The sequence below is a fragment of the Pseudomonas sp. Lb2C2 genome (assembly GCF_052112205.1).
Lineage (GTDB): Bacteria > Pseudomonadota > Gammaproteobacteria > Pseudomonadales > Pseudomonadaceae > Aquipseudomonas > Aquipseudomonas kilonensis.
In genome coordinates this window covers 1-114296 of sequence record NZ_JAUTYW010000013.1, presented here as the reverse complement: position 1 = coordinate 114296, position 114296 = coordinate 1, and the positions used below count along the sequence as shown (strand labels likewise).

Annotated in this window: 104 protein-coding genes and 4 tRNA genes; 56 read left to right on the top strand and 52 right to left on the bottom strand. The window is 60.8% G+C overall.

The window, feature by feature from the left end; genetic code table 11:
- Both Q7F16_RS29655 and yjiA read left to right on the top strand, forming a co-directional pair.
- On the top strand, window positions 1-127 hold a 127-nt coding region (locus tag Q7F16_RS29655; RefSeq protein ID WP_152667597.1), incomplete at its 5' end, for a YbdD/YjiX family protein.
- 278 nt (window positions 128-405) lie between these two features.
- Entirely contained in the window at window positions 406-1374 is a 969-nt protein-coding gene (gene yjiA, locus Q7F16_RS29650; RefSeq protein ID WP_046065068.1) for a GTPase, read from the top strand.
- 147 nt (window positions 1375-1521) lie between these two features.
- On the opposite strand, the gene Q7F16_RS29645 is transcribed toward yjiA, so the two are convergent.
- The 6 genes from Q7F16_RS29645 to Q7F16_RS29620 all read right to left on the bottom strand — a co-directional run bounded on the left by Q7F16_RS29645 (window position 1522) and on the right by Q7F16_RS29620 (window position 10834).
- A complete protein-coding gene (locus tag Q7F16_RS29645) occupies window positions 1522-2220 on the bottom strand; it encodes a GntR family transcriptional regulator (RefSeq protein WP_409557043.1) in 699 nt (232 codons plus the stop codon).
- Between the two features lie 23 nt (window positions 2221-2243).
- Window positions 2244-2948, bottom strand: coding sequence for a FadR/GntR family transcriptional regulator (locus Q7F16_RS29640; RefSeq protein ID WP_014340296.1), 705 nt, complete (start codon window positions 2946-2948; stop codon window positions 2244-2246).
- Window positions 2949-3007: 59 nt separating this feature from the next.
- The gene (locus Q7F16_RS29635) at window positions 3008-4321 is read right to left on the bottom strand and encodes a C4-dicarboxylate transporter DctA (protein WP_046065064.1); all 1314 of its coding nucleotides are present in this window, start codon (window positions 4319-4321) and stop codon (window positions 3008-3010) included.
- Window positions 4322-4740: 419 nt separating this feature from the next.
- On the bottom strand, window positions 4741-5271 hold the full coding sequence (locus tag Q7F16_RS29630) for a hypothetical protein (protein ID WP_409557044.1): 531 nt from the start codon (window positions 5269-5271) through the stop codon (window positions 4741-4743).
- Window positions 5272-5470: 199 nt separating this feature from the next.
- Complete coding sequence (gene glyA, locus Q7F16_RS29625) at window positions 5471-6724, bottom strand: serine hydroxymethyltransferase (RefSeq protein ID WP_018601030.1); 1254 nt, start codon at window positions 6722-6724, stop codon at window positions 5471-5473.
- Between the two features lie 261 nt (window positions 6725-6985).
- A complete protein-coding gene (locus Q7F16_RS29620) occupies window positions 6986-10834 on the bottom strand; it encodes a sensor domain-containing protein (protein ID WP_409557045.1) in 3849 nt (1282 codons plus the stop codon).
- Between the two features lie 271 nt (window positions 10835-11105).
- Between Q7F16_RS29620 and ettA the strand changes: the two genes are divergently transcribed.
- Window positions 11106-12770, top strand: coding sequence for an energy-dependent translational throttle protein EttA (gene ettA / locus Q7F16_RS29615; RefSeq protein ID WP_013694244.1), 1665 nt, complete (start codon window positions 11106-11108; stop codon window positions 12768-12770).
- Window positions 12771-12948: 178 nt separating this feature from the next.
- Here ettA and lanM read toward each other — a convergent pair whose 3' ends face one another.
- The 7 genes from lanM to Q7F16_RS29580 all read right to left on the bottom strand — a co-directional run bounded on the left by lanM (window position 12949) and on the right by Q7F16_RS29580 (window position 20225).
- On the bottom strand, window positions 12949-16032 hold the full coding sequence (gene lanM, locus Q7F16_RS29610) for a type 2 lanthipeptide synthetase LanM (protein WP_409557046.1): 3084 nt from the start codon (window positions 16030-16032) through the stop codon (window positions 12949-12951).
- An 85-nt stretch (window positions 16033-16117) separates the two neighbouring features.
- Entirely contained in the window at window positions 16118-16273 is a 156-nt protein-coding gene (locus Q7F16_RS29605; protein WP_018601025.1) for a hypothetical protein, read from the bottom strand.
- A 147-nt stretch (window positions 16274-16420) separates the two neighbouring features.
- Window positions 16421-16564 (bottom strand): hypothetical protein, encoded by a 144-nt coding sequence (locus tag Q7F16_RS29600; RefSeq protein ID WP_200899374.1) that lies wholly within the window; start codon window positions 16562-16564, stop codon window positions 16421-16423.
- 203 nt (window positions 16565-16767) lie between these two features.
- Entirely contained in the window at window positions 16768-17259 is a 492-nt protein-coding gene (locus Q7F16_RS29595; RefSeq protein WP_409557047.1) for a GreA/GreB family elongation factor, read from the bottom strand.
- A gap of 74 nt (window positions 17260-17333) precedes the next feature.
- Complete coding sequence (locus tag Q7F16_RS29590; RefSeq protein WP_014340290.1) at window positions 17334-17690, bottom strand: hypothetical protein; 357 nt, start codon at window positions 17688-17690, stop codon at window positions 17334-17336.
- A gap of 104 nt (window positions 17691-17794) precedes the next feature.
- Entirely contained in the window at window positions 17795-19648 is a 1854-nt protein-coding gene (locus Q7F16_RS29585) for an Lnb N-terminal periplasmic domain-containing protein (protein WP_409557048.1), read from the bottom strand.
- Window positions 19649-19736: 88 nt separating this feature from the next.
- Window positions 19737-20225: a DUF3015 domain-containing protein gene (locus Q7F16_RS29580; RefSeq protein ID WP_003185616.1), complete on the bottom strand. Its 489-nt coding sequence runs from the start codon at window positions 20223-20225 to the stop codon at window positions 19737-19739.
- Window positions 20226-20512: 287 nt separating this feature from the next.
- On the opposite strand from Q7F16_RS29580, the gene Q7F16_RS29575 reads away from it, so the two are divergent.
- The 4 genes from Q7F16_RS29575 to Q7F16_RS29560 all read left to right on the top strand — a co-directional run bounded on the left by Q7F16_RS29575 (window position 20513) and on the right by Q7F16_RS29560 (window position 25105).
- Window positions 20513-22951 carry a Lon protease family protein gene (locus tag Q7F16_RS29575; RefSeq protein ID WP_014340288.1) on the top strand — a complete coding sequence of 813 codons (2439 nt, stop codon included), beginning with the start codon at window positions 20513-20515 and terminating at the stop codon, window positions 22949-22951.
- Between the two features lie 369 nt (window positions 22952-23320).
- Entirely contained in the window at window positions 23321-23662 is a 342-nt protein-coding gene (locus tag Q7F16_RS29570) for a PA4575 family protein (protein ID WP_013694243.1), read from the top strand.
- Between the two features lie 132 nt (window positions 23663-23794).
- Window positions 23795-24283, top strand: a complete 489-nt coding sequence (locus Q7F16_RS29565; protein WP_014340287.1) for a TIGR00645 family protein — start codon at window positions 23795-23797, stop codon at window positions 24281-24283.
- 204 nt (window positions 24284-24487) lie between these two features.
- On the top strand, window positions 24488-25105 hold the full coding sequence (locus tag Q7F16_RS29560; RefSeq protein WP_003205746.1) for an FKBP-type peptidyl-prolyl cis-trans isomerase: 618 nt from the start codon (window positions 24488-24490) through the stop codon (window positions 25103-25105).
- Window positions 25106-25239: 134 nt separating this feature from the next.
- On the opposite strand, the gene Q7F16_RS29555 is transcribed toward Q7F16_RS29560, so the two are convergent.
- The 3 genes from Q7F16_RS29555 to Q7F16_RS29545 all read right to left on the bottom strand — a co-directional run bounded on the left by Q7F16_RS29555 (window position 25240) and on the right by Q7F16_RS29545 (window position 27213).
- A complete protein-coding gene (locus tag Q7F16_RS29555; RefSeq protein ID WP_003205743.1) occupies window positions 25240-25497 on the bottom strand; it encodes a PA4570 family protein in 258 nt (85 codons plus the stop codon).
- A gap of 206 nt (window positions 25498-25703) precedes the next feature.
- Complete coding sequence (locus Q7F16_RS29550; RefSeq protein WP_003205741.1) at window positions 25704-26045, bottom strand: zinc ribbon domain-containing protein YjdM; 342 nt, start codon at window positions 26043-26045, stop codon at window positions 25704-25706.
- 199 nt (window positions 26046-26244) lie between these two features.
- Window positions 26245-27213 carry a polyprenyl synthetase family protein gene (locus tag Q7F16_RS29545; RefSeq protein ID WP_003205740.1) on the bottom strand — a complete coding sequence of 323 codons (969 nt, stop codon included), beginning with the start codon at window positions 27211-27213 and terminating at the stop codon, window positions 26245-26247.
- A gap of 239 nt (window positions 27214-27452) precedes the next feature.
- On the opposite strand from Q7F16_RS29545, the gene rplU reads away from it, so the two are divergent.
- The 6 genes from rplU (at window position 27453) to Q7F16_RS29515 (ending at window position 33515) form a co-directional block, all read left to right on the top strand.
- The gene (rplU, locus tag Q7F16_RS29540) at window positions 27453-27767 is read left to right on the top strand and encodes a 50S ribosomal protein L21 (RefSeq protein ID WP_003176051.1); all 315 of its coding nucleotides are present in this window, start codon (window positions 27453-27455) and stop codon (window positions 27765-27767) included.
- Window positions 27768-27802: 35 nt separating this feature from the next.
- On the top strand, window positions 27803-28060 hold the full coding sequence (gene rpmA / locus Q7F16_RS29535) for a 50S ribosomal protein L27 (RefSeq protein ID WP_003176049.1): 258 nt from the start codon (window positions 27803-27805) through the stop codon (window positions 28058-28060).
- A 190-nt stretch (window positions 28061-28250) separates the two neighbouring features.
- Window positions 28251-29474 (top strand): Obg family GTPase CgtA, encoded by a 1224-nt coding sequence (gene cgtA, locus Q7F16_RS29530; RefSeq protein WP_046065057.1) that lies wholly within the window; start codon window positions 28251-28253, stop codon window positions 29472-29474.
- 339 nt (window positions 29475-29813) lie between these two features.
- On the top strand, window positions 29814-30932 hold the full coding sequence (proB, locus tag Q7F16_RS29525; protein ID WP_003205734.1) for a glutamate 5-kinase: 1119 nt from the start codon (window positions 29814-29816) through the stop codon (window positions 30930-30932).
- A 9-nt stretch (window positions 30933-30941) separates the two neighbouring features.
- Window positions 30942-31397 carry a CreA family protein gene (locus Q7F16_RS29520; protein ID WP_003205733.1) on the top strand — a complete coding sequence of 152 codons (456 nt, stop codon included), beginning with the start codon at window positions 30942-30944 and terminating at the stop codon, window positions 31395-31397.
- Between the two features lie 81 nt (window positions 31398-31478).
- The gene (locus tag Q7F16_RS29515) at window positions 31479-33515 is read left to right on the top strand and encodes a toxin-antitoxin system YwqK family antitoxin (RefSeq protein ID WP_409557049.1); all 2037 of its coding nucleotides are present in this window, start codon (window positions 31479-31481) and stop codon (window positions 33513-33515) included.
- 271 nt (window positions 33516-33786) lie between these two features.
- Here the strand turns inward: Q7F16_RS29515 and rpsT are convergent, their stop codons facing one another.
- The gene (gene rpsT, locus Q7F16_RS29510; protein ID WP_003185593.1) at window positions 33787-34065 is read right to left on the bottom strand and encodes a 30S ribosomal protein S20; all 279 of its coding nucleotides are present in this window, start codon (window positions 34063-34065) and stop codon (window positions 33787-33789) included.
- A 254-nt stretch (window positions 34066-34319) separates the two neighbouring features.
- Between rpsT and murJ the strand changes: the two genes are divergently transcribed.
- The 6 genes from murJ (at window position 34320) to ispH (ending at window position 41827) form a co-directional block, all read left to right on the top strand.
- The gene (gene murJ / locus Q7F16_RS29505; protein WP_409557050.1) at window positions 34320-35858 is read left to right on the top strand and encodes a murein biosynthesis integral membrane protein MurJ; all 1539 of its coding nucleotides are present in this window, start codon (window positions 34320-34322) and stop codon (window positions 35856-35858) included.
- 129 nt (window positions 35859-35987) lie between these two features.
- Window positions 35988-36926 (top strand): bifunctional riboflavin kinase/FAD synthetase, encoded by a 939-nt coding sequence (gene ribF / locus Q7F16_RS29500; RefSeq protein WP_003205727.1) that lies wholly within the window; start codon window positions 35988-35990, stop codon window positions 36924-36926.
- Between the two features lie 13 nt (window positions 36927-36939).
- Window positions 36940-39771 carry an isoleucine--tRNA ligase gene (ileS, locus tag Q7F16_RS29495; RefSeq protein ID WP_409557051.1) on the top strand — a complete coding sequence of 944 codons (2832 nt, stop codon included), beginning with the start codon at window positions 36940-36942 and terminating at the stop codon, window positions 39769-39771.
- Window positions 39764-40276, top strand: a complete 513-nt coding sequence (gene lspA / locus Q7F16_RS29490; protein ID WP_014340279.1) for a signal peptidase II — start codon at window positions 39764-39766, stop codon at window positions 40274-40276. The genes ileS and lspA overlap by 8 nt, the downstream gene beginning before the upstream one ends.
- The gene (fkpB, locus tag Q7F16_RS29485) at window positions 40269-40706 is read left to right on the top strand and encodes an FKBP-type peptidyl-prolyl cis-trans isomerase (protein ID WP_014340278.1); all 438 of its coding nucleotides are present in this window, start codon (window positions 40269-40271) and stop codon (window positions 40704-40706) included. The genes lspA and fkpB overlap by 8 nt, the downstream gene beginning before the upstream one ends.
- 173 nt (window positions 40707-40879) lie before the next feature.
- A complete protein-coding gene (ispH, locus tag Q7F16_RS29480) occupies window positions 40880-41827 on the top strand; it encodes a 4-hydroxy-3-methylbut-2-enyl diphosphate reductase (RefSeq protein WP_014340277.1) in 948 nt (315 codons plus the stop codon).
- On the opposite strand, the gene Q7F16_RS29475 is transcribed toward ispH, so the two are convergent.
- Window positions 41781-42320, bottom strand: a complete 540-nt coding sequence (locus Q7F16_RS29475; RefSeq protein WP_046065053.1) for a GspH/FimT family pseudopilin — start codon at window positions 42318-42320, stop codon at window positions 41781-41783. The genes ispH and Q7F16_RS29475 overlap by 47 nt on opposite strands.
- A 120-nt stretch (window positions 42321-42440) precedes the next feature.
- Between Q7F16_RS29475 and Q7F16_RS29470 the strand changes: the two genes are divergently transcribed.
- The 9 genes from Q7F16_RS29470 (at window position 42441) to Q7F16_RS29430 (ending at window position 50969) form a co-directional block, all read left to right on the top strand.
- Window positions 42441-42914, top strand: coding sequence for a GspH/FimT family pseudopilin (locus Q7F16_RS29470; protein WP_014340275.1), 474 nt, complete (start codon window positions 42441-42443; stop codon window positions 42912-42914).
- Window positions 42911-43372 carry a type IV pilus modification protein PilV gene (pilV, locus tag Q7F16_RS29465; RefSeq protein WP_024617314.1) on the top strand — a complete coding sequence of 154 codons (462 nt, stop codon included), beginning with the start codon at window positions 42911-42913 and terminating at the stop codon, window positions 43370-43372. The genes Q7F16_RS29470 and pilV overlap by 4 nt, the downstream gene beginning before the upstream one ends.
- The gene (locus Q7F16_RS29460; protein ID WP_014340273.1) at window positions 43369-44085 is read left to right on the top strand and encodes a PilW family protein; all 717 of its coding nucleotides are present in this window, start codon (window positions 43369-43371) and stop codon (window positions 44083-44085) included. The genes pilV and Q7F16_RS29460 overlap by 4 nt, the downstream gene beginning before the upstream one ends.
- Window positions 44086-44105: 20 nt before the next feature.
- On the top strand, window positions 44106-44576 hold the full coding sequence (locus tag Q7F16_RS29455; RefSeq protein WP_095963134.1) for a pilus assembly PilX family protein: 471 nt from the start codon (window positions 44106-44108) through the stop codon (window positions 44574-44576).
- Window positions 44563-47667, top strand: coding sequence for a pilus assembly protein (locus Q7F16_RS29450; RefSeq protein ID WP_409557052.1), 3105 nt, complete (start codon window positions 44563-44565; stop codon window positions 47665-47667). Before Q7F16_RS29455 ends, Q7F16_RS29450 begins: the two co-directional genes overlap by 14 nt.
- 11 nt (window positions 47668-47678) lie before the next feature.
- Window positions 47679-48080: a type IV pilin protein gene (locus Q7F16_RS29445; protein ID WP_409557053.1), complete on the top strand. Its 402-nt coding sequence runs from the start codon at window positions 47679-47681 to the stop codon at window positions 48078-48080.
- Between the two features lie 58 nt (window positions 48081-48138).
- Complete coding sequence (gene thiO, locus Q7F16_RS29440) at window positions 48139-49239, top strand: glycine oxidase ThiO (RefSeq protein WP_409557054.1); 1101 nt, start codon at window positions 48139-48141, stop codon at window positions 49237-49239.
- A gap of 282 nt (window positions 49240-49521) precedes the next feature.
- On the top strand, window positions 49522-49662 hold the full coding sequence (locus Q7F16_RS29435) for a hypothetical protein (protein ID WP_409557068.1): 141 nt from the start codon (window positions 49522-49524) through the stop codon (window positions 49660-49662).
- Between the two features lie 941 nt (window positions 49663-50603).
- Window positions 50604-50969 carry a DUF6124 family protein gene (locus Q7F16_RS29430; RefSeq protein ID WP_046065047.1) on the top strand — a complete coding sequence of 122 codons (366 nt, stop codon included), beginning with the start codon at window positions 50604-50606 and terminating at the stop codon, window positions 50967-50969.
- Between the two features lie 82 nt (window positions 50970-51051).
- Here the strand turns inward: Q7F16_RS29430 and Q7F16_RS29425 are convergent, their stop codons facing one another.
- The 4 genes from Q7F16_RS29425 to Q7F16_RS29410 form a co-directional block, all read right to left on the bottom strand.
- Entirely contained in the window at window positions 51052-52398 is a 1347-nt protein-coding gene (locus tag Q7F16_RS29425) for a sigma-54-dependent transcriptional regulator (protein WP_046065046.1), read from the bottom strand.
- Window positions 52395-53984, bottom strand: coding sequence for a two-component system sensor histidine kinase NtrB (locus Q7F16_RS29420; protein WP_409557055.1), 1590 nt, complete (start codon window positions 53982-53984; stop codon window positions 52395-52397). Before Q7F16_RS29420 ends, Q7F16_RS29425 begins: the two co-directional genes overlap by 4 nt.
- Window positions 53974-54207 carry a PP0621 family protein gene (locus Q7F16_RS29415; protein WP_046065044.1) on the bottom strand — a complete coding sequence of 78 codons (234 nt, stop codon included), beginning with the start codon at window positions 54205-54207 and terminating at the stop codon, window positions 53974-53976. Before Q7F16_RS29415 ends, Q7F16_RS29420 begins: the two co-directional genes overlap by 11 nt.
- 125 nt (window positions 54208-54332) lie before the next feature.
- Window positions 54333-55349 (bottom strand): outer membrane protein assembly factor BamD, encoded by a 1017-nt coding sequence (locus Q7F16_RS29410; protein WP_046065043.1) that lies wholly within the window; start codon window positions 55347-55349, stop codon window positions 54333-54335.
- 150 nt (window positions 55350-55499) lie between these two features.
- Between Q7F16_RS29410 and rluD the strand changes: the two genes are divergently transcribed.
- The 8 genes from rluD to Q7F16_RS29370 all read left to right on the top strand — a co-directional run bounded on the left by rluD (window position 55500) and on the right by Q7F16_RS29370 (window position 62381).
- Entirely contained in the window at window positions 55500-56462 is a 963-nt protein-coding gene (gene rluD, locus Q7F16_RS29405; protein ID WP_003205696.1) for a 23S rRNA pseudouridine(1911/1915/1917) synthase RluD, read from the top strand.
- Entirely contained in the window at window positions 56459-57184 is a 726-nt protein-coding gene (gene pgeF / locus Q7F16_RS29400) for a peptidoglycan editing factor PgeF (protein WP_046065042.1), read from the top strand. Before rluD ends, pgeF begins: the two co-directional genes overlap by 4 nt.
- A gap of 130 nt (window positions 57185-57314) precedes the next feature.
- Complete coding sequence (gene clpB / locus Q7F16_RS29395; protein WP_003205692.1) at window positions 57315-59879, top strand: ATP-dependent chaperone ClpB; 2565 nt, start codon at window positions 57315-57317, stop codon at window positions 59877-59879.
- Window positions 59880-60196: 317 nt separating this feature from the next.
- A tRNA-Asn gene (locus Q7F16_RS29390) sits at window positions 60197-60272 on the top strand.
- 7 nt (window positions 60273-60279) lie between these two features.
- Window positions 60280-60356, top strand: a tRNA-Pro gene (locus tag Q7F16_RS29385).
- A 5-nt stretch (window positions 60357-60361) separates the two neighbouring features.
- Window positions 60362-60437: transfer RNA gene (locus tag Q7F16_RS29380), tRNA-Lys, on the top strand.
- 94 nt (window positions 60438-60531) lie between these two features.
- Window positions 60532-60608 (top strand) — tRNA-Pro (locus Q7F16_RS29375).
- Window positions 60609-60755: 147 nt separating this feature from the next.
- On the top strand, window positions 60756-62381 hold the full coding sequence (locus Q7F16_RS29370) for a methyl-accepting chemotaxis protein (protein WP_442087750.1): 1626 nt from the start codon (window positions 60756-60758) through the stop codon (window positions 62379-62381).
- A gap of 211 nt (window positions 62382-62592) precedes the next feature.
- Here the strand turns inward: Q7F16_RS29370 and Q7F16_RS29365 are convergent, their stop codons facing one another.
- From Q7F16_RS29365 to Q7F16_RS29345, 5 genes are all read right to left on the bottom strand, one after another.
- Window positions 62593-63891, bottom strand: a complete 1299-nt coding sequence (locus tag Q7F16_RS29365) for an NAD(P)/FAD-dependent oxidoreductase (protein WP_046065040.1) — start codon at window positions 63889-63891, stop codon at window positions 62593-62595.
- A gap of 60 nt (window positions 63892-63951) precedes the next feature.
- Window positions 63952-64125: a DUF3094 domain-containing protein gene (locus tag Q7F16_RS29360; protein WP_003185543.1), complete on the bottom strand. Its 174-nt coding sequence runs from the start codon at window positions 64123-64125 to the stop codon at window positions 63952-63954.
- 52 nt (window positions 64126-64177) lie between these two features.
- Window positions 64178-64705 carry an MOSC domain-containing protein gene (locus Q7F16_RS29355; RefSeq protein WP_409557056.1) on the bottom strand — a complete coding sequence of 176 codons (528 nt, stop codon included), beginning with the start codon at window positions 64703-64705 and terminating at the stop codon, window positions 64178-64180.
- Window positions 64702-65328, bottom strand: coding sequence for a DUF1780 domain-containing protein (locus tag Q7F16_RS29350; RefSeq protein ID WP_003205682.1), 627 nt, complete (start codon window positions 65326-65328; stop codon window positions 64702-64704). Before Q7F16_RS29350 ends, Q7F16_RS29355 begins: the two co-directional genes overlap by 4 nt.
- 554 nt (window positions 65329-65882) lie before the next feature.
- Complete coding sequence (locus tag Q7F16_RS29345; RefSeq protein ID WP_409557057.1) at window positions 65883-66782, bottom strand: LysR substrate-binding domain-containing protein; 900 nt, start codon at window positions 66780-66782, stop codon at window positions 65883-65885.
- A 151-nt stretch (window positions 66783-66933) separates the two neighbouring features.
- Between Q7F16_RS29345 and Q7F16_RS29340 the strand changes: the two genes are divergently transcribed.
- The 3 genes from Q7F16_RS29340 (at window position 66934) to Q7F16_RS29330 (ending at window position 68351) form a co-directional block, all read left to right on the top strand.
- A complete protein-coding gene (locus tag Q7F16_RS29340) occupies window positions 66934-67344 on the top strand; it encodes a tautomerase family protein (RefSeq protein WP_409557058.1) in 411 nt (136 codons plus the stop codon).
- 41 nt (window positions 67345-67385) lie between these two features.
- Window positions 67386-68072 carry an energy-coupling factor ABC transporter permease gene (locus Q7F16_RS29335; RefSeq protein WP_079301773.1) on the top strand — a complete coding sequence of 229 codons (687 nt, stop codon included), beginning with the start codon at window positions 67386-67388 and terminating at the stop codon, window positions 68070-68072.
- A 63-nt stretch (window positions 68073-68135) separates the two neighbouring features.
- A complete protein-coding gene (locus tag Q7F16_RS29330) occupies window positions 68136-68351 on the top strand; it encodes a hypothetical protein (protein WP_013694234.1) in 216 nt (71 codons plus the stop codon).
- Here the strand turns inward: Q7F16_RS29330 and yacG are convergent.
- From yacG to pilB, 5 genes are read right to left on the bottom strand one after another with little or no spacing between them, the layout of a single operon-like run.
- On the bottom strand, window positions 68348-68548 hold the full coding sequence (gene yacG / locus Q7F16_RS29325; RefSeq protein ID WP_046065035.1) for a DNA gyrase inhibitor YacG: 201 nt from the start codon (window positions 68546-68548) through the stop codon (window positions 68348-68350). The genes Q7F16_RS29330 and yacG overlap by 4 nt on opposite strands.
- Entirely contained in the window at window positions 68545-69168 is a 624-nt protein-coding gene (coaE, locus tag Q7F16_RS29320) for a dephospho-CoA kinase (RefSeq protein ID WP_041476150.1), read from the bottom strand. The genes yacG and coaE overlap by 4 nt, the downstream gene beginning before the upstream one ends.
- Window positions 69168-70037, bottom strand: coding sequence for a prepilin peptidase (locus Q7F16_RS29315; RefSeq protein ID WP_079301775.1), 870 nt, complete (start codon window positions 70035-70037; stop codon window positions 69168-69170). Before Q7F16_RS29315 ends, coaE begins: the two co-directional genes overlap by 1 nt.
- Window position 70038: 1 nt before the next feature.
- Window positions 70039-71256, bottom strand: coding sequence for a type II secretion system F family protein (locus Q7F16_RS29310; RefSeq protein WP_079301776.1), 1218 nt, complete (start codon window positions 71254-71256; stop codon window positions 70039-70041).
- Between the two features lie 2 nt (window positions 71257-71258).
- Window positions 71259-72959, bottom strand: coding sequence for a type IV-A pilus assembly ATPase PilB (pilB, locus tag Q7F16_RS29305; RefSeq protein ID WP_046065032.1), 1701 nt, complete (start codon window positions 72957-72959; stop codon window positions 71259-71261).
- Window positions 72960-73183: 224 nt separating this feature from the next.
- Between pilB and Q7F16_RS29300 the strand changes: the two genes are divergently transcribed.
- Both Q7F16_RS29300 and Q7F16_RS29295 read left to right on the top strand, forming a co-directional pair.
- Window positions 73184-73615: a pilin gene (locus Q7F16_RS29300; RefSeq protein WP_079301777.1), complete on the top strand. Its 432-nt coding sequence runs from the start codon at window positions 73184-73186 to the stop codon at window positions 73613-73615.
- Between the two features lie 319 nt (window positions 73616-73934).
- A complete protein-coding gene (locus Q7F16_RS29295) occupies window positions 73935-74288 on the top strand; it encodes a BON domain-containing protein (protein WP_003205664.1) in 354 nt (117 codons plus the stop codon).
- A gap of 342 nt (window positions 74289-74630) precedes the next feature.
- On the opposite strand, the gene Q7F16_RS29290 is transcribed toward Q7F16_RS29295, so the two are convergent.
- The 15 genes from Q7F16_RS29290 to dksA form a co-directional block, all read right to left on the bottom strand.
- Window positions 74631-74921: a DUF2845 domain-containing protein gene (locus Q7F16_RS29290; protein WP_046065031.1), complete on the bottom strand. Its 291-nt coding sequence runs from the start codon at window positions 74919-74921 to the stop codon at window positions 74631-74633.
- Between the two features lies 1 nt (window position 74922).
- On the bottom strand, window positions 74923-77856 hold the full coding sequence (locus Q7F16_RS29285) for a DUF748 domain-containing protein (RefSeq protein ID WP_409557059.1): 2934 nt from the start codon (window positions 77854-77856) through the stop codon (window positions 74923-74925).
- A 121-nt stretch (window positions 77857-77977) separates the two neighbouring features.
- Window positions 77978-78994: a class I SAM-dependent rRNA methyltransferase gene (locus Q7F16_RS29280; RefSeq protein ID WP_046065030.1), complete on the bottom strand. Its 1017-nt coding sequence runs from the start codon at window positions 78992-78994 to the stop codon at window positions 77978-77980.
- A gap of 244 nt (window positions 78995-79238) precedes the next feature.
- Window positions 79239-81176 (bottom strand): acetate--CoA ligase, encoded by a 1938-nt coding sequence (gene acs, locus Q7F16_RS29275; RefSeq protein WP_409557060.1) that lies wholly within the window; start codon window positions 81174-81176, stop codon window positions 79239-79241.
- Window positions 81177-81399: 223 nt separating this feature from the next.
- On the bottom strand, window positions 81400-83064 hold the full coding sequence (pgi, locus tag Q7F16_RS29270) for a glucose-6-phosphate isomerase (RefSeq protein ID WP_014340245.1): 1665 nt from the start codon (window positions 83062-83064) through the stop codon (window positions 81400-81402).
- Window positions 83065-83293: 229 nt separating this feature from the next.
- The gene (panD, locus tag Q7F16_RS29265) at window positions 83294-83674 is read right to left on the bottom strand and encodes an aspartate 1-decarboxylase (RefSeq protein ID WP_046065028.1); all 381 of its coding nucleotides are present in this window, start codon (window positions 83672-83674) and stop codon (window positions 83294-83296) included.
- 216 nt (window positions 83675-83890) lie between these two features.
- Window positions 83891-84751 carry a pantoate--beta-alanine ligase gene (panC, locus tag Q7F16_RS29260; RefSeq protein WP_046065027.1) on the bottom strand — a complete coding sequence of 287 codons (861 nt, stop codon included), beginning with the start codon at window positions 84749-84751 and terminating at the stop codon, window positions 83891-83893.
- Complete coding sequence (gene panB, locus Q7F16_RS29255; protein WP_014340242.1) at window positions 84748-85548, bottom strand: 3-methyl-2-oxobutanoate hydroxymethyltransferase; 801 nt, start codon at window positions 85546-85548, stop codon at window positions 84748-84750. The genes panC and panB overlap by 4 nt, the downstream gene beginning before the upstream one ends.
- 299 nt (window positions 85549-85847) lie before the next feature.
- Window positions 85848-86333 carry a 2-amino-4-hydroxy-6-hydroxymethyldihydropteridine diphosphokinase gene (gene folK / locus Q7F16_RS29250; RefSeq protein WP_057450876.1) on the bottom strand — a complete coding sequence of 162 codons (486 nt, stop codon included), beginning with the start codon at window positions 86331-86333 and terminating at the stop codon, window positions 85848-85850.
- Window positions 86334-86336: 3 nt separating this feature from the next.
- Complete coding sequence (locus Q7F16_RS29245; protein WP_014340240.1) at window positions 86337-87734, bottom strand: polynucleotide adenylyltransferase PcnB; 1398 nt, start codon at window positions 87732-87734, stop codon at window positions 86337-86339.
- 715 nt (window positions 87735-88449) lie between these two features.
- Window positions 88450-89883, bottom strand: coding sequence for a sigma-54-dependent transcriptional regulator (locus tag Q7F16_RS29240; protein WP_024618746.1), 1434 nt, complete (start codon window positions 89881-89883; stop codon window positions 88450-88452).
- A gap of 22 nt (window positions 89884-89905) precedes the next feature.
- Window positions 89906-92860, bottom strand: coding sequence for a sensor histidine kinase (locus Q7F16_RS29235; RefSeq protein WP_409557061.1), 2955 nt, complete (start codon window positions 92858-92860; stop codon window positions 89906-89908).
- Window positions 92844-93020 carry a hypothetical protein gene (locus tag Q7F16_RS29230; protein WP_003176118.1) on the bottom strand — a complete coding sequence of 59 codons (177 nt, stop codon included), beginning with the start codon at window positions 93018-93020 and terminating at the stop codon, window positions 92844-92846. The genes Q7F16_RS29235 and Q7F16_RS29230 overlap by 17 nt, the downstream gene beginning before the upstream one ends.
- Before the next feature lie 78 nt (window positions 93021-93098).
- The gene (gene gluQRS / locus Q7F16_RS29225; protein ID WP_046065874.1) at window positions 93099-93989 is read right to left on the bottom strand and encodes a tRNA glutamyl-Q(34) synthetase GluQRS; all 891 of its coding nucleotides are present in this window, start codon (window positions 93987-93989) and stop codon (window positions 93099-93101) included.
- A gap of 232 nt (window positions 93990-94221) precedes the next feature.
- Window positions 94222-94665, bottom strand: coding sequence for an RNA polymerase-binding protein DksA (gene dksA / locus Q7F16_RS29220; RefSeq protein WP_409557062.1), 444 nt, complete (start codon window positions 94663-94665; stop codon window positions 94222-94224).
- Window positions 94666-95003: 338 nt separating this feature from the next.
- Here dksA and Q7F16_RS29215 point away from each other — a divergent pair, with 338 nt between their 5' ends.
- Together Q7F16_RS29215 and sfsA are read left to right on the top strand one after the other, a co-directional pair.
- Window positions 95004-96176, top strand: a complete 1173-nt coding sequence (locus Q7F16_RS29215; RefSeq protein WP_014340235.1) for a pyridoxal phosphate-dependent aminotransferase — start codon at window positions 95004-95006, stop codon at window positions 96174-96176.
- Window positions 96176-96922, top strand: coding sequence for a DNA/RNA nuclease SfsA (gene sfsA / locus Q7F16_RS29210; protein ID WP_409557063.1), 747 nt, complete (start codon window positions 96176-96178; stop codon window positions 96920-96922). The genes Q7F16_RS29215 and sfsA overlap by 1 nt, the downstream gene beginning before the upstream one ends.
- Here sfsA and Q7F16_RS29205 read toward each other — a convergent pair.
- Window positions 96878-97195, bottom strand: coding sequence for a Rieske (2Fe-2S) protein (locus Q7F16_RS29205; protein WP_046065871.1), 318 nt, complete (start codon window positions 97193-97195; stop codon window positions 96878-96880). The genes sfsA and Q7F16_RS29205 overlap by 45 nt on opposite strands.
- A gap of 255 nt (window positions 97196-97450) precedes the next feature.
- Between Q7F16_RS29205 and Q7F16_RS29200 the strand changes: the two genes are divergently transcribed.
- The 4 genes from Q7F16_RS29200 to Q7F16_RS29185 are packed head-to-tail and all read left to right on the top strand — an operon-like array spanning window position 97451 to window position 101001.
- Window positions 97451-98329, top strand: a complete 879-nt coding sequence (locus Q7F16_RS29200) for a heme/hemin ABC transporter substrate-binding protein (RefSeq protein WP_046065870.1) — start codon at window positions 97451-97453, stop codon at window positions 98327-98329.
- Window positions 98330-98379: 50 nt separating this feature from the next.
- Window positions 98380-99363 (top strand): FecCD family ABC transporter permease, encoded by a 984-nt coding sequence (locus Q7F16_RS29195; protein ID WP_172436090.1) that lies wholly within the window; start codon window positions 98380-98382, stop codon window positions 99361-99363.
- On the top strand, window positions 99363-100130 hold the full coding sequence (locus tag Q7F16_RS29190) for a heme ABC transporter ATP-binding protein (protein WP_079301785.1): 768 nt from the start codon (window positions 99363-99365) through the stop codon (window positions 100128-100130). The genes Q7F16_RS29195 and Q7F16_RS29190 overlap by 1 nt, the downstream gene beginning before the upstream one ends.
- Before the next feature lie 16 nt (window positions 100131-100146).
- Window positions 100147-101001, top strand: a complete 855-nt coding sequence (locus Q7F16_RS29185) for a ChaN family lipoprotein (RefSeq protein ID WP_409557064.1) — start codon at window positions 100147-100149, stop codon at window positions 100999-101001.
- A gap of 223 nt (window positions 101002-101224) precedes the next feature.
- Here Q7F16_RS29185 and Q7F16_RS29180 read toward each other — a convergent pair whose 3' ends face one another.
- The 3 genes from Q7F16_RS29180 to Q7F16_RS29170 form a co-directional block, all read right to left on the bottom strand.
- Entirely contained in the window at window positions 101225-101497 is a 273-nt protein-coding gene (locus Q7F16_RS29180) for a TfoX/Sxy family protein (protein WP_003205623.1), read from the bottom strand.
- Between the two features lie 220 nt (window positions 101498-101717).
- The gene (locus Q7F16_RS29175) at window positions 101718-102059 is read right to left on the bottom strand and encodes a pentapeptide repeat-containing protein (protein WP_014340229.1); all 342 of its coding nucleotides are present in this window, start codon (window positions 102057-102059) and stop codon (window positions 101718-101720) included.
- A gap of 88 nt (window positions 102060-102147) precedes the next feature.
- Window positions 102148-103704, bottom strand: coding sequence for a bifunctional aminoglycoside phosphotransferase/ATP-binding protein (locus Q7F16_RS29170; protein WP_186652334.1), 1557 nt, complete (start codon window positions 103702-103704; stop codon window positions 102148-102150).
- A 128-nt stretch (window positions 103705-103832) separates the two neighbouring features.
- Here Q7F16_RS29170 and mrcB point away from each other — a divergent pair, with 128 nt between their 5' ends.
- From mrcB to Q7F16_RS29155, 3 genes are read left to right on the top strand one after another with little or no spacing between them, the layout of a single operon-like run.
- Window positions 103833-106151 carry a penicillin-binding protein 1B gene (gene mrcB / locus Q7F16_RS29165; RefSeq protein ID WP_046065866.1) on the top strand — a complete coding sequence of 773 codons (2319 nt, stop codon included), beginning with the start codon at window positions 103833-103835 and terminating at the stop codon, window positions 106149-106151.
- A gap of 16 nt (window positions 106152-106167) precedes the next feature.
- Window positions 106168-106887 (top strand): tetratricopeptide repeat protein, encoded by a 720-nt coding sequence (locus tag Q7F16_RS29160; protein WP_046065865.1) that lies wholly within the window; start codon window positions 106168-106170, stop codon window positions 106885-106887.
- Window positions 106887-107216 (top strand): YqcC family protein, encoded by a 330-nt coding sequence (locus Q7F16_RS29155; protein ID WP_003205615.1) that lies wholly within the window; start codon window positions 106887-106889, stop codon window positions 107214-107216. Before Q7F16_RS29160 ends, Q7F16_RS29155 begins: the two co-directional genes overlap by 1 nt.
- A gap of 6 nt (window positions 107217-107222) precedes the next feature.
- Here Q7F16_RS29155 and Q7F16_RS29150 read toward each other — a convergent pair whose 3' ends face one another.
- Entirely contained in the window at window positions 107223-107645 is a 423-nt protein-coding gene (locus Q7F16_RS29150; RefSeq protein ID WP_046065864.1) for a DUF4124 domain-containing protein, read from the bottom strand.
- Window positions 107646-108046: 401 nt separating this feature from the next.
- Between Q7F16_RS29150 and Q7F16_RS29145 the strand changes: the two genes are divergently transcribed.
- From Q7F16_RS29145 to msrQ, 6 genes are all read left to right on the top strand, one after another.
- Window positions 108047-109771, top strand: a complete 1725-nt coding sequence (locus Q7F16_RS29145; protein ID WP_003205612.1) for an acetolactate synthase 3 large subunit — start codon at window positions 108047-108049, stop codon at window positions 109769-109771.
- A gap of 2 nt (window positions 109772-109773) precedes the next feature.
- Window positions 109774-110265, top strand: a complete 492-nt coding sequence (gene ilvN, locus Q7F16_RS29140) for an acetolactate synthase small subunit (RefSeq protein WP_003205610.1) — start codon at window positions 109774-109776, stop codon at window positions 110263-110265.
- Between the two features lie 44 nt (window positions 110266-110309).
- Complete coding sequence (gene ilvC, locus Q7F16_RS29135) at window positions 110310-111326, top strand: ketol-acid reductoisomerase (protein WP_003185459.1); 1017 nt, start codon at window positions 110310-110312, stop codon at window positions 111324-111326.
- A gap of 144 nt (window positions 111327-111470) precedes the next feature.
- On the top strand, window positions 111471-112316 hold the full coding sequence (gene pssA / locus Q7F16_RS29130) for a CDP-diacylglycerol--serine O-phosphatidyltransferase (RefSeq protein ID WP_409557065.1): 846 nt from the start codon (window positions 111471-111473) through the stop codon (window positions 112314-112316).
- Window positions 112317-112391: 75 nt separating this feature from the next.
- Window positions 112392-113405, top strand: a complete 1014-nt coding sequence (gene msrP, locus Q7F16_RS29125) for a protein-methionine-sulfoxide reductase catalytic subunit MsrP (RefSeq protein WP_409557066.1) — start codon at window positions 112392-112394, stop codon at window positions 113403-113405.
- On the top strand, window positions 113405-114025 hold the full coding sequence (gene msrQ / locus Q7F16_RS29120) for a protein-methionine-sulfoxide reductase heme-binding subunit MsrQ (RefSeq protein ID WP_046065862.1): 621 nt from the start codon (window positions 113405-113407) through the stop codon (window positions 114023-114025). The genes msrP and msrQ overlap by 1 nt, the downstream gene beginning before the upstream one ends.
- Window positions 114026-114296 lie beyond the last annotated feature (271 nt).

The window sequence follows — 114296 nt, the reverse complement described above, 5'->3', positions numbered from 1 at the left end:
CTACGACAACTACGTCGAGCACATGCAAACCAAGCACCCGGACAAGCCGATGATGGACTACGAGGCGTTCTTTCGTGAACGCCAGGAGGCCCGTTACGGCGGCAAGGGTGGGCCCAAGTGCTGTTGAGTTGAGCTAAACCCCTTGTGGGAGCGGGCTTGCTCGCGACGAGGGTGTGTCAGTTGACGATGATGTTGACTGACACTCCGCTATCGCGAGCAAGCTCGCTCCCACAGTTGTTTTTTGGGTGGTCTCAGGATTTGCTTACGCCACAGATCCCTTGTGGGAGCGAGCTTGCTCGCGATAGCGGAGTGTCAGTTAATGATAATGTCGACTGATCCACCACCTTCGCGAGCAGGCTCGCTCCCACAAAACCGCTTCCCTTTCAGGCATCAAGGAGATTCAGTTTGTCCTCTCCCATCCCGGTCACCATCCTCAGCGGCTTTCTCGGCGCCGGCAAGACCACGCTGTTGCGCCATCTGCTCAAGGCCGAGCACGGCCTGAAAATCGCCGTGATCGAGAACGAATTCAGCGATGCCGGCATCGACACCCAACTGCTGGGCGACGAGCCGGTGCAGGTCATGACCCTGGCCAACGGTTGCGTGTGCTGCACCATTCACACCGACCTGACCAAGGCCCTGTACCTGTTGCTCGAGCGGCTGGACAGCGGCGAGATCGCCTTCGACCGCCTGGTGATCGAATGCACCGGCCTGGCCGATCCGGCCCCGGTGGCGCAGACTTTTTTCATCGACGAGGACCTGCGCGAGCGCTATATCCTCGACGGCATTCTTACGCTGGTGGATGCCGCTCACGCCGAGATCCACCTGACCCAGGCCATCGCCCAGGCCCAGGTCGGGTTTGCCGACCGCCTGCTCTTGAGCAAGACCGACCTGGTGGACGCGGCCCAGGTCCAGGCCCTTGGCGAGCGCCTGACGCGCATCAACCGGCGGGCGCCGATCAGGGTGGTCGAACATGGCAAGATCGATCTGGCCGAGCTGCTCGATATTCGTGGCTTCAATCTCAATGCGGACTTGGGCGCAGGGTTCAGCCTGCGACCGGTCGGCAAGGCCACCCCGGGTGATCGCATCAGCAGTTTGGTTCTGCGTACCGACAAGGCGCTGGATATCGACAAGCTCAGCGAGTTCATGAATCAGTTGCTGGAAGAACACGGCAAGCAATTGCTGCGCTACAAGGGCGTGCTGAACATCGCCGGCGAACCCCGTCGGCTGGTGTTCCAGGGCGTGCTCAAGTTGTACGGTTTCGATTGGGACACCGAATGGGCCCCCGGCGAAGCCCGGGAAAGCGTGATCGTGTTCATCGCCGATGAGCTGCCCGAAGAGAAGATCCGCGCCGGCTTCGAAGCCGCCCTACTTTGACGACGCTTTGCCTGCGGCTATCAACAATGTGCGGCTAAAGAGCTTCTCGTGGCGAGGGAGCTTGCTCCCGCTGGGGGGCGTAGCCGCCCTCGCTTTTTTGGCGATTGCTGCGCAACCGAGCGGGAGCAAGCTCCCTCGCCACAACAGCTACGTGATCGTCAGCTTTTGAGCAAGGTGGTCCAGGTGCTCGTCCATCAGCCGCACCGCTTCGTTGACGTTGCGGCCTTCCACGGCGTCGACGATTGCCAGGTGTTCCTGCCAGGCGCAGTGCCGGCGGGACTTGATCTCGTGTCGCGCCAGGGCCAACGAGGTCAACGGCACCAGGCTGCCGAGAAATTGCATCAACGGCGCGTTGCCGGCCATGGCCGCCAGTTGCAGGTGAAACTCGCCGGACAGGCGTATCGCCGGGCCACGCTCACCACGATCCAGGCACTGGCGTTCGTGCTCCACCAGATCGCGCAGCTGTTGCAAGTCCTTGGGGTGCGGCGCCTTGCAGGCCAGGCGCACCAGGGTCTGCTCGGCCAGCCGGCGAGCGTGGAGGATCTGCCGGGTCTGCTCCAGGTCTGGCGCGGCGACTTGTGGCCGGTGGTTGGGCCGCAGGATCACCACTTGCTGATGGGACAGGCGCGCCAGGACGCGGCGAATGATGCTGCGGCTGACGCCGAACACATCCCCCAGGCTTTCCTCGGTGAAGCGGCTGGCCGGGGCAATGCGTTGTTCGAGGATGGCGTCGAAGATCCGCGGATAGATATCGTCCACCGACGGCTTGCCGACCCGGCCGGGTAGGGGCAGTGTGGCCAGCACGTTGTGGTTGTGCTGGGGTTGATGGGGCATGAGGTTGTTCATGGCGGTCTCCGCAGGCAAGGGCTTCAGGTGCCGAGGTTGTCGTCCGGAATATTCAATTCGATGCCCATGCGCTGGCCTTCCCGGAGAATGTGCCGGCGCATCTCGGCGCTGGCCTGGGCGCTGTTCTTGCCCCGGATGGCACGGACCACGGCTTCGTTCTCTTCCAGGCGTTCGGCCAGGTGCTCGGGGGAGTTGCGCAACACATCGGCGCTTTGCTTGAGGGCGTTACTGGTCTGCTGGACCACGTTCTGGAAGATCGGGTTGGACGTCAGGGCAAACAATTCTTCATGGAAGGCGATATAGGCGTTGGCGCAGGCATCGCTGTCGTTGGCTTCCAGGGCTTCGCGCATGTCCATGAGGGTCAGGCGCAACTGGCCGACCTCCTTGCTGCTGATGGACTGGGCCACAAGGCCAACGATGAACGGCTCCAGGGTGTAGCGCAGTTGCAGCAGGTCTTCCAGGCTCGCGCCGGCCATGGCGCTGCCTTCACCGGCAGCATCGTTGAGATGGGCCTCCAGCACCACGACGCCTTTGCCGGGCATCGAGCGCACCAGTCCCAGGGTCTCCAGGACAATCACCGCTTCACGCAGGCTGGGTCGGCTGATGCCCAGTTGCTCGGCCAGCTCGCGCTGGCCGGGCAGCATGTCACCCGAGCGCCATTGGCCCCGGGCGAGGGCGGCGCGGAGTTTCTCCACCACGGAATTGACGACGGTCGATGAACTGATCACATGTGACTCCTTGAAAATCGATCAGGCGATGCCGGTTCGCGGGCCGGCATCGCCGTCTTTCAGAATTGCTGGTGATGGGCACTGCCCACCGGTTTCCTGGGTTGGAAGGTATAGCCTTGTTGGCCGGACAGCACCTTGCGCGCCCGAGGGATGTCGATGTCTTTTTCCCAGCGGGCAATCGCCACGGTGGCCACGCAGTTGCCAATCAGGTTGGTCAGGGCGCGACCGATGCCCATGAACCAGTCCACGGCCAGCACCAGCACCAGGCCGACCACCGGTATTGCCGGGATCGCGGTCAGCGTCGCTGCCAGGATCACCAGCGCCGAGCCGGGAATCCCATGGGCGCCCTTGGAGGTGATCAGCGAGACCAGCAGAATGGTCAACAGGTCGCTCATGGCCAGCGGTGTGCCGGTCGCGTTGGCGATGAAGACAATGGCCAGGGTCAGGTAGATCGAAAAACCATCCAGGTTGAACGAGTAGCCGGTGGGAATGACCAGGCCCACGGTGGAGCTGCCGATTCCCAGGTGTTCGAGCTTGCGCATGATCTGTGGCAGCACGGCGTCGGACGACGCGGTGCCGAGTACGATCAACAGCTCTTCGCGCAGGTATTTGAGGAATGGCAGCATCGGCAGGCCCGACACGCGCATCACCACGCCCAGGATCACCGCGACAAACGCGATGCAGGTCAGGTAGAACAGGCCGACGAGGCTGCCCAGGTGCTGGAGCGACTCCAGGCCATATTTGCTGGTGGTGAAGGCAATGGCTCCGAAGACGCCGATCGGGGCCAGGCGCACGATCATGCCCATGATGCGGAAGATCACGTGGCTGAGTTCGTTGATCAGGCGCGAAATGCCGGAAGCGGCGTCACCGACGAGATTCAACGCACTGCCGAACAGCACGGCAAACAGCAGCACCTGGAGGATGTTGTTTTCCGCGAACGCGCCGATCACCGACGTTGGGATCAGGTTCATCAGGAACTGGGTGGTGGTGACCATGTGCTGGCCGCGCTGGGCGATATCGTTCACGTCCGCGCTGGAGAGCTGCTCCAGGTGGATGTTCGCGCCGCTGCCAATGCCTGTGCTGAACGCAAGGACCAGGCCGATGACCAGGGCGATGGTGGTGAGTATTTCGAAGTAGATGACCGACTTGAGGCCGATGCGCCCGACCTTCTTGAGATCGCCGGCACCGGAGATACCACTGACCACCACGCAGAACACGATCAGGCCGATGAGCATCTTGATCAGCTTGATAAAGCCGTCGCCGAGGGGTTTGAGCTGTGCAGAATATTCGGGAAGGGTAAGCCCGCAGACGATGCCGAGCACCAGTCCGAGGACAACTTGAAGGAAGATCGACCGCGAGCACCATTTGAGCATGGGAGGGATTCCTGGTTCGGTGTCCTTGTTCGCCAGGGAGGCTGGCGTCGGGACTTCATTATTGTGGTCTTACCGGTTTGTCCAGTGCAGGCGCAGTCTAGGCGCTGTTTTCGCGGGTATGCAAGCCGGATTGTGACGATTTGGCTTTACCGGTCTTACCAGTTGGGGCGAAAGCCCTGTGCTTGAGCGTTTTCTCAAAAGAAAAAATGACGGGTGGTCAATAGCCGGCCCGGCATGGAACCCTGTGGCGAGGGGATTTATCCCCGTTGGGCCGCGCAGCGGCCCCCTGTGTCCCATCGGACACACCGCAGTGATAAATACAATTGGGGCCGCTGCGCGACCCAGCGGGGATAAATCCCCTCGCCACAAGGGCTGTGCTTCGTCCCTTCGACTGACTTTACATGCCAACAGGGGGACCTTCAGAGCACGCTCAGAATGAACATGGCTTTTAACTGTTCTTCTGTCTCGGCAAGATAAAGATAAGGCGAGCCGCGTACCCGTAATCCCCCGACATGTTTCTTATTGCCTGTCATGAGCGAGATAGGGACATGGCGGGTCTTGATGTTCTTGCGTGTGATGATGTTGTGCTGATGATCGAGTAGTCTGAAAAGAGTCGGGTTGCGAGTGTTTGGATCACTTGCCCCAAACACTTCAAGCCAGCTTTTACTGAGCAGTTTGTTGTCGTGCTCGCCGGTGTTTTTTATGGTCAGGAGATAGCCACCCGCCGTATGCCGGAAATGCAGCCGCAATGGCTCGCTGCGCGCGCCCTGGTCTTCGGCGCGCATGCCAAGCAGGTGTGAGTGATCCTGGGTTTGGGGTTTGCCGGTAAAGAATCCACCGCTGAATGCACTGATGGTCGCCATCGCGGGTTTGCCATGCAGCCTTTCCAGTAGATTTACGCGAGTATTTAACATACTGAGTGTTGCATTAAAGGATTGTTCACTGTCCATGTGAATAAGCGTCCTGTTTTGAGTAATTAAGTTCGGGGGCAGGAAGATCGTATGGCTTTATTAATTACGTGTGGAGTTTTCTGTATTGCAGAAAATTAAGTGTCGAATGGTGTTAGTTGTTTTGCCCTGTTTTCCAGGGCAATAAAAAAGGCCCGCATCTTTCGATGCGGGCCTTCTTGGCTACGCTCTGGCGGGCTAATTAAGCGCCGTAGACCGGCAGCTTCTTGCAGATCGCCTTGACCTTCTCACGCACGGCGTCGATGACCGCTTCGTTGTTCAGGTCCGCCAGGATGTCGCAGATCCAGCCAGCCAGTTCCTTGCACTCGGCTTCCTTGAAACCGCGAGTGGTCACGGCTGGGGTACCGAAACGCAGGCCCGAGGTGACGAACGGAGAGCGTGGGTCGTTTGGCACCGAGTTCTTGTTGACGGTGATGAACGCCTTGCCCAGCGCCGCGTCGGCGTCTTTGCCGGAGATCTCTTGCTTGATCAGCGACAACAGGAACAGGTGGTTTTCAGTACCGCCGGACACCACGTCGAAGCCGCGTTCGATGAACACGCCGGCCATGGCCTTGGCATTCTTCACCACTTGTTGCTGGTAAGCCTTGAACTCAGGTTGCAGGGCTTCCTTGAAGCAGATCGCCTTGGCTGCGATCACGTGCTCCAGCGGGCCACCTTGGGCGCCCGGGAAGACGGCGGAGTTCAGCTTCTTCTCGATGTCGGCATTGGCGCGCGCCAGGATCAGGCCGCCACGTGGACCGCGCAGGGTCTTGTGGGTGGTGGTGGTGACCACGTCGGCGAATGGCACCGGGTTCGGGTAGACGCCAGCGGCGACCAGACCGGCCACGTGGGCCATGTCGACGAACAGGTAGGCACCGACCTTGTCGGCGATCTCGCGGAAACGCGGGAAGTCGAGGATCTGGGAGTAGGCGGAGAAACCGGCCACGATCATTTTCGGCTTGTGCTCGAGGGCCAGGCGCTCGACTTCGTCGTAGTCGATCAGGCCGTTGCCGTCGATGCCGTACTGGACGGCGTTGTACAGCTTGCCGGAGGAGGAAACGCTGGCGCCGTGGGTCAGGTGACCGCCGTGGGCCAGGCTCATGCCCAGGATGGTGTCACCGGCCGACAGCAGCGCCAGGTACACGGCGGAGTTGGCTTGGGAGCCTGCGTGCGGCTGGACGTTGGCATAGTCGGCACCGAACAGTTGCTTGGCGCGGTCGATGGCCAGTTGCTCGACCACGTCGACGTACTCGCAACCACCGTAGTAACGCTTGCCCGGGTAGCCTTCGGCGTACTTGTTGGTCAGTACCGAGCCTTGAGCTTCCATCACCGCGGGGCTGGTGTAGTTTTCCGAAGCGATCAGCTCAATGTGCTCTTCCTGGCGCTGAGCTTCTTGCTCCATGGCGGCAAAGAGATCGGCGTCGTACTTGGCAATAGTCAAATCACGGCTGAACATGGCGGTCCTCAAGGATCGGGGGCAGAAAAGGGGGGCATTCTACCTCAACCGGTTTTGGAAGGCATATGAAAGGGCGTCATGTCGCGGACGAATGGGTCTCACGCAAGAGAGGCGTTGCCTGTACTGGCCTCATCGCGGGCAAGCCTTGCTCCCACAGAAGCCCTCGTTCCCTTGTGGGAGCAAGGCTTTCCCACAGAAGCCCTCGTTCCCCTGTGGGAGCAAGGCTTGCCCGCGAGAGGCCGGCCCAGATAGTACAAGGCTTCAGTCGAGCATGAACAACGCATCATTGCTGAACTGCGCTTCAAACCGGGTGGCCGGCATCGGTCGGCCGAACAGGTAGCCCTGGACTTCGTCGCAACCGTGTTCGCGCAAGAAGTCCAGTTGCTCGTGGGTCTCGACACCCTCGGCGATCACCGCCAGGTTGAGGCTGTGGGCCATGGCGATGATCGCCCGGGCGATCTGCGCATCCTGCTCGCCGGACGGCAGGCCGTCGACGAAGGTGCGGTCGATCTTCAGCACGTCGATGGGGAATTGCTTGAGGTAGTTGAGCGACGAATAACCGGTGCCGAAGTCATCGACGGCGATGCTCAGGCCCAGGTTTTTCAGCCCGGCCAGGATCTGCATCGCCTCGCTGACTTCGCGCATCAGGATACTTTCCGTCAGTTCCAGCTCCAGGCAGGCTGGAGGCAGGCCGGTGCTGCGCAGGATGTTGGCGATGCGCGTGCCCAACTGGCCATCGGAGAACTGCCGGGCGGAAATGTTGACCGAGACCTTCGGCACCCGGACCTTGGCCTGGTGCCACGTCCTGAGCTGCCGACAGGCTTCGGTGATGACCCAGTCGCCCACGTCCACCACTAAACCGAGTTCTTCAAGTACCGGAATGAAGTCCCCCGGCGGCACCAACCCGCGTCGCGGATGGCGCCAGCGCAGCAGGGCCTCGGCGCCGGTCAAACGTTTGCCATCGCCGCTGAACTGCGGCTGGTAATACAGCACGAACTCGTTCTGCTCCAGGGCGTGGCGCAGGTCGCTTTCCAGCTCCAGGCGCTCCAGGGCGCTGGCGTTCATGTCGGCCTGGTAGAACTGGAAGTTGTTCTTGCCGCGCTCCTTGGCGTGATACATGGCCGTGTCGGCGTTCTTCATCAATTGGCTCAGTTCGTTGCCGTCCTGGGGACTCAGGGCGATACCGATACTGGCGGTGACGAAGAACTCCCGGCCTTCGAGCACGAATGGCCGGACCAGGCTGGCGAGGATCTGCTCGGCCACGGTAATGGCCCGGTTCAACGCCATCTCGCGGCTGGCGCGTGGTTGCAGCAGCAGGGTGAATTCGTCGCCGCCCATGCGCGCCACGGTGTCGTCGTCGGCGACGCAGCCGAGCAGGCGCGTGGCCATCTCCTTGAGCATCCGGTCGCCGGCGGCATGGCCCAGGGAGTCGTTGATCGGCTTGAAACGGTCCAGGTCGAGGAACATCAGCACGACCCAGGTCTTCTGTCTATCGGCCGATTGCAGCGCGGTGTGCAGGCGATCCTGGAACAGCGTGCGGTTGGGCAGGTGAGTCAAGGCGTCGTAATAGGCCAGGCGATGAATGCGCTGCTCGCTGGCCTTGCGTTCGCTGATATCGCTGAAGAAGCACACATAGCTGGCCAGGTCGCCTTCGTCATCCAGCACGGCGGTGATGCCGACCCAGGCCGGGTAGTGCTCGCCATTGCGACGCTTGAGCCAGACTTCGCCTTCCCAGGTGCTGTGCTGTTGCAACTGCTTGAGCACGTAGCGCAGGTGCGCCTCCTGCTGCTCATCCACGGTCAGCATGTTGGGCAACTGGTCCAGCACTTGCGCCACGGCATAACCGCTGACGCGACTGAAGGCTTCGTTGGCCTGGACAATGTAGCCAGCCGGGTCGGTGATCAGGATCGCCGAGGTCGAATGCTCGAAGACCGTGGCGGCCATGCGCAGGTCTTTTTCGGCGCGACGCTGCTGGCTGATGTCGCGGCCGACGCCGAGCACGCCTTCGAACGCGCCGTGTTCATCCCACACCAGCACCAGCCGCAGCTCGATGGGAATCTTGCGCCCGTCGGCACGCAGGCAGTCGAACAGGAACAGCTGGGTCTGCATCTGGTTGCGCAGCTCGGCCAGTTGGTCGGGCTTGTCGAGGGCCTTGCTGACCCGGTCCATCAGGCTGTAGATGCCGGTCAGTTGTTGCGGATTGGCGATGATCGATTGCCAGCCGTTCTGGAAAATCCAGTCGGCGGTGTAGCCCAGTACCGCTTGCACCGACGGGCTGACATAGTTGAGCGAAAGCTTGTTGTCGGTGGAGAAAATCACGTCGCTGATGCTTTCGGCGAGCATCCGGTAGCGCTGTTCGCTGTCACGCAGCGATTCGCTGGCCTCGATCTGCTCGGTAACGTCCTTGGCCACGCCGATGATTCGTGTCACCTGGTTATGCCTGTCTCGGGCCAGGGCCTGTTCGCGAATGTCGAAGCAGCGCCATTTGCCATTGCGATGGCGAAAGCGCAATTGGCATTGCAACAGTTGCGTGTACCCGCCCCGGCGTTGTTCCTGGCGCAGGTTGTGGTAGTGGTCGGCGTCGTCGCTGTGCAACAGGATTTCCCAGAAGTACTCGCCCATCTGGTGCAGTTCGGTGCGGTCGTAGCCCAGGGTCTGGCCCAGGTGATGGTTGCTGAAGATCATCCGCTGGCTGATGACGTCCTGCACATAGAGATGATCCGGCACGGTGCGCACCACGTCGGACCAGAAACCTTCGCGTTCGAGCAGCGAAAGCTCGATCAGCTTGCGGCTGGTGATGTCGCTGATGCTCAGGATGACCGCATTATAGTCATGCTGTTTTTCCGGCAGGCGCAGCACCAGCCACAGGTGCTGGTCGCGGCCATGGGCGTCCTGGAGCTTGATTTCCAGTTCCAGTTGCTTGTGTTGGTCGAGCAGCGCTTCGAGCAGCTTCGAGCCAACGGGGTTGTTGTCCTGCGCGCCCTTGCCGACCAGCAGTTGCCAGGCCTGATCGCAAGAGTCGACGTTGAGCAGTTTCAACGCCATCTGGTTGACTTCGGTGACGTGAACTTCCTGGCGCAATTGCTCGAGTTGATGAGCAGTTTTCGTCCAGGCGCGCAATTGATCGCCGTTGTGCAGGCCGGCCCGCTCAAAAAAGGCTTTGAGCCCCGACAGGTCGAGCACGCACAGGGCCACGCCGGTGCCTTCGAAAATGTCCTGGTAGCGCCGTCGTCCTTCATGCAACTGTCGCTGGCGCCGACGCATGTTCAAGAGTGCGATCACTGGCAATAACGAAAACGCGAGGCCCAGCAGGCATTTGCCGATGAACGCCGGCAGCAGTTGCTCGATCACCTGGCGACGGTCGAACAGCCCCCGCAGTTGCCAGTCGCTGCTGCTCAGGGGCACTGTCAGTACGGTGTTTTTCAGGTCATCCGGGGATAGATGGGTAGGGCTGCTCGAGGGCAGGCTTTCGTCGCGGCTGATGATCTGCTGGTTGAGACGGTTCTCCACCAGCCACAATGGGCGCAGCCCCGTATCGGCCTGCTTGGTCAGGGTGGAGAAAAAGTTCGGGGTCAGGCGCAGGGCCCAGTAGCCACGGCTGCTACCGCTGGCCTGGTGCAACAATAGATGCACCACGGAGCCGTCTTCGGCATTGCTGAAATAATGCGCCTGGGCCCGACTGCGTCGCACCAGTTCACCCAGGTAATCGGCGTCGTGGCTGTCGGCGTCGCTGTCACTGAGCACTCGACCGGAGGGGCTCAGCAGGGCCAGGCTGCGCAGTTCAGGCAGCGATTGCTGGAGTTTGCGAACCAGTGCCTGCTGTTCGTCGGTCGTTTGTGGTTGTTCGACAATCGGTAGCAGGTTGAGGGCGATTTGCGCGTTCAGGGCCATGTTCAGGCTGACCTGTGCGGCAAGATCGGCGGTGTAGTCGATGGTGTATTGGCGCTGTTGCTGTTGGGTTTCGCGCAGTTGATCGAGCAGTTGCCAGAACAGCAAGCCGAGCAACAGCAGCACCAGCGTGGCCAGGCCGCCCTTCAATGTCCCGCGCAGGGGCGAGCCGGGCACGACAGCGGGTGCGCGAGGGGACAGGGGCGGAGTGACGTTGGACAAGCTGTAATCCTGCGGTTTGCTGGACTGGCGCGACGTGCACTATAAGCCGGACGCCCGAAGGGCGGCTAGCATGCCTTGACTTGTGGCAAAGTGCCAGCCCTTGGCGGCTGGACCTTGACCGACGGTTGAGGTAGCTTTGCCGGTCAAACAAGAGCGTTCCAGCTCCAGATTCCCAGGCTCTATCCGCCCGCAGGCATTGATGACCGTCAAGAGCCGGCGCCGCGCATGGCCTGGCTCGTTCTTTTCACCTGTCACTGACGCTAGGTTCACCATGGCTCAATACGTCTTCACCATGCATCGGCTGAGCAAAGTTGTTCCGCCGAAGCGGGAAATCCTGAAAAATATTTCACTGTCCTTCTTCCCTGGCGCCAAGATCGGCGTACTGGGTCTCAACGGTTCGGGTAAATCCACGCTGCTGAAAATCATGGCCGGCGTCGATAACGAATTCGACGGCGAAGCGCGCCCGATGCCGGACCTGAACATCGGCTACCTGCCCCAGGAACCTCAGCTGGACCCGAGCAAGACCGTCCGTGAAGTGGTCGAGGAAGCGGTCAGCGTGATCAAGGACGCCCAGGCGCGCCTCGACGAGGTCTATGCCGCCTACGCCGATCCGGATGCCGACTTCGACAAGCTGGCCGCCGAACAGGCCAAGCTCGAAGCGATCCTGCAGGCCAGCGACGGCCACAACCTGGACCGCCAGCTGGAAGTCGCCGCCGATGCGCTGCGCCTGCCGGCCTGGGACGCGAAGGTCGAACACCTGTCCGGTGGTGAGAAGCGCCGCGTGGCCCTGTGCCGCCTGCTGCTGTCGGCCCCGGACATGCTGCTGCTCGACGAACCGACCAACCACCTGGACGCCGATTCCGTCGCCTGGCTCGAACACTTCCTGCACGACTTCCCAGGCACCGTGGTTGCGATCACGCACGACCGTTACTTCCTGGACAACGTCGCCGGCTGGATCCTGGAACTCGACCGCGGCGCAGGCATTCCGTACGAGGGCAACTATTCGGGCTGGCTGGAAGCCAAGTCCGATCGTCTGGCCCAGGAATCCAAGCAGCAGTCGGCCCATGAAAAAGCCATGAAGGAAGAACTGGAGTGGGTGCGCAAAGGCGCCAAGGCCCGCCAGTCCAAATCCAAGGCACGTCTGCAACGCTTCGAGGAAATGCAATCCCAGGAATTCCAGAAGCGCAGCGAAACCAACGAGATCTACATCCCGGCCGGTCCGCGCCTGGGTGACAAGGTCATCGAGTTCAAGAACGTCTCCAAGGGTTATGGCGACCGCGTGCTGATCGACAACCTGTCGTTCTCCATGCCAAAAGGCGCCATCGTCGGTGTGATCGGCGGTAACGGCGCGGGTAAGTCCACGCTGTTCCGCATGCTGATGGGCAAGGAAACCCCGGATTCGGGCAGCATCGAAATCGGTGAGACCGTGCAACTGGCCTGCGTCGACCAGAGCCGCGAAGACCTGGACGGCAGCAAGACCGTGTTCCAGCAGATCTCCGACGGTTCCGACCAGATCCGCATCGGCAACTATGAAATCCCGTCGCGCACTTATGTGGGTCGCTTCAACTTCAAGGGCGGCGACCAGCAGAAGTTCGTCAAGGACTTGTCCGGTGGTGAGCGCGGTCGCTTGCACCTGGCGTTGACCTTGAAGGAGGGCGGCAACGTCCTGCTGCTCGACGAACCGTCCAACGACCTCGACGTCGAAACCCTGCGTTCCCTGGAAGAAGCCTTGCTGGACTTCCCGGGCGCCGCCATTGTGATCTCCCACGATCGGTGGTTCCTCGACCGCGTGGCGACCCACATCCTGGCGTACGAAGACGACTCGCAAGCGGTGTTCTTCGAAGGCAACTACACCGAGTATGAAGCCGATCGCAAGAAACGCCTCGGCGAAGCCGCTGCCCAGCCGCATCGCGTACGGCACAAGAAATTGGCCTGATACGGTCGGTTGCATAAAAAACGGAGCCTTCGAAGGCTCCGTTTTTTTATGGAAGCAAATCCATTGTGGGAGCGAGCTTGCTCGCGATAGCGGTGTGACAGTCAGTGCAAATGTTGACTGACACTCCGTCATCGCGAGCAAGCTCGCTCCCACAGTTTGTAAGGCTTAATTGATAGGGCTACCCGAGCACCGCGAAATCGAGCGAGAGAACGTTGGGGATCGTCGGGTCGATCTCATACAGCAACGCGTAGCCTGCGCCCGTAATTCCCGTCAGCAGACTGACGTCGGGCACCCGGTCGCTATCCAGATAAGGCCCTTCGAAAAACTGCCGGGAGACTTCGTCAAGCGCCTCTCTGACTCTGCCCATGCCTTCAGGGTTATCCGAATGCCGATACAAGTCATACAGACAGATCAGATTGCCGAAATCACCATGACAAAGGTTATAGCCCTCGCCAAACCCATGGGCCCAGAGATTGCTCTCGCATCGTCGTATATCGTCGTGCACTGTCTGCCGGGTCGCTTCGTCCAGGGCATCTCCCATCGATTCCATGAGCTGTCGCCTGGCGATGAGGATACCTCCATCACCGTGGCACCACTTGGACGTATGGTCCGCCGGCCCGAGGTTGCGCAGGTCCAGCCAGAAACCATCCCGACTCAAGCGGTTTTCACCCTCCAGCACCTGGATGGCCAGGGGCACCAGAGCCGAATCGCCGGTCACGTCATAGGCTTTGCACAATGCATGGATGACGCCCGAGAGGCCATGGGACAGGCCCGTCAAAATGACGGAGCGATCGCTGCGTCGTAGCAGTTGGCCGTCTTCAATCAGGATTTGATCCTTGATGTACTCGACCATGCGTCGGATGGCCGGCAGCACATCCTTTTGCGCAGACAACGCATGGATATTGGCCAGCAGCGTCACCGTTCCACAACAACCTCCCAGGAAGTCGAACTCATAATTTTCAGGAGGCACTTCAATCAGCTGGGCCAACAGGCCGGCAATTCTTTCATCATGGCTGGCGTCGCCAGTGATCTGGCGACGATTGACGAGCAAATAGATGAAAGCCCCGAGCCCGTGATAGGCGCTGACCGTCAAATCGGTTTTGAAGAAGCCGAAGCGTTGTTCCAGTGAGTACAGGACTTGATCCATGCGCGACAGAAAGACGGGTTGACCACTCACTTTAAACAGGCTCAGGTAAAACAACCCAATCCCGGCGATACCGGAGTAAAGCCCGTGATCCATGGGTGACGGGTATTTTCTGCGTGTCGTGGGATGCGTATGAAAATACAACCAGCTTACGTCCGTTGTTGTTCCCGCTACCGCGAGCTCCTCAAGGCGGGAACTGATGCTCGATATGGCGTCGAGTCGGTCCGCCTGGAGCGTCTTTTTAAGGTCCCCAGGCACCTGCCCGACACGGGGTGGCGGATGTCCAATTGGCTCTGGAAACAAACAGATTTCGAGCAGTGTGCGTTGTAAAGCCCAGTCCCTTCGGGACAGGTTGGCTATCTTTTGAAGACAGCTTTTTATCGGTGGCTCCACGGCTGCCATCTCTATTGTTTCACCCTGTGCGCTCATAAAATGGTTGGCGCTCAGAGGCATGGTGAAACACGGAATGCTGGACCTCTGCAGGTCGGCTATTTCATAGCGAGGAATGCCCATCTTCCGATAGGGTTCTTTCAGGTCTTTCCACAGGGTTGCGAGCAGAAGTTCTCTGTCGAGCATGTTTTGTGTAAAGCGTGGATGACGGATCAGCCCGATAAAATCGGCATAGCGCTGAGAATTTTTGAGCAATACGCGGGTGGTCAGTTCACCGGCGGATTGTTCCAGCATCCGCATGATCTTGTATCGATGAACCATCAATTCCTTATAGGCATATTCAAAGCCTTGGAACAGTTCGGTTTTATAGGCTTCCAGTCCCTTGCGCTCACCCTGCAAAAGCGGCAGGTGTTTTTGTATCAGCTGATGTTCGAATGAGATTTTACGCAAATGATAAAAGCCATTCTCGAAAACCAGCGAATGGCGGGTGGCGATGAATAGCTCTTGCCGACTCAGCCCGCTCTGGTCGTTATTGGGGTGTTGTGAAAAGGGTAGAAAGCCGCTGGAGCATACTGACTGCTGGACCGATTTAAAGCTGTTGGACAATGCACAGCCAGCGGGCAGGTCGCTCAGCAGGTCGCTGGTGGAAGCGGTGAATAAACACTCAAGGTCGATCATGACCGGACTGTTGCCGCACGCAATAATATTCTCGTAGTGAAAGTCGATGCCGTTCAATGCATGAATGACCGCTATCTGCGCGCCCATTTTCTTATAGAACAGTTCAACGTCCGCTGCGTTGTCGCAGGGCTCGTTGTCGATTTTTTCCACCCAGCTACGCCGCTCGCGGCTGAGAATCCTGGGGGCGCGGATGGAGAAACAATCCGCTTTTGTCCATTCATGCAGTTGGCCGAGAAGGCGGTTGAAAAAAAGCGCCTCTCGGCTTGCCCTCGGTTTGTAGACCAATGAAATCGCGCAGATTTTAACCTGACAGACCGTTTCACCACGGCCGTGGGGGTCCCCCAGGCCGAGCTCAATAGCGTCGATTTGTCGAGACGGAACAGAAAATTCAGCTTCCAGCGACTCGATATCGGCAGCGAAGTCGAGAATGACCGCATAAAGATAATTGAGGGTGTCTTCCAGCAGATCAAACAACAATGTCGCCAGCACCGGGTAGGCTTCGAAAAACTCCAGCAGCGGCAATGTGCGCAGCTGTTCGTTGAACGTGCTCAAGTCAATGTCATCGCCGTGGGCGATTTTCGTGTTCAAATAATGGACCAGGCTTTGTTCTGACGTGCGGCCAACCCGGGCCAGGACATAGGGTTCCAGGCTTGTAAAAAAAGCGGGTTCGTTAATGTATGTTGACGCATGGGAATAGCGCCCATCCGTTTGGAAAATCTCGATGGCATAAAGAAAAAAACGATAGCCAAACCAATAAAAATTGTCTTTGTCGCTCGAGCTTGTGTTCGTTTCCATATTAATGCTGTCAAGTCGAGCAAGCTTTTTCTTCAGGGCGTTCAGGACGGTATCACCGTCGATAGGCAGGGGCTCGTTGTCGAGGGGTGAATTGATATGGGAAACCAGTTGTTCCCTGTCCACTCCAAAGTGATCCAGCAAGGCCTGATCATCAGTATGTAGACGGCTCAGGTTGTTTTCAAAAAGGGCGATGCAACCTTCGGAAGAGAATCCGTACTTCCCTCGCTGATCCAACTTTAAAGCATTGACAAGCATGCCTTGGCTCCTGACATGGATAGAGCAGGCGGTGCCTGCTCTATGTTAACGTTTGTTGCAAGTTTCGATGGTCAGTCAGGCGCTATTAACACCCGATTGTCGAACAGCCAATGTTGGTGCAGGTTCCGAAGGTGTTGCATTCCATCGTCGTTGCCAGGATCTCGCCGGTGTTGGCGGGCGCTTGATAGGCGTTGAATTCGAAGTCGAAGTCACCGGACATGTTCAGGATTTTTTCGCTCATAGGTAGTTCCTCATCAGGTTATACAATCTAATACAGTGACCAGCGGTCAATCGGGTGCCGGAAAGCACCCGAGCTGTAGGATGTAATGAAGTTGTTTAGGGGGATTAGGGTGTGTCAGATGCCTGCGCTGCAGGTTTATTACAGGGTTTAACCAAAAATCGCGGTGCACTCTATGGTGCCGCATTTGATAATGGTCAACGCCGCTGATTCGATACCGAGGTTGTTCACCTGTTGGTAGGACTTTAGGTCGCTGTCGAAGTCACCAGGCATTGCCAGTATTCGTTCGCTCATTATGTCTTTCCCTTTTTTGTTGTGCACGGGTTGAAGTGCGGGAAAACAGTAGCACGCTGTTGGTTTAACACAAATTTGTCGTTATAACTTTATGTTGCGGTTACATGTTGCTACAGGTGTGCAAGTCAGTGTTCTCTAGTTGCAGTTCGACGGAGCTGATGCGCGTTCTTGTCACCGCACCGACAAAAGTCTGTCGACCAGGATCACTCAAGGCCGATAGCAATGACTTCAATGATGAGATTCCCGGCTGGCCGCTCCCAAGTCACCTCATCCCCTGGCTTGGCCCCCAGCAACGCCCGTCCCAGCGGCGAGCCCCAGTTGATCAGCCCTTTGGCCACATCGGCCTGGTCTTCACCCACCAATTGCACCCGCTGCTCATGATCATGCTCATCGACAAAGGTCACCCAATGTCCGATTCGCACTTGATCGGATGAAGTCGGCGCAACGACCTGGGCGCTTTGCAGGCGCTGCGTGAAATAGCGCAGATCCCGTTCAAGGTCGGCGATCCGCTGTTTGTCCGCCAGCTCCCCTCGGCTCGCCTGCTGGCCGTGCAGCGCCTGCAACTCGGCGACCCGGGCCTGTAGCTGGGCCAGTCCAGTGGGTGTGACGTAGTTGGGTTGCGCACTGACCTGGCGTTCGACCGGCTGGTCGGCCTGGGCAGCGGCGTTATCTTCGTTGACGAAGGCGCGGCTCATGGCATTTGCTCCTCTCCATTGGAGTTTGGGCCATGGTCGCAGGGTTTTGGTTTCGACGGATGTCTGTATGCGACTTACGGCGAGCGATAAGCCCGGGCGGCGTCCTGGTCTTTCTGTTGCTGCCAGGCCCGTTCACGTTCGTCCCAATGGCGTTCGCGATAGGCATTACGCTCTTCGCTCTCGCGCATGGCCTGGCACTGGCGGAAACCATCGCTCCAGCCTTCGGCATAGCGCGGATCCTTGAGGTAACGCGGCACGTCTTTCCTGAATTGGCCGGTGATCACCCCGGCCGCTTGCCGGCCACTGCTGCAACCGTCGTCGTAGCCGTCGGCGAACGCTGGTGGATAACCCCGGGCGATCAGGTCTTCGTGGGTGGTTTCACAGCCACCGAGCAACATCAACACACTCAGGACCACTGCCGCACGCTTCATTTCTGCTTTCCTGCCGAATCCCGCTCATACAAGAAGTCTAGGAGTGGATTCGTCAGTAAGGCGTGAAAGCGCGGTGATTAATCCGTTCGTTGCGCCTGCCTTTGTCAGTAGTGGTACCACTTCACCTCGAGCATCACCTCGTTCTCCGGCGAGGCCAATTGGCTGAACTCCCGCTGTGCACTCAGGCGCAGGCCCAGGTTACGGGACAATTCCCATTGCTGATTGAGGCTCAGGCTGCGACGCACTTCGCCGTTGACGAAATAATCACCCTTGGCTTCCAGGCTCAGGTTGCCCAGCGGGTTTTTCCACAGCACACCGCTGTTGAAACCGGCAGCCGGGGCGATGAATTGGGCGAAGTCGTTGTTGTGCTCGACCCGCACCGTGCCCAGGGCGAACCCCAGCACCTCTTCGCCCAGCGCCCAGGTGCCACCGGCGCCGCCGTTGACGTGGCTGACCAGGGTTTCGTCGTCGTGTTTGCCTGGCACCCGCTCCAGGCCGCCAGTGACCTGCCAGGACAGCGGTTGCAGCAGCTCGTTGCGTGGGGTCAGGGAGCGAATGGTCGCCAGGTCCAGTTGTTGCACCTGCCAGTCATTGCCTTCGTACTGGCGCAGTTTCAATTGCAGGATTTCGATCTGTGCGCCCAAGGGGAAGCTCTCGGCGTTGTCGTTGAGATCGTGATAAGCCATGCGCAAGCCATACTCGCCGAACGCCCGGTCGCCCCGCGTGCCGAGGCCGGCTTGCCAGGTGCGCGATTGGTGACCGTCTTCGGGCAGGCCCGGTTGTGGGATATCGAGTTCCGGTGCGGGGTTCTGGTTGATCGCCCGCAACAGTTCGAAACTGCGCTGGGCGCGTTGCGGATCGCGCTCCTGGCCGTTGGCGCGATAGCGCTCCAGGCGATAGGCCGCATCGATGATCAGCGCCTGGCGTTCGCGCGGCAGCGCCTTGAAGCCGGGGGCTTGCAGTTGCTGCTGGTCGGCGCTGACTTTCAGTACCCATTGCTGTTCATCATCGCTGAGCGGTTCGGCGCGGCTGAGCAGTTCCCGTTCACGGGACGGTCGATACTGGATGCTTTCCACCAGGCCAGCTTCTTTTACTGCCTTGACGGTGTCGGTGGGAATCGCGGTCAGCGGGAATTGTTCAGTCAGGCGCAGGCTGGGGCGAGCCACTTGCAGCAATTCGAGCAGGCGATAGGAGCAGTTTTCGTCGAAGAAAAAATAGTCGAACTGAATCTGCTTGAGTTCCCAGACGTGCTCGATCATGCGCTCGGTTTCCGCCTGGCTCAGGTTCAGGCGATATTCCCACAGGTCGCGGTTCTCCAGGCTACGGTACTCGGAGAGTTTTTCCTGATACGGCACCAGGGCGAACAGGCCGGGATAGCCGCCCATCAGGCCCTTCCAGGCATAGAGAATGCTGTTGTCCGAGCCTTCGATGTAGGCGCCGAAATTGATCGCATAGCTGAGCAGGGCGGTCTTGTCGCTTTGCACATCGGCCTGGTCGATGCGCAGCAGGGTGTGGCCGAACATCGAGGAGGGACTGTTCAGGTACGCAGCGGGGAAGATCATCACCGCGCTGTGGGGCGAGACGTCCTTGAACCATTGGTTGAAGTCGCTGCAGTCAACGGCCGGCAGATCCGTCAGGTTGAGCTGGGCCTTGAGCCAGCGCGTTCGCGCCGGGTACACGCACTGGGCATGCTGCTGGCCGGCGCTGGCCGGGCCGTACAGGGCTTTTAGCGTGGCGCTCAGTTCACGCTCGGGATGTTCGTTGCCATCGGGCGCAAGGAAGAATTTTTTGTCGCTGATATAGCTGCGCCAACCGCCGAGCTTGGCGGTTTCGTAGTGGCCCAGGGAAATCCAGAAGCGGTCATTGGCCAGTTGCTGCAAACGGTGAGGATCGACATGAGGCGCGGCGGACAGCGGGGCGCACACACAGAGCGCCAGCCAGGCAAGGCGTTTGAGCATAGTCGGCTACTTGGAAAGGCGAAAAATAAAGACCGAAGGGGCCCCAAAAAGAAAACCCGCTCCCCGAGAGGAGCGAGTGGTGTCGAGCTTAAGCTTGAGTGGCGTACTTGGCCAGGCGAGGATCGCTTTTCAGCACGGCCAGGGTGTTGGTATGCACGTCTTCGGCGGTCACGTCAGCCTTGCTGAAGATCTGCTGGAAGTGCTCGTGGGTCACAGCGGAGAAGTGTGCGCGGTCTTCCGGCGCCACGCCCAGTACCACGGCGTAGGTGGTCAGCGCTTCGCCCTGACCCTTGGCCATGTCTTCGGACAGCTCGTTCATCATGCCATTCATGGCCAGCCAGGACTTGCCACCGTAGGTCAGTGCCGCGTTGGTCGAGCAACCGTTGGTGCCGGATGTCATGCCGAAGGTAGCGTTACCGGAAGTGCCGTTGGTAGTGGATGCCAGGAAGTGTGCTGGAGTGCCACGCTGACCTTCGAACAGCATGTTGCCCCAACCGCAATCCGGGCCGCCCGGCGCCTGAGCCATGGCGTTGATGGATACAGCGGTGAAGAGAGTACCGAGAAGAATCCGTTTCATAGCTATGTTCTCTTTATGTGCATACCGATGGACAGGGTCTGGCACCTCGTTCCTGTTGAGCTAGGCGCCAGTGGGCCGGTTATTGTTCCAGCCGCGCAGTTTGGAGTTTAGGCACGATCCTGGGGTTCCGTGACATTTTGCAAAAACATTACTGGGGATCGCCTGTCTGCTGGGCCCCGCCCGAGGTTTGCCCGTTGACTATGCTTTGGACAGAGGCGCTCCTTGCCAGTCAGGTACAGGCAGCGCCAGAATGCCGCTATCTGCCCCGCCTGATGTAAGGAAGCCCGATGCCTGATCCTGTTGCTGCCAGCTTGCGTCTAGCGCCCGAAGCGCTGACCCGTCCGTTTTCCGCTGAACAGTTCAGCTTCTCTACCACCAATGATCTGGAGCCCTTCCGCGGTGTGCTTGGCCAGGAACGTGCGGTCGAAGCCTTGCAGTTCGGCGTGGCCATGCCGCGCCCCGGTTACAACGTATTCGTCATGGGCGAGCCCGGTACTGGCCGGTTTTCGTTCGTCAAACGCTACCTCAAGGCCGAAGGCAAGCGCCTGCAGACCCCGGCGGACTGGGTCTACGTCAACAACTTCGATGAGCCCCGCGAACCCCGTGCCCTGGAACTGCCGTCAGGCACGGCCGGTGCTTTCATCACCGACATCAACGGCCTGATCGACAACCTGCTGGCGACCTTCCCGGCGGTGTTCGAGCACCCGTCCTACCAGCAGAAGAAAAGCGCCATCGACCGCGCCTTCAACCAGCGCTACGACCGCGCCCTGGATGTGATCGAGCGCCTGGCGCTGGAGAAGGATGTCGCGCTGTACCGTGACAGCAGCAACATCGCCTTCACGCCAATGAGCGAAGGCAAGGCCCTGGATGAAGCGGAATTCGCCCAGTTGCCGGAAGCCGAGCGCGAGCGTTTCCATGAGGACATCTCGGGCCTGGAAGAGCGCTTGAACGAAGAGCTCGCCAGCCTGCCGCAATGGAAGCGTGAGTCCAGCAACCAGTTGCGCCACCTCAACGAAGAAACCATCACCCTGGCCCTGCAACCGTTGCTGGCTCCACTGTCGGAGAAATACGCAGAGAACGCTGCGGTCTGCGGCTACCTGCAGGCCATGCAGGTCTATCTGCTCAAGACCGTGGTCGAGCAATTGGTGGACGACAGCAAGACCGACGCCATCGCCCGCAAGCTGCTGGAGGAGCAGTACGCCCCGAGCCTGGTGGTCGGGCATCCGTTCAGTGGCGGCGCGCCAGTGGTGTTCGAGCCGCACCCGACCTACGACAACCTGTTTGGTCGCATCGAATACAGCACCGACCAGGGCGCGCTCTACACCACCTACCGGCAGTTGCGTCCGGGCGCCTTGCACCGGGCCAACGGCGGTTTCCTGATTCTGGAAGCGGAAAAAATGCTCGGTGAGCCGTTCGTGTGGGATGCGCTCAAGCGTGCCCTGCAATCGCGCAAGCTGAAAATGGAATCGCCGTTGGGTGAGCTGGGTCGGCTGGCCACGGTGACCCTGACGCCGCAGCACATCCCGTTGCAGGTCAAGGTCGTGATCATTGGCGCCCGCCAGCTCTACTACGCCTTGCAGGACCTGGATCCGGACTTTCAGGAAATGTTTCGCGTGCTGGTGGATTTCGACGAAGACATCCCAATGGGCGACGAGAGCCTGGAGCAGTTCGCCCAGTTGCTCAAGACCCGCACTTCGGAAGAGGGCATGGCGCCGCTGACCGCCGACGCGGTGGCGCGCCTGGCGACCTACAGTGCGCGGCTGGCCGAACACCAGGGGCGCTTGTCGGCGCGCATCGGTGACCTGTTCCAACTGGTCAGCGAGGCGGATTTCATTCGCCAACTGGCCGGTGACGAGATGACCGACGCCGGCCACATCGAACGCGCCCTCAAGGCCAAGGCCACCCGTACCGGGCGTGTCTCGGCGCGAATCCTCGACGACATGCTCGCCGGGATCATCCTGATCGACACCGCTGGTGCGGCCGTGGGCAAATGCAACGGGCTGACGGTACTCGAGGTCGGCGACTCTGCGTTTGGTGTACCCGCGCGGATTTCCGCCACGGTGTACCCGGGCGGCAGCGGTATCGTCGACATCGAGCGGGAGGTCAACCTCGGTCAGCCGATCCACTCCAAGGGCGTGATGATTCTGACCGGTTACCTGGGTAGCCGTTATGCCCAGGAGTTCCCGCTGGCGATCTCGGCCAGTATCGCGCTGGAGCAGTCCTACGGTTACGTGGACGGCGACAGCGCGTCCCTGGGCGAGGCGTGTACGCTGATCTCGGCCCTGTCGAAGACGCCGCTCAAGCAGTGCTTCGCCATCACCGGCTCGATCAACCAGTTCGGCGAAGTGCAGGCGGTGGGCGGGGTCAACGAGAAGATCGAAGGCTTCTTCCGCCTCTGCGAAGCCCGTGGGCTGACCGGTGAGCAAGGGGCGATCATTCCCCAGGCCAACGTCGCGACCCTGATGCTCGACGAGAAAGTGCTGGCCGCCGTGCGCGCCGGGCAGTTCCACGTCTATGCCGTGCGCCAGGCCGACGAAGCCCTGAGCCTGCTGGTGGGCGAGCCTGCCGGCGAGCCGGATGAAAACGGCGAGTTCCCGGAGGGCAGCGTCAACGCCCGGGTGGTGGAGCGGCTGCGGGTGATCGCGGAGATGATCAGCGAGGACGACATCAAGGAAGCGGAAAAGGAACTGGCGCAGCAGGCCTTGGCGGAGGCCAAGCCGGCTTGATGTTTTCCTGACCGCAGCTAGCCCCCCCTGTGGGAGCTAGCTTGTGGGAGAACGGCCTGTGGGAGCAAAGCTTGCTCGCGATAGCGTTTGTCCAGTCAACAGAAATCTTGCATGTGACAACCCCATCGCGAGCAAGCTTTGCTCCCACAGGCTTGCTGTCACCATCAATGTTTTGGGGATTATTGCTAAAAAGTGCCACCACTTTGGCGTCAATATTCACACTGTGACCGCTCGGCGTATTCTGGTCTCGAAAGCCCTTGCGACCGGAACTTTTCTTCTATCCTCAGCTCAAGGATAACGAGAGCCATCATCGGATCGAAACAGCCTCTTCCCGAGACTGAAATACCGGATCTACCGAGGGGCGCCGCCATGTCGCGCAACCTTTGCCTCACTCGTCAATGCCTGGGCCTTGTCACCCGTATCGAATGCGCCATCCGCCCCCTGGCGGGAGATACCGGTATGTGGACCTTGCTCTTCGCCGCCGGAATGGCGGGCGAACAACCCTCTGCCATCAAGGCCCAGGGGCCATTTCCCGGCCCGACTGCCGCCGAATCCATCCTCGATACCATTGTGCAAAGCCTGACCTTGCACGGCTATGAGCTGGCCGACGATCCGCAGATCTGGTCCCTGCACATGCAAGCCCAACTGCGTGAAATCAATGGAGGCCGTTGTCGCAATGTCGGCGGTTTCGAATTTCGTCCACTGCATTAAAGGCCATCACCGCACGGACACCGGCAGTAAAGTTTTGACACAAGGGCAGGGACCAGGGAGGGTCCCGGCATTTGTGGGGCAGGTCATGGCTGATATACTCGCCGCGATTTTTCAGCCCTGGTGTGAGATTCAATGGAACGCTTTATCGAAAACGCAATGTACGCCTCCCGTTGGCTGCTGGCGCCGATCTATTTCGGGCTGTCCCTGGGCTTGCTGGCCCTGGCGCTGAAATTCTTCCAGGAAGTCTTTCACGTCATCCCCAACGTGTTTTCCATGGCCGAGTCCGATCTGATCCTGGTGCTGCTGTCGTTGATCGACATGGCGCTGGTGGGCGGCCTGCTGGTGATGGTGATGATTTCCGGCTACGAGAACTTCGTTTCGCAGCTGGATATCGCCGACGACAAGGAAAAACTCAACTGGCTGGGCACCATGGACTCTTCGTCGCTGAAGATGAAAGTCGCTGCCTCGATCGTGGCCATTTCCTCCATCCACCTGCTGCGCATTTTCATGGATGCCAAGAACGTCGATCCCGAGCACCTGATGTGGTACGTGATCATCCACATGACCTTCGTGGTCTCGGCATTTGCCATGGGCTACCTGGACAAACTGACCAAGCACTGAGGTCCGTTCACCGCGCTGGCGCAACGCCCGCCTGTCGAGTTGCAGGCGGGCGTTGTCGTTTTCGGCGGATGGCTTTGGCACAGGGGGCTCGTCACCCGTCGTGGCATCTGTGCTAGTCTGCTCGCCCTTTTGGTTCCGGGCGCTCCGGGAGGCGCTGTGGCACACACGGCAATTCTCGAGCCGTCCGCACAGCGGAGCAGCATCATGTCCGAAGTTAACCTGTCCACCGACGAAACCCGCGTCAGCTACGGTATTGGCCGTCAGTTGGGCGACCAACTGCGCGACAACCCGCCACCGGGCGTGAGCCTGGACGCAATCCTGGCCGGCCTGACCGACGCGTTCGCCGGCAAGCCAAGCCGCGTGGGCCAGGACGAGATGTCCGCCAGCTTCAAGGTCATTCGTGAAATCATGCAAGCCGAAGCCGCTGCCAAGGCTGAAGCCGCCGCTGGCGAAGGCCGTGCGTTCCTGGCCGAAAACGCCAAGCGTGAAGGCATCACCACCCTGGCTTCCGGCCTGCAATTCGAAGTGCTGACCCAAGGTGAAGGCGCCAAGCCGACCCGTGAAGACCAGGTGCGTACCCATTACCACGGCACCCTGATCGACGGCACCGTGTTCGACAGCTCCTACGATCGTGGCCAGCCAGCCGAATTCCCGGTAGGCGGCGTGATCCCAGGCTGGACCGAAGCCCTGCAACTGATGAACGCCGGCAGCAAATGGCGCCTGTACGTGCCGAGCGAACTGGCTTACGGCGCTCAAGGCGTTGGCAGCATTCCACCGCACAGCGTGCTGGTGTTTGACGTCGAGTTGTTGGACGTACTGTAAGACCCTGTCCGGTTTTACTGCCGGACAAAAAACTGTGGGAGCGAGCTTGCTCGCGAAAGCGGAGAGTCAGTCGACATTTTCGTGACTGATACACCGCCATCGCGAGCAAGCTCGCTCCCACAGGGTTAGGTGCTTCATCCGTGGAACCTGCCGCTGAAATCACCCGTCGGGCGCAACGCCCGGGCGTAGCAGAACAGGAACAGATTGCGCACCAGTTCCTTGAGCACCAACGGTTCGCTGGAATTGAGGCTGTTGAGGTCCAGATCCCCCTGGTCCTGCAGCTCGTTCAAGGCTTCTTCTTCAAGCACCGCACAGACTTCCCCGGTTTCCCGATGCAGGATCCTGAGGTAGGGATGTGGGCGGTCCAGCCAGGCATCGATCAAATAAGTCATGGTTCTCATCTCCTTGATGGGGTTCGATGAGAATAATTCTTATTCGCTAAATAGCAAGTCTCTATTGGCGTTGCGATTGTTTTTCTGACGATGGGTTATGGCAGCTCAGGACGGCTGGCACTTGGCTAATGTCCGGGAAATGGGGGCGAAGCGCAGAGGACGAAGCTCCATCCCACACGCGGGGCGTGGGATGGGATACAGCAGAATCAGACTTTTCTGACGAACTCGGATTTGAGTTTCATCGGGCCGATGCCGTCGATCTTGCAGTCGATGTCGTGGTCGCCATCGCACAGGCGGATGTTCTTGACCTTGGTGCCGACCTTGACCACCAGCGACGTGCCCTTGACCTTGAGGTCCTTGATCACGGTGATGGTGTCGCCGTCCTGCAGGACGTTGCCGACCGAATCTTTCTTCACGGTATCGTCGGAAACTGTTTCAGCTTCGCCGCTGGCGGACCATTCGTGGGCACACTCCGGGCAGACCAGTTGAGTACCGTCTTCGTAGGTGTATTCGGAATTGCATTTCGGGCAGGGAGGCAACGTGCTCACTAAGGTTCCTTGGGTATCAGGAGGGTAAAAGGGCGCACATTATATAGGGTTTTCTTACGAGGTGGGGATGCGGGGTCTTTGTGGCGAGGGAGCTTGCTCCCGCTGGGCTGCGAAGCTGCCCCCTTATGGCACTTGCGGTCGCTGCGCAACCGAGCGGGAGCAAGCTCCCTCGCCACAAAAGCTCACCGCTGTCATACCATCAATGGGTACGGGCGACCGCAAACTCGCTTAGCTCCACCAGCGCATCGCGGTATTCGCTGGCCGGCAGGGCGTCGAGGCATTTGATCGCGCGGGCGACGTAGTCCCGGGCCAGGTTCGCGGTGTAGTCCAGCGAGCCGGATGCTTCGACCGCGACACGGATGCTTTCCAGGTCTTCGATCCCGCCTTTCTGGATCGCCTGGCGTACCAGCGCCGCCTGTTCAGGCGTGCCCTCGCGCATGGTGTAGATCAGCGGCAGGGTCGGCTTGCCTTCGGCCAGGTCGTCACCGACGTTCTTGCCCAGGGTCTCGGCGTCGCCCTTGTAGTCGAGCAGGTCGTCCACCAGCTGGAAAGCCACGCCCAGGTGGTCGCCGAAGGTGCGCAGGGCTTCGCTCTGCTCGGCGCTGGCACCGGCCAGGGCCGCGGCGCTGTGGGTCGAGGCTTCGAAGAGCATAGCGGTCTTGCCGCGGATGACTTCCATGTAGGTTTCTTCGGTGGTGCTGGCATCGCGCACCTTGGACAACTGCAGCACTTCGCCTTCGGCGATGATGCGCGTGGCCTGGGACAGGATCTTCATCACCGGCATCGAGCCCAGCTCGACCATCATTTCGAACGAGCGCGAATACAGGAAGTCGCCCACCAGCACGCTGGGAGCATTGCCCCACATGGCGTTGGCGGTCGAACGGCCACGCCGCATGCCGGACATGTCGACCACGTCGTCGTGCAGCAGGGTCGCGGTGTGCAGGAACTCGATGGTGGCGGCCAGCAGGCGCATGTCGTCGCCTTCGCGCCCCAGGGCCTTGCCGCACAACAGCACCAATAAAGGACGCAGGCGTTTACCGCCAGCCGATGTGATGTAGTCGCCGATTTTCGATACCAGCGGCACTCGGGAAGTCAGCTGCTTCTTGATGATGCCGTCGACGGCGCTAAAATCGTCCGCCACCGCGCGGTAGAAAGCTTGGGGTTGCATCAGCGACAGGTGCTCCAGAAGGGTTGCGCGGCATGCTAGGACCCCCACCCAGGCCTGTCAAGGCGCGATGGACGGCTACTTGCAAGGCTGTTGCGCCTTGCGTACAATCGCGCACCCTGAACTTCCTGGGCAGCACCTGCCTTACGCAATTGCATCAGGGCCTTCCAGCCCATGCAGCCATGCCAGCCAATACCTCTTCTTATAAAGCGCTGGGTGAGCAGGATTATCGGAGAAATACCATGTCGTACGCAGTAATTGTTACTGGTGGCAAGCAATACAAGGTCGCCCCAGGTGAATACCTGAAGATCGAAAAACTGGAAATCGCTACCGGCGAATCCGTGACTTTTGATCGCGTTCTGTTGGTCGCCAATGGCGACGACGTGAATATCGGTGCTCCAGTTGTTGCTGGCGCTACCGTTGTGGCTGAAGTGATCTCCCAAGGTCGTCACGATAAAGTCCGCATCATCAAGTTCCGTCGCCGTAAGCACCACATGAAGCGTATGGGCCACCGCCAGTGGTACACCGAGATCAAAATCACCGGTATTCAGGCTTAATTTCAGCCTAATTCCTCACTAGGAGAATTGAACTCATGGCACACAAAAAAGCTGGTGGTAGTACCCGTAACGGTCGCGACTCAGAAGCCAAACGCCTTGGCGTGAAGATGTATGGCGGCCAGAAAATCATTCCGGGCAACATCATCGTGCGTCAGCGCGGCACCCAATTCCACGCCGGTTACGGTGTTGGCATGGGTAAAGATCACACCCTCTTCGCGAAAATCGAAGGCGTGATCAAGTTCGAAGTAAAGGGCGCGTTCAACCGCCGTTACGTGAGCGTTGTCGCAGCTTAATTGCGAGATCGCTGGAAAAGCCCTGTCTTGCGACGGGGCTTTTTCGTTTGTGGGGTGAGTCTCTTGCAAAACTGTTTGTATGGGCTGTCGGCGCTGCGGTTGGGGCGTGTCATCAGGTCGCTGCGCTCATTTTTGCAAGAGTCTTATGTCTTGTTTTTTTGGCTCGTCCGTATGGCGAGAGGCGTGTGTCATGAAGTTTGTTGATGAAGTATCGATTCGAGTAAAGGCCGGCGACGGCGGCAATGGTTGCATGAGTTTCCGTCGGGAAAAGTTCATTGAAAACGGTGGCCCGAACGGCGGTGACGGGGGCGACGGCGGCTCGATCTACATGCTCGCCGACGAAAACCTCAACACCCTGGTGGACTACCGTTACACCCGGCACTTCGATGCCGAGCGTGGCTCCAACGGCGGCAGTACCGACTGCACCGGCAAGAAGGGCGAAGACCTGATCCTGCGCGTGCCAGTCGGCACCACGGTGATCGATTCGGCTACCCAGGAAGTGATTGGCGACCTGACCAAGGCTGGCCAGCGTCTGCTGGTCGCCCATGGCGGTTGGCACGGTCTGGGCAACACCCGTTTCAAATCCAGTACCAACCGTGCGCCGCGCCAGACCACGCCAGGCAAGCCAGGCGAGCAGCGTGACCTGAAGCTGGAAATGAAGGTGCTGGCCGACGTGGGCCTGCTGGGCCTGCCGAACGCCGGTAAAAGTACTTTCATTCGCTCGGTGTCGGCGGCCAAGCCGAAAGTGGCCGATTACCCGTTCACCACCCTGGTGCCGAACCTGGGCGTGGTCAGTGTCGACCGCTGGAAGAGCTTCGTGGTCGCGGACATCCCGGGGCTGATCGAAGGCGCTTCCGATGGCGCCGGCCTGGGGATTCGTTTCCTCAAGCACTTGTCCCGTACCCGCCTGTTGTTGCACCTCGTGGACATGGCGCCGCTGGATGAGACCGATGCCGCCGATGCTGCTGAAGTCATCGTCAGCGAATTGACCAAGTTCAGCCCGGCCCTGGCCGAGCGCGACCGTTGGCTGGTATTGAACAAGTGCGACCAGATCCTTGAAGAAGAGCATGAGGAGCGGGTCAAGGAAATCGTCGATCGCCTGGAGTGGGAAGGTCCGGTCTACGTGATCTCGGCCATCGCCAAAGAAGGCACCGAGCGCCTGTGCCACGACATCATGCGTTACCTGGAAGATCGCGCCGACCGCCTGGCCAACGATCCGGCCTACAAGGAAGAGCTGGCCGAGCTCGACCAGCGCATCGAAGACGAGGCCCGTGCCCAGTTGCAGGCGCTGGACGATCAGCGTGCCCTGCGTCGCAGTGGCGTCAAGTCGGTCCATGACATCGGTGACGACGATTGGGACGAAGAAGATGTGGATGACGAGGACGGTCCGGAAATCATCTACGTCCGCGACTGATCTTGTGCTGATGCCACTCAGTTGAGGCTAAGGCCTATGTGAGCGAATCTGTGGGAGCAAAGCTTGCTCGCGATAGCGATTTTACAGCCAGCAAAGGTGTTGGATGTGACGGCGTCATCGCGAGCAAGCTTTGCTCCCACAAGCTCGCCCCCCCACAGGGATTCTCAGGTGGCTGGCATGGGGCAGGTTTAACTGGTCCAGTGCGGTGTTATCATCGCAACCAGCCGGTTTCCAAGGCGCCGCTCATTCGAGCGGCGTTTTGGTATCTGTAAAACGCAAATACGAATAATCCCATGGGCGGCGCTGGGTCGCGTCGTTCGCTGGCAAAGGTTGAAGATGATGCGGAGCAAGGTGACGGGTGCGCAGCGCTGGGTCGTGAAGATCGGCAGCGCACTGCTGACGGCGGATGGCAAGGGCCTGGATCGCCAGGCAATGGCGGTGTGGGTCGAGCAGATGGTGGCCTTGCATGAGGCTGGCGTCGAGCTGGTATTGGTCTCTTCCGGGGCTGTGGCAGCCGGTATGAGCCGCCTGGGCTGGACGTCGCGACCCAGCGCGATGCATGAGCTGCAGGCTGCCGCCGCCATCGGCCAGATGGGCCTGGTGCAGGCTTGGGAGTCGAGCTTCGCCGAGCACGGTCGCCACACGGCGCAGATCCTGCTGACCCACGATGACCTGTCCGACCGCAAGCGCTACCTCAATGCCCGCAGTACTTTGCGCGCGTTGGTGGAGCTGAAAGTCATCCCGGTGATCAACGAGAACGACACGGTGGTCACCGACGAGATCCGTTTCGGCGATAACGACACCCTGGCCGCGCTGGTGGCGAACCTGGTGGAGGCGGATCTGCTGGTGATTCTCACGGATCGCGACGGCATGTTCGATGCCGATCCACGCAACAATCCCGACGCCAAGCTGATCTACGAAGCCCGCGCCGACGATCCGGCGCTGGACGCAGTGGCCGGTGGTACCGGCGGTGCGCTGGGTCGTGGCGGCATGCAGACCAAGCTGCGTGCTGCGCGTCTGGCTGCGCGCTCGGGGGCTCACACCATCATTGTCGGTGGTCGCCTGGAGCGGGTGCTGGACCGTCTGAAAGCTGGCGAGCGCATCGGCACCTTGCTCTCCCCGGAGCGCGGCATGTTGGCGGCGCGCAAGCAGTGGCTGGCTGGGCATCTGCAGACCCGTGGCACCTTGGTGCTGGACGCTGGCGCGGTGGCGGCCCTGTCCCAAGGCAACAAAAGCCTGCTGCCAGTGGGTGTGAAGCTGGTCCAGGGCAGCTTCCGTCGGGGCGAAATGGTGGTGTGCGTGGCCCCGGACGGTCGTGAGATCGCCCGTGGCCTGGCCAACTACAGCGCGCTGGAAGCGCAGAAAATCATCGGTCAGTCGTCTGATGCGATTGTCGGTCTGTTGGGTTACATGGCGGAGCCTGAGCTGGTTCACCGTGACAACCTGATCCTCGTCTAAGGAAAAATCATGGGTTTGGCAAAAGGATTGATCGGCTTGCTGCTGGCGGTGCCGCTGCTGGCTTCGGCTGAAGAAATTGGCCAAGTGTCGACGGTGTTCAAGTTTGTCGGGCCCAATGACCGGATTGTGGTCGAGGCGTTCGACGATCCCAAGGTGGATGGCGTGACCTGTTACCTGTCCCGGGCCAAGACCGGCGGCGTAAAAGGCGGCCTGGGCCTGGCCGAGGATCGTGCCGAAGCGTCCATTGCCTGTCGCCAGGTCGGGCCTATCAGCTTCAAGGGTGAGCTCAAGGACGGCGAAGAGGTGTTCCGCGAGCGCACTTCGCTGGTGTTCAAGACCATGCAAGTGGTGCGATTCCTCGACAAGAAGCGCAATACGCTGGTGTACCTGGTCTACAGCGATCGCGTGATCGAGGGCAGTCCGCAGAACGCGGTGACGGCTATTCCGATCTTGCCTTGGCGTTAAGTATCGGATGACGAGCGAGCCGATCGGCTCGCTTTTTTAATTTCCATGGATGTGTTGTGCTTTTGGCGCGAAGGGATTCGTATGCGTGCGTTTTTGCTGCTGTTTGTATTGGGTTGTTCGGTGTCGGCCGGGGCCTTGGCCGAGCCGTTTTATAGCGAAAAACCCCTGGTCCATCCTCTGATAAAAACCTCCCAGGAGAGTGGGGCGACGCTGGCATTTATCCGCGAGGCCGAGGGTGTCGTAGGTTACTCATGCCTGTGTGATTCGCCGGATGGCGTCCCGCACGTGCTCGACCGGTATGGCGATGCCAGTGTCGAGTCGGTGTTCTACGCCAGCCTCGACAGTGATCTCCAGACGTTGGTCGTGCTGTCACGGGCAAAGGGGCGGTACGCCCTTCATGGTTATCGCTTCGTACCGTCCACCGGTATGTATCGCCGGCTTGAGACGCTTCAGCCGGTATTGGATCGTATCGCCGCTGATCGCAAGGTCCTCACTGCCGCGCTGGTCCAGAAAGAGCTGGGCAAGTTGCCGCCCTACGATTACAGCGCTGTGTTGCCCAAGACCGGTATCGCCGAGTTCGACACGCTGGAGCCTGCGAGTGGCACGCTGGTGGGGTACTTCGGCGTCGACGGTGTCCCGGCGTCAGTGGGGCAGCCACCAGAGGATCCTCATCGCGACACCTACAAAAAGACTTTCCAGCAGCGCGAAGGGCGCTGGCTCACGCTGACTTATGAGCGCGTGCAGCCTCAGGACGAGGATGTGGGCGCCGCCTATCGTGTCAGCAGGATGGCTTGGGAAGCCGATCCGGCGGTGTACCAGGGCTCCGAGGATGGGGCTTGGGCGGCCTTGGGCAATGGGCGGCTCTGGGCGCTGGGTGTCTATGTCCAGGGCAGGAGGTCGGGCAAGTGGGCGGAATTTGATGAGTCGGGCTACGCGTCCACCGGCGCCTATGTGAATGGGCTGCGCCAGGGGCCGTGGGTCGTCAGTGACGAGGGCACGGTTTCCAAGGGCATGATCGTCGATGACTTCTATGAGGGGCGCTGGACGATCGAGGTGCGCGACGATGAGGGGCAGATGTCCGGCTTCGATACTTACAAGCATGGTGATTTCGACGGGCCTTCCGAGCGCGTGCGTCATGGGGAGGTTGTCCAGCGCGGCGATTTCGTGGCGGGGCAGCAGCACGGGGACTGGATAATGCCCTGGGGTGAGGGGCGTTATGTGCAGGGCGTCCGGGAAGGCCGTTGGACCTTGAGAGTGGACGGCGGTGGTGTCCGGACTGTGGATTTTGTTGCCGACAAGATGCAAGGCGAATTGCGCGAAGTGGATGCCGCAGGTGTGTTGCGGCTCGTCGAGCATTACCGCGCGGGTGTCCTGGATGGCTTGAAAGAAATCTACGCGGCCAATGGCAAGCTCACCTATTCGGCCAACTATGCCAACGGTCAGATCGAGGGGCGGGCGCTGACCTACACCGATGACGGTGCTGTGCTGCTTTCGGATATCTCGTGGCGCCACGGTTCGCGAGAGGGCGCCTTTCGTCTCTATCACCCCAATGGCCAGCCCGATACGGTGGCAACGTACGAGGGGGATGAGCCGATTGGCAACGTGCAGTCATTTGATGCGACTGGGGTGCTGATCGCGGACAGGAACTATTGCCACGTGCCTGATGGGAAATACACCCGTATCAAGCTTTGCGGCAAGCAGCGTGGGGCTTTCAACAACGGGCATTTCGACTCGGAGAGTGATTACCTGTTCGGCAATGAGCAAAGTGCCCGTCACACCCGGGATGGGCGCAAGGTCCGGGAGGTGCTGTTGGGGCCTGATGATCGCGTGACTCGTAACGAGTACTACCCCAATGGCCAGTTGAAGTTCTCTGAAGCCAAGCAGGGCTTTCGGTTGATAACGGTCGAAGGGCGTGAATACAAGGACTACTCGTACGCCAAGCGCGAAGGTGAGGCGGTCTACTATTACCCGACGGGTGTGGTTGAGCGCCGCATGACCTTCAAGGGCGACAAGATAGTGGGTTGCTACACCGGCTACGACGAGGCGGGCGTGCAGAATTTCCCGCCGCCGGGAGGTTGTCCTCCGCCGAAGCCGGTGGTTTTCAATTTTGGGGAGTAAGGCTTCTGCTGGGGAATGCGGGTTCATTAAACTGGAAATCGCCGCAGATCCAAGTGTGGGAGCGAGCTTGCTCGCGATGATGGCGGCACAGTCACCATCGCCGTCATCTGGCCCACCGCCATCGCGAGCAAGCTCGCTCTCACAGGGGATTTGTGTTGGGCACTTAATTTATGCCTGCTGAAGATCCAGTGTGGGAGGGGGGGCTGGTTAGGGTTAAATTGCAGGCAATAAAAAACCGACCCTGAGGTCGGTTTTTTAACGAGCGCGTCGCTTAGGCAGCAGCGGCAACGTTCAGGGCCTTTACGTGGCCATTCAAACGGCTCTTATGGCGAGCAGCCTTGTTCTTGTGGATGATGCCTTTATCGGCCATGCGGTCGATAACTGGCACAGCCAGAACGTAAGCAGCTTGAGCTTTTTCAGCGTCTTTTGCGTCGATGGCCTTAACTACGTTCTTGATGTAGGTACGGACCATGGAACGCAGGCTGGCGTTGTGGCTGCGACGCTTCTCAGCCTGTTTTGCACGTTTTTTGGCGGAAGGTGTGTTGGCCACCGTCGAGCTCCTCGAAAGACTTTTTGGGAAATAGCAAACAAAATAGGCCGCGAATCATGCCGATGAGTTGAAGTCTTGTCAAGGGCGGGTGACACGTTCCGCTGAATGGCAGGTGCTGCGCACCGAAGGATTTCTTTCCGGCGTGCGACCTGTAAACTCGCGGGCTTTGGCTCTGCACTGTTTAGCGGCGCGGAGTATCGCACAAGTGGGCGCGTTGTTCGCCTGCTGTTTATCGACAGGCAAAAACTCTTTTCATGAATCTGCTCAAATCGTTGGCCGCCGTCAGCTCTATCACGATGCTTTCCCGCGTCCTGGGGTTCGTTCGCGATACGTTGATCGCACGGATATTCGGCGCCGGAATGGCCACCGACGCCTTCTTCATCGCCTTCAAGTTGCCCAACCTGTTGCGGCGGATCTTCGCCGAAGGGGCGTTCTCCCAGGCTTTCGTGCCGATCCTGGCGGAATATAAAAGCCAGAAGGGCGACGAAGCGACCCGCACGTTCATTGCCTACGTCTCCGGCCTGCTGACGTTGGTGCTGGCGCTGGTCACGGCGGCCGGCATGCTCGCCGCGCCATGGGTGATCTGGGCCACGGCCCCGGGTTTCACCGATACGCCAGAAAAATTCCAGCTCACCTCGGACCTGCTGCGGGTGACCTTTCCTTATATATTGCTGATTTCCCTGTCGTCCCTGGCCGGGGCGATCCTCAATACGTGGAACCGCTTTTCCGTACCGGCCTTTGTGCCGACCCTGCTCAACGTCAGCATGATCGTCTTCGCGGTATTCCTGACACCGTACTTCGATCCGCCGGTGATGGCCCTGGGCTGGGCGGTGCTGGTCGGTGGCCTGGCGCAATTGCTTTATCAACTGCCGCACCTGAAAAAGATCGGCATGTTGGTCCTGCCACGGCTGAACCTGCGCGACAGCGGCGTGTGGCGGGTGATGAAGCAGATGTTGCCGGCGATCCTCGGGGTGTCGGTGAGCCAGATTTCCCTGATCATCAACACTATCTTTGCCTCGTTCCTGGTGGCCGGCTCGGTGTCGTGGATGTATTACGCCGACCGCCTGATGGAATTGCCGTCCGGCGTGCTGGGTGTGGCCCTGGGCACGATCCTGCTGCCAACCCTGGCCAAGACCTACGCCAGCCAGGACCGCCAGGAGTACTCGCGCATCCTCGACTGGGGCCTGCGCCTGTGTTTCGTGCTGGTCTTGCCCTGTTCCCTGGCACTGGGAATCCTGGCCGAGCCGTTGACCGTCTCGTTGTTCCAATACGGTCAATTCAATGCCTTCGACGCCTTGATGACCCAGCGTGCGCTGATCGCTTACTCGGTGGGCCTGCTCGGGATCATCGTGATCAAGGTGCTGGCGCCGGGGTTCTATGCCCAGCAGAACATTCGCACGCCAGTGAAAATCGCCATTTTCACCCTGGTGATGACCCAATTGTTCAACCTGGTGCTCATCGGTCCGTTGGCCCACGCCGGCCTGGCCCTGGCGATCAGCGCCGGCGCGTGTCTCAACGCCGGGCTGCTGTTTTACCAGTTGCGCAAGCAAAAGATGTATCAACCGCAACCGGGCTGGAGCAAGTTCGGCCTCAAGCTGCTGGTGGCCGTGGCGGTGATGTCGGCGGTTTTGCTGGGGGCGATGCATTTCATGCCGGCCTGGGGCGAAGGGCAGATGCTCGAGCGTTTCCTGCGCCTGGGAGCGCTGGTGGTCGCCGGCGTGGTGGCGTATTTCGGCATGTTGCTGCTGATGGGGTTCCGGCTGCGTGACTTCAACCGCAAGGCCTTGAGCTGAGGGCAAGCCCTCGATAATCCCGGGGCGGGCAGTGGTTTTGTCGGTTCGATCACTTTGGGGTGCGGTGTTGCCTGTCGTCGGCCGCCGGGTGTGGTTATAATCGGCCACTTTATGAGCAAGAAGCGCGTTATGCAGCTGGTTCGAGGCCTCCACAACCTGCGCCCCCAACATCGGGGCTGTGTCGCCACTATTGGCAACTTTGACGGTGTTCACCGTGGCCACCAGGCTATCCTGGCGCGGCTGCGCGAGCGCGCGCTGGAATTGGGCGTGCCGAGCTGCGTAGTGATTTTCGAGCCGCAGCCGCGGGAATGTTTCGACCCGGCCACCGCCCCGGCCCGTCTGGCCCGATTGCGCGACAAGCTGCAATTGCTGGCCGCCGAAGGCATCGACCGGGTCCTGTGCCTGGCCTTCAACCGGCGCCTGAGCAAGCTCAGCGCCGCCGCCTTTGTCGAGACCATCCTGGTGGATGGTCTGGGCGTGAAGCATCTGGAAGTGGGCGACGATTTTCGCTTCGGTTGCGACCGGGTAGGCGATTTCAACTACCTGCAACAGGCCGGTATCGCCCAGGGTTTCACCGTCGAAGCGGCGCAGACTGTCGAGATCGATGGCTTGCGCGTCAGCAGCACCCAGGTCCGCAATGCCCTGGCGGCTGCCGACTTCGAATTGGCCGAGCGCTTGCTCGGCCGGCCGTACCGGATTGCCGGGCGGATCCTGCACGGGCAGAAGCTGGCGCGCCAATTGGGCACGCCAACGGCCAACGTGCAGCTCAAGCGTCGTCGTGTGCCGCTGACCGGGGTGTTCCTGGTGAGTGTCGAGATCGACGGCAAGACCTGGCCCGGCGTTGCCAACATCGGCGTAAGGCCCACGGTCCAAGGCGATGGCAAGGCCCACCTTGAAGTACATGTTCTGGATTTTGCCGGCGATCTGTATGACCGGCGTTTGACGGTGGTTTTCCACCATAAGCTGCGTGAAGAGCAGCGTTTTGCCTCTCTGGAGGCGCTCAAGACGGCGATCCATGCAGATATCGCCGCCGCCCGTGCCCTTGTCGCAACCAGCGCCAATCGCTAATGAAGAGCCTTAAATGACCGACTATAAAGCCACGCTAAACCTTCCGGACACCGCCTTCCCAATGAAGGCCGGCCTGCCTCAGCGCGAACCACAGATTCTGCAGCGTTGGGACAGCATTGGCCTGTACGGAAAGTTGCGCGAAATTGGCAAGGATCGTCCGAAGTTCGTCCTGCACGACGGCCCTCCGTACGCCAACGGCACCATCCATATCGGTCACGCGCTGAACAAGATTCTCAAGGACATGATCATCCGCTCCAAGACCCTGTCGGGTTTTGATGCACCGTATGTCCCGGGCTGGGACTGCCACGGCCTGCCGATCGAGCACAAGGTCGAAGTGACCCACGGCAAGAACCTGGGCGCGGACAAGACCCGCGAACTGTGCCGTGCCTACGCCACCGAGCAGATCGAAGGGCAGAAGTCCGAATTCATCCGCCTCGGCGTGCTGGGCGACTTCGCCAACCCGTACAAGACCATGGACTTCAAGAACGAAGCCGGCGAAATCCGTGCCCTGGCGAAAATCGTCGAGGGTGGCTTCGTGTTCAAGGGCCTCAAGCCGGTGAACTGGTGCTTCGATTGCGGTTCGGCCCTGGCCGAGGCGGAAGTCGAGTATGAGAACAAGAAGTCCTCGACCATCGACGTTGCGTTCCCGATCGCCGATGAAGACAAGCTCGCCGCTGCTTTCGGCTTGGGCAAGCTGGCCAAGCCGGCGTCGATCGTGATCTGGACCACCACCCCGTGGACCATCCCGGCCAACCAGGCGCTGAACGTCCACCCGGAATTCAACTACGCCCTGGTCGATGTCGGCGACAAGCTGTTGGTGCTGGCCGAAGAGTTGGTCGAATCCTGCCTGGCCCGCTACAACCTGGAAGGTTCGGTGATCGCCACCGCGCCAGGTTCGGCGCTGGAACTGATCAACTTCCGTCATCCGTTCTATGACCGCCTGTCGCCGGTGTACCTGGCCGACTACGTGGAACTGGGCGCGGGCACTGGCGTGGTTCACTCCGCGCCGGCCTATGGCGTCGACGACTTCGTGACCTGCAAGAAATACGGCATGGTCAACGACGACATCCTCAACCCGGTGCAGAGCAATGGCGTGTACGCGCCGTCGCTGGAGTTCTTTGGCGGCCAGTTCATCTGGAAAGCCAACCCGGCCATCGTCGACAAACTGACCGAAGTGGGTGCGCTGCTGCACACCGCCGTCATCGAACACAGCTACATGCACTGCTGGCGGCACAAAACCCCGCTGATCTACCGCGCCACCGCGCAGTGGTTCATCGGCATGGACAAGCAGCCAACCAGCGGCGAGACCCTGCGCCAGCGTTCGCTCAAGGCCATCGAAGAGACCCAGTTCGTGCCGGCCTGGGGCCAGGCGCGCCTGCACTCGATGATCGCCAACCGTCCCGACTGGTGCATCTCCCGTCAACGCAACTGGGGCGTGCCGATCCCGTTCTTCCTGAACAAGGAAAGCGGCGAGTTGCACCCGCGCACCGTCGAACTGATGGAAGACGTTGCCAAGCGCGTCGAAGCCGAAGGCATCGAGGCCTGGTTCAAGATGGATGCCGCCGAGCTGCTGGGTGACGAAGCGCCGCTGTACGACAAGATCAGCGACACCCTGGACGTCTGGTTCGACTCCGGCACCACCCATTGGCACGTGCTGCGCGGTTCGCACCCGATGGGCCACGAGAGCGGTCCGCGTGCCGACCTGTACCTGGAAGGCTCGGACCAGCACCGCGGCTGGTTCCACTCTTCGTTGCTGACCGGTTGCGCCATCGACAATCACGCGCCGTATCGCGAGTTGCTGACCCACGGCTTCACGGTCGACGAGTCCGGTCGCAAGATGTCCAAGTCCCTGGGCAACGTGATCGCGCCGCAGAAGGTCAACGACACCTTGGGCGCCGACATCATGCGCCTGTGGGTGGCGTCCACCGACTATTCCGGCGAGATGGCCGTTTCCGAGCAGATCCTGCAGCGCAGCGCGGACGCCTACCGGCGGATCCGTAACACCGCGCGCTTCCTGCTTTCCAACCTGACCGGCTTCAACCCGGCCACCGACCTGCTGCCAGCCGAAGAAATGCTCGCGCTGGACCGTTGGGCCGTGGATCGCACCCTGCTGCTGCAACGCGAATTGCAGGAGCACTACGGCGAATACCGCTTCTGGAACGTCTACTCCAAGATCCACAACTTCTGCGTGCAGGAGCTCGGTGGTTTCTACCTCGACATCATCAAGGACCGCCAGTACACCACCGGCGCCAACAGCAAGGCCCGTCGTTCGTGCCAGACCGCGCTGTTCCACATCAGCGAGGCGCTGGTGCGCTGGATCGCACCGATCCTGGCGTTCACCGCCGACGAGCTGTGGCAGTACCTGCCGGGCGAGCGCAACGAATCGGTGATGCTCAACACCTGGTACGAAGGCCTGACCGAACTGCCGGAAGGTTTCGAGCTGGACCGTGCGTATTGGGATCGCGTGATGGCGGTCAAGGCGGCGGTCAACAAGGAGATGGAGATCCAGCGCGCGGCCAAGGCCGTCGGTGGCAACCTGCAGGCCGAAGTCACCCTCTACGCCGAAGACGCCCTGAGTGCCGATCTGGCCAAGCTGAGCAACGAGCTGCGCTTCGTGCTGATCACCTCCACCGCCAGCGTTGCACCTTTCGTGCAGGCGCCGGCCGATGCGGTGACCACTGAAGTCAGCGGCCTGAAGCTGAAGATCGTCAAGTCGAACCACACCAAGTGCGCCCGCTGCTGGCACTGCCGTGAAGACGTCGGCGTGAACCCGGAGCATCCGGAAATCTGCGGTCGTTGCGTGGACAACATCAGTGGTACTGGCGAGGTTCGTCATTATGCCTAACGCGGCGGGCCGCTTCGGGCGGCTGGGCTGGCTCTGGTTGAGTGTGCTGGTCCTGGTCATCGACCAGGCCAGCAAGTACTACTTCGAGAACTCGCTGACGATGTACCAGCAGATCGTGATCATTCCCGACTACTTCAGCTGGACCCTGGCCTACAACACCGGAGCGGCGTTCAGCTTCCTGGCCGACAGTTCGGGCTGGCAGCGCTGGCTGTTCGCCCTGATCGCCATCGTGGTCAGCGCCGTGCTGGTGGTCTGGCTCAAGCGCCTGGGGCGCAATGAGACCTGGCTGGCCGTGGCGCTGGCCTTGGTGCTCGGTGGTGCCTTGGGCAACCTCTATGACCGCATCGCCCTGGGCCACGTCATCGATTTCATCCTGGTGCATTGGCAGAACCGCTGGTATTTCCCGGCGTTCAACTTTGCCGACAGCGCCATCAGCGTGGGCGCGGTGATGCTCGCCCTGGACATGTTCAAGAGCAAGAAAACCGGAGAAGCCGTCCATGACTGAGCAGCGTATCGCTCAAAACACTGAAGTGAAGCTTCACTTCGCCCTGCACCTGGAAAACGGTGACACCGTCGACAGCACCTTCGACAAGGCCCCGGCGGTGTTCAAGGTCGGTGACGGCAACCTGCTGCCAGGCTTCGAAGCGGCGATCTTCGGCTTCAAGGCCGGCGACAAGCGCACCGTGGTCGTACCACCGGAAAACGCCTTTGGTCAGCCCAACCCGCAAAACGTGCAGACCATGCCACGCTCCCAGTTCCAGGACATGGAGCTGTCCCAGGGCCTGCTGGTGATCTTCAACGACGCGGCCAATACCGAGCTGCCGGGTGTGGTGAAGGCTTTCGACGACGCCCAGGTGACCGTGGACTTCAACCATCCGCTGGCGGGCAAGACCTTGAACTTCGAGGTGGAAATCATCGAAGTGAAGGCGGTTTAACATTTGACAGGCAGCTTCTGCTGCCACTCGATTCACTGTGGGAGCGAGCTTGCTCGCGATTGCGGAGACACTTTCAGTCCAGGGGTGACTGCCCCACCGCCATCGCGAGCAAGCTCGCTCCCACACTGGATTGCACTGATTCAATTTCTTGCGCGCAAGACACGAGGCACAGCATGCAAATCAAACTCGCCAACCCCCGTGGCTTCTGCGCCGGTGTGGACCGGGCGATCGAAATCGTCAACCGCGCCCTGGAAGTCTTCGGGCCGCCGATCTACGTGCGCCACGAAGTGGTCCACAACAAATTCGTCGTCGAAGACCTGCGTAGCCGCGGGGCCATTTTCGTCGAGGAACTGGACCAGGTGCCGGACGACGTCATCGTGATCTTCAGCGCCCACGGGGTTTCCCAGGCCGTACGCACCGAAGCCGCCGGTCGTGGCCTGAAGGTTTTCGACGCGACGTGCCCATTGGTGACCAAGGTGCACATCGAAGTGGCGCGCTACAGCCGTGACGGTCGTGAATGCATCCTGATCGGCCATGAAGGCCATCCGGAAGTCGAAGGCACCATGGGCCAATACGATGCCAGCAACGGCGGTGCGATCTACCTGGTCGAAGACGAGGAGGACGTGGCGGCCTTGCAGGTTCGCAACCCTGAGAGCCTGGCTTTTGTTACCCAGACGACCTTGTCCATGGACGACACCAGCCGTGTGATCGACGCCCTGCGCTCGCGCTTTCCGTCCATCGGCGGCCCGCGCAAGGATGACATCTGCTACGCCACCCAGAACCGTCAGGACGCGGTCAAGCAACTGGCCAACGAATGCGATGTGGTTTTGGTCGTCGGCAGTCCGAACAGCTCCAACTCCAACCGCTTGCGTGAACTGGCCGAGCGTATGGCCACGCCGGCCTACCTGATCGACGGTGCCGAGGACATGCAGCGCAGCTGGTTCGATGGCGTCGAGCGCATCGGCATCACCGCCGGCGCTTCCGCGCCGGAAGTCCTGGTGCGTGGCGTGATCCAGCAGTTGCAGGCCTGGGGCGCAACGGGTGCCGATGAGCTGTCCGGTCGCGAGGAAAACATTACGTTCTCGATGCCGAAAGAGTTGCGCGTGCGCTCCTTGCTTTAAGTCCTTTCTCGCACAGGGCCTGCTCGGCTTTGACACTTTCCAGGCGGACGCGGCCGGAGGGCGCCAGTATCACTTGATGATGGCTGACCGGCTCGCGTTTGGCGCAGACGTGCAGCCTGCCGGCCTTAAAGGCGCCGCTGGGGTGCAGTGCTTCGCCCTGGTTGCCGAACATCACCCTGCGCCTCATCGGCTGGTTGCCGATCACACGAGCGCTTGCGGTGCGTTCCATCAGCAAGGTTTTCTCCTTGTTGTCCAGCATGATCCGCCAGCCCTTGCCCCAGTTATTGTCTATTCCTTGTATCAATACCCTGCGGTTGCGCGTGATGGCTTCGCCGCGGGCAATGCGCAACCCGCTGATCAGCAACTGCGCGGTGTCCTCGCGTTCGATGGATTCGATCAGCTCTTTGTAGCTTGCGCCTGCCCACGGCAGAACAATTGCGGCAATTGCCAGTCCCATGAGCAGTTCGATCAGGCTGAAACCCTGTTGATACATGACGTCTCCTCCCTGGAGTACGAAAACGATGAGCGCCGTGAACCGAAACAACCGCACACACGGCGGTGGTTTGTTCTAGCGTGTAGAGGCAGGTATAGCCGACGGCAACGGAGGGCATCAATGGATCTTCGTACAAAAGGTTTCACGCTGATCGAGGTGCTGGTGGCCCTTGGCGTGCTGCTGATCCTGATTACCATGGCGGTGCCCTCATTCACCGGCGCGCTGCAGAGCACCAAGGCCGACACCGAGATCGACGACTTGCGCCGGGCGCTGAACTTTACCCGGATGGAGGCGATCGACCGTGGCATCACCACGCGAATTCGTCCCACGGCCCAGGGCAGTGTCTGGAGCGGCGAACTGACGGTGTATGACAGTACTGGCTCGTCGCCCAATATATTGCGGGTTGTTCCAGCGATGGGCAGTGGCGTGACTCTGACGCTACCCTCAGACGTGACTAGCATCGATTTCAACAACCTCGGCGGGTTATCGGCACCGGCCACGCCAGTGAGCTTCAATTACGTAAGAGGAGCGCAGAGCAGGACGCTGAGTGTTTGCCTCAATGGACGAATCGTATTGGGTGGAAGTTGCGGATGAAGGGTTGCAGTAAAAGGGCGCAGGCCGGCATGACGTTGATCGAGGTGCTGGTGGCGGTGCTGATTCTCGGCGTCGGCCTGCTGGGGGCGGCGATGATCCAGCTCAATGCGCTCAAGTACACCGACAGTTCGCGCATGACCAGCCAGGCCAGCTTCATTGCCTATGACCTGCTGGACCGCATTCGCGCCAACTCCGGCGCCGACTACACCATCACACCGCCCAGCTCGCCGAACCTCAACGTGGCCCGCGACCAGGACCTCTACGATTTCAAGACCAATATCATTGCCTTCGGCGGCGCCACGGCCACTGGCACCATTGCGCTGAACCAGCGCGTCTACACCATCACCATTTCCTGGGACGACGCCCGGGCTGCCAATACCACCAATGAGGCCGAGGCGCGGCGCAGCTTTGTGCTGACCAGCCGCGTTGCCGTCGACCCGGTGGGGACGCCGCCATGAACCGGCACAGTCGTGGTTTTGGCTTGATCGAGTTGATGATCGCGCTGGTGCTCAGCCTGATCGTCATCCTGGGTGTCGTGCAGATTTTCATTGCCGCCAAAAATACCTACGTCAGCCAGAATGCCGCCGCGGTGATGCAGGAGGACGCGCGATTTGCCTTGAGCAAAATGGTCCAGGAAATTCGCATGGTGGGCATGTTCGGCTGCCTGGCGACCGTCATCGATGCCTCAACGGATAACAGTTTTGCGGCCAGCCAGACCACTCCAATCCGTTGGGATAACGCCAACCGGAGATTGACCCTGGTAACAGCGGACATTGGGAGTGGCGGTGGCGTGCCGACCTGGACCGTTGTCTCCGATTGCCGTACCTCGGCGACGGCCTACTCGAACGCCCGGGCGCCAGCGACGGGGCAGTTGGCCTTCCCGATCCGTCGACTGGTCTACAGCTTCAACAACAACCAATTGCTGCTGGGCAGCGGCACCGGCAATCCGCCGACCCTGTCGGTGCTGGTGGACAACGTACGGGCGTTCGACGTGACGTTTGGCGTGGCCGGCAGCGCCACGGACATCGCAGCGTCGAGCTACACCGGCAACCCGGCAGACCCGGCACTGATCCGCAGCGTGCGCCTGAGCCTGACGCTATTTGATCCGCGGAACACGGTACGCGAGCAGACTTTCAATGTGGTTGCCGCCTTGCGCAACCGGCTTCTATGAGGGGGCGATTGATGAGTTCGATGGATCTCAAGCATCGCCAGCGTGGCATGGCACTGCTGGTCAGCCTGGTTTTTTTATTGCTGCTGACGCTGATCGGCCTGTCGTCGATGCAGAGCGCCACCCTCCAGGAAAAAATGACCAGCAGCGTCATGCAGCGCAACCAATCGTTCCAGTTGGCCGAGGCTGCGCTGAGGGTGGGCGAAAGTGCTGTGCAGGTCGAGACCTATTCACTGGCGGCCTGTACCACCGCGACTCAATGCGCGCCACCGGCCGAGTCGGCGACCGTCATGGCGGCCGGGCGCAATTCGTCGTCGGGGGTGCTCTGGGTTGCCGCTGCCGGCGGGTTTTATGGCGTGCAGAACATTGGCACGACACTTACGGCGGTCAACGTGCCCGTCAATACCTCGGCGACGCTGTACCGGATCACGGCGGTGGCGGTGGTGGGCAATAACCAGCGCAGCGTGGTGGAGAGCATCTATGCGAAATACTAAGGTGCTTCGCGGCAGGTGGCAGGCGTTGTGGGGGGCGTTGCTGGGCCTTTACCTGGCGGCCCCGGCCTATGCTTTCACGCCTTCGGATTCGCCCTTGCTGAGTGCGGCCGCCGTTACGCCGAACGTGATGCTGCTGATCGATGATTCGGGGAGCATGAACAACATTATCTGGGCGGCGGGGTTTGATCCGGCGGCGACACAAGTGCGCACTTATGTATGCGGCGCCAATAACAATTGCAACGATAGGAATACTGAGCTGGATCAGGCCGACTCGAATATCCTGTTATTGAGCCTCTTTCGCGGCGGCTGCTCGTCTGGCTGGTACGGTTTCTATCGACCTAGCATTGGGCGGATCTGCCTGCGATTGCCAGACCCTGTGGGAGGTGGCAATACCCGTTACACCGGTAAATACCTGGCGTATCTGGTGACCCTGGCCAACGGCTCGAGCCGGGATTTCACCACTGGCACGATTCCCAACGATTATCGAATCAACGTGGCGCGGGATGTGTCCAACGACCTGGTTGCCAGCAATCGTGCCTTGCGTATCGGCCTCGCTACGTTCAACCCGCCCAACAGCAGCAATTCCGGGCCAGGGGGCTACATCGCTCGCGCCATCAGCGACCTGTCGCCGGTCAGCGGCAGCGTGACCCAGACCCAGGCCAACAGCAACTACAGCGCCCTGATCAATGCGATCAACAGTTTGGGGGCCGTGGCGAATACGCCGCTGGCCGAGAGCTATTACGAGGTTACTCGTTACTTCAGGGGCATGGCGCCTTACTACAACGGCACACCGAGCACTTACACCAGCCCGATCCAGTACCGTTGCCAGAAAAATTTCGGCGTGGTGATCACTGACGGTCTGCCCACCTTTGATCGGACGTTCCCTACCAACGACCCGCTGGGCTCGGCCCGGCTGCCGAACTGGGACGGCCTGAGCACCAATGATGGCGCTGATCGCAACGGTGACGCGGAGGGCGACACGCTTTACCTGGACGACATCGCCAAGTTCGCCTTCGACATCGACATGCGCTCCACCGGTACCGACGCCACCGGCCAAAGCTGGAACGCTGCGGATTTTCCCCGCCAGTACCTCAACACCTACACGGTGGGGTTTGCCGTCACCAATACGATGCTGTCCGATGCTGCCCGCTACGGCGCAGGCAAGTATTATCCGGCGAGCGACAGCGCAGGCCTGAACGATGCCCTGTCATCTGCCTTGAGCGACATCACCTCCAAGGCCGGCTCCGGGGGCGGTGGCACCACCAACGCCGCCACGGTGTCCAGCACCTCCAGTTACTACCAGACCACCTATGACCCCAAGGACTGGCGCGGCACCATCCGTGCGTTCGGCTTCACCTCGGCAGGCACGGTCAACAGGGCAGCGGTGCAATGGACCACCGACACGGCCATCGTGCCCGGCGCCACGGCACCGATTTACCAATCCTGGAACACGGCGACCAACGTGCCGGTGACCCTGGCCTACGGCAATTTTTCGCCGGCCCAGCAAACCAGCCTCAGCCAGAACCTGCCCACGGGAGTCACCGGCAACGACCTGGTGGAGTGGAGCAAGGGCGTCAATAAGACCGGCTTGAAGGTGCGCAGTGTATTGCTGGGGGACATCATCAATTCGCCGCTGGTGCTGGCGTCGCCCAATGAGCAGACCGCTGCGGATTTGCTCAACGACACCAGTTACAGCACTTATCTGACGGCCAAAGCGGCGAACATGAATACCAGCCTGGTGGTGAACGCTAACGACGGGTTTTTCAGCGTCATCAACGGTGCAAACGGTACGCGGCGTTATGCCTATATGCCGTCGAGCGTGCTGCCCTCGTTGCAGGACATTGCCGACACCAACTACATCAATGGTGTGAGCCACAAGTTTTTGGTGGATGGACAGGTCGGCGTATTCGATACGCAATCGGGGAGTGTCTGGAAGACAGTGGCCCTGGGCGGCACGGGTGCCGGAGGCAAGACGTTCTATGCGGTTCAGCTGTTTGATGCGACGGCGGGCAATGTGTTGCGGGCATTGTGGGAAATCAGCGCGCCAGCCGTTGCCAACACGACCAACGCCTTCAATGACCTGGGCTACGCCTACGCCCGCCCCGAAGTCGCCCGCCTGGCGGATGGGCGCTGGGCGGCGTTCATCTCCAACGGCTACGGCAGCAACAGCGGGGTCGCGGCGTTGTACGTGGTGGATATTCGTGACGGCTCGTTGATCAGGAAAATCGTCATCAACAGCAGCGAGACCGGTAATGGCTTGTCGTCGGTCAAGCTGCGGGTCAACTCCCAGAACGTGGTGCAGGCGGCGTACGGTGGCGACTTGAAAGGGCGGATGTGGAAGTTTGACCTCAGCGGTACTTCTCCAACCGCCTGGGGCGTGGCGTTTTCCGGTCAGCCATTGTTTACCGCGCCCGGTGGCGCGACTCAGCCGATCACCGTTCAACCGCTGCTGGCGAACAACCCCCAGGGCGGTACCCAGGTGTTTTTCGGCACCGGCAAGTTCAACGAAACGGCGGATAAACTCAACAAGGACCTGCAAGGGTTCTACTCGATATGGGACGCCACCGGCGGTGCCGGGCAAATCACCGTGTCGAACCTGCAGGCCCAGTCGATCACGGGTGTGTTCTCAGGCAGCACGGGGCAGTTCGTGACTACCAGCCAGACCGACGTGACTTATCCGACGGAAAAGGGCTGGTACCTGCCGTTGGTGTACAACAACGTATTGACCGGCGAGCGGGTGATCAACCCGGCCAATCTGGTGAGCGGGCGCGTGGTCTTTACCACGGCCGCCGTGGATACTACCGACCCGTGCGCCAGCTTCGGTACCGGCAAACTGATCGAGCTGGATGCGTTCAACGGTAAGATGCTCAATTATGCGGTGCTCGATACCAACGGTGACGGCACGATCAACAGCTCCGATACGATTTCCAGCGGGGTGGTCTTCACGGGGGGTATCCCGACCTTGAGCGCTGTGGTCAGCGCCAGCGGGGCCACCAACATGATCGTCAACGACTCCAGCGGCAACATCACCGAGCTGCTGGAAAAATCCGTGGGCGGCAGCCGCCGTATCATGTGGCGACAAATACAATGAAGAGGCAAGGCATGCGCAGATCCAACCGGGGTTTCACCTTGATCGAAATCATGATCGTGATTGCGATCATCGGTATCGTGATCACCATCGGCTATCCGAGCCTGACCGAATACATGAAGAAGGGCCGGCGCACCGAAATCGCCGGGCTGTTATCGGAGCAGGCGCAGATTCTCGAGCGCTACTACTCGAAGAACAACGTCTATACCAATGCGACCGGCCTGAGCAGCGGCAACGATTTCTACACCATCACCCAGACACTGACGGACCAGAGCTTCACCCTGACGGCTGTGCGCAAGAGCGGCTCGTCCATGGCGACGGACAAATGCGGTGATTTCACCCTCAACAATACCGGCTTACGCAGTATGCTCAACGCCACTGCGGGGCTGACCACCAAGGATTGTTGGGGTCGCTGAATTTCTCTTATCCGGGCGCGTTTTTTGCGCCCTTTGTTTTAGTGAGTCGAATCAGAACATGACCAGGCAACAGCAAGTGGTGATTGTCGGCGGCGGAGTCATCGGCCTGCTGACGGCGTTCAATCTGGCGTCCGAAGGGCAGCGTGTGGTGCTGCTGGACCGTTCCAGTGTCGGTCAGGAATCGTCCTGGGCCGGCGGCGGTATCGTGTCGCCGTTGTACCCCTGGCGCTACAGCCCGGCGGTCACGGCGCTGGCCCATTGGTCGCAGGATTTTTATCCACAGCTGGGCGAGCGCTTGTTCGCCACTACGGGGATCGATCCGCAAGTGCATGTCACCGGTCTGTATTGGCTGGACCTGGACGATCAGGACGAAGCGCTGGCCTGGGCCGAGCGGGAAGGGCGCCCGATGCGGGCTGTGGATATCTCGGCTGTCCACGACGCCGTGCCGGTGCTGGGCGCGGGTTTTTCCCGGGCGATCTACATGGCCGACGTGGCCAACGTGCGCAATCCCCGATTGGTGAAGTCCCTCAAGGCAGCCTTGCTGGCGATGCCGAACGTCACGCTTCATGAACATTGCGAAGTCAGTGGGTTCATTCGCGACGGTGGGCGTGTGGTGGGCGTGCACAGTTCTGCCGGAGAAATTCGTGGCGATGAGGTGGTGCTGGCCGCCGGTGCCTGGAGTGGTGAGTTGCTCAAGACCTTGGGCTTGAAGTTGCCGGTTGAGCCGGTCAAGGGCCAGATGATTCTGTACAAGTGCGCGTCGGATTTTCTGTCGAGCATGGTCCTGGCCAAGGGGCGTTATGCGATTCCGCGTCGTGATGGGCATATTCTGGTTGGCAGTACGCTGGAGCGTGAGGGCTTCGACAAGACCCCGACCGATACGGCGCTGGAGAGCTTGAAGGCTTCGGCACAACAGCTGATTCCGGCACTGGCGGATGCCGAGGTGGTTGGGCATTGGGCTGGGTTGCGGCCTGGGTCGCCTGAAGGTATTCCCTATATCGGCGAGGTGCCGGGGGTTGCTGGACTGTGGTTGAATTGCGGGCATTATCGCAATGGGCTGGTGTTGGCGCCGGCTTCGTGTCAGTTGTTTACGGATTTGATGTTAGGGCGTGAGCCGGTGATCGATCCTGCGCCGTATGCGCCGGCGGGGCGGTTGTAAGGTCCGGTTTTGATACTGCTCCTGGTGATGAGGCGGCCTTGAAATCGACCTATTTCTTTTGGCTGTACTCAGATCCAATTGTGGGAGCGAGCTTGCTCGCGATGGCGGCCTTGCAGCTGGCCTTGTTGATCGAGTACATATCCATTTCTGCGGTAACGGCCGCTTAGGGTTCCGCCCTGACGGCGGCTCACTTTTGAAGAGCGCAAAAGTAAGCAAAACGCTCTTGCCCCACCACTCGGTGCCTCGCCTAGGCTCGGCATGCCCTCACTCCGGCATTGCTCCGTGGGCCGCCGCGAAGGGCCATCCATGGCCCAGCGCGGCTACCTCGGCATCCATGCCGAGGTGCCCACGGATCAATGCCTGCGTTCGGCCAGCGTGGTTAACGGGGCGCCCCAGATCAAGATCAAAAGCGAGGCGGCCTGACAGCCGGCCTGGCTCTCCCGTTTGTACACTCCTTTAGAACTGTGGGAGCAAAGCTTGCTCGCGAAGGCGGCGGCACATCCAACGCTGATGCAAGCTGACCCACTGCTATCGCGAGCAAGCTCGCTCCCACATTGGATCTTCATTCAGTAGACACAAAATTTCATGTGCGCCCGGACCTCCTGTGGGAGCGAGCTTGCTCGCGATGAGGCCAGCAAGCCCAACATTCATGTGACTGAACCATCGCCTTCGCGAGCAAGCTTTGCTCCCACAGGAGGAATGCGGTCCCCATCAAGAACCAGGTCGGCTGTTAGGCCGCCTCGCGGTGGACGTTGATCTCGGGCGCCCCGTTAACCACGCTGGCCGAACGCAGGCATTGTGGAGTGGGCAACCCGGCATGGATGCCGGGTTAGCCGCGCTGGGCCATGGATGGCCCTTCGCGGCGGGCCCACGGAGCAATGCCGGAGTGAGGGCACACCGAGCCTAGGCGAGGTGCCGAGTGGTGGGGCAAGAGCGTTTTGCTTACTTTTGCGCTTTTCAAAAGTGAGCCGCCGTCAGGGCGGAACCCTAAGTAGCCGTTACCGCAGAAACGGATATACACACCGCCCTCACAGCCGACCAAGCTTTGTGGGAATGGTCGGACAAGATTCTGATTCGAGCCGAATTTTCCGACGAGTTCTGGCGGTTGCCGGGTGGGAAGAACTCTGGCTAACCTTTTCCCGTCGCTGCCAATTCAGCGTCCGGGCGTCGCGGCCCGTTAACTTGGTGCATAATTCCAGCCGACGACGGTGCTTCGGTATTTGTCGTTGTGTCATGGTTGGCTGTGCGTGGGATACCTTCGGGTATGCCGAAGCTCCAAGTTCGGTCCGCGAACCTGCGTACAGCTGCCACCTCCAATCGCGTCGCGGCGATCGGTGACAGCTCCAAAAACTTGGAGATGCACAATGATTAAAGATACACCCAACCCCCCAGAAACAGGTTCCTCGTCAACCCACGTCGATCCTGATCACCAAAAGCTCGATGAAGCCGCCAAACGCGCCCTCGACTATTACCTCGGCCCAAAGCCCGAAACCAAAAAGAAACCCGCCTCAAACCAGTTATTCACTGTCGTGGCCGGCATCGACACCGAATGCCTCCTCACCAACCTCAGCGAAACCCTGGCCTGCGCCAACGCAACAATCAGCGATCTGGCTTTCGAGCTTGACGGTTCGAGACGGCATATTGCCTTGGGGGTACTGCAGTTGATTGAGCTGAGTGAATTACTGGCCAATCGTGTTCTGGACGAGCAGGCGCCTGCGGACGGAAGATAGTCGCGGCGGCAAACATGAAACCCGTGGCAAGGGAGCAAGCTCCCTCGCCACAGGGGGTAAGCGTGAGTTTCAAAACCGTGGCTCAATCCAGCCCAAGCTTCTTCAACCGATACCGCATCGACCGAAACGACAACTTCAACCGTTGCGCCGCCGCCGTGCGATTCCAGCGGGTTTCCTCCAATGCCTGGAGGATGAGCTTGCGCTCGACGTCTTCCAGGTAATCCTCCAGGTTGTCGACCTGCATCAAATCGGGATTGCCTGCCTCAGTAGTACTATTGCCCTCGGCCAAGCGCAGGTCATCCGCTTCGATCTGTTGCTGTTCGCAAAGGGTGTAGGCCCGTTCGAGCATGTTCTCCAGTTCCCGCACATTGCCCGGGAAGCGGTAATTCTTGAGAGCGTCCAACGCCTGGGGATGCAATCTGACCGGTGGGCTGCCGGTGTTGGCCGCCAGACGCTGGAGCATATGGTTGGCCAGCAGCTCGATGTCTTCACGGCGTTCGCGCAACGGTGGGACGCGCAGTTCGATGACGTTCAGCCGGTAATACAAATCCTGGCGAAAGCGCCCGGCGGCGACTTCGCCGTCCAGGTCCTTGTGAGTCGCACAGAGGATGCGTACGTCCACCACTTCTTCCTGCTGGCCGCCAACAGCGCGTACGGCTTTTTCCTGGATGGCTCGCAGCAGCTTGACCTGCATCGCCAAGGGCAGGTCGGCCACTTCATCGAGGAACAAGGTCCCGCCATGGGCGGCCTGGAACAGCCCTGGCTTGTCCTCGATGGCGCCGCTGAAGCTGCCTTTTCGATGGCCGAAAAACTCGCTTTCCATCAGCTCCGTGGGAATCGCCCCACAGTTGACCGGCACAAAGCCCAGGTTGGCACGGGGACCTTGTTCGTGGATCAGCCGGGCGACCAGTTCCTTGCCGCAGCCCGATTCGCCGCTGATGTACACCGGTGCCTGGCTGCGGGCGAGTTTTTCGATCTGCTTGCGCACGCTGAGCATCGGTGGCGAGTTGCCCAGCAGGCTGCGCTCGAGGGTGGTGCCCGGCGTGGCGACCGGCGGCAGGCGCAGGGCACTGGTGACCAGCTCCCGCAGCCGACCCAGGTCGACCGGCTTGGTCAGGAAGTCGAAGGCGCCGGCCTTGAGGGCGTCGATGGCGGTTTCCAGGCTGCCATAGGCGGTGATCATCGCCACGGGCAGTTGGGGGTAACGTTGCTGGATGTGCTGCACCAGTTCCAGGCCGGTTCCATCGGGCAGGCGCATGTCGGTCAGGCACAGGTCGAAGGCTTCCCCGGCCAGCAGGGCTTGGGCCTCGGCAAGGTTCTTGGCGCTGCGGGTGTCGAGTTTCATCCGGCCCAGGGTAATGTCCAGGAGTTCGCGGATGTCCGGCTCGTCATCGACGATCAGGATTCGTTGCCGTGAGCGATTATTCAAATCTGTTTCCGTCCGTGAGCAAAGGTGATGCGAAAGCAGCCGCCGCCTTGGCGTGGTTTGAAGTCTAGGCGGGCCTGGTTGCTTTCGCACAGCTCACGGGACAGATAGAGCCCAAGGCCGGTGCCCTGGCTGCTGGTGGTAAAGAAAGGTTCGAACAAATGCGCCTGCTGCTCGGGCGTGACACCGGGGCCGTTGTCGATGATGTCCAGCGTGGACAGTTGGCTGTGGGGGTCGATGAACAGTTTCAGCCAGGCCTCGGCCTGTTCGTGGGCCATGGCGCTGTGGCGCCAGGCGTTGCGCAGCAGGTTGTCGAGTACCTGGGTCAACTGGTCGGGGTCCATCAGCGTGATGTAGTCCCCTGGGTCGATGCTCAGGTGCAAGTGCTGGTGCTCGGCCATGCTTTCGCGGGCCTGGCGGACGAACTGGTCGAGCCAGCTCCGCAGGTCGAGGCGTTGGGGAGTGGTTTGCTGGCGGCGAGACAGCTGCAGGACGTTTTCAATGACGCGATTCATTCGTTGGGATTGGTCTTGAATAATCTGCGTCAGACGCCGATCCGCGTTGTTCAGTTCCTCGGATTCGCGCAGTAATTGAGCTGCGTGGCTGATGGCGCCCAGGGGGTTGCGGATTTCATGGGCGATACCGGCGGTCAGGCGCCCGAGAGACGCGAGCTTGAGCTGTTGAGCATGCTGGGCAACCTGGGCCAGGTCTTCGAGGAAAACCAGGATCTGATGCTGGTCGTTGTGGCCCAGGGCGATGAAACTCGGTTGCAGTGTCAGGCCCGTGCCGCTGATGGTCAGGCTTTGCGCGCGCAGACTGGGGTTGTTCAGCCACAGTTGCAGGCGCTCGACCAAGGCCGTGGAGCAGTCGTCGATCCGCTGGCCGACCAGATCGTGCATGCCCAGCAGGCTCAAGGCGCTTTCGTTGGCCAGTTGCACTCGGCGCTGGCGGTCGAGCACCAGAATGCCGGTGCGCATGCGTTGCAGGATCAGTGCGTTGAGCGCTTCGAGGCCGATCACTTCGCTGGCGCGCTGCTCGGCCAGGGTTTCGCTGGCTTCCAGTCGTCGGGTCAGGCCTTGCACCAGCAGTGCGGCGGCAAAACACAGTGCCCCCAGGGTGCCGGCCTGCAAGTAACTGCTGGGACGGTTCGCATCGCTCAGGCCGAGGAAGAAACTCGAGCCGACGATGCCGAGGGTGGCGACGGCTGCGATCAACAGGCCGATGCGGCCGCGCAACAGTGTGTTGCCGATGGCTACCGAGACAATGAGCAGGTTGCCGATGGCACTGGGCACACCACCCGCGGCGAAGAACAGCCACGAGAGCAGCAGCACATCAGTCAGGGCCAGGCCGAACAGCCGGGCAGGGCGGCGGGTGTTTTCAAGGAACACCACCAGCAGGATATTGAGCACCAGGTACAGCCAACTGCCACTGCGCAGGAGGTCGTCGTTGGCGAACTCCAGCAGGCGGTTGTCCAGTTTGCTGGAGATCAGCAGCACCAGGGTGATGCCGATGCTCAGGCGGTACAGGTGATAGAGGCGCAGCAGGCGCTGCGTCTGTTTTTCGCGCGGGCTTGAGGCCTCAGCGCTCACGATTGCCCGGGCCTTGCTCGAGGTGAGCCTGGCTGCAATACCATTGTTGTTCGAGGGCCAGCGCCCGGTCTCGGGGCAGGTGTACGCCGCATTGGGCACAGCGGACCATGGGCGGCGCGTCCTGCTCCGGGGTGGAGCGCGATGTGCGGGGACCGCTTTTCACCCCGCGAAAGATCCAGATGGCGGCGGCAACGACAGCGAACAAGATCAATAAACGAAGCATGATAGGCGGCTTTCTGGCGAGTGATCAGGCAGTTTAGCCAAGGACTGGAACGGCGCACAGCGCAATAAAAGCCAGGCACAAAAAAGGGAGACCGCTGGGTCTCCCTTTTTGCTGATGCCTTGGCCTCAGTCGAACACGCCGAAGGTCATGTAGCTGAACCAGGAGCGGTCGCTGGACTCGTTCTCCGGCTCTTCTTCTTCGATCACGTCGCCATTTTCATCCTTGGGCTTGAGTTCGTTCGGGATGGCTTCCTTGGCATCCTGGAACTGGCGCTGTACGTCCTGGTTGGCACGTGTCTCGCCCGGCGGCAGCGGTGGACGGGACTCGATCAGGCCCAGGGTCGCCTTGCTCAGCCACGAACGGTTGTCCGCTTCGTCGACCCGTGGGGTGAACTGGCCATCGACCAGGGAGGGGTGATCCGGGTAGTTCAGCTTGAGGGTTTCCAGGCTGGTGGCCGCCAGGTCGTCCAGGTGCAGGCGCTGGTAGGCTTCGGTCATCACGGCCAGGCCGTCACCCACCGAAGGGGTCTCCTGGAAGTTTTCCACCACGTAGCGGCCACGGTTGGCAGCGGCGACGTAGGCCTGACGGGTCAGGTAATAGTCGGCTACGTGGATTTCGTAGGACGCCAGCAGATTGCGCAGATAGATCATGCGCTGCTTGGCGTCCGGCGAGTAGCGGCTGTTGGGGAAGCGGCTGGTCAGCTGGGCGAACTCATTGTAGGAGTCGCGCGCGGCGCCCGGGTCACGCTTGGTCATGTCCAGCGGCAGGAAGCGCGCCAGCAGGCCGACGTCCTGGTCGAAGGAGGTCAGGCCCTTGAGGTAATAGGCGTAATCGACATTCGGGTGCTGCGGGTGCAGGCGAATGAAGCGCTCGGCGGCGGATTTGGCAGCTTCCGGCTCGGCGTTCTTATAGTTGGCGTAGATCAGCTCCAATTGGGCCTGATCGGCGTAGCGACCGAACGGATACCGCGACTCCAGCGCCTTCAGCTTGGCGGTGGCGCTGGTATAGCTGTTGTTATCCAGGTCGTTCTGCGCCTGTTGGTACAGTTCGACTTCGCTCAGGTTTTCGTCTACGACTTCCTTCGACGAGCAAGCAGCAGTCAATGCGAGGATGGCGATCAGCAGCAGGTGTTTCACTTGCATGGCGGCTTGCGTCCCTATGACGGCCGCTGTCTTGGGCGGGGCCGTCCTGTTATGATGAGCGCCCCGTTGAAAGCCTCGGGGCAAAAGACGCCGTATTTAACCACAAGCGCGCAGCCGAAACCAAAGGCTGTGCCGACGCCCAGTCCGAGCATGTCCGATAAAATAGAACTTCGCGCAGAGGTGCCGTCCGAATTGGGCGGCCAACGCCTCGATCAAGTCGCCGCACAACTCTTTGCCGAGCACTCTCGCTCGCGCCTTTCCGCCTGGATCAAGGACGGCCGCCTGACTGTGGATGGGGCGGTGATTCGTCCGCGCGACATCGTCCACGGCGGTGCCATTCTTGAACTGACTGCCGAACAGGAGGCCCAGGGAGAATGGGTCGCCCAGGACATCGCCCTGGACATCGTCTATGAAGACGATGACATCCTGGTGATCAACAAGCCTGCGGGCCTGGTGGTGCACCCGGCCGCTGGCCATGCTGATGGCACCTTGCTCAATGCCTTGCTGCACCACGTACCGGACATTATCAATGTGCCCCGTGCCGGCATCGTCCATCGCCTGGACAAGGACACCACCGGTCTGATGGTGGTGGCCAAGACCATCCAGGCGCAGACACAGCTGGTCACACAGCTGCAAAGCCGCAGCGTCAGCCGTATCTATGAATGCATCGTGATCGGGGTCGTCACCGCCGGTGGCAAGATCAACGCCCCCATCGGTCGTCACGGCCAGCAGCGCCAGCGCATGGCGGTGATGGAGGGCGGCAAGCAGGCGGTCAGCCATTACCGCGTGCTCGAGCGTTTCCGGTCCCACACCCATGTGCGGGTCAAGCTGGAAACCGGTCGGACCCACCAGATCCGTGTACACATGGCCCACATCAACTTCCCGTTGGTGGGCGACCCGGCCTACGGCGGTCGTTTCCGCATTCCGCCGGCTGCCAGCCAGACCATGGTCGAATCGCTGAAGAATTTCCCGCGCCAGGCGCTGCATGCACGTTTCCTGGAGCTGGATCATCCGACGACCGGCAAGCGCATGAGCTGGGAATCGCCGTTGCCGGATGACTTCGTCTGGTTGCTGACGTTGCTCAAGCAGGACCGCGAGGCGTTCATCGGATGAGTGACTGGCTGACACCCGACTGGCCCGCGCCGGCCCGGGTCAAGGCCTGCGTCACGACCCGTGCGGGCGGCGTCAGCCTGGCGCCGTTCGACAGCCTCAACCTGGGCGATCATGTGGGCGACGATCCTGCGGCCGTCGCCGAAAACCGTCGTCGCCTCACCGATCAATTCGCCATCACCCCGGCCTGGCTCCAGCAGGTCCACGGTATTGCCGTGGTCGAGGCTGATCCGGCCCAGGTGGCGACCGCCGATGCCAGTTGGACCGACACACCGGGCATCGCCTGCACGGCGATGACGGCGGACTGCCTGCCCGTACTGTTCTGCAACCGTGCCGGCACCCGCGTCGCGGCGGCCCATGCCGGTTGGCGCGGGCTGGCGAACGGCGTTCTGGAAGCCACCCTCGACAGCCTTGCCGTGCCCGCGGATGAAATCCTCGCCTGGCTTGGCCCGGCCATCGGCCCGCAAGCGTTTGAAGTCGGGCCGGAAGTGCGTGAAGCCTTCATCGCGCAACTGCCCCAGGCGGCACAAGCCTTTGCCGCGAGCCCCAACGCCGGCAAGTTCCTGGCCGATATCTACGCGTTGGCACGGCTGCGCCTGGCCGCACGCGGTGTCACGGCCGTCTACGGTGGCGGTCTCTGCACCGTGACCGACCCTCGTTTCTTTTCCTACCGCCGCAACCCGCGCACCGGTCGCTTCGCTTCGCTGATCTGGATCGAACGCTAGACTTCTCTGATCTGTATCAAGGGCGCCCGGCTTGAATCTTCCAGAATCGACCACATCTATAACGGTATCTGGCAGGTTTCTTCATTCAGGATGTTTCCACGGTCCGGCCTGCTCATTAGGAAGGTGACCCATGCGTATTGATCGTTTAACCAGCAAATTACAGTTGGCCCTGTCCGATGCCCAGTCCCTGGCCGTCGGCCTGGACCATCCCGGTATCGAACCGGCGCATTTGATGCAGGCCATGCTCGAACAGCAGGGCGGCTCCATCAAGCCCCTGCTGATGCAGGTCGGCTTTGACGTCAACAGCCTGCGCAAAGAACTGGCCAAGGAGCTCGACCAGTTACCCAAGATCCAGAATCCCACCGGTGACGTGAACATGTCCCAGGACCTGGCGCGGCTGCTCAACCAGGCCGACCGTCTGGCTCAGCAGAAGGGCGACCAGTTCATTTCCAGTGAGCTGGTGCTGCTCGCCGCCATGGACGAGAACAGCAAGCTCGGCAAATTGTTGCTCGGCCAGGGCGTGAGCAAGAAAGCCCTGGAAAATGCCATCAACAACCTGCGTGGCGGCGAAGCGGTCAACGACGCCAACCACGAAGAGTCGCGCCAGGCGCTGGACAAATACACCGTCGACCTGACCAAGCGCGCCGAGGAAGGCAAGCTCGACCCGGTGATCGGTCGCGACGATGAAATCCGCCGCACGATCCAGGTGCTGCAACGCCGCACCAAGAACAACCCGGTATTGATCGGTGAACCTGGCGTGGGTAAAACCGCCATCGCCGAGGGCCTGGCCCAGCGCATCATCAACGGCGAAGTGCCGGACGGCCTCAGGGGTAAACGCCTGTTGTCCCTGGACATGGGCGCCTTGATCGCTGGTGCCAAATACCGTGGCGAGTTCGAAGAGCGGCTCAAGGCGTTGCTCAATGAGCTGTCCAAGCAGGAAGGGCAGATCATCCTGTTCATCGACGAACTGCACACCATGGTCGGTGCGGGCAAGGGCGAAGGCTCGATGGACGCCGGCAACATGCTCAAGCCTGCGTTGGCCCGTGGCGAGTTGCACTGCGTCGGCGCGACCACGCTCAACGAGTACCGCCAATATATAGAGAAGGACGCAGCCCTCGAGCGGCGCTTCCAGAAAGTGCTGGTGGAGGAGCCGAGCGAGGAAGACACCATTGCGATCCTGCGCGGCCTTAAAGAACGCTACGAAGTTCACCACAAGGTGGCGATCACCGATGGCGCGATTATCGCGGCGGCCAAGCTCAGCCACCGCTACATCACCGACCGCCAGTTGCCGGACAAGGCCATCGACCTGATCGACGAGGCGGCCAGCCGCATTCGCATGGAAATCGACTCCAAGCCTGAAGTACTGGATCGCTTGGAGCGGCGCCTGATTCAACTCAAGGTCGAGTCCCAGGCCCTGAAGAAAGAAAGCGACGAAGCGGCGAAGAAGCGTCTGGAAAGGTTGCAGGAAGAAATCGTTCGTCACGAGCGTGAGTATTCCGACCTCGAGGAAATCTGGAACTCGGAGAAAGCCGAAGTCCAGGGTTCTGCGCAGATCCAGCAGAAGATCGAACAGTCCCGTCAGGAACTGGAAGCAGCCCGTCGTAAAGGCGACCTCAACCGCATGGCCGAGCTGCAGTACGGGGTGATCCCGGACCTGGAGCGCAGCCTGCAAATGGTCGACCAGCATGGCAAGAGCGAAAACCAGTTGCTGCGCAGCAAGGTCACGGAGGAAGAGATTGCCGAAGTGGTCTCCAAGTGGACTGGCATTCCGGTCTCGAAAATGCTCGAAGGCGAGCGCGACAAGCTGCTGAAGATGGAAAGTCTGCTGCACCAGCGTGTGATCGGTCAGGAAGAGGCAGTGGTGGCGGTGTCCAACGCCGTGCGTCGTTCCCGTGCCGGACTGTCGGACCCGAACCGGCCGAGCGGCTCGTTCATGTTCCTCGGCCCGACCGGTGTCGGTAAAACCGAGCTGTGCAAGGCGCTGGCCGAGTTCCTCTTCGACACCGAAGAGGCCATGGTGCGCATCGACATGTCCGAGTTCATGGAGAAACATTCCGTGGCACGGCTCATCGGTGCGCCACCAGGTTATGTCGGTTATGAAGAAGGCGGTTACCTCACCGAGGCCGTGCGTCGCAAGCCGTACTCGGTGATCCTGCTCGATGAAGTCGAGAAGGCGCACCCGGATGTGTTCAACATCCTGCTGCAAGTGCTGGAGGATGGTCGCCTGACGGATAGCCACGGGCGCACGGTGGACTTCCGCAACACGGTGATCGTGATGACCTCCAACCTGGGCTCGACGCAGATCCAGGAACTGGTGGGCGACCGCGAGGCGCAGCGCGCGGCGGTGATGGACGCGATCTCTACGCACTTCCGGCCGGAGTTCATCAACCGGGTCGACGAAGTGGTGATCTTCGAGCCGTTGGCCCGTGATCAGATTGCCGGCATTACCGAGATCCAGTTGGGTCGCCTGCGCAGTCGCCTCACCGAACGTGAGCTGAAACTGCAGTTGAGCGACGAGGCGTTGGATAAGCTGATTGCGGTGGGTTACGACCCGGTCTATGGCGCGCGGCCGCTGAAGCGGGCGATCCAGCGCTGGATCGAAAACCCGCTGGCGCAGTTGATCCTGTCCGGTCGGTTCATGCCGGGCGAAACCGTGACCGGTACAGTGGAGAACGACGAAATCGTCTTCAACTGAAAGGTCGGCACTGCCTGCAATTGAGATGGCCTCGCTTTGCGAGGCCATTTTTTTCATCAGGCCGTTGAACTCAAAGGAAAAGGCTTGTAAAGTGCGCCCCGCAGTCAGTCACCCCAAGGGTTACTTCTCGCTGAGAAGGAATCCAAAATAAGTTGCAAATCATTGTCTTGAAAGCAATTTAAGGGGTTGACAGAGGTTTTGAAGATTGTAGAATAGCGCGCCTCAGACACACGAACGCAGCGATGCGTAAGGGTAGAAGAGGTTGAAGCTAGCTTCAACGTTGTAGCTTCAAAATTGCAGTAACTTGAAATATCAGTTCCGTGATAGCTCAGTCGGTAGAGCAAATGACTGTTAATCATTGGGTCCCAGGTTCGAGTCCTGGTCACGGAGCCATTTCAATCGGGGTATAGCGCAGTCCGGTAGCGCGCCTGCTTTGGGAGCAGGATGTCAGGAGTTCGAATCCCCTTACCCCGACCATCTTTGGGTCGTTAGCTCAGTTGGTAGAGCAGTTGGCTTTTAACCAATTGGTCGTAGGTTCGAATCCCACACGACCCACCATTTTTGAAACCAGTTCGCTGGAATCGAATCTTAAGATCAGAGGCCAAAAGCCCTGATCGAGGAAGGCGACTTGTAAAGGTCGCCTTTTTTTTACCGGGGTATAGCGCAGTCCGGTAGCGCGCCTGCTTTGGGAGCAGGATGTCAGGAGTTCGAATCCCCTTACCCCGACCATACTAAAAATCCTCGTATCGAAAGATACGGGGATTTTTTTTGCCTGCGATAAAGTGGGTTGGACTTAAGACATCGTACAACCTGCCGATAACCCGCCGACAGGGGCCTGGCCCCACTTCAGGCCAACAATAAAAAAAGGCATTCCCTATGGTTCTTCGTCAGCTGAATATTGCCCCTCGTGCCGCGTTGGGTTTTGCCTTGATCGCCGTGCTGGTGGCGTTGCTCGGGGTGTTTGCGCTGGGACAGATGTCGAGTATTCGTGACAGTGAAGTCGCGGTGGAAACCCAATGGCTGCCGAGCATTCGCGGCGGTGATGAGATCCGCGAGTGGATGCTGCGGATCCGCACCATTTCCCTGCGCATGGCCCTGGACCAGGACCCGAAGAACATTGCGGTGTATCGCGGGCAGATGGACACGCGCGACAAGGAGTTGAGCGAAAAAATCGCGGCCTACGAAAAACTCGTCGTGACGCCTGAAGGCAAGGCTCTCTACGACCAGTTCAAGCAAACCTTCGCCGCTTACCGTACGGGTATCGCCCAATCCTTCACCCTGGCCGAACAAGGGCGTCGGGACGAATTGATCAAGCTGCTGCTGGTGGACATGAAGACCGTGGTGGACGGTTCCGGCAAACAGCTCAACGACTTGGCGGAGCTGTTTTCCAAGCAGGTGTCCATCGAGAGCCAGAAGTCCCAGGAGCACTACGCCAATTCCCGCATGATCGTCAGCCTGTTCGTTGTGCTCGCCGCGCTGGCCACGGTGGCCCTGGCCATGCTGCTCACGCGCAGTATCGTCAAGCCCTTGGGTGAGGCGCTCAATGCTGCGGAGAACGTCGCCCGGGGTGACCTGACCCGGCCCATCGAGACCCATGGCAACGACGAAGTGAGCCGCTTGCTCAAGGCGTTGGCGGCCATGCAGCAGAATCTGCGTGAGACGTTGCAGGGCATCAGCGGTTCGGCCGCGCAACTGGCCACCGCAGCCGATGAGCTGAACGCTGTCACGCTCGACAGCACCCAAAGTCTGCAACAGCAGAACAACGAAATCGAACAGGCCGCCACGGCCGTCACCGAAATGACCACTGCCGTGGAGGAGGTGGCGCGCAATGCGGTCTCCACCTCCGATGCCACGCGTCAGTCCAGTGAGTCAGCGTCCCTTGGGCAGCAGCGGGTCAGCGACACGGTCGACGCCATCGGCGCCCTCGCCAGCGATGTGCAAGTGACCGGTGGCCTGGTGCAATCCCTGGCCAACCAATCGCAGGATATCGGCAAAGTGCTGGACGTGATCCGCGCCATCGCCGAGCAGACCAACCTGCTGGCCCTTAACGCGGCCATCGAAGCGGCCCGGGCGGGTGAGAGCGGACGTGGGTTTGCGGTGGTGGCCGATGAAGTGCGGGCGCTGGCTTATCGCACGCAGCAATCGACCCAGGAAATCGAGCAAATGGTCCAGGGCATGCGCAGCGGTGCCACCCAGGCACTCGACTCCATGCAGGCCAGCTCCAGTCGCGCCGCCAGTACCCTGGCCATGGCTGAGCGGGCGGGGGACGCGTTGCAGACCATCACGGCGTCGGTCAATGAAATCCACGAACGCAACATGGTGATCGCCAGCGCCGCCGAAGAACAGGCACAAGTGGCCCGCGAGGTGGATCGCAACCTGGTGAACATTCGTGATCTGTCGGTGCGCTCGGCCTCCGGCGCGGACCAGACCAGCGCGTCCAGCCATGAGTTGTCGCAGCTGGCGAATTCGCTGCGCACGATGGTGCAGCGGTTTCAGGTTTGATGGATTGGCTGTGCAGATAGAGTTTTATCGTTTAGATAAATATTGACTGCACTGCCGTCTTCGCGAGCAAGCCCGCTCCCACAGGAGATCGAGTACTTCATGGGTACGCGATCAACTGTGGGAGCGGGCTTGCTCGCGAAGACGATGGAACAGGCGATGCAACTCTAAAGTTCAGCGCCACCACAAGCGGTTGGCGCTTCGCTTTTTATCCTCAGTGCAACTTCAGCCGAGGCTCGGTCCCGCGCCCGATCTTGCTGCCCAGCATCAGCATGGCCGTGCGGAACATGCCGTACAGCGCCATCTGGTGCATGCGATACAACGACACATAGAACATCCGCGCCAGCCAGCCTTCGAGCATCACGCTGCCGGTCAGGTTGCCCATCAGATTGCCCACTGCCGAGAACCGCGACAGCGAGATCAGCGAGCCGTAGTCGGTGTATTTGTATTCTGGCAGGGCCTTGCCTTCGATCCGCAGTTTCAAGGATTTGGCCAGCAGCGAGGCCTGCTGGTGCGCGGCCTGGGCGCGGGGCGGGACGTTGCGATCGCTGCCGGGTTGCGGGCAGGCGGCGCAATCGCCGAAGGCGAAGATGTTCTCGTCGCGGGTGGTCTGTAGCGTCGGCAGCACCTGCAACTGGTTGATCCGGTTGGTCTCCAGTCCGTCGATGTCCTTGAGGAAGTCCGGGGCGCGAATCCCGGCGGCCCAGACTTTCAGGCTCGCGTCGATCACTTTGCCGTCCGCGGTAATGAGGCTGTCGGCGGTCACTTGGCTGACGGCGGCGTTGGTCATGACGTTGACGCCGAGTTTTTCCAGGGTCTTGTGCACCGGCCCGCCGATACGCTCCGGCAGGGCTGGCAAGACCCGTGGGCCCGCCTCGATCAGGGTGATGTGCATGTTCTCCGGTTTGATCCGGTCCAGGCCGTAGGCGTGCAGTTCGTGGGCGGCATTGTGCAGCTCGGCGGCCAGTTCGACCCCGGTCGCACCGGCGCCGACAATGGCGACGCTGATGCGCTCGACGATATCAGTCTGCCCGGCGTGGGCGCGCAGATAGTGGTGCAGCAACTGCTGATGGAAGCGCTCGGCCTGTTTGCGGGTGTCGAGGAACAGGCAATGCTGCGCTGCGCCTTCGGTGCCGAAGTCATTGGTGGTGCTGCCGACGGCAATCACCAGGGTGTCGTAGCCCAGTTCCCGGGCCGGCAACAGCTCGACGCCGGCCTCGTCATAGGTGGCGGCCAGTTGGATTCTCTTGCGCTCGCGATCCAGGCCGCTCATGCGCCCCAGCTGGAACTCGAAGTGGTTCCATTTTGCCTGGGCGACATAGTTGAGTTCGTCTTCGGAGGAGTTCAGGGAACCGGCAGCCACTTCGTGCAGCAGCGGTTTCCAGATGTGGGTCAGGTTCGCGTCGACCAGCATCACACTGGCCGTGCCACGCTTGCCCAGAGTCTTACCCAGACGGGTAGCCAACTCCAGACCGCCGGCGCCGCCGCCAACGATGACAATACGATGAGTCATGGGGATATCTCGCAAGGCTAAAGGAAATCAGTGCCGTTACCTGCGCGAGCATCAAGCGGCTCATAGCGTCAGGTAACTGATCAGTCGGCTCAACAGGCCCAGGCCGATGGTCACGGCCAGTACCACCACCAGGAGCATCCATGGCCGGAAAGGCCGGCGCTCGACTCGGTGCTGGGACAGTTGCAGGTACTCTTCGACATGCTTCTGGTCATCTGGGTTCAGGCGACTGGTCATAAAGGCCTCGTCAGGTAGACGTTGCGGAATGTGAAGACGTTACAGCGTCCGGCTAGCCGGCATTGAAAGCAGCGTAGCCGCTCGCCGGAACGGGTTCGACGATCAGGCTGTCGTCCAGGCGAATGATTCCACTTTTTAACACCCGGGCGGTGATTCCGCCATGGCCGCGTACGGCCTGGAATGTACCTTCGCCGAGGTTTCGCTCCAATCGAGCACAAGGCTGGCACCAACCGCTGGTTTCAAAAATGGCTTGTCCAATGCGAAAGCGCCGGCCCTTGAGGCTGAACAAATTGATGCCGCTGACCACAATATTGCGTCGCAGCTCCTGTGGCAGCACGGGCCGGTCCTCGGGACGGCCCATCAGCGAGCCGATCACGGCCAGGTGTTCCCATTGGATCAGCGTTACTTGCCGTGCATTGCGCGCACCGGGGCGGGCATGATCGCCGGTCAGCCCAGCCTCCAGGCGGGCCTCCACGGCGTCCAGTTCGATCATGGGCGCATGACCCTGGGGGCGCACGCCGATCCAGCGTACGCGGCCATGCTGGGGCACAGCGGCAATCAGTTCCTGCAGTGGGCTCACAGGCTGATCCCGACATCGAAAACAATGCTGCGACCCAGGTTGCTTCGCAGGAAATCCGGCGCGTCGGGGTGGGCGAACAGCACCCGGGCGAACGTCGGCCCTACCAGTGACAGCGAGCGCCAGCCCTGGCGCAGGTATTCGGTCGGCGGCGGGAAGTGACTGTTGAGGTCCAGCACTTCGCGCTTGAGGCTGGCGAAGGCGATGATGTCCAGGTCGCCCAGGTCCATGCCGCGTTCGGTGTAGTTATGGGCTTTCTTGCGCAAGGTCGGGGCCAGCCGCATCAGGAACTCATTGGCCGGAATCCGCCGCGGCTTGGCCTCGCGACGCACCAGTTGGCTCAGGGAAAAGGCGCTGCGACGGCGTTGCAGTTCATCGCGCCATTCGTCATTGAGGCGTCGACCTTCGTCGAGCACGAAAAACACCTCGAAATTGGCATCGCGAAACAACACGTCCGGCGGCTCGCCGGCCGGCGCGAACTCGTCGGCGCGGTAAGGCACGTTCAGCCCCTGCAGCAGGCGCTGGCAGACCCAACGCTCACGCTCCCATTTGCGGGCATTGGAGAGAAAGGCGTTGGCTTGCTCGGCCGCGATGGTCAGCAGGCGTAAGTAATCGGAGTCATCCATGAGCCCAAGCTTAGCGTTCAAATGTGATCAAAAAAAATAAAGCTGCTGTAATGGGAGCAAATTTCCGCCCGGGCCGGGTAATGCTGTTCACTTAGAGCCTAAAGCAAGGGGTCGAGCCTCTATGCCTCTGCACCACCGCTATCGCGAGCAAGCTCGCTCCCACAGGAGAAACGCGGTCCGACCCAGAACCAGGTCGGCTACCAGGCCGCCTCGCGGTGGACGTTGATCTCGGCGCCCCGTTAACCACGCTGGCTGAACGAAGGTATTGCGCAGTGGGCAACCCGGCATGGATGCCGGGTTAGCCGCGCTGGGCCATGGATGGCCCTTCGCGGCGGCCCACGGAGCAATGCCGGAGTGAGGGCACACCGAGCCTAGGCGAGGTGCCGAGTGGTGGGGCAGAAGCGTTTTGCTTACTTTTGCGCTTCTCAAAAGTGAGCCGCTGTAAGAGCGGAACCATAAGCAACCGTTACCGCGAAAACGGATATACACACCACCCCTGAAACAGATCGAGGAATGGAAGGCCCAATCTCCGATAACCGCTCAAGTGAACAGCATTACCCCCAGGCAGGGCCCAATAGATCATCCTGTTCAGCCTGACACGCCAACCAAGCGCAAAACAGATCCAGTTTCTTGCTCTGCTGCGCGCTGCGCTTAGCGACATAGACGTAGCGGCTCGGGCGAAACCCGAACGGCGCCACCAGACGACCCAGGCGAATGTCGTCAGCCACCAAGTGCCACGGGGCGACACAAATCCCCAGCCCGGCAATCGCCGCCTCCAACGTAAAGTAATAGTGCTCGTATTCCAGCCCGGCGGGCGCAGTGACCTGGTGCCCAATCGCATCCCCCCAGTTTGCCCAGGCATCCGGACGGGTTTTGGTATGCAGGAGGGGATGGCGGAAAATCGAGCCCAAGTCGGTTAATTGAATTCGCGCGGACAAGGTGGGCGACAACACAACGCCCAATCGTTCAGGAAACAGCCGGACCGTGTTTTTTTGTTCGCCCACGATGCCCTGTTCAGCCGTGATCATCACGTCATAGCGATCCCGGCCCGGATCGGCCCCGTGCGCCGGTGAGCTCAGGCGAATCTTGATCTCTGGGTAAGTCGTATTGAAGTCGAAAAGACGCGGTATCAGCCACTTGACCGTAAAGGTGCTGAAGCAAGACACGTCCAAGGTGCCTGTCGCCGTGTCTCGGACCCTGCCCACCGCAGCCTCGATCTGATCCAGTGCGGCGGTCAGCTCCGGCAGCAGTTCTCTACCGGCAACGGTGAGCTGAGGTTTGTTTTTTGGGCCTTCGAACAGGTCCACGCCAAGGCTCAGCTCCAGCTGGCGTACCTGGCGACTCACAGCGCCAGGTGTGACAGACAGCTCCTCGGCGGCCGCGATCATTTTGCCCAGTCGGGCGGCGGCCTCGAAGGTATGCAGGGCATTCAATGGGGGAAGGCGACGTTTCATAAAGTGACTTTAGCTCAATTACATCGAGCATATAAATCGATATCAGGTATCGGGCGGATTTTGCAGAATTCCCCTGTTCCTGCAGTACCTGCCGACTGTTTCGGGTCGCCAGGATTGGGGGGCATTCCCTATCAAATTGAGAGCACCTCACATGCCATTTGTTCGTACCGCCGTCATCATGGGCACCAGCCAGCAACAACGTCAGCGCATTGTCGATGGCATACACCAAGCACTGGTCGAGAGCATTGGTATGCCCGAGGATGAGTTGTTCAACCTGGTCACGGACTACGACCCTGAACAGTTTTTCTACAGCCGCACGTTTAACGGTGTGGCTCGTTCAGACCATTTGATCGTGATTGAGATTACGATGCGCAGGGGCCGCAGTGATGCGATGAAGCGCGAGCTCTACAAAAAAATCGCGGACAATCTCGGGGTTCAAGCCCAGGTTCGTCCGCAAGACGTTTTCATCTTCATGCACGAGAATGACTATTCGGATTGGTCGGTAGGCTTTGGTAAGTTTGCAATGGCCTTGGTACAACAGTCAGGAAGTGTCGCTACTTAAGCAGCGCACGGACGGCGTTCAAGTTTTCGCAGGAGTAGCCCATGATCGGTGCCGAACTGCTTTCACCGCAGACCCTGGCGGCCGGTTGGCTGATGTATGTGCCGGTGTTGGTCTGGGCCGTGGTGCGGGCACCGTGGGTCGAGCTGTTCACCGACAGCCGTCGCCAGCACCTGTTGTTCGGCACAGTGCTGGCGTTGTTCATGCTGTGGCTGGTGCGCCGGGATTTCGATACCGGCGTTTCGTATCACTTCATCGGCATGACTGCCGTGACGCTGTTGCTGGACTGGCCGTTGGCGATCCTCGGTGGCCTGTGCGCGCAGCTCGCGCTGGTGCTGCTGGGCCGTCAGGACATGGCCGCGGTAGGGGTCAACGGTGCGCTGCTGATCCTGTTGCCGGTGCTGGTCACCGAGTGTTGCGCGATCCTGGTGGAGCGCGCCCAGCCGCGCAATCTGTTCGTGTATATCTTCTGCTCGGGATTTCTCGCCGCCGCGCTTTCGGCGTTGGCGTGCCTGCTGCTGGGACTTGGCCTGCTGTGGTACGACGGTATATTCGCCATGCCTTACTGGCTGGAAGACTTTGTCGGCTACCTCTGGCTGATCATCTTCCCCGAGGCCTTCATCAACGGCATGGTGATCAGTGCGTTGGTGGTGTTCAGTCCCGAATGGCTGGAGACCTTCAACCGCACGCGCTACCTGTCGGCCCCGTGGAACGATGATGACAAGCCTTGATTCACGTCAAGGCTGCACCACCACACGCCCTTCATGCTTTGGAAAATTTCCAGGAGCACAACCATGAGTGTTTATGAGTGGGCGAGACAAGAGATCAGGCGTAGTCACGATGCCGCGATGGAGATCGGTTTTGACCCGGGCTTGAGCCTGCGTGCCTTGCTCAGTGCGATCGTGCAACAGAGCAAGACAGTGCGCAGCCCTGAAGACCTGGCCGATGAGTTGAGTTTCCTGGCGGAAAACCTCGACGATGAACAGGACTACGGTTTCATGCGGCCTTAGTGGCGAGGCTCGAAGTCTTCGCTGAACAGCTCGTCCTCGGCGTCGGGGCTGACCGGAATCTTGTGTTCTTCCGACGCCCAGGCGCCGAGGTCGATCAGTTTGCAGCGATCAGAACAGAACGGCCGGAATGTGCTCTGCGGGCTCCATTCCACAGGGGCGCCACAGGTTGGGCAATCAACGGTTGGGGTTTGGCTCATGATTGGCCTCCACGCAAAGTAAGGTAAAAGTGATGCAGGCGCTCGACCTCGCTGTGCAGCCAGGCGAGGTCGCGATCATTGACCACCACGTCGTCGGCACGGCTCAGTCGATCCTGGCGGCTGGACTGGGCCTTGAGAATCGCCTGGACCTGCTGTTCGCTGGTCTGGTCGCGCTGCAACGTACGTTCGATCTGCAGTTGTTCCGGCGCATCGATCACCAGGATCCGCTGGGTCATGGTGTACTGCCCGGACTCGATCAGCAGTGGCGATACCAGAATCGCGTAGGACGATTTTGCCTGGGCCAGATGATGGGCGATTTCCTCAGCGATCAGGGGATGCAGCAGCGCCTCGAGCCAGCGACGTTCATCGGCATTCTCGAAGATCAGCTTGCGCAGCGCCGCCCGGTCCAGGGCGCCGTTGGCCTGCAATACACCGGGGCCGAAGTGCTCGGCGATTTTCGCCAGCGCCGGGCGCCCGGGCTCGACCACCCAGCGCGCCGCATGATCGGCGTCGATGACGTGCACGCCCAGGTCGATGAAATGCTGGGCCGCTGCGCTCTTGCCGCTGCCGATGCCACCGGTCAGGCCGAGAATCCAGGGTTTTTTCACTGAGGTATTCATTAAAAACCGACAGACTGCCAATAGAAGTCGGTTATTTGACCACCCCAGAGCAAGGCAATCCAGCCGGCAATGGCCAGATAAGGTCCAAAAGGGATCTGCGTCGACCCGGGAGCATCACGCAAGCGCAGCACGATGACCCCGATAACGGCGCCCACCAGCGACGACAGCAGCAGCGTCAGCGGCAGGATCTGCCAGCCACCCCAGGCGCCGAGCATCGCCAGCAGCTTGAAATCCCCGTAGCCCATGCCTTCCTTGCCGGTGATCAGCTTGAATACCCAGAACACCGACCACAGCGCCAGATAGCCGGCCACGGCGCCCCACATCGCCTGGTTCAAGGGCACGAAGAGCCCGAAGCTGTTGATGATCAAGCCCAGCCACAACAACGGCAGCACCAGGGTATCGGGCAGCAATTGATGCTCGGCGTCGATCAGGCTCATGCCCAGCAGGCCCCAGGTCAACACCATCACCATCGCGGCGTGCCAGCCAAAGCCGAAATGCCAGGCGACGAACGCCGATAACGCACCGCAGGTCAATTCGGTCAGGGGGTAGCGCCTGCCAATGGGCGCGGCGCAGCTCGAACAGCGGCCGCGCAGCATCAGGTAGCTGAGCAGCGGAATGTTTTCCCAGGCGCGGATGCGATGGCCGCAGTGCGGGCACTGGGAGTGGGGCAGCATCAGGTTGTAGACCGGGCCCGGGGTTTCGGCCGGCAGGCCCAGCAGGTCGTGGGCTTGCAGGCGCCATTCGCGATTGAGCATTTTCGGCAGGCGCCACACCAGCACGTTGAGGAAGCTGCCGATGATCAGGCCGAGCAATGCCGCAACGAGCACGAAGGCCAGGGGATACAGCACGAAGAATTCGCTCAGGGGCATGTCAGATCGCAGAGCCGAGTTGAAAGATGGGCAGGTACATGGCAACCACCAGGCCACCGACGACGACCCCCAGGACCACCATGATGAAGGGTTCCATCAGGCTGGTGAGGTTGTCCACCAGATTGTCCACCTCGGCCTCATAAAAGCTCGCCACTTTGTCGAGCATGTCGTCCAGCGCGCCGGACTCCTCGCCGATGGCGGTCATCTGGATCGCCAGGTTCGGAAAGATCCCTGAGGCACGCATGGAAAAATTCAACTGCATGCCGGTCGAGACATCCTGGCGGATGCGCTGCACGGCACGCTTGAACACCACGTTGCCGGTGGCGCCCGATACCGAGTCGAGGGCTTCGACCAGCGGCACGCCAGCGGCGAATGTCGTCGAGAGCGTGCGGGCATAGCGAGCCACCGCAGACTTGTACATCAAGGTACCTATCAAGGGGAGCTTGAGCAGCCATTTGTCTCGCCAGTCACGAAACGCCTGGGAACGCTTGAGGGCATATTTCACCCCGAAAAAAGCCCCCGCCAAGCCGCCAAGCAGCATCCACCACCACTCCTGCATGAATTCCGACAGGCCGATGACCATCACCGTGAAGGCCGGCAGTTGCGCACCGAACCCGGAGAATACCGATTCGAACTGCGGCACCACCTTGACCAGCAGGATGCCGGTGACCACCGCTGCGACGAGTATCACCGCCGTCGGGTAGGTCATGGCTTTCTTGATCTTGGCCTTGAGGGCTTCGCTCTTTTCCTTGTAGGTCGCGACCCGGTCCAGCAGCGTGTCCAGGGCGCCAGCCTGCTCACCGGCGTCCACCAGATTGCAGTACAGCTCGTCGAAATATTGCGGGCACTTGCGCAGCGAGGCGGCGAAGCTGTTGCCAGCGGCAACTTCCTGCTTCACCTGGTCCACCAGCTTGCGCATGTTGGCGTTGTCGAAGCCTTCGCCGATGATGTCGAACGCTTGCAGCAGGGGTACACCAGCCTTGAGCATCGTGGCCATCTGGCGGGTGAAGAGGGCGATATCCAGCGGCTTGATGCGCTTGCCCTTGCTGAATATCGAGGTGGATTTCTTGCGCACCTTCTGCGGGTTGATGCCTTGTTTGCGCAGCTGTGCCTTGACCAGGGCCGGGCTCTGCCCCGTCAGCTCGCCGGTCATTTTCGCGCCTTTGCGGTCTTTGCCTTCCCACGTATAGACGTCGGTTTTTACTGCCTTGACCGCCATGCTCAATCCTTGGTGACCCGGTTGATTTCTTCGAGGCTGGTGACGCCCTGCATCACTTTGAGCAGCCCCGATGCGCGCAGGTCATTGAAGCCGTCCTTGCGCATCTGCAGATCGATTTCCAGCGAGTTGCCCTCGGCCATGATCAACCGTTGCAGCTCGGGCGTGTTCTTGACCACTTCGTAAACCCCCACGCGCCCTTTGTAACCCTGGTTGCACTGTTCGCAACCGACCGGCTCATAGATCGTGAATGTGCCGATGCGTTCCCGGCTGAAACCTTCCTTGAGCAGGGTTTCTTCGGGAATCTCGATGGCTCTCTTGCAGTGGTTGCACAGCTTGCGCGCCAGCCGTTGGGCAATGATCAGGTGCACGGCGGTGGCGATGTTGAACCCCGGAATGCCCATGTTTTGCAGGCGGATCAGGGTTTCGGCGGCGCTGTTGGTATGCAGTGTGGAGAGCACCAGGTGCCCGGTCTGGGCGGCCTTGATGGCGATTTCGGCGGTTTCCAGGTCGCGGATCTCGCCGACCATGATCACGTCCGGGTCCTGGCGCAGGAACGAGCGCAGGGCCTGGGCGAAATCCAGCCCCTGGCGCGGGTTCACATTGACCTGGTTGATGCCTTCCATGTTGATCTCCACCGGGTCTTCGGCGGTGGAAATGTTGATGTCCACGGTGTTGAGGATATTCAGCCCGGTGTACAGCGACACGGTCTTGCCCGAGCCGGTCGGGCCGGTCACCAGGATCAGCCCTTGCGGTTGCTTGAGGGCGGCCATGTACAGGTCTTTCTGGTCCGGTTCGTAGCCCAGGGCATCGATGCCCATTTGCGCGCTGGACGGGTCGAGGATCCGGATCACCACTTTTTCGCCCCATAGCGTGGGCAGGGTGTTGACCCGGAAATCGATGGACTTGGTTTTCGACAGGCGCATTTTCAGGCGCCCGTCCTGGGGTTTGCGCCGCTCGGAGATATCCAGGCTGGCCATGACTTTCAGGCGTGCGGCGATACGGTTGGCCAGTTGGATCGGCGGCCTGGCCACTTCTCGCAGCATGCCGTCGGTGCGCACCCGCACCCGATAGATCTTTTCATAGGGCTCGAAGTGCAAGTCGGAAGAGCCACCCTTGATTGCGTCCAGCAGCATCTTGTTGACGAAGCGCACCACGGGCGCGTCGTCGGTATCCTGGCCGGCGATGGAGTCCTGCCTGGTGTCGTCGATCGATTCGATGTCCAGGCCGTCGAGGTCGACATCGCCCATGCCTTCCAGGCCGGTGCTGCTGGACTCGAAAAACTTTTCGATGGCGTCGCTGAGCTTGTCGTCCTCCACCAGGATGGCTTCGGTAGTCAGGCCGGTGCTGAACTGGATGTCATTGATGGCCTGGTGATTGGTGGGGTCGGAGATGCCCACGTACAGCTTGTTGCCACGCCGCCACAGCGGCAGGGCGTGGTGCTGGCGCACCAGTTTTTCGCTGACCAGGCCGGTGGGTTGGGTTTCTTTGTCCAGGCTGTTGAGGTCCAGCAGGGCGACGCCGAAATGCTCCGAGGCGATCTCCGCGACCTGGCGGCTCTGGACCAGTTTGTTCTGCACCAGGTAGCTGACCAGGGGAATGCGACTGCGTTGGGCCTGTTGATACGCCTGTTGCGCACTTTGCTCGGTGAGCAGTTCGGCCAGCACCAATTGCTTGGTCAGGCCGCTGAGGGCGATGTCAGTCATGGGAATCCCGGCGGCGAACAATTCATGACTTATAGCCTAGTCAAGCCTCGACGCCAAACCAGCAGGGCAGGGTGACAAAAAACGTCAGATAGTGCGGTTGTTGAGGTAGGACGTCGCCGTTGTGCGGGTTCAATCCCCTTTATTGATGAGGCTTGAGGGTTGGCATGTGCCCTGCAATGGCCGTTTCAGGTCATGAGATTTCGACTCATGCATGGGAGATGTCTATGAATAAGCAGAGTGGCTTTACCTTGATCGAGCTGCTGATCGTCGTGGCGATCATCGGCATCCTGGCGACCTTTGCGTTGCCGCAGTATTCCAAGTACCAGGCGCGGGCCAAGGCCACGGCGGGGTTGGCAGAAGTGTCCGCCTTGAAAGTGCCGTTTGAGGACGTCATGAATCAAGGTACCGATCCATCGTTGGCCAACATCGGTGGGACAACGCCCACCAGCAATTGCACGTTGGATGCTTCAGGTTCTGCTTCGGCTGGAACAGGTACCATCGCATGTACCTTGTTGAATGCGCCCGCTCCGGTTCTTGGCAAGACGATCACTCTTACCCGTTCTGCTGAAGGTGTTTGGAGTTGCGGTTCGACGGCTGCTCAGGAGTTTTTGCCGGCCGGCTGCACCGGTGGCGCCGCGGCTCCTGCCGGAGGTTAATGAATTCGAACTTAACTTGTCCTGGGCTGCTTAGCGGCCCTTTTTATGGATGTTGGGTAGTCAGGCGGGAACAATCTCAGGCCTTACAGAAATCCTTCGCAATTCATAAGCTTAGAAATAGGCCAAAACCCGCAAGTTGCATGTCCAGAATCAGCGCTTCATGCATTTTGCATGATCACGGAAATCACCGTTTCGCTTAACTTGCTGATTTATAAGAAATTAGTAAATGTTTAAAAGCTGGCACAGCCTTCGCACTACTCCTGATAACCCTGCCGGGATGCACCTCCGGCAGTTTTTGAGAAAAACAGGAGTTACTCGTATGAAGAAGTTCGCTATCACTGCCGCCGCTGCTACCGCTCTGACCCTGACCATGGCTAGCGCATTCGCCGAGACCACTCAAGCAACTCAGGCGCCAATGATGCTGGCTGCGGGCGAAGTGACAGAGGCCAAGGAAGACGTTTCCGATACCTGGATCACCACCAAGGTCAAAGCTGATCTGGTCACTGAAAAAGGCATTCCAGGCACAGATATCAAAGTCGAAACCAATAAAGGTGTTGTGTCCCTGTCTTCGATGACCAAAGTCACTGATGCACAAAAAGACACCGCTGTGGCGATCGCCAAGAAAATCAAAGGCGTCAAGGCCGTATCGGCTGACGGCCTGAAAGCCGAGTAAGGCTAAGACTTCTCGCCTGGACTGGGAGAAGGCGCGGCAAGCGGGCCAGGATATACGTTTGCCGTCGCTTTGGAGTTCATGCGAAAGGCCACATGGACGTGGCCATTACAGGCCCCCGGCATTCGTGCCGGGGGCCTGTTCTATTCTGGGGGGAAGTACGGGTGAGGTTTGTGGGGCAGTCTGGGAAACCGAGTTGCCCTTATCGCGAGCAAGCTCGCTCCCACAGGGGCTGGATTCTTTCAGGAAAAAGCGATCAAGCTTGCTTGCGCCGCGACCAGGGTTCTTCCAGAAGGAATGCGATCAAATGTGGGAGCGAGCTTGCTCGCGATGGCGGCGGTACATTCACCGCCCCCGCTTGCTGGTGATCTGCACCAGCCGATTCCCCTCGAAGCGCAGGTACTGATACATGCCGCTGTTGGGGCCGTAGGTCCATTCCTCCACCGGGTATTCCTCCCGGCGATTGACACTGCGCTTGTAGCCCAGGTCATCCCGCGCCGCTGGCTGCCCGCACTTTTGCAACACTTCGCTCGAGCGGTCGCCGACGCTGATCAACTGGCTGCCGCAACGCAGCGTGTCGGCAGCCGGGGCCTGGCCGGCGGCTAGCAATAGACAGAGCCCGAACCAGGGTTTCATCTTATTCGGCATCCAGATGCATCGGGGTAATCACCCGGCCATCGCTCTCGGCCTGGCCGAGGCTGGCGTCGATGAAATACACGCGGTCGTCGGCCAACTGGCCTTTGTCTACCAGGAAGTCCTTGATGCTGCTGGCCCGTTCCTGTCCCAGTTGACGCAACAGCACGTCGCTGCCGCTCCAGAACTTGATCACGCCTTCACGCAGTTTCTCGATGCGTGCCTTTTTATCCAGTTGCGTCCATTCGGCCGGCGGTTGGGTCTTGAGGCGGGTGCGGTAGATGCCTTCGAGCAGCGGCGCCTTTTCGTCCTCGGGCACCTGTATCAGCGAGGCCTGGGCCGGGACTTTGTCGCCCCGACGCTGGAGCATCTTGTAGTAGTTGTACTGGTATTCGCGCTCCAGGCGCTGGGCGGCGAGCAGTGGGCCGTCGCTGCTTTCGGCGGCGGTGCCTTCGATCTCCAGGCGCAGCTCCGGGCGTTTGCCAAGGGCCTCGGACAGTTTGAGCAGCGTGCCTTCGTTGTCCTTGCTCAGATCGCTGGAGCCCGGCGCAAACGCGACGCTACCCAGATCTTCCGAGCCGCCACCGGCCACCAGCCCACCGATAAGCTTGAACGGCGCCTGGGCCGCTCGGACCACCAGGTTGCGCAGGGTCTGCCAGACGATTGGCATGACACTGAATTGCGGGTCATTGAGGTCGCCGGAAACCGGTAGTTCGATGGAAATCCTGCCCTCGGAATCCTTGAGCAAAGCGACGGCCAATTTGAGTGGCAGGCTCACGGCGTCCGGGCTGTCGACTTTCTCCCCCAGTTGCAGTTGCTCGACCACCACTTTGTTCTCCGCCTGGAGCTTGCCCTGGGTGATTCGGTAATGCAGGTCGAGATTGAGCCGACCCTTGCGGATGCGATAGCCGGCGAACTTGCCGGAGTAGGGTGTCAGGGTGGTCAGCTCGACCCGTTTGAAACTGGTGGCGATGTCGAGGCTGGCCATCGGGTCGAAGGGGTTGACCGCCCCTTTGATGGTGACAGGCGCGTAACGGTCGACCTTGCCCTTGATGTCCACGCTGGCCGGTTTGGCCTGGCGGCTGTCGATGGTGCCGATCTGGCCGTTGAGCTGCTGGATGGCGGTAGCGAAATTGGGCGTCAGGCTGAAGTCGGCGAAGTTGGCCGAACCGTCATTGATGGCGATGCCGCCGATGTGGATGCCCAGCGGCTTTTCCTGGGACGCCGGTTTTGCCGCGGTTTTCTTGGTGCCGCTGTCGGCCGGTTGCGGAATCAGCAGGTCATCGACGTTGGTGGTGCGGTCGTCGTTGATCATGAAGCGCGCATAAGGCTGGAGCAGGTTGACCTTGTCGATGGACAGGCTGTCACCGTGCTGATAACTCAGGCCTTCGAGGACCAGGCGCTGCCACTTGAGGAAGTCGCGGGTCTTGAGCGTGTCGAGGGTGTGCAACTGATCGACCTGGGCGCGGCCGGTGACGGCAAATGCCAGTGGCTCGGTGCTTTTGAGGTCGACCGCCAGGTCGCTGCCGAGCATCCCGGAACGCAGCTCCAGGCGAATGAACGGGTTGATGTACGACTGGGCGACGCGCAGGTCGACGTCCTGGGTCTTGACCTTGAGCTTGGCGGTGATCGGGTTCAGGTTGACCTCGCCGTCGGCGAGGATCTTGCCCTGCTTGCCTATCCCGGTGTCCAGCTTGAGGGTAAAGGGCGAGCCGTTGAGGGTGTCGTAGTTCTGCAGGTCGAGGTTCAGCGGGCCGACCTCCAGGGCCACGGCGGGTTGGGCCTGGCGGTCGGCCAGGTGCACCTGGTAGTCGCGCAGTTGCACGTCCTTCAATATCACCTGCCACGGTTTGCTCGGCGGTGCCGGTTCAGCTTTTGGCGAGTCGGCCGCCGCCGGGGCGGATGCCGGCTCAGCCTTGACCTGCGGTTTGGCCGGCTGGCTGGCGAAGAGTTTCTGCCAGTCCAACTGCCCGTCCGCCTCGCGAGCGGCCCAGGTTTCCAGCTTCTGGCTGCGGATCTTGCCCACGATAACTTGCTGCTTGGCCAGGTCCACCGAGGTTTCACTCACGTCCAGGCGTTCGAGCTTCACCAAGGGACGGCCATCGGGCGCCTTGATGGCGAAGGGCGCGACACTGACCGCGACGTTGTTGAGCAGCAGCTCAGTGCCTTTGGCCAGGTTGAGCTTGTAGTCGGTGCTGAGGTTCAGGACACCGTTTTCCAACACCAGCGGTACGGCGTCGCGTACGTAGGGCCAAAAGGCTTTCATCTGGCCGTCGGTGACTTTGAGCGTGCCTTGGGAGGCAATCGGGGTGAGGCTGAAATTACCGGTCCAATCGATCTGCCCGCCGTTGGGACCTACCGCCACCAGGGTCATGTCGGCATTGTCGTCGGGCAGGGTGCTGAGGTTCTTCAGCTCGAAATCGAGGGTGTCGTAGAGAAACTCAATGGGCTCGCTGGGGCGCAGGTCCTGGAAATGCACATAACCGCTGGCCAACTTGATTCGATCGACCCGCAGGGGGAAGGGCTTGGCCTCGGGGTCGGCGGGTGTCGGTTCGCTGGCCGGCAGCTTGAACAGGCCCAGCAGGTTCAACTGACCGTCCTTGGCGAACATCACTTCGGTCTTGGGCTTGTCCAGCTCGATGTCGACCAGGTGCAGGGCGCCGGACCACAAGCTGTCGAGTTGCAAATTGGCGTACAGCCGTTCGAAGCCGACCTGTTCCTTGCCTGGTTCGCCGATATTCAGGCCCCAGAGGGTGACTTCAAGGCTGAAGGGATTGAGTTCGATGCGCTGGATCTGGGCCGGCACCGTCGCAAGGGTGGCCAATTGCTGGTTGGCGATGCGCAAGGCGATGCCCGGCAAAATCAGAAAGCCCAACAGGCTGTAGAGGGCCAGTGCGGTCAACAGAGCGCCGATGGCGCGAATCAATCCTTTGGGCATGTGTGGCTTCATCTTGGTGTGAATTCGGAATGCCTTGGAGTATGGCATGCGTTTACGGTTCCGAAGCCACTGTGATTTATGAGATTTGTCTGGTTTTCTCGGTGAGGATTCCGGCGCGGGCCTAGAGCTGGAGGATCAACGTCTTGAGCGGCGGCTGCTGGTCCCGGGAAGGGAAATCACTGCCGGGCGTCAGTACGCTCCACTCGCGGACCGGGCGGCCGGCTTTTTCCGCACAACGCAACACCTGCTCGCGCCAGTCGTCCATGGGCACTTTTGCCAGGTTGTTGCAGCAGATCAGCACGCCATTGTCGGCGGTGGTGAGCAGCGCCGGTTTCAGCAGGCTTTGGTAGTCGCGCAACAGGTCGACGGTGCCGAACGCACTTTTCGCCCAGGCAGGCGGGTCGAGCAGCACCAAATCATACTGGCGTTGCTCCAGGCGCACGTAGCTGGGCAGTTTCTGCCCACGCCGCTGGCTGATAGGCAGGCCGGCCAGTTGGCGGATCGCTGGGAAGTAATCCGACTGCACGAACTCCATCGGCGGCAAGTCGGGGTTGAGCAAGCCGTTTTCGCGGCCCACCGCCAGGTTGCCTTCGGCGAAGTCCAGGTTGCACACCTCCCGCGCACCACCGGCCGCAGCGCTCAGGCCGACGCCGCAGGTGTAGGCGAACAGGTTCAGCACACTTTTATCGCGGCTGTGTGCCTTGACCCAGCCCCGGGCGTTGCGCAGGTCGAGAAACAGCAGTGGATCCTGCCCGGCATGGCGACCGCGGACGCGATAATTCAAGCCCCATTCATGCCCGACCAGGTCTTGCAGGGCGGCCTCGTCCGCCTGATAGACAGTGTCCTGGCGGTCAACACGCGAATTGCCCCGGGCGCGATCGTTGTAGACCAAGAGCGTGTCCAGGCCCAGTCGTTCGTTGACGATACCGTGCAGTTGCAGCAGGTCGTCGCGCTCCAGCGACTGATGGAAGCTCTGTACCAGCAGTTGCGGGCCGTAGCGGTCGATGGTCAGGCCGGGTGCGCCTTCCTGGCTGCCATGGAACAGGCGATAGCAGTCGGTGCCTTGCTGGTGCAGTTGGCCGAGCAGCTCCTGGCGCTGGTCGAGGGCGGCGCGCAGCGCCTGATTCAAGGAAGACATGCCGGGCGCGCCTTAGAGAAATGAGGCGCGGGAGTTTAGCAGTTATGCATACTCGGGTTGGGCATTGCCTACAGATATGAGTCAGGCACCCTCTGTGACGAGGGCCTTTGTGGGAGCAAGGCTTGCCCGCGATGCAGGCGATGCGGTCTTTCAGAAATCGAGGTGCCTGTTTCGCGAGCAAGCTTTGCTCCCACAGTCCAGCGGCGCAAGGACTCGATGCCTCAGGGGGGCCGAGTTGTTTGACTCAGCGATTGAGGCGTTTGTCGATCAACCCCTCCACCACACTTGGATCGGCCAGGGTCGAGGTGTCGCCGAGGCTGTCGAGTTCGTTGCAGGCGATCTTGCGCAGGATGCGCCGCATGATCTTGCCCGAACGGGTCTTGGGCAACGCCGGCGCCCACTGGATCAGTTCCGGTTTGGCGAAGCTGCCGATTTCCTTGCTGACGTGGGCCAGCAGTTCCTTCTTCAGCTCGTCATTGGCCTCCACACCGTTCATCGGCGTGACAAAGGCATAGATGCCCTGGCCCTTGAGGTCGTGGGGATAGCCGACGACGGCCGCTTCGGCAATGTTGTCGTGCAGCACCAGGGCGCTTTCGATTTCCGCGGTGCCGATGCGATGCCCGGAGACGTTGATCACATCGTCGATGCGCCCGGTGATCCAGTAGTCGCCATCTTCGTCGCGGCGCGCGCCGTCGCCGGTGAAGTAATAGCCGGGGTAGGGTTTGAAGTAGGTGTCGACCATGCGTTGATGATCGCCGTAGACGCTGCGAATCTGCCCGGGCCAACTGGATTTGATCGCCAGTACGCCGCTGCCGGGGCCATTGATTTCCTTGCCCACTTCATCCAGCAAGACCGGTTGCACGCCGAACATCGGCCGGGTGGCGCAGCCTGGCTTGAGCCGTGGGGCACTCACCAACGGGCTGAGCATGATGCCGCCAGTCTCGGTTTGCCACCAGGTATCGACAATCGGGCAGCGCTGTTCGCCTACCGTGTTGAAATACCATTCCCACGCTTCCGGGTTGATCGGCTCACCGACGCTGCCGAGCAATCGCAGGCTTTTGCGGGACGTTTCCTGCAACGGTCCGGCACCTTCGCGCATCAGCGCGCGCAGGGCGGTCGGTGCGGTGTAGAAGATGTTGACCTGATGCTTGTCGATCACCTGCCAGAAGCGCGAACTGCTCGGGTGGCTCGGCACGCCCTCGAAGATCAGCGTGGTGGCGCCATTGGCCAGCGGGCCATAGACGATGTAGCTATGGCCGGTGACCCAGCCGACATCGGCGGTGCACCAGAACACTTCGTTGTCGCGGTAGTCGAGCACGTACTTGAACGTCATCGCCGCTTGCAGCAGATAGCCGCCCGTGGTGTGCAGCACACCCTTGGGTTTGCCAGTGCTGCCGGAGGTGTAGAGGATGAACAGCGGGTCTTCGGCGTCCATCGGTTCGGGTGGGCAATCGTCGCTGATGTCATGCATGGCCTGGTGGTACCAGAGGTCACGACCTTCAGCCCAGTCCACCTCGCCCTGGGTGCGCTCCACCACCAGCACGGTGCTGACGTTCGGACAGCTTTCCAGGGCCTTGTCGACGTTACGCTTGAGCGGTACGAAGCGCCCGCCGCGTACACCTTCGTCAGCGGTGATCACGGTGCGGCAATCGGCGTCGAGGATCCGGTCGCGCAGGGAGTCCGGTGAGAAGCCACCGAACACCACTGAATGCACCGCGCCGATGCGGGTACAGGCGAGCATGGCGTAGGCGGCCTCGGGGATCATCGGCATGTAGATGCAGACCCGGTCGCCTTTCTTCACGCCACGGCTTTTCAGCACGTTGGCCAGGCGGCACACATGGTTGTGAAGTTTTTTGTAGGTGATTTCTGCCGATTCGGCGGGGTCGTCGCCTTCCCAGATGATTGCCGTCTGGTCGCCACGTGTTTGCAGGTGACGGTCGATGCAATTGGCGCTGACGTTCAGCTTGCCACCGGCGAACCAGGTCGCGTCGCCGTTCTTGAGGTCATAGCGCTGGACGGTTTGCCAGGGCGTCATCCAGTCGAGAAAGCGCGTGGCCTGCTCGGCCCAGAAGGCGCTGGGGTGTTCGATGGATTCTTTGTAGAGCCGCTTGTACTCGTCCTGACTCAGTTGCGCAGCCCGGCGGACGGCATCGGCTTGGGGGTACTGGCTGATATCGAACATGACGGTTCCTTATTCTTGTTTTGCGACAAGATATAAAGATGCGCCCAGTAGCCTGAGGGTTCAAGTCATGCACAAAGCAACTGTGGGAGCGAGCCTCGTGGGAGCAAAGCTTGCTCGCGATGACGCCGTCACATTCAACACGTAGGTTGATATCAGGCCGCTATCGCGAGCAAGCTTTGCTCCCACAAGACCCGCTCCCACAAGGGTGATGCAAACCCAGGGATCAGCCGCGATGACGCCCGCGGAAGTAGTTGATCAAGCCCTGGGTCGAGGCATCTTCGGCCGGGTTTTCTTCACTGCCCACCAGGCGGTTGTAGACGCCCTTGCCCAGTTCCTTGCCCAGCTCCACGCCCCATTGGTCGAAGGCGTTGATGCCCCAGACCACGCTCTGCACGAACACCTTGTGTTCATACAGCGCCACCAGTGCGCCGAGGCGACGTGGGCTGATGCGTTCAACCACCAGGGTGTTGCTCGGACGGTTGCCCGGGATCACCTTGTGAGAGGCCAGCTTCTGCACCTCTTCTTCGCTGGCACCTTTGTCCCGCAGCTCGGCTTCGGCTTCGGCGCGGGTCTTGCCGAGCATCAGCGCCTGGCTCTGGGACAGGCAGTTGGCGTACAGCCACTGGTGATGATCGGAAACCGGGTTGAAGCTGACGATCGGCACGATGAAGTCGGCCGGGATCAGTTGAGTGCCCTGGTGCAGCAACTGGTGGTAGGCGTGCTGACCGTTGCAGCCAACGCCGCCCCAGATCACCGGGCCCGTGTCGGTCGACACCGGCGTACCGTCCAGGCGCACGCTCTTGCCGTTGGATTCCATGTCCAACTGCTGCAAATGCTTGGTGATGTTACGCAGGTAGTGGTCGTACGGCAGGATCGCATGGCTCTGCGCGCCCCAGAAGTTGCCGTACCACACGCCCAACAGCGCCAGCAGCACCGGCATGTTCTGCTCGAACGGGGCGCTCTGGAAATGCTGGTCCATGGAATAGGCCCCGGAGAGCAATTCCTTGAAGTTCGACATGCCGATGGCCAGGGCGATCGGCAGGCCGATCGCCGACCACAGCGAGTAACGCCCGCCGACCCAGTCCCACATCGGGAAGATGTTTTCTTCACGGATGCCGAAGGCCACGGCGGCAGCGTTGTTGCTCGACACGGCGATGAAGTGGCGATACAGCTCCGCTTCGGAGCCACCCTGGGCCAGGTACCAGGCGCGGGCGGCCTGGGCGTTCTTCAGGGTTTCGAGGGTGTTGAAGGATTTCGACGAGACGATGAACAGCGTGGTCTCGGCGCGCAGCTTCATGGTCAGTTCATGGAACTCGCTGCCGTCGATGTTCGCCAGGTAGTGGCAGCGAACGCCTTTTTGCGCGTAGGACAACAGCGCTTCGGACACCAGCTCCGGGCCGAGGAAAGAACCACCGATGCCGATGTTCACCACGTCGGTGATGGGCTTTTCGGTGTAGCCGCGCCACAGGCCGTCGTGAATGCGGCCCACCAGGTCGGTGATCTGGTTCAGCACTTTGTGCACGTCCGGCATCACGTTGACGCCGTTGACCAGCAACTTGTCGCCCACCGGCCGACGCAGGGCGGTGTGCAGGGCAGGGCGGTTTTCCGAGGCGTTGACGATTTCGCCTTCGAACAGCGACTTGATCGCGCCCTTGAGGTCGACTTCGTTGGCCAGGCCCACCAGCAGGTCGCGGGTCTGGGCGTTGATCAGGTTTTTCGAGTAGTCGAGAAACAGGCCGCAGCTCGACAGGGTGAATTGAGTGAAACGCTGCGGATCGGCATTGAACGCTTCGCGCATGCTGAAATCCTGCATGGCTTTGCGGTGGTCATTCAGCGCTTGCCAGGCTGGCAGAGCGGTCACGTCATGAGGGGTTCGGTAATACGCCATCGCTGCGGGTTTCCTTTTTACTTGAACGGCCTTTTGTACACTAAAAATTCCGGTGCGGCTCGAGGCGGGCGTCCGGACACTGCATCGACACGATCGCCGGACGCAGGGCGAATACAGTAAACCTCGTGTTGCGATCTGTCTTGGCTTTGTCTGACCGATTCCCGGTACTTTTTTATACAGCAGGGGGCGGGAATGGTTCGCTGTGGGAGCAGATATCGTTCGGGTTCGATCAGGCGAGCTGTACCGGAATCGCATTGCTGGTGTGGCTCAGTTCATTGCCCGGCGCCATGTACAGCATGCGGGGCTTGAAGTTGACCAGTTCGGCTTCGCTGTAGTGGGCGTAGGCGCAGATGATGACGCGGTCACCGACCTTGGCCTTGTGCGCTGCGGCGCCGTTCACCGAGATCATCCGCGAACCGTCCTCGCCACGGATGGCGTAGGTGGTGAAGCGTTCGCCGTTGTCGACATTGTAGATCTGGATCTGTTCGTATTCGCGGATCCCCGACAGGTCCAGCCACTCACCATCAATGGCGCAGGAGCCTTCGTAATCGAGCACGGCGTGGGTGACTTCGGCGCGGTGCAGCTTGGCCTTGAGCATGATGGCATGCATGAATGTTTCCTCTGGTCGGGTCCGAACGGCGGGCAGTCTGCCTGAAGGCTTGTGGGGCGGCAATACGCGAGGGATTTGCAAGTGCAGTCTGTATGTGGGAGCAAAGCTTGCTCGCGATGACGTGGTCAAATTCGACACGTATGTCGAATATCAGACCGCTATCGCGAGCAAGCTTTGCTCCCACAAGGCCCATCCCAGATTGGGACGGGTGTGGGTTCAGGCGGGGCTGTCGAGGTCCAGGTGCAGGTTGTCGATCAGGCGCGTGGTACCGAGGAAGGCCGCCACCAGAATCACCAGGTCACGGTCCTCGCTCAATGCCGGGCGCAGGGTCTTGGCGTGACGGATTTCCAGGTAATCGGGACGCAGGCCGGCGGCTTCAAGTTGCTTGAGCTGCTCATCGATCAGCGCCGGGAAGTCTCGCCGACCCTGTTTGATGGCGTCGGCGATCTGGCTCAGGACGCGATAGACCACGGGCGCGACGGCACGTTGATCCGGGCTGAGGAAGCCGTTGCGCGAGGACAATGCCAGGCCGTCCTCGGCGCGAACGGTCGGCTCGCCGATGATCTGGATCGGCATGTTCAGGTCATGGACCAGTGCGCGGATCACCGCCAGTTGCTGGAAGTCTTTCTGGCCAAACACCGCCAGGTCAGGCTGGACCATGTTGAACAGTTTGCTGACCACCGTCGCCACACCCTCGAAATGCCCTGGACGGCTGGCGCCGCACAAGCCTTCGGACAATTGCGGGACGCTGACCCGGGTCTGCCCGGCCATGCCGTCGGGGTACATCTCTTCGACGCTGGGCGCGAACAGCAGATGGCAGCCGGCCTGGAGCAGTTTCTCCTGGTCGGCCGCCAGGGTGCGGGGGTATTTGTCCAGGTCTTCGCCAGCGCCGAATTGCAGTGGATTGACGAAAATGCTCGCCACCACGAAGTCGGCCCGTTGCGTGGCCTTGGTGACCAGCGCCACATGACCGCTGTGCAGGTTGCCCATGGTCGGCACGAAGGCGATGCGTTTGCCTTCGCCGCGGGCACGGGCCACTGCGGCTCGCAGTTCGCGTACGGTTTTGACGGTGTTCATGCAGAAAACCCGTGTTCGGCGCCAGGAAAGGTTGTGGCCTTGACGTCAGCGACGTAGGCGCTCAGGGCGCCCTGGATGGATGTTTGCCCAGCCATGAAGTTCTTCACGAACTTGGGCACGCGACCGGTGATCGACAGCCCGAGCATGTCGTGCAGCACCAGCACCTGGCCGTCGGTGGCGTTGCCGGCGCCGATCCCGATGACCGGGATTTTCACCGCCTGGGTGATTTCTTCAGCCAGTTCGCTAGGCACGCATTCGAGCAGCAACATCGCCGCCCCAGCCTGCTCCAGCGCAATCGCGTCGGCGCGCATCTGCCGCGCCTGGTTCTCATTGCGGCCCTGGACTTTGTAGCCACCGAGGATATTGACCGCTTGGGGGGTCAGGCCCAGGTGCGCGCACACTGGGATACCCCGCTCGGCCAGCAGCCGAATCGAATCGGCCAGCCACAACGCGCCTTCGACCTTGACCATGTGGGCACCGGCCTGCATCAGCATGGCGCTGTTGGTCATGGTTTGTTCGAGGGTGGCGTAGGCCATGAACGGCAGGTCGGCGAGGATCAGCGCATCGGTGTTACCGCGTTTGACGGCGGCCACATGGTAGGCCATCTCGGCGGTGGTCACCGGCAGCGTGCTGTCGTGACCTTGCAGCACCATGCCGAGGGAATCGCCCACCAGCAACACTTCGACACCGGCCTCATTGCAGGCGTGGGCGAAAGTTGCGTCATAGCAGGTCAGCATGGCGATTTTCTCACCTTTTTGCTTGAGACCTTGCAGCGTGGTCAGGGTAATAGCTGGCATGAAAAAGTCCTCATTAGGCGCTCGTGAATTACTGCGAGTAACGCGCATGATTCGTTATCTATACAGGCGCACCCTCTTGTGCGTGGTGCTTGTAAGGCCTGGATTGCGCCCTTCAGCGCCGTATTGGCGGCAACGGGACGCCTATAGTCGTGAGGAGTACTCGGGAAGTCAATTGGATGTGTTACCGCCGGGTGTTACCGGGGTTACTGATGCGTTTCAGCGTAGAGGCGTGTCCCCGGAATGACGGTCCAGTACCGCATCCTGTGGGAGCAAGCTTTGCTCCCACAAGAGGAACTGCTTCAGTTTGGAGGCAAGCGTTCCAGGCCAACGAATGGGCACGCCGCGAGCAGATCCTTGAGTGAGCGCCCATCGGCCAGGCGCAGGTCGGCGGGCGCCAACTCGGCCAGTGGGTACAGCACAAAGGCCCGGGCCTGCATGTGGTAGTGGGGGACCTTGAGGCGAGGCTCGTCGATCAGGCGATCGCCGAACAGCAGGATGTCCAGATCCAGGGTGCGCGGGCCCCAGCGTTCCAGGCGTTCGCGACCCTGTCCGGTTTCGATGCCTTGCAGCGCATCGAGCAGGTCCAGCGGTGCCAGGTGGCTGTCCAGCGCCGCCACCGCGTTGGTGTAGCGCGGTTGGCCGGGCAGCAGGGAATCACTTTGATAAAACGCCGAGACCCCCACCAGTTGGGTGTCGGGCAATTGCGCCAGCGCCTGGACGGCACTGCGCAATTGTTCGGCGGGTTCGGCCAGGTTGCTGCCCATGCCGATGTAGATGCGTTCCATCGATTACTCGCCTGATGCGCTCGGTACACCAGCACGCTTGCGCTTGGCTCCGCTGCTGCGACGGCGCTTGCGCGGGCCGCTGGCGCCGTCATCCTTGCCGCTGAGCTCACGAATCATGTCGCGGCGCTCGCTGTCGTTGGCGTCCTGGTAATCGGTCCACCATTCGCCAAGGCCATCGGTTTGCTCGCCCGCGCTTTCACGCAGCAGCAGGAAGTCGTAGCCGGCACGGAAGCGCGGGTTGTCCAGCAGCAGGTCGGCACGTTTGCCGCTGCGCCGTGGCAGGCGTTCCTGCATGTCCCAGATCTCGCGGATCGGCATCGTGAAGCGTTTTGGAATGGCGATGCGCTGGCACTGTTCGGCGATCAGCTCGTGGGCAGCTTCCTGCATCGCCGGGATCGGCGGCATGCCACGCTCTTGCAGGCGCAGCACCCGGGCCGGCAGGGCAGGCCAGAGCAGCGCGGCGAACAGGAACGCCGGCGTCACCGGCTTGTTCTGCTTGATGCGCAGGTCGGTGTTGATCAGGGCTTCGCTGATCAAGGTGTGGGTGTAGGTCGGGTTGTGCTCCAGGGCCTCGGCACTGGCGGGGAACAGCGGATCGAACAGCTGCAGGTCCACGAGCATCTCGAAGGTGTCTGCGGCGTTGCCCGAGAGGAACAGCTTGAGCACTTCCTCGAACAAGCGCGCCGAAGGGATTTCCCGCAGCATCGGCGCCAGTTCGCGAATTGGCATGGCGCTGTGTTTTTCGATGCCGAAATCCAGCTTGGCGGCGAAACGCACGGCCCGCAGCATTCGCACCGGGTCTTCCTGGTAGCGCTGCTTGGGGTCGCCAATCAGGCGGATCAGGCGATTGCGAATATCGTGTACGCCGTTGGCGTAATCGAGGATGCGTTCGCTGACTGGATCGTAATACAGGGCGTTGATGGTGAAGTCGCGGCGTTGCGCGTCTTCTTCCAGCGTGCCATAGACGTTATCGCGCAGGATGCGCCCGCTCTCGTTGCGGGAAGACTGGTTGCTGTCTTCCTCTTCATCGTTTTGCGGGTGATTGGCGCGGAAGGTCGCCACTTCGATGATTTCGCGACCGAAGTGGATGTGGACCAGCTTGAAACGCCGGCCAATGATCCGCGCATTGCGAAATTCGGCCCGTATCTGTTCCGGCGTGGCGCTGGTGGCAACGTCGAAATCCTTGGGGGTGATGTTGAGCAGCATGTCGCGCACGCAGCCGCCGACCAGGTAAGCCTGGTAGCCGGCGTTCTGCAAACGTTCGACGATGTTCACCGCATAACGGCTGAACTGGGCCTTTTGCAGTGAATGCTGGCCGCTGTTGAGCACTTCAGGCGTGCTGCGAATGTGTTGCGTACGACGCAAGGGAGAACGGAATGACTGGAACAGCTTCTTCAGCATGGGATGCACTGTTTGAAGGAATATTCGGCCAAAAACGAAGAATGACCGCATGATGGGCCGAGATTCTAGCATTTAGTCGAGGGATGGTGTAGGACGGAGCAGTTTAGAGCTGCAAGCTTCAGCGACAAGCCTTGTAGGCTGCGGGGAGGCGGAACGACAGAAACCACAAGGGGAGCCGAAGCTCCCCCAGAATTAGTTGCGTGCTCTGTTTTTATTATTGGTTTCGGGCTTCTTGTTTTTGTTGAGTGCCCGCGTCACGAGGTTTTCCCTTCGTGACCCTCCCAATCGGGAGCCAAGAGCAAACGGATTGCTTTGATCGCTGTGTTGCAGTGATCTATCGATCCAACCAGTTCAGGCACCTGTCTTGAGACAGTTTTTATTGTTCTCGGCCTGGTTGTGGGGCAAGCCCCAAATACAACGCCTCTCCAAAAGAATCAGTTAGCTGCGCCTCTCGCCGTCTTGTTTTTATTGTGCGTGAGTCGATTCGTCTTATTTTTATTGTCTTTTGCATTGCTTGTTATTGTTCTTGTACCAAAGCTATAGCAGGGTGCGTGCCAACTTTTGCGAGGCCCAGCGAAACCGGGGGTTCTAGGGTTATAACCATTTTTTCGGGGCGAAAAAAAGCCGGGGTTTCGTTACCGTAAACCCCGGCTTCTGTTACGTGAAAAAGCTGAGGTAACAGTTTTTTCACATTCAGCGGTGTTACCCCCACACCTCAGCTTTCGCTGGTCGCTCCGGTCTTGCGCCGTGGAATCCCCAGGCGCTGGCGACGTTCCCACAGGCACTTGCGGCTGACGCCCAGCTTGCGTGCCAGTTCGGTCTCGGTCATGTGGTCCTGGTGCTCCAGTACGAAGTGCTGGAAGTAGTCTTCCAGGGACAGGTCTTCGGTGGGTTCGTGGCTGGTGTTGTTGGCAGCACCGCCCTGTTGCGGGGCCAGGCCGATGAATTCTTCGTCGTCCAGGTCACTCAGTTCGATGTCGATGCCCAGCAGGTCGGCGGAGATTTCCGGGCTCTCGCACAGGATCACCGCCCGTTCGACCGCGTTTTCCAGCTCGCGAACGTTACCCGGCCAGGCGTAATGACGAATGGCCTGTTCGGCGTCCGGGGCGAACTTGAGGTCGGTGCGGTTGACCCGCGCGCTCTGGCGGGCCAAAAACGCCTGGGCAATTTCATTGACGTCCGCGCCGCGCTCGCGCAGGGCAGGGAGCTTCAAGGCGATCACGTGCAAGCGGTAATACAAGTCTTCGCGGAACTGGCCGATTTTCGCCAGGCTCTTGAGGTCGCGGTGGGTGGCTGCGATCAGGCGGACATCGACCTTCTGTGACTGCACCGAGCCGACCCGGCGGATTTCGCCTTCCTGAAGCACCCGCAGCAACCGCGCCTGGGCTTCCAGTGGCAGCTCGCCGATTTCATCGAGGAACAACGTGCCGCCGTCCGCGGCTTCCACCAGCCCGGCCCGCCCGGCGCTGGCGCCGGTGAACGCACCTTTCTCGTGACCGAACAGTTCGGACTCGATCAGGCTTTCCGGAATCGCCGCGCAGTTCACCGAGATCATCGGCGCCTTGGCCCGGCGTGACAGGTTGTGCAGGGCTCGGGCCACCAGCTCCTTGCCGGTACCGGACTCGCCCTGGATCAGGACATTGGAGTCGGTTGGCGCCACTTTGCGGATCTTGCTGTACAGGTCCTGCATGGGCGGGCAGGAACCGATGATGCCAATTTCGCCATTATTGTTGCTGGCGCCGGCTTTCGCCGAGGCGCTGGCCTTGCCGGCGGGCTCCACCGGGTTGCTGGTCGCCGCCTGTCGGTCGCGCAGGATGCGGGCCACGGCCTGGAGCATCTCGTCGTGGTCGAACGGTTTGGCGATGTAGTCCACCGCGCCCATTTTCATGGAGTCGACCGCCGAGCGCAGGCTGGCGTAACTGGTCATGATCAGCACGGGGGTGCCCTGGCCGAGCTTGATCAGCTCGGTGCCCGGGGCGCCAGGCAGGCGCAGGTCGCTGACGATCAGGTCAAACGTGGGAATGCTGAAACGTTCTTGTGCTTCCTGCACTGAACCGGCTTCGCTGACCTGGTACTGGTTGCGTTCCAGCAGGCGGCGCAAGGCGGAGCGGATAATTGTTTCGTCTTCGACGATCAAAATGTGCGGCATTGATTCGATTCTCTCGACGGTCTCAGTTCACAGCGGACGTCGCTTCGACATGACGCGGCAAGGTCACCCGGATACGGGTGCCGCGTTGGCTTTGTACATCGGCCGGGCTGTCGATGGTGATTTGTCCATAATGCTCTTCAACGATGGAATAGACCAGTGCGAGGCCCAGACCGGTGCCTTCGCCAGGATCCTTGGTGGTGAAGAAAGGTTCGAACAATCGGTCCATGATGTTCTGTGGGATACCGCTGCCTTCGTCTTCGACGATCAGGTCGACCGTGTGTTCGAAGGCTTCACTCTTGACCCGCACCGCGCTGCCGGCCGGTGAGGCGTCCCGCGCGTTGGATAGCAGGTTGATCAACACCTGGGCGAGCCGCTGGGGGTCGCCATCGACCCAATGGTCCGGATCGCACAGGTTGAAGAATTGCACTTCGAAGTTGCGCCGGTTGAGCGCCAGCAGACCAATGGCATCCTGCGCCACTTCGGCCAGACAGACGGGCTCGTCATTGTGCTGGTGACCGCCGGCATGGGCGAAGCTCATCAGCGACTGGACGATGCGTGACACGCGCTTGGTCTGTTCGAGGATCTGGCCGCTGATTTCCGTCAGCTCGCCGTCGTCCTCGCGTTCCTCGCGCAGGTTCTGCGCCAGGCAGGCGATGCCGGTAATCGGGTTGCCGATTTCGTGGGCCACCCCGGCGGCCAAGCGGCCGATGCTTGCCAGTCGTTCGGAGTGGACCAGCTTGTCTTCGAGCATCTGGGTATCGGTCAGGTCTTCGACCAGCAGCACCAGGCCGCTGTTACCCGGTGCCAACGGCTCGTCGATCGCTGCCTTGTGCAGGTTCAGCCAACGGGTCTGGCCGTCGAGGGCCAGGTGCTGTTTGTGCAAGTGCTCGTCCGGCAGGTCGATGAAACCTTGCAGCAAGCCTTTCCACGGCTCGCCCAGGGTGCTCAGGCGTGAACCGACCACGCGCTGGGCAGCGATCCCGGTGAGTTCTTCCATGGCCTTGTTCCACATCAGGATCTCCTGGTCCTTGGCCAGGGAGCACACGCCCATCGGCAGTTCCTGCAGGGTCTGGCGGTGGTAACGGCGCAAGGCGTCCAGTTCGGCGGCAAGACCGGTGAGGCGCGAGTGGTAATCCTCGAGGCGGCTTTCGATGAAGTGAATGTCCTCGGTGACATAGTTCTCGCCGCCGGCCTTGTAGGGCAGAAAGGTTTCGACCATGTCCTGGGCCACGCTGGGGCCCATCAGGCCGGACAGGTTGGCCTCGATCCGGTCCCGCAGGCGTCGCAAGGCATACGGACGGCGCTCATCGAAAGGCAGGTAAAGGTCACGCAGGGCCTGTTCGACTTCCTTTTGCGCGGCCTTGGCGCCCAGGGGCTTGGCCAGTTGCGTGGCGAACTCCTGGGGCGAGGCGGCGTGCAGTTCGCGGCGCTGCGGGCGGCGGACGTTGTCCACGGCACAGGCTTCGGCGGCGCTGGTCTCTTCGCTGCTGGCGTTGGTGAACAGCGAGATCAGGGTGAACATCAGCACGTTCGCCGCCAGGGAGGCGATGGCCGCCATATGCCAACTGGTGTCGTCGAGCACATAGATCATGTTCAGCAGCGGAATATAGAAGCCCTGCAGGTTGCCCATCAGCGGCAACAGCATCGCGACCAGCCATACCAGGATCCCTGCCAGCAGACCGGCGATGAAGCCGCGGCGATTGGCGGTCGGCCAATACAGCACCGACAACACGCCAGGCAGGAACTGCAGGGTGGCAACGAAGGCGACGATGCCCAGGTTGGCCAGGTCCTGTCCCTCTCCCAGCATCAGGTAGAAACCGTAGCCGGCCATGATGATCGCGACGATCAGCGCCCGCCGTGTCCATTTCAGCCAGCGGTAGATATTGCCTTCGGCCGGTGGCTGGTAAAGCGGCAGCACCAGGTGGTTGAGGGCCATGCCCGACAATGCCAGCGTGGTGACGATGATCAAGCCGCTGGCCGCCGACAGGCCGCCGACATATGCCAGCAACGCCAGGGCCTTGCTGTTGGCGGCGATGCCGATGCCCAGTGTGAAGTATTCCGGATTGGTACTGGCGCCCAGCTTCAGGCCGGCCCAGAGGATCAACGGTACCGCCAGGCTCATCAGCAGCAGGAACAGTGGCAGGCCCCAACTGGCGCTCACCAGCGAGCGCGGGTTGAGGTTTTCGGTAAAGGTCATGTGGTACATGTGCGGCATCACGATGGCCGACGCGAAGAACACCAGCAACAGCGTACGCCACGGGCCTTCCTGCAAGGGCGTGTGCAGGGCGGCGAGGGCGGTCTGGTTCTGCAACAACCAAAGCTCAAGCTGCTGCGGGCCATCGAACACGCCGTACAAGGCATAGAGGCCGACGCCGCCGATGGCGATCAGCTTGATCACCGATTCGAAAGCGATGGCGAACACCAGGCCTTCGTGTTTTTCCCGCGTGGCAATGTGCCGGGAACCGAAGAAAATCGTGAACAGGATGATCAGTACGCAGAAGCTCAACGCCACCCGGTGCTGCACCGGTTCGCGGGTCAGGATGCTGATGGAGTCGGCCACGGCCTGGATCTGCAGGGCCAGCAGCGGCAACACCCCGACCAGCATGAAGATCGTGGTCAGTGCGCCGGCCCAGGTGCTGCGAAAACGAAAGGCGAACAGGTCGGCCAGCGACGACAGTTGGTAGGTGCGGGTGATTTTCAGGATCGGGTAGAGCAACACCGGCGCCAGCAGGAACGCCCCAGACACCCCCAGGTAACTGGAGAGGAAGCCATAGCCGTACTGGTAGGCCAGCCCGACCGTGCCATAGAACGCCCATGCGCTGGCATAGACACCCAGCGACAGTGTGTAGGTCAGCGGGTGGCGGATGATCGCCCGGGGGATCATGCCTCGTTCGCTGATCCAGGCTACGCCGAACAGCACGGCCAGGTAGGCGGCGCTGATCAGGATCATCTGGGTCAGGCTAAAGCTCATCGGCATCTTTTTGGCTCTGCAGGATGAAGGTCACGACAATCAGGATCAGCCAGAGCAGATATGGCCGATACCAGGCACCCGTGGCATCGATCCACCAATCCATGATGGCCGGGGAGAACAGATAAATCCCCACTACCAGGAGCAGGACCAAGCGATAGATATACATCCCGGCCTCTCTAATTTATGCGCGTGCCCAAAAATCGTGCGGCGATGGTAACGGATGGGCGCCAAGCTGCAAGGGCCGTCAACGTATTTGCGCTTCGGGCAGGCTCAGTGTGCGCGGGATCTTGCCCGCGTCCCAGTGGCGAATGCCCCAGGCCAGCAGTTCCCGTGGGCTGGCATCGACCAGTTCGAGGCCCGGTTGCTGGCCCAGCGCGCGCAACGCCCGTAACAACAATGGCGTGGCCTGATCGGCTGCCAGGGGCGGTGAGCGGTAGGATTTACCGAGCTTGTGCCCGTCGGGCTGGGTGATCAGCGGCACGTGCAGGTAACGCGGTTGCGGCAACCCAAGCAGTTCTTGCAGGTAGAGCTGGCGCGGCGTGGAGTCCAGCAGGTCGGCGCCGCGCACGATATCGGTCACCCCTTGCCAGGCGTCGTCCAGGACCACGGCCAATTGATAGGCGTAGAGCCCGTCGCGGCGGCGGATCACGAAGTCGCCGACCTCGCGGCCCAGGTGCTGGCGGAACTCGCCCTGGACCCGGTCGGTGAAGTGGTACTCAAGTTCGGGGACGCGCAGGCGGATGGCGGCGTCCTCGGTGCCGTGCCCGGCGTTGCGGCACAGTCCCGGATAAATGCCCTGGTACGCCTCCAATTGTTTGCGCGAACAGGTGCAGGCATAGGCCAGGCCCTGGCTGAACAGCCGGTTGATCACCTGGTCGTAGGCGTCATGGCGCTCGCTTTGGCGAATCATTTCGCCGTCCCATTCGAACCCGTAGCTTTCCAGTGCCTTGAGAATCGCCGCTTGCGCGCCCGGTTCTTCCCGCGGAGGGTCAAGGTCTTCCATGCGCAGCAACCAGCGTCCGCCCACGGCCCGGGCATCGAGGTACGACGCCAGGGCGGCGACCAGCGAACCGAAATGCAAATGGCCGCTGGGGGTGGGGGCGAAGCGTCCGATGTAGGGGGCGGTGGCAGTCATAGGGCGAATGTTACTGGGTCCGGGCGGGCAGAGGCATACATCTTGTGATCACGATATTCCCCTGTGGGAGCGGGCTTGCTCGCGAATGCGGTGTGTCAGGTAAAGCATAGGTTGAATGATTCATCGTCTTCGCGAGCAAGCCCGCTCCCACAAGGGCTCACTAGGCTTGGGTAAACAACGCAAATAAAAAACGGAGCGTATGAACGCTCCGTTTCGGTGACAGCCCAGGCGATTATTTGCCGACCTGTTTTTCCTTGATTTCCGCCAGGGTCTTGCAGTCGACACACATGTCGGCGGTCGGACGGGCTTCCAGTCGCTTGACGCCGATCTCGACGCCGCAGGACTCGCACCAACCGTATTCTTCGTCTTCGATCAGTTGCAGGGTCTTGTCGATTTTCTTGATGAGCTTGCGCTCGCGATCACGGGCGCGCAGCTCGAGGCTGAACTCTTCTTCCTGACTCGCACGGTCGGCCGGGTCGGGGAAGTTGGCCGCGTCGTCTTTCATGTGATCCACGGTGCGGTCGACTTCCTGCATCAAGTCCTGTTTCCACTTGTTCAGGATCTTGGTGAAGTGCGCGCGCATGGGGGCGTCCATGTACTCTTCGCCAGCTTGCGGGACGTAAGGCTCAAACCCGCTGAGCGACTGATTTTGATTTTGCTTTGCTTGGGTGGGCATGAATGGACCGCCTCTACTCTTGTAATCCACTACGCAGGATTGCTCCATCACCGACACCTGCCGGCCCTGCGGCTGCAAGCGGGCGAACTTACCAGATCAAATCGGGCCGCGCTACTCCCGGTTGTCGAGCCTGCGGCCGCCGGGGCCTGTAAAACGTGACCGGGTTCGCTTCGGTGGGGATGTAAACCTGCTCAATGCTTGATTCTAGTCAAGCCTGGGCCAATCGCGGGAGTCATTTCCTGCAATCCGAGGGCTCAGACCGCTTTGGGTTAGAGCTCGTTCCCGCAGTTGTTCCGGACTTGGGTAGAATCGGTTCTTTTTCCCCTGAAGGAAGGCCAATGGCTCAGCCCTACAGTGCGCGCAGCCGCGCCATCGAACCTTTCCATGTGATGGCGCTGCTGGCCCGTGCCAACGAGCTGCAGGCCGCCGGGCATGATGTCATCCACCTGGAGATCGGCGAACCGGACTTCACCACCGCCGAGCCGATCATCCAGGCCGGCCAGGCCGCGCTGGCGGCGGGCAAGACCCGTTACACCGCGGCCCGTGGCATTCCCGAGCTGCGCGAGGCCATCGCCGGTTTCTACGGCCAACGCTATGGGGTGGAGATTGACCCCCGACGCATCCTCGTGACCCCGGGCGGGTCCGGCGCGTTGCTGCTGGCCAGCGCCTTGCTGGTGGACCCAGGCAAGCATTGGCTGCTGGCCGACCCCGGTTATCCGTGCAACCGTCATTTCCTGCGCCTGGTCGAAGGTGCGGCGCAATTGGTGCCCGTTGGGCCCGAGGTGCGTTACCAATTGACGCCAGACTTGGTGAACCGCCATTGGGACCAGGACAGCGTCGGTGCGTTGGTGGCCTCGCCGGCCAACCCGACCGGGACGATTCTCACCCGGGACGAACTGGCGGGATTGTCCAAGGCCATCAAGGGTCACAACGGCCATCTGGTGGTGGACGAGATCTATCACGGCCTGACCTACGGCACCGACGCCGCCAGCGTGCTGGAAGTCGACGACGACGCCTTTGTCCTTAATAGTTTCTCCAAGTATTTCGGCATGACCGGCTGGCGACTTGGCTGGCTGGTGGCCCCTTCGGCGGCCGTCGGCGAGCTGGAAAAGCTCGCGCAAAACCTCTACATCAGTGCGCCGAGCATGGCCCAATACGCCGCCCTGGCTTGTTTCGAGCCCGCGACCATCGAGATCTTCGAGCAGCGGCGGGCCGAGTTCGCACGGCGCCGTGACTTTCTACTGCCGGCCTTGCGTGAGTTGGGCTTCGGTATTGCGGTGGAACCGGAAGGGGCGTTTTACCTCTATGCCGATATCAGCGCGTTCGGCGGCGATGCCTTTGCGTTTTGCCAGCACTTCCTGGAAACCGAGCACGTGGCCTTCACGCCAGGCCTGGATTTCGGCCGTCATCAGGCCGGCCATCATGTGCGCTTCGCCTACACCCAGAGCCTGCCGCGGCTACAGGAAGCGGTGGCACGAATCGAACGTGGACTACGGAGCTGGCAAGGCTGATGCGTTTTTCCCCTGCGTTGGAAGAAGGTCGCTTGATTCGACGTTACAAGCGTTTTCTAGCCGATATCGAGACCGTTCACGGCGAGTTGCTCACCATTCATTGCCCCAACACTGGCTCGATGCTCAATTGCATGGCTGAAGGCGCGCGCGTCTGGTTCAGTCGCTCCAGCGACCCCAAGCGCAAGTTGCCCGGCACCTGGGAAATCGGCGAAACCCCTCAGGGGCGGCTCGCCTGCATCAATACCGCGCGGGCCAACGCGTTGATCGAAGAGGCCTTGCGCGCTGGGGTCATCAGCGAATTGAACGGGTTTACCGGGCTCAAGCGTGAAGTGGCTTATGGTGTGGAAAACAGCCGTATCGATTTTCGCCTGGACTATGAACAAGGCTCGGCCTGGGTCGAAGTCAAAAGCGTCACGCTGGGGTTCGATGGCACGAATGTGGCGGCGTTTCCCGATGCGGTGACCCTGCGCGGGGCCAAGCACCTGAGGGAACTCGCCTGCCTGGCCCGGGACGGTGTGCGGGCGGTGCAGCTGTATTGTGTGAACCTGAGCGGCATCGAAGCGGTGCGCCCTGCACAGGAAATCGACCCGGTGTACGCCGCTGCCCTGCGTGATGCGGTGGCGGCGGGCGTGGAGGTGCTGGCCTACGGGGTCACGCTGACGTCCGAGCAGATGTGGGTGGACCGCGCGTTGCCAGTGTTGCTAGAGCTCGACCCAGATGCCTTGCTCGTCCTCCCGGCTGTCTAGGGCAGTGAGGAACTGACCGGCGCAGGGGCCGGCCACGCATTCACCGCTCTCGATCAGAAACAGTGCGCCGTGGGTGGCGCACTGGATCAGGCTGGCGCTGGGGTCGAGGAACTGGTCGGGTTGCCATTCCAGCGGCACGCCACGGTGCGGGCAGCGGTTGAGATAGGCATACACCAGGCCGGCGCGCCGTACGGCCAGGACCTTGCGCCCATCGAGGTCGAAACCGCGACTGCCGTTGTCGGGCAATTGGGCGGCGGTACAAAGAAACTTCATGTGTATCTCTATATTTGTCGGTGTGAATCCACTGTGGGAGCGAGCTTGCTCGCGATGACGGCGGCACATTCAACATCTCAGTGACTGACACGCCGCTATCGCGAGCAAGCTCGCTCCCACAAGGTTTCGTGTGGCAAAAGATCTATGCTTGACGGTCAAATGAAAACAATTATCAAATGGCGCCTCCTTCGCAGGTGGCTGAGGATACTTGGCCGGGACCGGTCCTGTGAAAAACTTCTTTGAGGAAGCTGCCCGATGCGCCTGAACATCCGCGTTGTTGCGCTCTGTGTCGCACTGTTGCTCAACCAGGGGGCCAGCGCTGCTGACTTGCCGCAACGCTGGGTCAGCGCCGGTGGCGCCGTGTCGGAGTGGGTCAGTTCGCTGGGGGGCGAGTCGAAGCTGGTGGGCGTGGACTCCACCAGCCAGCATCCTGAATCCTTGCGGGCCTTGCCCAGTATCGGATATCAGCGACAGCTGTCGGCGGAGGGCGTGCTGAGCCTGCGTCCGCAGATCCTGGTGGGCACCGAGGAAATGGGGCCACCGCCCGTGCTGGCGCAAATTCGCAGCGCCGGTGTGCAGGTCGAACTGTTCTCGGCCACACCAGACCTGCCGGCCCTGCAGGGCAATCTGCGGCACCTGGGACAGTTGCTGGGGGCCGAGGCCGAGGCAGCGCGGTTGTTCGACCGTTATCAAAAACAACTCACCCAGCAACAGGCCCGGGTGGCTGAGGCCCAGCGCAAACAAAAGGCCCCCGGCGTATTGCTGTTGGTGGGCAGTTCCGGCGGCAAGCCACTGGTCGCAGGTAAGGGCACTTCTGCTGATTGGCTGTTACAGCAGGCCGGCGGTCACAACCTGGCGACCCACAGCGGCTATAAATCTTTTTCCGTGGAAAGCCTGGCCAGCCTGAATCCCGAAGTGCTGGTCTTTGCCGACCGTGCCCTGAGCGGTGAGGAAGCGCGTGCCGCACTGTTCCGGGAAAACCCGATTCTTTCCTCGACCCGGGCCGCCAGGGACGGGCGCGTCATGGAGCTCGACCCGACGCTGCTGGTGGGCGGGTTGGGCCCGCGGTTGCCACAAAGCCTGGCGACACTGACGGCGGGCTTCTATCCGGCTGAGTCGGCCACGGCGCCATGACCTCGTTGGTCAAGCCTCGCACCTTGTTCATTGGCCTGAGCCTGCTGTGTCTGCTGGCGACCTGGCTATCCCTGGCCCTGGGGCCGGTGAGCCTGCCGCTGCTCGACACCTTGCACGCCGCCTTGCGTCTGTCAGGTTTACCGGTGGCCGCCGATGGTCTGGAGCAGGCCGAACTGATCCTCGGCCAGATCCGTTTGCCGCGTACCTTGCTGGGGCTGGCGGTGGGCGGGGTGTTGGCGTTGTCCGGTGTGGCGATGCAGGGACTGTTTCGCAACCCACTGGCGGACCCGGGGCTGGTGGGCGTGTCCAGCGGTGCGGCACTGGGCGCCGCGTTCGCCATTGTCGGCGGCTCGGCGCTGGGTGGGTTGCCCGAAGCCTTTGGCCCCTACGTGTTGTCGTTATGTGCATTCCTGGGCGGGCTCGGTGTTACGGCGCTGGTCTATCGTCTTGGACGACGCAACGGCCAGACCCATGTCGCGACCATGCTCCTGGCCGGTATTGCCCTGACCGCACTGTCCGGTTCGGCCGTCGGCCTGTTCACCTACCTGGCGGATGATGCGACCCTGCGCACCCTGACCTTCTGGAACCTGGGCAGTCTCAACGGCGCCAGCTATGCGCGGTTGTGGCCGCTGTTGCTGGTCAGTGCCGGAGTGGCGCTCTGGCTGCCACGCCGGGCCAGGGCACTCAATGCGCTGTTGCTGGGGGAATCCGAGGCTGCCCACCTGGGCGTTAACGTCGAAAGGCTCAAGCGTGAGCTGGTGTTCTGTACGGCCTTGGGGGTTGGTGCGGCGGTGGCGGCGGCGGGCATGATCGGCTTCGTCGGGCTGGTGGTGCCGCATCTGGTGCGGCTGGTGGCCGGCCCCGACCACCGGGTGTTGCTACCTGCTTCGGTGTTGGCGGGTGCCAGCCTGCTGTTGTTCGCCGACCTGGTGGCGCGCCTGGCACTGGCCCCTGCGGAATTGCCGATCGGCATTGTCACGGCCTTCATCGGCGCGCCGTTCTTCCTTTATCTATTGGTGCGAGGGCGCGCCTGATGCTGCGAGCGCAGAACCTGCACATCCACCGTGGCCGCAAGACGGTACTGGCAGACGTCGATCTCGAGCTCAACCCTGGCGAAGTGCTCGGCGTGCTCGGGCCCAACGGTGCGGGCAAAAGTACCCTTTTGGCGGGGCTGTGCGGCGAGTTGCGCCCGGCCCAGGGGCAGGTCTGGCTGGATGACCGGCCACTGGCCCAGTGGCAGGGTGCCGAGCGTGCCCGGCGCCTGGCGGTTTTGCCGCAGTCCTCGACCCTGGATTTTGCCTTCCGTGTCGAGGAAGTCGTCGGCATGGGGCGCCTGCCGCACCAGAGTGGTCGGCTGCGCGACGAGCAAATCGTCGCCGCGGCGCTGCAAGCGGCTGACGCGGCGCATCTGCACGGTCGCAGTTACCTGGCGTTGTCCGGCGGCGAACGCCAGCGGGTGCATCTGGCGCGAGTGTTGGCGCAATTGTGGCCGGGTGAAGCGGGGCAAACCCTGTTGCTGGACGAGCCGACCTCGATGCTCGATCCTCTGCACCAGCACACCATTCTCCAGGCGGTGCGTGAATTCGCCAGTCGCGGCGCTGCCGTGCTGGTGATCCTGCATGACCTGAACCTGGCGGCGCGTTACTGTGATCGCCTGTTGCTGCTCGCGTCCGGTCGACCTGTGGCCCTGGACACGCCCCGGCACGTGCTGCGCCCGGAACCGCTCAAGGCGGTGTTTGGCCTGGACGTGCTGGTGCAAGACCATCCGGAGCGCGGGCATCCATTGATCATTGCCCGCTGAGGGCGCCCTGGAGGATATGGACGTGCGCCTGCTCCTGATTCTGGCATTGAGTGTACTGACGGCGTGTCAGAGCATCGCTCCGCCCCCACTCGGCGGACGAATCCGTGATTTGCACAATGGCCAGGCCGTGACGCCCCAGGCATTGGTCGAACACTTGGCAACGGCGCCTCGGGTGGTGGTGGGGGAGCGGCACGACAATCGCGATCAGCACGCACTGCAGGTATGGCTGCTCCAGGCCCTGGCCGGGCAGCGGGCCCAGGGCAGCCTGTTGCTGGAAATGCTCACCCCCGCCCAGCAGCCACGCGTTGATTCAGTCCGCCAGCTATCCGCCTTGCCGAAGGACCTGCCCGACGCGCTGGACTGGTCGCCGGGCTGGGATTGGAGCCTGTATGGCCCCGTCGTCGAGTTTGTCCTGGCGCAGCGCTATCCGTTGCTGGCCGCCAATCTGGACGCCGCCGAAATCCAGCGTTTCTATCGACAAGCTCCCAACTTGATGGGCACTCGCTCCAATGCAGCCACGGTGAAGGACGCGTTGTTGGGGCAAATCCGTGAATCCCACTGCGGTTTGCTGCCAGAGTCGCAAATGCCGGCGATGCTGGCCGTGCAGCAACAGCGTGACCGGCGCATGGCCGAGCGCCTGTTGCAAGCGCCGACACCGGCATTGTTGTTCGCCGGTGCCTGGCATGCGCGAAAAGATGTCGGTGTGCCGCTGCATGCGTTGGATCTCGGTGCCAGCGAGGCGCCTATCGTCCTGATGCTGGCCGAGGAGGGCAGTGAGGTGACATCGGCCATGGCGGATTACGTGTGGTACACGCCGGCCATGCCGCCACAGGATTACTGTGCGCAGATGCGCGAACACGTCGGGAAGTGATTTTCTACAGGCAAAAAAAGACCCGGCAAAAGCCGGGTCAAATAACCGTGATTAGCCTGATGAGGAGATATCTGAGAGTCCGAACCAAGGGCTGTTCAAATATCGGCCAGTCTCGCGACCGGATGTGTTAATCATAGCGATTCTCATTACCATGTCAAACATTGTTTTGCGATTCGCCGAAATAACCTCGCTGCCAGGGTTCGCGCTGGAAGCGAAGGAGGCGTCAGGCTTTGTGGCGAGTTGAAATGGCGTCCAGCTGTTTGTTCAGGGCTTCTTTGCGCTCGGCGGGGATGTCATTCCAATGCACATCCATCAATGCGCCCTCGATGGCGTACAGCAACACCTTGGACGCTCGGAAGCCGCGCGTGCGCACGGCGCGATAGGCGTCCACCGCGCCGAGCCGGCGTAGATCGGAAGCGCTGTGGATGCCCACAGCGTGCAGCCACTGGGCTGATGTCTTGCCCAGATTCTTCAGGTGTTGCAGTTCATCATTCATCGAGCCTCCTTGCGACGGCCGACTGGTGCAGTGGGCAAGCTTCTGAGCAGTGTAGCGGTCAGTAGGAAAAGCGTGATTCTTTGGTCGGATTCGACGCAAAAGCTTCTAATGCATTACGCACGATGGGGTGGGAAAAGGCTGCATTCTCCAGCGCAAGCGGGGGCGCTGGAGATCCGTTCGGTGGTGGCAGGTCCGCGCGTTGGCCGACCTGGTTTACCTGTCAGCGGCTGCGATAGCGCAGGCGGGTGCCGAAGTTCATCGACATCAGGATCTCGTCCGCAGACAACTCGGGCGGGAAGTAGGCGCCGGATATTTGCGCATGGGCCAGGCTCGCGCCTTCCAGTGACGACTTGCGAAAATCGATGCCACGCAGATCGGCGGAGCGGAAGTAGGCGTCGCTGAAGTCAACGTCGTCCGCGTTCAGTTCTCGCAGATCAAGGCCTCGAAAGTCGCCGCCGCGCATGTCGACCGGACCTTGTGGGCGTTCGCTGTTGAACCCGGCGATATCGTCTTTGCGCAGCAAGGCATAAAGCGGGGTATTGAGAAGCTTGGGGAGGCTCATTTCATATCACCTGTTGGTTTTATGACGCCAGTATAGTGCCACTATTTGGCGGCCGTGAAGCCGGGCATCGCTTCACGGCCGAAAATAGTTACAGGCCTGGCAGGCGCTGACGGATCTGCGCGACCACGATGTCGAGTGTGCCGCTTTCGTTGGTTTGGACCCGTTTGCTGCAGAGAATTTCCGCCGGGGTCAGGGCTTCACGGCTGGATTGTTGTGCGGCAATGACCGCCAGATTCGCATCGGAAGGGTCTTTCTGGTCGGCCTGGCGCTGTGCCAGGCGGCTTTCGATGACCGCTTGCGGCGCGTTGCAGTCGAGGATCAGGAACGGAGCACCGGTGGCCTCGGCGATTTTCGCCGCTGCGTCGCGCTGATCACGCTTGAGGTAAGTGGCATCGATCACCACCGGGAAGCCGGCGTGCAGGATCACCGCGGCGATTTCATGCAGGCGGGCGTAGGTAGCGCTGCTGGCGTCGCTGCTATAAATGCCGGCCTGTGGATCGTTGGGTACCTGTTGCTGGCCGAACAGGCGCTTGCGCTCCACGTCCGAACGCAGGCGGATGGCGCCCAGTGCCTCTACCAGGCGCATCGCGACATGGCTTTTGCCGACAGCCGAGACGCCGTGGGTGATGGCCAGGAAGCGCGAAGGAATGGTGCTGTAGCTTTCGGCCAGGTTGGCGTAGTTGCGGTACTGGCGCAGGGTGGTGGCGCGCTGCACCGGATCGGCTTCGGCCGGCATGCTGAACAGTGCGACTTTTGCCCGGACGAGGGCGCGATAGGCTTTATAGAAGTTCAGCAGCTCCAGGCCCTGGTAGTCGCCGGTCAGTTCCAGGTACTGGCTGACGAAGCGCCGTGCCAGCGACTTCAGGCCGCGGTCCTCCAGGTCCATCGCCAGGAACGCGGTGTCGGCGTAGACGTCGGTGAAACGGAACGGTTCGTTGAACTCGATGCAGTCGAAAATCACCACCTTGCCGTCGATCACGGTGGCGTTGCCCAGGTGGATATCACCGTGGCATTCGCGGATGAAACCTTCGGCCTTGCGCTGGGTGAACAGCGGCTTGAGGCGTTCGAAACTGCTCTCGGCCCAGGCTTGCAGGGCCTCGAGTTGCAACAGGTCGGCCTTGTCGTTGAGGAACGGGCGGATCTGTTCGAAGTTCTGCAGCACCGGTGCCATCACGCTTTGCGGGGTGCCGGCGTCGTTCTCGGCGGGCACCTTGGGTGTGGAGAGGTGGAACTGGGCGATCTGCGCGGCCATCTCGTCGATGTGCGCGGTGGTCAGCTCACCGTTGGCTTGCAGCGTGCTGAGCAGTTCGCTCTGCGGGAACTGACGCATCTTCAGGGCGTACTCGATGGCCGGGCCGTCGCCACCCAGCTGTGGCGCTTCGGCGCTGCCGGTAATCGGCAGGACTTCCAGGTACAGGTCCTGGGTCAGGCGCTGGTTGAGGCGCAACTCCTCGCCACAGAAGTGCTTGCGCGCCTCGAGGCTGGTGAAATCGAGGAAACCGAAGTTGACCGGCTTTTTGAACTTGTAGGCGTAAGGCCCGGTGAGCAATACCCAGGAAATGTGGGTCTCGATGACCTGGAACCCTTCGACGGGATGCGGGTAGAGGGCCGGGTTTTGCAGGGCAGCGATCAGGGATTGGCTCACGGGCGGTCCTTCATAGACGGGAAAAATTCAAGGCCGTCATTATGGCGGCAAGCGACGCGAACGCAAACCGGATGGCCTGTGTGCTGGGCTCATGTTGAACCGCGACAAAGTGCGTATAATCCGCCGCCATGACTCGTACCCGATCCCCCCGTACCCCCAAGAAACCACCCGCCAGCCGCCTGCGGCCCTGGCTGGGCTGGGCCCTTAAACTCAGCCTGGTGGGCCTCGTCGTGCTCGCCGGTTTTGCGGTCTATCTCGATGCCGTGGTCCAGGAGAAGTTCTCCGGCAAGCGCTGGACCATTCCGGCCAAGGTCTATGCCCGGCCGCTGGAGCTGTTCGTCGGACAAAAGCTGAGCAAGGATGATTTCCTGACCGAACTCGACGCCTTGGGTTATCGCCGTGAAAGCGTGGCCAACGGTCCGGGTGCGGCCTCGGTCAATGGCAATACCATCGACCTCAATACCCGTGGTTTCCAGTTCTATGAAGGCATGGAACAGGCGCAACCGGTGCGGGTGCGGTTTTCCGGTGATTATGTCGCTGCGCTGACCGGCGCAAAAAACGCGAGCCTGTCGGTGGTGCGCCTTGAGCCGCTGCTCATTGGTGGCCTGTACCCCAAGAACCTCGAAGACCGGATCCTGATCAAGATCGACCAGGTGCCGCCGTTCCTGCTCGATACGCTGATCGCCGTCGAAGACCGCGACTTCTACCATCACTTCGGCGTCTCGCCCAAGTCGATCGCCCGGGCCATCTGGGTCAACACCTCCTCAGGCCGTATGCGCCAGGGCGGCAGTACCCTGACCCAACAGTTGGTCAAGAACTTCTACCTGACCAACGAGCGCAGCCTGACCCGCAAGCTCACCGAAGCCATGATGGCGTTGTTGCTGGAGCTGCACTACGACAAACAGGAGATTCTGGAGGCCTACCTCAACGAGGTATTCGTCGGCCAGGACGGTCAGCGGGCGGTGCACGGTTTCGGCCTTGCCAGCCAGTTCTTCTTCAGCCAGCCGTTGTCCGAGCTCAAGCTGCATCAGGTGGCGTTGCTGGTGGGTATGGTCAAGGGACCGTCTTCCTACAACCCGCGTCGTAATCCGGAACGCGCCCTCGAACGGCGCAACCTGGTGCTCGACCTGCTGCAGGAACAGGGTGTAGCGACGGCCGAGCAAGTCGAGGCAGCGAAAAAGATGCCATTGGGCGTGACCAAGCGTGGCAGCCTGGCGGACAGTTCCTTCCCAGGTTTCATGGACCTGGTCAAGCGTCAGCTGCGCGAAGACTACCGCGACGAAGACTTGACCGAAGAAGGCCTGCGCATCTTCACCAGCTTCGACCCAATCCTGCAGATGAAGGCCGAAGCCTCGGTCGAGGACACCTTCAAGCGACTGGGCGGGCGCAAGGGCGCTGACGAAGTCGAAGCGGCCATGGTGGTGACCAACCCGGAAACCGGCGAAGTCCAGGCCATGATCGGCAGCCGCCAGGCCAGTTTCGCCGGTTTCAACCGGGCCCTGGATGCGGTGCGCCCGATTGGCTCGCTGATCAAGCCGGCGGTGTACCTCACCGCCCTGGAAAAGCCGAGCCAGTACACACTGACCAGTTGGCTGTCGGACGAGACGTTCTCGGTCAAGGGCGCCGATGGCCAGGTCTGGAAACCGCAGAACTATGATCGTCGGTCCCACGGCACGGTGTTCCTCTACCAGGGGCTGGCGCATTCCTACAACCTGTCGACGGCTCGCCTAGGGCTGGAAGTCGGCGTGCCGAACGTCCTCAAGACCTTGGCGCGCCTGGGGGTGAGTCGTGAATTCCCGGCGTTCCCATCGATGCTGTTGGGGGCCGGTGGCCTTGCGCCGATCGAAGTGGCGGCCATGTACCAGACGCTGGCCAATGGCGGTTTCAATACGCCGATGCGCGGCATTCGCAGCGTGCTGACCGCCGATGGCGAACCGCTCAAGCGTTATCCGTTCCAGATCCAGCAGCGTTTCGATCCGGCCTCCATTTACCTGATCCAGAGCGCGATGCAGCGGGTCATGCGTGAAGGCACCGGCAGTTCGGTCTATAACGTGCTGCCCCGGACCCTGACCCTGGCGGGCAAGACCGGCACCAGTAACGACTCGCGCGACAGCTGGTTCGCCGGCTTCAGCCAGGACCTGCTGGCGGTGGTCTGGCTCGGACGGGATGACAACGGCAAGACCCCGTTCACCGGTGCCACCGGTGCACTGCAGGTCTGGACCAGTTTCATGCGCAAGGCCGACCCGTTGCCGCTGGACATGCCGCAACCGGACAACATCGTCCAGGCGTGGGTTGATTCGCGCACGGGCCAAGGCTCCGATGCCAATTGCCCGGGCGCTGTGCAGATGCCGTATATTCGCGGCAGCGAACCACCACCCGGTGCAGCCTGTGGCGGCACGAATCCCGCCGAGTCGGTGATGGATTGGGTCAAGGACTGGATGAATTAAGCAAAGAGGGTTTCAAGTGAACAAGTGGTTGATTCCAGCGGTAACGGCCGTGGCTTTGCTCAGTGGTTGCTCTACCGTACAGCGCGGTTCGATTCCGGTCGTTGATTCCGGCACTGCTGTTTCCAACAGTGAGCGGGTCTCGGCCAACGGCGGTTTCCGTCAGACGACGGTGAAGCGGCCGGTGCAGGGCCAGGTCCAGGCAATCCCGCAGGGCGACACCGGTGTCGTCGTGATGGTGCCTGGTGGTGGCGCGACGGCCTCGGCGCCGATCAGCAGCACGCCGATCACGCCGGGTCCGATCACCCCTGGGCCAATCGAAACCTCACCGATCAACCAGGGCAGCTACAGCATGCCTTCGACGCCGAGCAGCGTCCCGTCGGCAGGTGCCGGTGGGTTGTCCGCCGATGAACAGCTGGACGGCCCGGTGCTGGCCCTGTTGACCACGGCGCAACAGCAACAGGCTGGCGGTGATCTCAACGGTGCGTCCTCCAGCCTGGAGCGCGCCCAGCGTGTGGCGCCGCGCGAACCCCAGGTGCTTTATCGCCTGGCCCAGGTACGCATGGCCCAGGGCGATGCGCCGCAAGCCGAACAACTGGCTCGTCGTGGCCTGACATTCTCCAGTGGTCGCCCGGCACTTCAGGCCAGCCTGTGGGAATTGATCGCCCAGGCCCGTGAGAAACAGGGCGATTCCGCTGGCGCGGCATTGGCCCGTCAGAAGGCCAAGGTTTCGCTTTGATGGATACGCGTTTTCCTCAGATCGCCGATCAGTTGCTGTTGATCGAGCGGGAGTTGCGGGTCCAGGGCTGGTGGAGCGATGTTTCGCCTTCGGCGCAGGCGCTGGCCAGTGTCGAGCCGTTCGCGGTCGACACCCTGGACTTCGAGCAATGGCTGCAATGGATCTTCCTGCCCAGGATGAAAGCCATCCTGGAAAATGACCTGCCGCTGCCCAACGCCTCGGGCATCCTTGCCATGGCCGAGATGGTCTATGCCCAGCGGCCAGGGCAGGGCATCGAGTTGCAGCGGCTGCTGGCGCAGTTCGATCAGTTGATCAGCAACGCCGGCTGACCGACGTTACTGACAGTTCTCCTCGATTTGCTGGCGTGTCTCCTCGATCCGCTGGCGCCGCTCTTCTTCGGTGAGGCGGCGCATTTCCCCCTCCACGTCTTCGCGCACCCTGGGGTTGTTCTGCAATTGCGCCAGGTTGGTCCGGGCCTGTTCGCAGAACGCCTTGAGCTGGGCTTCCTGCTCGGCAACCTGTTTCTTGACCTGTTGGTCGATGGCCTTTTGGTCGCCAATGACTCCGCCAGACGGCGGTGCCGCCGGTTTGGCGGGCGGCGGGGCGGACTTGATCACGGTCGTGGCTTCCGTGCCTTCGGGCGGCTGGGCGCCGAAGTGGGTAACGCCCTGGGCGTCTACCCATTTGTAGACCTGACCGGCCATGCATATCGGGCTCAGGCCAACCAGCAGGCTGGCCGTCAAGAAGATCATTCGCATGCTGTTTCCTTGTCATGGGTTGCGCAATTGAAGCTAACACAGTTGCCGTTTAAAGGTTTTTTCTTGCGTTCTCATGCGCTTACTTCGAATAAAGCACATAGACGACTTGACTTGAAGGAGGCGAAACAGAAGAATCCAAAGTCCGCTGTAGAGGGACTGCCAGAAGCAGACCCACTCGGCAGATCATGAGGCGCACATCCGCGCCGACCTGTTACACCCGCAACGCGTTACCTCGCGCTGGGTGGGAAAGGCCCGCAACACTTGGGACGATCCCAATACTTGCTCAGTCAGTGCTGACGTAGTCGGCGACCACCGTCGCTCATGCTCTGCCGAGAAGTAAACCTATTAAGACCCGTCCCTTTCTTGTGGGTCGGTATTCTGGCGTTTTAGAGGTGAACAACGTGGAGCTTTTATCTGGCGGTGAGATGCTCGTCCGCTTTTTGCGTGACGAAGGCGTCAAATATATCTACGGGTACCCCGGTGGTGCTCTTCTTCATGTCTATGATGCCCTGTTCAAAGAACCGGAAGTGACCCACATCCTGGTTCGTCACGAGCAGGCGGCCACCCATATGGCTGACGGCTATGCCCGTGCCACCGGCAAGGCCGGCGTGGTACTGGTGACTTCCGGTCCAGGCGCCACGAACGCCATCACCGGTATCGCCACCGCGTACATGGACTCCATCCCGATGGTGATCATCTCCGGCCAGGTGCCCAGCACCATGGTGGGCACCGACGCATTCCAGGAAACCGACATGATCGGTATCTCCCGGCCGATCGTGAAGCACAGCTTCATGATCAAGCACGCGTCGGAAATCCCGGAAGTCATGAAGAAGGCCTTCTACCTGGCTGAATCCGGTCGTCCGGGCCCGGTCGTGGTCGATGTCCCGAAAGACATGACCAACCCGGCCGAGAAGTTCGAATACATCTTCCCGAAAAAAGCCAAGCTGCGTTCCTACAGCCCGGCCGTACGCGGCCACTCCGGGCAAATCCGCAAGGCAGCCGAAATGCTCCTGGCGGCCAAGCGCCCGGTGCTGTACTCCGGTGGTGGCGTGATCCTCGGCGGTGGCTCCGCGCCGCTGACCGAACTGGCGAAAATGCTCAACCTGCCGGTCACCAATACGCTGATGGGCCTGGGCGCGTTCCCGGGCACCGATCGTCAGTTCATCGGTATGCTCGGCATGCACGGCAGCTACACCGCCAACCTGGCGATGCACCACGCCGATGTGATCCTGGCGGTCGGCGCACGTTTCGACGACCGCGTCATCAATGGTCCGGCGAAATTCTGCCCGAACGCCAAGATCATCCACATCGACATCGACCCGGCGTCCATTTCCAAGACCATCAAGGCAGACGTGCCGATTGTCGGTCCTGTAGAGAGCGTGCTGACCGAAATGGTCGCCATTCTCAAGGAAATCGGCGAGGTTCCAAACAAGGAGTCCGTGGCCAGTTGGTGGAAGCAGGTTGATGAATGGCGCGGCGATCGTGGCCTGTTCCCTTATGACAAGGGTGACGGCAGTGTGATCAAGCCGCAGACCGTGATCGAAACCCTGTGCGAAGTGACCAAGGGCGACGCCTTTGTGACCTCCGACGTGGGTCAGCACCAGATGTTCGCTGCGCAGTACTACAAGTTCGACAAACCCAATCGCTGGATCAACTCCGGCGGCCTGGGCACCATGGGCTTCGGTTTCCCGGCGGCCATGGGCATCAAGTTGAGCTTCCCAGAGGCTGATGTCGCCTGCGTCACGGGCGAAGGCAGCATCCAGATGAACATCCAGGAACTGTCCACCTGCCTGCAATACGGTTTGCCGGTGAAGATCGTGATCCTGAACAACGGCGTGTTGGGGATGGTTCGCCAGTGGCAGGACATGAGCTACGGCAGCCGTCACTCGCACTCGTACATGGAATCGTTGCCTGATTTCGTCAAGCTGGCAGAGGCCTACGGTCACGTTGGCGTGCGCATCACCGAATCGAAGGATTTGAAGTCGAAGATGGAGGAAGCGTTCGCCATGAAGGATCGCCTGGTGGTGATCGATATTGCGGTCGACACCAGCGAGCACGTCTACCCGATGCAGATCAAAGACGGCTCCATGCGCGATATGTGGCTGAGCAAGACGGAGCGTACCTAATCATGCGACATATTATTTCCCTGCTTCTGGAAAACGAACCGGGTGCGCTGTCTCGTGTTGTGGGCCTGTTCTCGCAGCGCAACTACAACATCGAAAGCCTGACCGTGGCGCCAACCGAAGACCCGACCCTGTCGCGTCTGACGCTGACCACCGTAGGGCACGATGAAATCATCGAGCAGATCACCAAGAACCTGAACAAGCTGATCGAGGTGGTCAAGCTGGTGGACCTGTCGGAAAGCGCTCACATCGAGCGTGAACTGATGCTGGTCAAGGTCAAGGCCACCGGCGCCCAGCGCGCCGAGATCAAACGCACTACCGATATTTATCGTGGGCAGATCGTCGATGTCAGCGCCAGCGTCTATACCGTTCAGTTGACCGGTACCAGCGACAAGCTCGACAGCTTCATTCAATCGATCGGCACTGCCTCGATTCTGGAAACCGTACGCAGTGGCGTCACCGGGATTGCCCGTGGCGACAAAGTACTGAGCATCTAACCAAATTAGCGAATGGCCTGAACGGCCGGATATAGGGGAAATTCATGAAAGTTTTCTACGATAAAGACTGCGACCTGTCGATCATCCAGGGCAAGAAAGTCGCCATCATCGGCTACGGCTCCCAAGGTCACGCCCAAGCGTGCAACCTGAAAGATTCCGGCGTTGACGTGACTGTCGGCCTGCGTAAAGGCTCGGCCACCGTTGCCAAGGCCGAGGCCCATGGCCTGAAAGTGACCGACGTGGCCTCTGCCGTTGCTGCCGCCGACCTGGTCATGATCCTGACCCCGGACGAGTTCCAATCGGCGCTGTACAAGAACGAAATCGAACCGAACATCAAGAAAGGCGCCACCCTGGCCTTCTCCCACGGCTTCGCGATCCACTACAATCAGGTTGTGCCACGTGCCGACCTCGACGTGATCATGATCGCGCCGAAGGCTCCGGGTCACACCGTGCGTTCCGAGTTCGTGAAAGGCGGCGGTATCCCTGACCTGATCGCGATCTACCAGGATGCGTCCGGCAACGCCAAGAACGTGGCCTTGTCCTACGCTGCTGGCGTGGGTGGCGGTCGTACCGGCATCATCGAAACCACCTTCAAGGACGAGACCGAAACCGACCTGTTCGGCGAGCAAGCCGTTCTGTGCGGCGGTACCGTCGAGCTGGTCAAGGCCGGTTTCGAAACCCTGGTTGAAGCTGGCTACGCGCCAGAAATGGCCTACTTCGAATGCCTGCACGAACTGAAGCTGATCGTTGACCTCATGTACGAAGGCGGTATCGCCAACATGAACTACTCGATCTCCAACAACGCCGAGTACGGCGAGTACGTGACCGGTCCGGAAGTCATCAACGCCGAATCCCGCCAGGCCATGCGCAACGCCCTGAAACGTATCCAGGACGGCGAATACGCCAAGATGTTCATCAGCGAAGGCGCTACCGGCTATCCTTCGATGACCGCCAAGCGTCGCAACAACGCCGCCCACGGTATCGAAATCATCGGCGAGCAACTGCGCTCGATGATGCCGTGGATCGGTGCCAACAAGATCGTCGACAAAGCCAAGAACTAAGTCGCGAACTTGATCGAAAAACGCGGCCTTGGCCGCGTTTTTTCGTTTGGGCGGTGGCTTCTGGTATAAAGCTGCATCGTTTGCGGTAGAACCGTCGTCCCAGACATCTGTCGAATTTTTTCACACCGTTGCAAGGTATTGTCCATGAGCGAACGTCCCGACGAGCCAAACCAGGCTCCTGACGCCGAAAGCCTGTTGCCCATCGATGAGCACGTCGAAGAAGGCCATGACGCAGAAGGCCGTAAGGTCCGGCATCGTGGCATCTATCTGCTGCCGAACCTGTTCACCACCGCGAACCTGTTCGCCGGTTTCTATTCCATCATCAGCTCCATGAGTGCCCAGGCTGCCTTGAGCGCTGGCGATAGCGCAGGGGCGAGCCGTTACTTCGCGTTCGCCGCCATTGCGATCTTCGTCGCCATGCTGCTCGATGGCCTGGACGGGCGCGTGGCCCGCATGACCAATACCCAGAGCGCGTTCGGCGCCGAATACGATTCGCTGTCCGACATGGTCGCCTTCGGCGTAGCGCCTGCCTTGCTGGCGTTCGGTTGGGCGCTGGGGGATATGGGCAAGGTCGGCTGGATGGTTGCCTTTGTCTATGTGGCGGGTGCGGCGTTGCGCCTGGCTCGTTTCAACACTCAGGTCGGCAAGGCTGACAAGCGTTACTTCATCGGCCTGGCCAGTCCGGCCGCGGCGGGTGTCGTGGCAGGTGTTGTCTGGGCATTCAGCGATTACGGCATCCAGGGTTCAAAAATGTCGTTTCTGGTGGCGCTGCTGGTTGCGGCGGCCGGGATGCTGATGGTCAGCAACATCAAGTACAACAGCTTCAAGGAGCTGGATCTGAAGGGGCGCGTGCCGTTCGTGGCAATTCTGGCGGTGGTGCTGGTATTCGCGGTGGTGTTCAGTGATCCGCCACGTATTCTGTTGTTGGTGTTCCTGGGCTATGCCGCCTCTGGGCCGGTGCAATACTTGTTGCGTCTTCGCCGACGCTAAACGTTGCCTTAATGTAATTTCCCCCATACTCCGCAGTCTATTGGTGTACCTGCCCTCCAATACTGCGGAGTTGTCATGCTGATCAAGATCCCCAAGTCGTCCGACTGCCGTGAATCGGACGTCACGCCCGAATCCCTTTATCTATCCCGTCGTCAGATGCTCGGTGCAACCATGGCGGGCCTGGCCGTGAGCAGCTTGCCACGATGGGCCAGTGCTGCCGATGCGGCGCGTTATGCCGATGTCGAGCCCGGCAAGGCGCCGTCCTGGTTTGCCGAGAAACTGCCTTCAGTCCAATGGGGCGCGGTCACGGTCAAGAATGAGCCCATTACACCGTTCAAGGACGCAACCCATTACAACAACTTCTATGAGTTCGGAACCGACAAGGGAGACCCGGCAGCCAATGCTGGATCGTTGAAGACCGAGCCCTGGAGCGTGGTCGTGGGCGGGGAGGTGGGCAAGCCGGGACGCTACGGGTTGGAAGACTTCATGAAGCCTTATCAACTGGAAGAGCGTATTTATCGATTGCGCTGTGTCGAGGCCTGGTCGATGGTCATTCCGTGGATCGGCTTCCCCATTTCCGCGCTGCTCAAGCAGGTCGAGCCGACCTCCAAGGCCAAGTACATCCGCTTCGAAACCCTGCAGGATCCCAAGGTCATGCCGGGGCAGAGTTCTGGTTTCGCCTTGATCGATTGGCCATATGTCGAAGGCTTGCGATTGGACGAGGCCATGAATCCGTTGGCCATCCTGGCGGTTGGGATGTACGGACGGGAGTTGCCGAACCAGAACGGCGCGCCGCTGCGGTTGGTGGTCCCATGGAAGTACGGTTTCAAAAGTGTGAAGTCCATCGTACGTATCAGTTTGGTGAGCGAGCAGCCGAAGACGACTTGGCAAAGCATTGCGTCTGACGAATACGGCTTTTATGCCAACGTCAATCCAACGGTCGATCACCCGCGCTGGACCCAGGCGCGTGAACGTCGTTTACCAAGCGGGCTGTTCAGTCCCAATGTTCGCGATACGTTGATGTTCAACGGCTATCAGGATGAAGTCGCTTCTTTATATGCAGGGATGGACCTGAGGAAGGACTACTGATGCGTTTTCCAGTCTGGCGAATCGGCGTCTTTATCGCGGCGGCGGTCTGGCCGTTGTTCTGGCTTTACGAGGCCTTGATGAACTCGCTGGGTCCTGACCCAGGCAAGGTGCTGGTGGATCGATTCGGGTTGGGCACGTTGATCCTGTTGTTGATCACCTTGAGCATGACGCCGCTGCAAAAGCTGACGGGATGGGCGGGGTGGATTGCGGTCAGGCGGCAGTTGGGATTGTGGTGCTTTGCTTATGTGGTGCTGCATTTGAGTGGGTATGCGGCGTTCATATTGGGGTTTGACTGGTCGCAGCTGGGTGTCGAGTTGAGCAAGCGGCCTTACATTATTGTTGGGGCGCTTGGGTTTCTCGGCCTGCTGGCGCTGGCGGTCACCTCCAATCGCTACAGTCAGCGGCGGCTTGGCGTGCGCTGGAAGAAACTGCATCGCCTGGTTTATCTGATCCTGGGGCTTGGGCTGCTGCATATGCTGTGGATCGTGCGGGCAGATCTGAAAGAGTGGTCGATATACGCCTTTATAGGTGCCGTACTGTTGGTACTGAGGGTTCCGCCGGTTATGCGCCGGATCCCGCGTTTGCTGGGTAGGAAAGTCGCTTCTGCAACAAAAGCGTAATTTAGGGGTTGACGGCAGATTCTGGAAGTCTATAATTCGCCCCACTTCCGGCGCAGTCGAAACGGAAAACTCCTTGAAATTCAATGAGTTAAGTAAGTTTCGAAGGTGTTGGGCTTCAGTTCATCGAAGCCCGGAAGGAGCAGATAGAGCGGTGTTGTTTGGCTCTATCGGCGGTTCGATCTTCTCGGTCGAAAGCGGTGAAAAAGAGGTGTTGACAGCAGCGAGTAACGCTGTAGAATTCGCCTCCCGCTAACGAGAGATCGGAAGCGCA

Bases quoted from the DNA above. Each gene is read 5' to 3' on its own strand.
- Q7F16_RS29645 (WP_409557043.1), bottom strand. From the start codon at position 2,220: ATGAACAACCTCATGCCCCATCAACCCCAGCACAACCACAACGTGCTG.
- Q7F16_RS29635 (WP_046065064.1), bottom strand. From the start codon at position 4,321: ATGCTCAAATGGTGCTCGCGGTCGATCTTCCTTCAAGTTGTCCTCGGA.
- Q7F16_RS29630 (WP_409557044.1), bottom strand. From the start codon at position 5,271: ATGGACAGTGAACAATCCTTTAATGCAACACTCAGTATGTTAAATACT.
- glyA (WP_018601030.1), bottom strand. From the start codon at position 6,724: ATGTTCAGCCGTGATTTGACTATTGCCAAGTACGACGCCGATCTCTTT.
- ettA (WP_013694244.1), top strand. From the start codon at position 11,106: ATGGCTCAATACGTCTTCACCATGCATCGGCTGAGCAAAGTTGTTCCG.
- lanM (WP_409557046.1), bottom strand. From the start codon at position 16,032: ATGCTTGTCAATGCTTTAAAGTTGGATCAGCGAGGGAAGTACGGATTC.
- Q7F16_RS29605 (WP_018601025.1), bottom strand. From the start codon at position 16,273: ATGAGCGAAAAAATCCTGAACATGTCCGGTGACTTCGACTTCGAATTC.
- Q7F16_RS29600 (WP_200899374.1), bottom strand. From the start codon at position 16,564: ATGAGCGAACGAATACTGGCAATGCCTGGTGACTTCGACAGCGACCTA.
- Q7F16_RS29595 (WP_409557047.1), bottom strand. From the start codon at position 17,259: ATGAGCCGCGCCTTCGTCAACGAAGATAACGCCGCTGCCCAGGCCGAC.
- Q7F16_RS29590 (WP_014340290.1), bottom strand. From the start codon at position 17,690: ATGAAGCGTGCGGCAGTGGTCCTGAGTGTGTTGATGTTGCTCGGTGGC.
- Q7F16_RS29585 (WP_409557048.1), bottom strand. From the start codon at position 19,648: ATGCTCAAACGCCTTGCCTGGCTGGCGCTCTGTGTGTGCGCCCCGCTG.
- Q7F16_RS29580 (WP_003185616.1), bottom strand. From the start codon at position 20,225: ATGAAACGGATTCTTCTCGGTACTCTCTTCACCGCTGTATCCATCAAC.
- Q7F16_RS29575 (WP_014340288.1), top strand. From the start codon at position 20,513: ATGCCTGATCCTGTTGCTGCCAGCTTGCGTCTAGCGCCCGAAGCGCTG.
- Q7F16_RS29570 (WP_013694243.1), top strand. From the start codon at position 23,321: ATGTCGCGCAACCTTTGCCTCACTCGTCAATGCCTGGGCCTTGTCACC.
- Q7F16_RS29565 (WP_014340287.1), top strand. From the start codon at position 23,795: ATGGAACGCTTTATCGAAAACGCAATGTACGCCTCCCGTTGGCTGCTG.
- Q7F16_RS29560 (WP_003205746.1), top strand. From the start codon at position 24,488: ATGTCCGAAGTTAACCTGTCCACCGACGAAACCCGCGTCAGCTACGGT.
- Q7F16_RS29555 (WP_003205743.1), bottom strand. From the start codon at position 25,497: ATGACTTATTTGATCGATGCCTGGCTGGACCGCCCACATCCCTACCTC.
- Q7F16_RS29545 (WP_003205740.1), bottom strand. From the start codon at position 27,213: ATGCAACCCCAAGCTTTCTACCGCGCGGTGGCGGACGATTTTAGCGCC.
- rplU (WP_003176051.1), top strand. From the start codon at position 27,453: ATGTCGTACGCAGTAATTGTTACTGGTGGCAAGCAATACAAGGTCGCC.
- rpmA (WP_003176049.1), top strand. From the start codon at position 27,803: ATGGCACACAAAAAAGCTGGTGGTAGTACCCGTAACGGTCGCGACTCA.
- cgtA (WP_046065057.1), top strand. From the start codon at position 28,251: ATGAAGTTTGTTGATGAAGTATCGATTCGAGTAAAGGCCGGCGACGGC.
- proB (WP_003205734.1), top strand. From the start codon at position 29,814: ATGCGGAGCAAGGTGACGGGTGCGCAGCGCTGGGTCGTGAAGATCGGC.
- Q7F16_RS29520 (WP_003205733.1), top strand. From the start codon at position 30,942: ATGGGTTTGGCAAAAGGATTGATCGGCTTGCTGCTGGCGGTGCCGCTG.
- Q7F16_RS29515 (WP_409557049.1), top strand. From the start codon at position 31,479: ATGCGTGCGTTTTTGCTGCTGTTTGTATTGGGTTGTTCGGTGTCGGCC.
- murJ (WP_409557050.1), top strand. From the start codon at position 34,320: ATGAATCTGCTCAAATCGTTGGCCGCCGTCAGCTCTATCACGATGCTT.
- ribF (WP_003205727.1), top strand. From the start codon at position 35,988: ATGCAGCTGGTTCGAGGCCTCCACAACCTGCGCCCCCAACATCGGGGC.
- ileS (WP_409557051.1), top strand. From the start codon at position 36,940: ATGACCGACTATAAAGCCACGCTAAACCTTCCGGACACCGCCTTCCCA.
- lspA (WP_014340279.1), top strand. From the start codon at position 39,764: ATGCCTAACGCGGCGGGCCGCTTCGGGCGGCTGGGCTGGCTCTGGTTG.
- fkpB (WP_014340278.1), top strand. From the start codon at position 40,269: ATGACTGAGCAGCGTATCGCTCAAAACACTGAAGTGAAGCTTCACTTC.
- ispH (WP_014340277.1), top strand. From the start codon at position 40,880: ATGCAAATCAAACTCGCCAACCCCCGTGGCTTCTGCGCCGGTGTGGAC.
- Q7F16_RS29475 (WP_046065053.1), bottom strand. From the start codon at position 42,320: ATGTATCAACAGGGTTTCAGCCTGATCGAACTGCTCATGGGACTGGCA.
- Q7F16_RS29470 (WP_014340275.1), top strand. From the start codon at position 42,441: ATGGATCTTCGTACAAAAGGTTTCACGCTGATCGAGGTGCTGGTGGCC.
- pilV (WP_024617314.1), top strand. From the start codon at position 42,911: ATGAAGGGTTGCAGTAAAAGGGCGCAGGCCGGCATGACGTTGATCGAG.
- Q7F16_RS29460 (WP_014340273.1), top strand. From the start codon at position 43,369: ATGAACCGGCACAGTCGTGGTTTTGGCTTGATCGAGTTGATGATCGCG.
- Q7F16_RS29455 (WP_095963134.1), top strand. From the start codon at position 44,106: ATGGATCTCAAGCATCGCCAGCGTGGCATGGCACTGCTGGTCAGCCTG.
- Q7F16_RS29450 (WP_409557052.1), top strand. From the start codon at position 44,563: ATGCGAAATACTAAGGTGCTTCGCGGCAGGTGGCAGGCGTTGTGGGGG.
- Q7F16_RS29445 (WP_409557053.1), top strand. From the start codon at position 47,679: ATGCGCAGATCCAACCGGGGTTTCACCTTGATCGAAATCATGATCGTG.
- thiO (WP_409557054.1), top strand. From the start codon at position 48,139: ATGACCAGGCAACAGCAAGTGGTGATTGTCGGCGGCGGAGTCATCGGC.
- Q7F16_RS29430 (WP_046065047.1), top strand. From the start codon at position 50,604: ATGATTAAAGATACACCCAACCCCCCAGAAACAGGTTCCTCGTCAACC.
- Q7F16_RS29415 (WP_046065044.1), bottom strand. From the start codon at position 54,207: ATGCTTCGTTTATTGATCTTGTTCGCTGTCGTTGCCGCCGCCATCTGG.
- Q7F16_RS29410 (WP_046065043.1), bottom strand. From the start codon at position 55,349: ATGCAAGTGAAACACCTGCTGCTGATCGCCATCCTCGCATTGACTGCT.
- rluD (WP_003205696.1), top strand. From the start codon at position 55,500: ATGTCCGATAAAATAGAACTTCGCGCAGAGGTGCCGTCCGAATTGGGC.
- pgeF (WP_046065042.1), top strand. From the start codon at position 56,459: ATGAGTGACTGGCTGACACCCGACTGGCCCGCGCCGGCCCGGGTCAAG.
- clpB (WP_003205692.1), top strand. From the start codon at position 57,315: ATGCGTATTGATCGTTTAACCAGCAAATTACAGTTGGCCCTGTCCGAT.
- Q7F16_RS29370 (WP_442087750.1), top strand. From the start codon at position 60,756: ATGGTTCTTCGTCAGCTGAATATTGCCCCTCGTGCCGCGTTGGGTTTT.
- Q7F16_RS29365 (WP_046065040.1), bottom strand. From the start codon at position 63,891: ATGACTCATCGTATTGTCATCGTTGGCGGCGGCGCCGGCGGTCTGGAG.
- Q7F16_RS29360 (WP_003185543.1), bottom strand. From the start codon at position 64,125: ATGACCAGTCGCCTGAACCCAGATGACCAGAAGCATGTCGAAGAGTAC.
- Q7F16_RS29350 (WP_003205682.1), bottom strand. From the start codon at position 65,328: ATGGATGACTCCGATTACTTACGCCTGCTGACCATCGCGGCCGAGCAA.
- Q7F16_RS29345 (WP_409557057.1), bottom strand. From the start codon at position 66,782: ATGAAACGTCGCCTTCCCCCATTGAATGCCCTGCATACCTTCGAGGCC.
- Q7F16_RS29340 (WP_409557058.1), top strand. From the start codon at position 66,934: ATGCCATTTGTTCGTACCGCCGTCATCATGGGCACCAGCCAGCAACAA.
- Q7F16_RS29335 (WP_079301773.1), top strand. From the start codon at position 67,386: ATGATCGGTGCCGAACTGCTTTCACCGCAGACCCTGGCGGCCGGTTGG.
- Q7F16_RS29330 (WP_013694234.1), top strand. From the start codon at position 68,136: ATGAGTGTTTATGAGTGGGCGAGACAAGAGATCAGGCGTAGTCACGAT.
- yacG (WP_046065035.1), bottom strand. From the start codon at position 68,548: ATGAGCCAAACCCCAACCGTTGATTGCCCAACCTGTGGCGCCCCTGTG.
- coaE (WP_041476150.1), bottom strand. From the start codon at position 69,168: ATGAATACCTCAGTGAAAAAACCCTGGATTCTCGGCCTGACCGGTGGC.
- Q7F16_RS29315 (WP_079301775.1), bottom strand. From the start codon at position 70,037: ATGCCCCTGAGCGAATTCTTCGTGCTGTATCCCCTGGCCTTCGTGCTC.
- Q7F16_RS29310 (WP_079301776.1), bottom strand. From the start codon at position 71,256: ATGGCGGTCAAGGCAGTAAAAACCGACGTCTATACGTGGGAAGGCAAA.
- pilB (WP_046065032.1), bottom strand. From the start codon at position 72,959: ATGACTGACATCGCCCTCAGCGGCCTGACCAAGCAATTGGTGCTGGCC.
- Q7F16_RS29300 (WP_079301777.1), top strand. From the start codon at position 73,184: ATGAATAAGCAGAGTGGCTTTACCTTGATCGAGCTGCTGATCGTCGTG.
- Q7F16_RS29295 (WP_003205664.1), top strand. From the start codon at position 73,935: ATGAAGAAGTTCGCTATCACTGCCGCCGCTGCTACCGCTCTGACCCTG.
- Q7F16_RS29290 (WP_046065031.1), bottom strand. From the start codon at position 74,921: ATGAAACCCTGGTTCGGGCTCTGTCTATTGCTAGCCGCCGGCCAGGCC.
- Q7F16_RS29285 (WP_409557059.1), bottom strand. From the start codon at position 77,856: ATGCCCAAAGGATTGATTCGCGCCATCGGCGCTCTGTTGACCGCACTG.
- Q7F16_RS29280 (WP_046065030.1), bottom strand. From the start codon at position 78,994: ATGTCTTCCTTGAATCAGGCGCTGCGCGCCGCCCTCGACCAGCGCCAG.
- acs (WP_409557060.1), bottom strand. From the start codon at position 81,176: ATGTTCGATATCAGCCAGTACCCCCAAGCCGATGCCGTCCGCCGGGCT.
- pgi (WP_014340245.1), bottom strand. From the start codon at position 83,064: ATGGCGTATTACCGAACCCCTCATGACGTGACCGCTCTGCCAGCCTGG.
- panD (WP_046065028.1), bottom strand. From the start codon at position 83,674: ATGCATGCCATCATGCTCAAGGCCAAGCTGCACCGCGCCGAAGTCACC.
- panC (WP_046065027.1), bottom strand. From the start codon at position 84,751: ATGAACACCGTCAAAACCGTACGCGAACTGCGAGCCGCAGTGGCCCGT.
- panB (WP_014340242.1), bottom strand. From the start codon at position 85,548: ATGCCAGCTATTACCCTGACCACGCTGCAAGGTCTCAAGCAAAAAGGT.
- folK (WP_057450876.1), bottom strand. From the start codon at position 86,333: ATGGAACGCATCTACATCGGCATGGGCAGCAACCTGGCCGAACCCGCC.
- Q7F16_RS29245 (WP_014340240.1), bottom strand. From the start codon at position 87,734: ATGCTGAAGAAGCTGTTCCAGTCATTCCGTTCTCCCTTGCGTCGTACG.
- Q7F16_RS29240 (WP_024618746.1), bottom strand. From the start codon at position 89,883: ATGCCGCACATTTTGATCGTCGAAGACGAAACAATTATCCGCTCCGCC.
- Q7F16_RS29235 (WP_409557061.1), bottom strand. From the start codon at position 92,860: ATGCCGATGAGCTTTAGCCTGACCCAGATGATCCTGATCAGCGCCGCC.
- Q7F16_RS29230 (WP_003176118.1), bottom strand. From the start codon at position 93,020: ATGTATATCTATCGCTTGGTCCTGCTCCTGGTAGTGGGGATTTATCTG.
- gluQRS (WP_046065874.1), bottom strand. From the start codon at position 93,989: ATGACTGCCACCGCCCCCTACATCGGACGCTTCGCCCCCACCCCCAGC.
- dksA (WP_409557062.1), bottom strand. From the start codon at position 94,665: ATGCCCACCCAAGCAAAGCAAAATCAAAATCAGTCGCTCAGCGGGTTT.
- Q7F16_RS29215 (WP_014340235.1), top strand. From the start codon at position 95,004: ATGGCTCAGCCCTACAGTGCGCGCAGCCGCGCCATCGAACCTTTCCAT.
- sfsA (WP_409557063.1), top strand. From the start codon at position 96,176: ATGCGTTTTTCCCCTGCGTTGGAAGAAGGTCGCTTGATTCGACGTTAC.
- Q7F16_RS29205 (WP_046065871.1), bottom strand. From the start codon at position 97,195: ATGAAGTTTCTTTGTACCGCCGCCCAATTGCCCGACAACGGCAGTCGC.
- Q7F16_RS29200 (WP_046065870.1), top strand. From the start codon at position 97,451: ATGCGCCTGAACATCCGCGTTGTTGCGCTCTGTGTCGCACTGTTGCTC.
- Q7F16_RS29190 (WP_079301785.1), top strand. From the start codon at position 99,363: ATGCTGCGAGCGCAGAACCTGCACATCCACCGTGGCCGCAAGACGGTA.
- Q7F16_RS29185 (WP_409557064.1), top strand. From the start codon at position 100,147: ATGGACGTGCGCCTGCTCCTGATTCTGGCATTGAGTGTACTGACGGCG.
- Q7F16_RS29180 (WP_003205623.1), bottom strand. From the start codon at position 101,497: ATGAATGATGAACTGCAACACCTGAAGAATCTGGGCAAGACATCAGCC.
- Q7F16_RS29175 (WP_014340229.1), bottom strand. From the start codon at position 102,059: ATGAGCCTCCCCAAGCTTCTCAATACCCCGCTTTATGCCTTGCTGCGC.
- mrcB (WP_046065866.1), top strand. From the start codon at position 103,833: ATGACTCGTACCCGATCCCCCCGTACCCCCAAGAAACCACCCGCCAGC.
- Q7F16_RS29155 (WP_003205615.1), top strand. From the start codon at position 106,887: ATGGATACGCGTTTTCCTCAGATCGCCGATCAGTTGCTGTTGATCGAG.
- Q7F16_RS29150 (WP_046065864.1), bottom strand. From the start codon at position 107,645: ATGCGAATGATCTTCTTGACGGCCAGCCTGCTGGTTGGCCTGAGCCCG.
- ilvN (WP_003205610.1), top strand. From the start codon at position 109,774: ATGCGACATATTATTTCCCTGCTTCTGGAAAACGAACCGGGTGCGCTG.
- ilvC (WP_003185459.1), top strand. From the start codon at position 110,310: ATGAAAGTTTTCTACGATAAAGACTGCGACCTGTCGATCATCCAGGGC.
- pssA (WP_409557065.1), top strand. From the start codon at position 111,471: ATGAGCGAACGTCCCGACGAGCCAAACCAGGCTCCTGACGCCGAAAGC.
- msrP (WP_409557066.1), top strand. From the start codon at position 112,392: ATGCTGATCAAGATCCCCAAGTCGTCCGACTGCCGTGAATCGGACGTC.
- msrQ (WP_046065862.1), top strand. From the start codon at position 113,405: ATGCGTTTTCCAGTCTGGCGAATCGGCGTCTTTATCGCGGCGGCGGTC.